This window comes from Flavobacterium plurextorum (assembly GCF_024638035.1).
Taxonomy (GTDB): domain Bacteria; phylum Bacteroidota; class Bacteroidia; order Flavobacteriales; family Flavobacteriaceae; genus Flavobacterium; species Flavobacterium plurextorum.
Map to the genome: position 1 here is coordinate 2593941 of NZ_CP100442.1, position 115343 is coordinate 2709283.

The 115343-nt window shown below is 32.6% G+C and carries 96 protein-coding genes and 1 pseudogene (2 of these 97 cut by a window edge); 39 read left to right on the top strand and 58 right to left on the bottom strand.

Annotated features, from left to right (window positions below; genetic code table 11):
- From NLG42_RS11530 to yajC, 3 genes are all read left to right on the top strand, one after another.
- Window positions 1-84: the 3' end of a Glu/Leu/Phe/Val family dehydrogenase gene (locus NLG42_RS11530; protein WP_089057618.1), read on the top strand. 1023 nt of this gene lie to the left of the window's left edge; only the last 84 of its 1107 coding nucleotides appear in the window; the start codon falls outside the window, past its left edge; the stop codon is at window positions 82-84.
- A gap of 296 nt (window positions 85-380) precedes the next feature.
- Window positions 381-1292, top strand: coding sequence for a transcription antitermination factor NusB (gene nusB, locus NLG42_RS11535; protein WP_257683866.1), 912 nt, complete (start codon window positions 381-383; stop codon window positions 1290-1292).
- Window positions 1293-1359: 67 nt separating this feature from the next.
- Window positions 1360-1635: a preprotein translocase subunit YajC gene (gene yajC, locus NLG42_RS11540; protein ID WP_089055418.1), complete on the top strand. Its 276-nt coding sequence runs from the start codon at window positions 1360-1362 to the stop codon at window positions 1633-1635.
- A gap of 395 nt (window positions 1636-2030) precedes the next feature.
- On the opposite strand, the gene NLG42_RS11545 is transcribed toward yajC, so the two are convergent.
- The 7 genes from NLG42_RS11545 to NLG42_RS11575 all read right to left on the bottom strand — a co-directional run bounded on the left by NLG42_RS11545 (window position 2031) and on the right by NLG42_RS11575 (window position 10698).
- Window positions 2031-2618 (bottom strand): YdeI/OmpD-associated family protein, encoded by a 588-nt coding sequence (locus NLG42_RS11545; RefSeq protein WP_257683867.1) that lies wholly within the window; start codon window positions 2616-2618, stop codon window positions 2031-2033.
- A 3-nt stretch (window positions 2619-2621) separates the two neighbouring features.
- Window positions 2622-3896 carry a peptidase T gene (gene pepT, locus NLG42_RS11550; RefSeq protein WP_257683868.1) on the bottom strand — a complete coding sequence of 425 codons (1275 nt, stop codon included), beginning with the start codon at window positions 3894-3896 and terminating at the stop codon, window positions 2622-2624.
- Between the two features lie 120 nt (window positions 3897-4016).
- Window positions 4017-5153, bottom strand: coding sequence for a formylglycine-generating enzyme family protein (locus tag NLG42_RS11555; RefSeq protein WP_257683869.1), 1137 nt, complete (start codon window positions 5151-5153; stop codon window positions 4017-4019).
- Between the two features lie 96 nt (window positions 5154-5249).
- Window positions 5250-6209, bottom strand: a complete 960-nt coding sequence (locus NLG42_RS11560) for a DUF6515 family protein (protein WP_257683870.1) — start codon at window positions 6207-6209, stop codon at window positions 5250-5252.
- 109 nt (window positions 6210-6318) lie between these two features.
- Window positions 6319-7545 (bottom strand): OprO/OprP family phosphate-selective porin, encoded by a 1227-nt coding sequence (locus NLG42_RS11565; protein ID WP_257683871.1) that lies wholly within the window; start codon window positions 7543-7545, stop codon window positions 6319-6321.
- Window positions 7546-7588: 43 nt separating this feature from the next.
- A complete protein-coding gene (locus tag NLG42_RS11570; protein WP_257683872.1) occupies window positions 7589-8167 on the bottom strand; it encodes a hypothetical protein in 579 nt (192 codons plus the stop codon).
- Between the two features lie 92 nt (window positions 8168-8259).
- Window positions 8260-10698 carry an arylsulfatase gene (locus NLG42_RS11575; protein ID WP_257683873.1) on the bottom strand — a complete coding sequence of 813 codons (2439 nt, stop codon included), beginning with the start codon at window positions 10696-10698 and terminating at the stop codon, window positions 8260-8262.
- Between the two features lie 379 nt (window positions 10699-11077).
- Here NLG42_RS11575 and NLG42_RS11580 point away from each other — a divergent pair, with 379 nt between their 5' ends.
- The gene (locus NLG42_RS11580) at window positions 11078-12112 is read left to right on the top strand and encodes a quinone-dependent dihydroorotate dehydrogenase (protein ID WP_089057611.1); all 1035 of its coding nucleotides are present in this window, start codon (window positions 11078-11080) and stop codon (window positions 12110-12112) included.
- Here the strand turns inward: NLG42_RS11580 and NLG42_RS11585 are convergent.
- Both NLG42_RS11585 and NLG42_RS11590 read right to left on the bottom strand, forming a co-directional pair.
- Window positions 12107-12814 carry a DUF3307 domain-containing protein gene (locus NLG42_RS11585; protein ID WP_257683874.1) on the bottom strand — a complete coding sequence of 236 codons (708 nt, stop codon included), beginning with the start codon at window positions 12812-12814 and terminating at the stop codon, window positions 12107-12109. The genes NLG42_RS11580 and NLG42_RS11585 overlap by 6 nt on opposite strands.
- The gene (locus NLG42_RS11590; protein WP_257683875.1) at window positions 12811-13425 is read right to left on the bottom strand and encodes a SatD family protein; all 615 of its coding nucleotides are present in this window, start codon (window positions 13423-13425) and stop codon (window positions 12811-12813) included. The genes NLG42_RS11585 and NLG42_RS11590 overlap by 4 nt, the downstream gene beginning before the upstream one ends.
- 260 nt (window positions 13426-13685) lie before the next feature.
- Between NLG42_RS11590 and NLG42_RS11595 the strand changes: the two genes are divergently transcribed.
- From NLG42_RS11595 to guaB, 4 genes are all read left to right on the top strand, one after another.
- A complete protein-coding gene (locus NLG42_RS11595) occupies window positions 13686-14552 on the top strand; it encodes a beta/alpha barrel domain-containing protein (protein WP_257683986.1) in 867 nt (288 codons plus the stop codon).
- A 78-nt stretch (window positions 14553-14630) separates the two neighbouring features.
- Window positions 14631-15182 (top strand): hypothetical protein, encoded by a 552-nt coding sequence (locus tag NLG42_RS11600; RefSeq protein ID WP_089057608.1) that lies wholly within the window; start codon window positions 14631-14633, stop codon window positions 15180-15182.
- Window positions 15179-16576 carry a DUF5723 family protein gene (locus NLG42_RS11605; protein ID WP_257683876.1) on the top strand — a complete coding sequence of 466 codons (1398 nt, stop codon included), beginning with the start codon at window positions 15179-15181 and terminating at the stop codon, window positions 16574-16576. The genes NLG42_RS11600 and NLG42_RS11605 overlap by 4 nt, the downstream gene beginning before the upstream one ends.
- A gap of 171 nt (window positions 16577-16747) precedes the next feature.
- Window positions 16748-18220: an IMP dehydrogenase gene (gene guaB / locus NLG42_RS11610; RefSeq protein WP_257683877.1), complete on the top strand. Its 1473-nt coding sequence runs from the start codon at window positions 16748-16750 to the stop codon at window positions 18218-18220.
- A 60-nt stretch (window positions 18221-18280) separates the two neighbouring features.
- Here guaB and NLG42_RS11615 read toward each other — a convergent pair whose 3' ends face one another.
- From NLG42_RS11615 to NLG42_RS11695, 17 genes are all read right to left on the bottom strand, one after another.
- A complete protein-coding gene (locus NLG42_RS11615; RefSeq protein WP_257683878.1) occupies window positions 18281-19165 on the bottom strand; it encodes a L,D-transpeptidase in 885 nt (294 codons plus the stop codon).
- Between the two features lie 126 nt (window positions 19166-19291).
- Window positions 19292-20524 (bottom strand): hypothetical protein, encoded by a 1233-nt coding sequence (locus NLG42_RS11620; RefSeq protein WP_257683879.1) that lies wholly within the window; start codon window positions 20522-20524, stop codon window positions 19292-19294.
- Window positions 20502-21053, bottom strand: a complete 552-nt coding sequence (locus NLG42_RS11625) for a hypothetical protein (protein ID WP_257683880.1) — start codon at window positions 21051-21053, stop codon at window positions 20502-20504. Before NLG42_RS11625 ends, NLG42_RS11620 begins: the two co-directional genes overlap by 23 nt.
- Before the next feature lie 2 nt (window positions 21054-21055).
- Window positions 21056-22549, bottom strand: coding sequence for a S41 family peptidase (locus NLG42_RS11630; protein WP_257683881.1), 1494 nt, complete (start codon window positions 22547-22549; stop codon window positions 21056-21058).
- Between the two features lie 36 nt (window positions 22550-22585).
- The gene (locus tag NLG42_RS11635) at window positions 22586-23167 is read right to left on the bottom strand and encodes an NUDIX domain-containing protein (protein WP_089059077.1); all 582 of its coding nucleotides are present in this window, start codon (window positions 23165-23167) and stop codon (window positions 22586-22588) included.
- Between the two features lie 56 nt (window positions 23168-23223).
- Window positions 23224-24495, bottom strand: a complete 1272-nt coding sequence (locus tag NLG42_RS11640; protein ID WP_089059076.1) for an adenylosuccinate synthase — start codon at window positions 24493-24495, stop codon at window positions 23224-23226.
- Window positions 24496-24593: 98 nt separating this feature from the next.
- Window positions 24594-25052 (bottom strand): Fur family transcriptional regulator, encoded by a 459-nt coding sequence (locus NLG42_RS11645; protein ID WP_026981862.1) that lies wholly within the window; start codon window positions 25050-25052, stop codon window positions 24594-24596.
- 88 nt (window positions 25053-25140) lie between these two features.
- A complete protein-coding gene (locus NLG42_RS11650; RefSeq protein ID WP_089059075.1) occupies window positions 25141-27363 on the bottom strand; it encodes a RelA/SpoT family protein in 2223 nt (740 codons plus the stop codon).
- A gap of 169 nt (window positions 27364-27532) precedes the next feature.
- A complete protein-coding gene (locus NLG42_RS11655; protein ID WP_257683882.1) occupies window positions 27533-29071 on the bottom strand; it encodes a serine hydrolase in 1539 nt (512 codons plus the stop codon).
- Between the two features lie 14 nt (window positions 29072-29085).
- Entirely contained in the window at window positions 29086-29877 is a 792-nt protein-coding gene (locus NLG42_RS11660) for a TrmH family RNA methyltransferase (RefSeq protein WP_089059073.1), read from the bottom strand.
- A gap of 213 nt (window positions 29878-30090) precedes the next feature.
- Window positions 30091-31176 carry an alkaline phosphatase family protein gene (locus NLG42_RS11665; protein ID WP_257683883.1) on the bottom strand — a complete coding sequence of 362 codons (1086 nt, stop codon included), beginning with the start codon at window positions 31174-31176 and terminating at the stop codon, window positions 30091-30093.
- Between the two features lie 62 nt (window positions 31177-31238).
- A complete protein-coding gene (locus NLG42_RS11670) occupies window positions 31239-31652 on the bottom strand; it encodes a hypothetical protein (RefSeq protein WP_257683884.1) in 414 nt (137 codons plus the stop codon).
- A gap of 36 nt (window positions 31653-31688) precedes the next feature.
- Entirely contained in the window at window positions 31689-33020 is a 1332-nt protein-coding gene (locus tag NLG42_RS11675; RefSeq protein ID WP_257683885.1) for a DUF58 domain-containing protein, read from the bottom strand.
- A 120-nt stretch (window positions 33021-33140) separates the two neighbouring features.
- Window positions 33141-34154, bottom strand: coding sequence for an AAA family ATPase (locus tag NLG42_RS11680; RefSeq protein ID WP_099719926.1), 1014 nt, complete (start codon window positions 34152-34154; stop codon window positions 33141-33143).
- A gap of 36 nt (window positions 34155-34190) precedes the next feature.
- On the bottom strand, window positions 34191-35396 hold the full coding sequence (locus NLG42_RS11685) for a DUF4350 domain-containing protein (RefSeq protein WP_257683886.1): 1206 nt from the start codon (window positions 35394-35396) through the stop codon (window positions 34191-34193).
- A complete protein-coding gene (locus tag NLG42_RS11690) occupies window positions 35396-36163 on the bottom strand; it encodes a DUF4129 domain-containing protein (RefSeq protein ID WP_089059068.1) in 768 nt (255 codons plus the stop codon). Before NLG42_RS11690 ends, NLG42_RS11685 begins: the two co-directional genes overlap by 1 nt.
- 12 nt (window positions 36164-36175) lie before the next feature.
- The gene (locus NLG42_RS11695; protein ID WP_257683887.1) at window positions 36176-37156 is read right to left on the bottom strand and encodes a stage II sporulation protein M; all 981 of its coding nucleotides are present in this window, start codon (window positions 37154-37156) and stop codon (window positions 36176-36178) included.
- A 20-nt stretch (window positions 37157-37176) separates the two neighbouring features.
- Here NLG42_RS11695 and NLG42_RS11700 point away from each other — a divergent pair, with 20 nt between their 5' ends.
- From NLG42_RS11700 to NLG42_RS11730, 7 genes are all read left to right on the top strand, one after another.
- The gene (locus NLG42_RS11700) at window positions 37177-37920 is read left to right on the top strand and encodes an RDD family protein (protein WP_089059066.1); all 744 of its coding nucleotides are present in this window, start codon (window positions 37177-37179) and stop codon (window positions 37918-37920) included.
- A 236-nt stretch (window positions 37921-38156) separates the two neighbouring features.
- Entirely contained in the window at window positions 38157-39020 is an 864-nt protein-coding gene (locus NLG42_RS11705) for a hypothetical protein (RefSeq protein ID WP_257683888.1), read from the top strand.
- Between the two features lie 72 nt (window positions 39021-39092).
- Complete coding sequence (locus NLG42_RS11710; protein ID WP_089059064.1) at window positions 39093-39695, top strand: trimeric intracellular cation channel family protein; 603 nt, start codon at window positions 39093-39095, stop codon at window positions 39693-39695.
- 167 nt (window positions 39696-39862) lie between these two features.
- On the top strand, window positions 39863-40813 hold the full coding sequence (locus NLG42_RS11715; RefSeq protein ID WP_257683889.1) for a FemAB family protein: 951 nt from the start codon (window positions 39863-39865) through the stop codon (window positions 40811-40813).
- 166 nt (window positions 40814-40979) lie between these two features.
- Window positions 40980-42134: a DegT/DnrJ/EryC1/StrS family aminotransferase gene (locus NLG42_RS11720; RefSeq protein WP_257683890.1), complete on the top strand. Its 1155-nt coding sequence runs from the start codon at window positions 40980-40982 to the stop codon at window positions 42132-42134.
- A gap of 3 nt (window positions 42135-42137) precedes the next feature.
- Window positions 42138-43640, top strand: coding sequence for an O-antigen translocase (locus tag NLG42_RS11725; RefSeq protein WP_257683891.1), 1503 nt, complete (start codon window positions 42138-42140; stop codon window positions 43638-43640).
- Entirely contained in the window at window positions 43627-44373 is a 747-nt protein-coding gene (locus tag NLG42_RS11730; RefSeq protein WP_257683892.1) for an acyltransferase, read from the top strand. Before NLG42_RS11725 ends, NLG42_RS11730 begins: the two co-directional genes overlap by 14 nt.
- Before the next feature lie 125 nt (window positions 44374-44498).
- On the opposite strand, the gene NLG42_RS11735 is transcribed toward NLG42_RS11730, so the two are convergent.
- On the bottom strand, window positions 44499-45401 hold the full coding sequence (locus NLG42_RS11735; RefSeq protein WP_257683893.1) for a glycosyltransferase family 2 protein: 903 nt from the start codon (window positions 45399-45401) through the stop codon (window positions 44499-44501).
- 45 nt (window positions 45402-45446) lie between these two features.
- On the opposite strand from NLG42_RS11735, the gene NLG42_RS11740 reads away from it, so the two are divergent.
- From NLG42_RS11740 to NLG42_RS11750, 3 genes are read left to right on the top strand one after another with little or no spacing between them, the layout of a single operon-like run.
- Entirely contained in the window at window positions 45447-46544 is a 1098-nt protein-coding gene (locus NLG42_RS11740) for a glycosyltransferase (RefSeq protein ID WP_257683894.1), read from the top strand.
- A gap of 4 nt (window positions 46545-46548) precedes the next feature.
- Window positions 46549-46953 (top strand): sugar 3,4-ketoisomerase, encoded by a 405-nt coding sequence (locus tag NLG42_RS11745; protein WP_257683895.1) that lies wholly within the window; start codon window positions 46549-46551, stop codon window positions 46951-46953.
- Window positions 46950-48035, top strand: a complete 1086-nt coding sequence (locus NLG42_RS11750; RefSeq protein WP_257683896.1) for a glycosyltransferase family 4 protein — start codon at window positions 46950-46952, stop codon at window positions 48033-48035. Before NLG42_RS11745 ends, NLG42_RS11750 begins: the two co-directional genes overlap by 4 nt.
- Before the next feature lie 262 nt (window positions 48036-48297).
- Here NLG42_RS11750 and NLG42_RS11755 read toward each other — a convergent pair whose 3' ends face one another.
- Both NLG42_RS11755 and NLG42_RS11760 read right to left on the bottom strand, forming a co-directional pair.
- Window positions 48298-49176, bottom strand: coding sequence for a glycosyltransferase family 2 protein (locus tag NLG42_RS11755; RefSeq protein ID WP_257683897.1), 879 nt, complete (start codon window positions 49174-49176; stop codon window positions 48298-48300).
- Entirely contained in the window at window positions 49177-49860 is a 684-nt protein-coding gene (locus NLG42_RS11760; RefSeq protein ID WP_089059079.1) for a cell division ATP-binding protein FtsE, read from the bottom strand. It lies immediately after the preceding gene.
- 342 nt (window positions 49861-50202) lie between these two features.
- Between NLG42_RS11760 and NLG42_RS11765 the strand changes: the two genes are divergently transcribed.
- From NLG42_RS11765 to secDF, 11 genes are all read left to right on the top strand, one after another.
- Window positions 50203-53217, top strand: coding sequence for a tetratricopeptide repeat protein (locus NLG42_RS11765; protein WP_257683898.1), 3015 nt, complete (start codon window positions 50203-50205; stop codon window positions 53215-53217).
- Between the two features lie 100 nt (window positions 53218-53317).
- The gene (locus NLG42_RS11770) at window positions 53318-54181 is read left to right on the top strand and encodes a PhzF family phenazine biosynthesis protein (protein WP_089059054.1); all 864 of its coding nucleotides are present in this window, start codon (window positions 53318-53320) and stop codon (window positions 54179-54181) included.
- Between the two features lie 135 nt (window positions 54182-54316).
- Window positions 54317-56068, top strand: coding sequence for a TonB-dependent receptor (locus tag NLG42_RS11775; RefSeq protein ID WP_089059078.1), 1752 nt, complete (start codon window positions 54317-54319; stop codon window positions 56066-56068).
- A gap of 219 nt (window positions 56069-56287) precedes the next feature.
- Window positions 56288-56818, top strand: coding sequence for a GNAT family N-acetyltransferase (locus NLG42_RS11780; protein ID WP_257683899.1), 531 nt, complete (start codon window positions 56288-56290; stop codon window positions 56816-56818).
- A gap of 65 nt (window positions 56819-56883) precedes the next feature.
- Window positions 56884-57333 (top strand): hypothetical protein, encoded by a 450-nt coding sequence (locus tag NLG42_RS11785; protein WP_257683900.1) that lies wholly within the window; start codon window positions 56884-56886, stop codon window positions 57331-57333.
- 526 nt (window positions 57334-57859) lie between these two features.
- A complete protein-coding gene (asnB, locus tag NLG42_RS11790) occupies window positions 57860-59536 on the top strand; it encodes an asparagine synthase B (protein ID WP_089059049.1) in 1677 nt (558 codons plus the stop codon).
- A 313-nt stretch (window positions 59537-59849) separates the two neighbouring features.
- A complete protein-coding gene (gene asnB / locus NLG42_RS11795; protein WP_257683901.1) occupies window positions 59850-61466 on the top strand; it encodes an asparagine synthase B in 1617 nt (538 codons plus the stop codon).
- Window positions 61467-61719: 253 nt separating this feature from the next.
- The gene (locus tag NLG42_RS11800) at window positions 61720-64452 is read left to right on the top strand and encodes a M16 family metallopeptidase (RefSeq protein ID WP_257683902.1); all 2733 of its coding nucleotides are present in this window, start codon (window positions 61720-61722) and stop codon (window positions 64450-64452) included.
- Between the two features lie 307 nt (window positions 64453-64759).
- Window positions 64760-66700 carry a DNA topoisomerase (ATP-hydrolyzing) subunit B gene (gene gyrB, locus NLG42_RS11805; protein WP_089059046.1) on the top strand — a complete coding sequence of 647 codons (1941 nt, stop codon included), beginning with the start codon at window positions 64760-64762 and terminating at the stop codon, window positions 66698-66700.
- Window positions 66701-66809: 109 nt separating this feature from the next.
- Entirely contained in the window at window positions 66810-67745 is a 936-nt protein-coding gene (gene mdh, locus NLG42_RS11810; protein ID WP_089055237.1) for a malate dehydrogenase, read from the top strand.
- Window positions 67746-67973: 228 nt separating this feature from the next.
- Window positions 67974-70949, top strand: a complete 2976-nt coding sequence (gene secDF / locus NLG42_RS11815) for a protein translocase subunit SecDF (RefSeq protein ID WP_257683903.1) — start codon at window positions 67974-67976, stop codon at window positions 70947-70949.
- A 489-nt stretch (window positions 70950-71438) separates the two neighbouring features.
- Here secDF and lgt read toward each other — a convergent pair whose 3' ends face one another.
- The 6 genes from lgt to NLG42_RS11845 form a co-directional block, all read right to left on the bottom strand.
- Window positions 71439-72371, bottom strand: coding sequence for a prolipoprotein diacylglyceryl transferase (gene lgt / locus NLG42_RS11820; protein WP_129054387.1), 933 nt, complete (start codon window positions 72369-72371; stop codon window positions 71439-71441).
- A 64-nt stretch (window positions 72372-72435) separates the two neighbouring features.
- Window positions 72436-72684, bottom strand: coding sequence for a membrane protein insertion efficiency factor YidD (gene yidD, locus NLG42_RS11825; protein WP_089055234.1), 249 nt, complete (start codon window positions 72682-72684; stop codon window positions 72436-72438).
- A 96-nt stretch (window positions 72685-72780) separates the two neighbouring features.
- Window positions 72781-74259 carry a cysteine--tRNA ligase gene (cysS, locus tag NLG42_RS11830; RefSeq protein ID WP_257683904.1) on the bottom strand — a complete coding sequence of 493 codons (1479 nt, stop codon included), beginning with the start codon at window positions 74257-74259 and terminating at the stop codon, window positions 72781-72783.
- Between the two features lie 47 nt (window positions 74260-74306).
- A complete protein-coding gene (locus NLG42_RS11835) occupies window positions 74307-74672 on the bottom strand; it encodes a four helix bundle protein (protein WP_257683905.1) in 366 nt (121 codons plus the stop codon).
- Between the two features lie 87 nt (window positions 74673-74759).
- Window positions 74760-75431, bottom strand: coding sequence for a GTP cyclohydrolase I FolE (folE, locus tag NLG42_RS11840; protein ID WP_089059817.1), 672 nt, complete (start codon window positions 75429-75431; stop codon window positions 74760-74762).
- 202 nt (window positions 75432-75633) lie between these two features.
- Complete coding sequence (locus NLG42_RS11845) at window positions 75634-76830, bottom strand: pyridoxal phosphate-dependent aminotransferase (RefSeq protein WP_257683906.1); 1197 nt, start codon at window positions 76828-76830, stop codon at window positions 75634-75636.
- A 122-nt stretch (window positions 76831-76952) separates the two neighbouring features.
- On the opposite strand from NLG42_RS11845, the gene NLG42_RS11850 reads away from it, so the two are divergent.
- From NLG42_RS11850 to NLG42_RS11870, 5 genes are all read left to right on the top strand, one after another.
- A complete protein-coding gene (locus NLG42_RS11850; protein WP_257683907.1) occupies window positions 76953-78281 on the top strand; it encodes a PDZ domain-containing protein in 1329 nt (442 codons plus the stop codon).
- A 111-nt stretch (window positions 78282-78392) separates the two neighbouring features.
- Complete coding sequence (locus tag NLG42_RS11855; RefSeq protein WP_257683908.1) at window positions 78393-81023, top strand: gliding motility-associated C-terminal domain-containing protein; 2631 nt, start codon at window positions 78393-78395, stop codon at window positions 81021-81023.
- A 32-nt stretch (window positions 81024-81055) separates the two neighbouring features.
- Window positions 81056-81982, top strand: coding sequence for a PorP/SprF family type IX secretion system membrane protein (locus NLG42_RS11860; protein WP_257683909.1), 927 nt, complete (start codon window positions 81056-81058; stop codon window positions 81980-81982).
- A gap of 10 nt (window positions 81983-81992) precedes the next feature.
- Complete coding sequence (locus NLG42_RS11865) at window positions 81993-84122, top strand: OmpA family protein (protein WP_257683910.1); 2130 nt, start codon at window positions 81993-81995, stop codon at window positions 84120-84122.
- A gap of 79 nt (window positions 84123-84201) precedes the next feature.
- A complete protein-coding gene (locus NLG42_RS11870; RefSeq protein ID WP_089059822.1) occupies window positions 84202-84693 on the top strand; it encodes a hypothetical protein in 492 nt (163 codons plus the stop codon).
- A 101-nt stretch (window positions 84694-84794) separates the two neighbouring features.
- On the opposite strand, the gene NLG42_RS11875 is transcribed toward NLG42_RS11870, so the two are convergent.
- The gene (locus tag NLG42_RS11875) at window positions 84795-85175 is read right to left on the bottom strand and encodes a DUF1573 domain-containing protein (protein ID WP_089059823.1); all 381 of its coding nucleotides are present in this window, start codon (window positions 85173-85175) and stop codon (window positions 84795-84797) included.
- A gap of 263 nt (window positions 85176-85438) precedes the next feature.
- Here NLG42_RS11875 and NLG42_RS11880 point away from each other — a divergent pair, with 263 nt between their 5' ends.
- On the top strand, window positions 85439-88072 hold the full coding sequence (locus NLG42_RS11880) for a valine--tRNA ligase (protein ID WP_257683911.1): 2634 nt from the start codon (window positions 85439-85441) through the stop codon (window positions 88070-88072).
- A gap of 69 nt (window positions 88073-88141) precedes the next feature.
- Here NLG42_RS11880 and NLG42_RS11885 read toward each other — a convergent pair whose 3' ends face one another.
- The 4 genes from NLG42_RS11885 to NLG42_RS11900 form a co-directional block, all read right to left on the bottom strand.
- Window positions 88142-89002: a hypothetical protein gene (locus tag NLG42_RS11885; RefSeq protein WP_257683912.1), complete on the bottom strand. Its 861-nt coding sequence runs from the start codon at window positions 89000-89002 to the stop codon at window positions 88142-88144.
- 150 nt (window positions 89003-89152) lie between these two features.
- Window positions 89153-90469, bottom strand: coding sequence for an APC family permease (locus NLG42_RS11890; protein WP_257683913.1), 1317 nt, complete (start codon window positions 90467-90469; stop codon window positions 89153-89155).
- A 201-nt stretch (window positions 90470-90670) separates the two neighbouring features.
- Window positions 90671-92917, bottom strand: a complete 2247-nt coding sequence (locus tag NLG42_RS11895) for a TonB-dependent siderophore receptor (protein ID WP_099719884.1) — start codon at window positions 92915-92917, stop codon at window positions 90671-90673.
- Between the two features lie 273 nt (window positions 92918-93190).
- Window positions 93191-93916, bottom strand: coding sequence for a DUF4198 domain-containing protein (locus NLG42_RS11900; protein WP_257683914.1), 726 nt, complete (start codon window positions 93914-93916; stop codon window positions 93191-93193).
- A gap of 325 nt (window positions 93917-94241) precedes the next feature.
- Here NLG42_RS11900 and NLG42_RS11905 point away from each other — a divergent pair, with 325 nt between their 5' ends.
- Window positions 94242-95402 (top strand): MFS transporter, encoded by a 1161-nt coding sequence (locus NLG42_RS11905; RefSeq protein ID WP_089059784.1) that lies wholly within the window; start codon window positions 94242-94244, stop codon window positions 95400-95402.
- A gap of 259 nt (window positions 95403-95661) precedes the next feature.
- On the opposite strand, the gene NLG42_RS11910 is transcribed toward NLG42_RS11905, so the two are convergent.
- The 10 genes and pseudogenes from NLG42_RS11910 to NLG42_RS24490 all read right to left on the bottom strand — a co-directional run.
- A complete protein-coding gene (locus tag NLG42_RS11910) occupies window positions 95662-96138 on the bottom strand; it encodes a DUF6265 family protein (RefSeq protein WP_089055217.1) in 477 nt (158 codons plus the stop codon).
- Window positions 96139-96423: 285 nt separating this feature from the next.
- The gene (locus NLG42_RS11915) at window positions 96424-98727 is read right to left on the bottom strand and encodes a type IA DNA topoisomerase (RefSeq protein ID WP_089059781.1); all 2304 of its coding nucleotides are present in this window, start codon (window positions 98725-98727) and stop codon (window positions 96424-96426) included.
- A 207-nt stretch (window positions 98728-98934) separates the two neighbouring features.
- Window positions 98935-100104 (bottom strand): FAD-dependent oxidoreductase, encoded by a 1170-nt coding sequence (locus tag NLG42_RS11920; protein WP_257683915.1) that lies wholly within the window; start codon window positions 100102-100104, stop codon window positions 98935-98937.
- 30 nt (window positions 100105-100134) lie between these two features.
- On the bottom strand, window positions 100135-100890 hold the full coding sequence (locus NLG42_RS11925; protein WP_257683916.1) for a helix-turn-helix domain-containing protein: 756 nt from the start codon (window positions 100888-100890) through the stop codon (window positions 100135-100137).
- A gap of 229 nt (window positions 100891-101119) precedes the next feature.
- Window positions 101120-101566, bottom strand: coding sequence for a hypothetical protein (locus NLG42_RS11930; protein ID WP_257683917.1), 447 nt, complete (start codon window positions 101564-101566; stop codon window positions 101120-101122).
- Window positions 101567-101627: 61 nt separating this feature from the next.
- Window positions 101628-102707, bottom strand: coding sequence for an acyltransferase family protein (locus NLG42_RS11935; RefSeq protein ID WP_257683918.1), 1080 nt, complete (start codon window positions 102705-102707; stop codon window positions 101628-101630).
- A gap of 96 nt (window positions 102708-102803) precedes the next feature.
- Window positions 102804-103181 carry a VOC family protein gene (locus tag NLG42_RS11940; protein ID WP_257683919.1) on the bottom strand — a complete coding sequence of 126 codons (378 nt, stop codon included), beginning with the start codon at window positions 103179-103181 and terminating at the stop codon, window positions 102804-102806.
- 160 nt (window positions 103182-103341) lie between these two features.
- Window positions 103342-103773, bottom strand: a complete 432-nt coding sequence (locus NLG42_RS11945) for a hypothetical protein (protein ID WP_089059775.1) — start codon at window positions 103771-103773, stop codon at window positions 103342-103344.
- Between the two features lie 150 nt (window positions 103774-103923).
- Window positions 103924-104574, bottom strand: coding sequence for a hypothetical protein (locus NLG42_RS11950; RefSeq protein ID WP_089059774.1), 651 nt, complete (start codon window positions 104572-104574; stop codon window positions 103924-103926).
- Window positions 104575-104973: 399 nt separating this feature from the next.
- Window positions 104974-105111: pseudogene (locus NLG42_RS24490) on the bottom strand (helix-turn-helix domain-containing protein); the annotation flags it as partial.
- A 213-nt stretch (window positions 105112-105324) separates the two neighbouring features.
- Between NLG42_RS24490 and NLG42_RS11955 the strand changes: the two are divergent.
- Entirely contained in the window at window positions 105325-105663 is a 339-nt protein-coding gene (locus NLG42_RS11955) for a hypothetical protein (protein WP_099719874.1), read from the top strand.
- Window positions 105664-105769: 106 nt separating this feature from the next.
- Here the strand turns inward: NLG42_RS11955 and NLG42_RS11960 are convergent, their stop codons facing one another.
- From NLG42_RS11960 to NLG42_RS11990, 7 genes are all read right to left on the bottom strand, one after another.
- Window positions 105770-106321 carry a hypothetical protein gene (locus NLG42_RS11960; RefSeq protein ID WP_257683920.1) on the bottom strand — a complete coding sequence of 184 codons (552 nt, stop codon included), beginning with the start codon at window positions 106319-106321 and terminating at the stop codon, window positions 105770-105772.
- Window positions 106322-106980: 659 nt separating this feature from the next.
- Window positions 106981-107955, bottom strand: coding sequence for a hypothetical protein (locus tag NLG42_RS11965; protein WP_257683921.1), 975 nt, complete (start codon window positions 107953-107955; stop codon window positions 106981-106983).
- 611 nt (window positions 107956-108566) lie between these two features.
- Window positions 108567-109238, bottom strand: a complete 672-nt coding sequence (locus tag NLG42_RS11970; protein WP_257683922.1) for a hypothetical protein — start codon at window positions 109236-109238, stop codon at window positions 108567-108569.
- Window positions 109235-110119 (bottom strand): hypothetical protein, encoded by an 885-nt coding sequence (locus NLG42_RS11975; RefSeq protein ID WP_257683923.1) that lies wholly within the window; start codon window positions 110117-110119, stop codon window positions 109235-109237. Before NLG42_RS11975 ends, NLG42_RS11970 begins: the two co-directional genes overlap by 4 nt.
- Window positions 110103-110273: a hypothetical protein gene (locus NLG42_RS11980; RefSeq protein WP_257683924.1), complete on the bottom strand. Its 171-nt coding sequence runs from the start codon at window positions 110271-110273 to the stop codon at window positions 110103-110105. The genes NLG42_RS11975 and NLG42_RS11980 overlap by 17 nt, the downstream gene beginning before the upstream one ends.
- 11 nt (window positions 110274-110284) lie before the next feature.
- On the bottom strand, window positions 110285-112087 hold the full coding sequence (locus tag NLG42_RS11985; RefSeq protein WP_257683925.1) for a type VI secretion system Vgr family protein: 1803 nt from the start codon (window positions 112085-112087) through the stop codon (window positions 110285-110287).
- A 17-nt stretch (window positions 112088-112104) separates the two neighbouring features.
- The gene (locus NLG42_RS11990; protein WP_257683926.1) at window positions 112105-112581 is read right to left on the bottom strand and encodes a hypothetical protein; all 477 of its coding nucleotides are present in this window, start codon (window positions 112579-112581) and stop codon (window positions 112105-112107) included.
- Window positions 112582-112811: 230 nt separating this feature from the next.
- Between NLG42_RS11990 and prfA the strand changes: the two genes are divergently transcribed.
- The gene (gene prfA / locus NLG42_RS11995) at window positions 112812-113888 is read left to right on the top strand and encodes a peptide chain release factor 1 (RefSeq protein WP_089056494.1); all 1077 of its coding nucleotides are present in this window, start codon (window positions 112812-112814) and stop codon (window positions 113886-113888) included.
- Window positions 113889-114055: 167 nt separating this feature from the next.
- Here the strand turns inward: prfA and NLG42_RS12000 are convergent, their stop codons facing one another.
- The gene (locus NLG42_RS12000; protein WP_257683927.1) at window positions 114056-114199 is read right to left on the bottom strand and encodes a hypothetical protein; all 144 of its coding nucleotides are present in this window, start codon (window positions 114197-114199) and stop codon (window positions 114056-114058) included.
- A gap of 113 nt (window positions 114200-114312) precedes the next feature.
- Between NLG42_RS12000 and NLG42_RS12005 the strand changes: the two genes are divergently transcribed.
- Window positions 114313-115343: the 5' portion of a DUF5723 family protein gene (locus tag NLG42_RS12005; RefSeq protein WP_257683928.1), read on the top strand. 301 nt of this gene lie beyond the right edge of the window; only the first 1031 of its 1332 coding nucleotides appear in the window; its start codon is at window positions 114313-114315; its stop codon lies beyond the right edge, outside the window.

Genomic DNA, 115343 nt, shown 5'->3' on the forward strand with positions numbered 1-115343 from the left:
AACGGAATGACTACTCATAAAGCTGCGCTTACGATTGCTCAAAATCGTATTGATGCAAGAAAAATTGAAAACGCTAAGAAATAATTAGTGTTCAGTGTTTACTTTTTTTAGTGTTGAGAAAATATATTAGTAAGTCTCAGTTTACAGTTTTTCTGTAAACTGAGATTTTTTTTTATCTGCATACTTAGACTGACTACTAAAATACGGATTACTGATCACTATAAACGGAGACTGACCACTAAATTCTGAAAACTGACCGCTAAAACCATTACTTTTTTGCGAATAAATTTTAATATAAGGATTGAAATTCCTAATTTTGCAGACTAATTTTTAAATGTTCTTACAAGGTGGTAAATAGAAGACACATACGCGTTAAAGTAATGCAGTCCATTTATGCAATGCATCAAAGCGGTTCTGATAATATGGAAAAAGAAGAGAAGTTTCTTTTCTACAGCATTGATAATATTCAGGATTTATATCTTATAATGCTTTCTTCATTGATTGAAATTTGCAAAAAAGAATCTGTTTTTTTACATCTTTCAAGCAAAAAACATCTTGCAACTGCTGCAGAACGTAATCCGAATGAAAAATTTATCAAAAACAAAATTTTTCAACTTCTTGCCGAGAGCAATTCTCTAAGTATCGCTTTAGAAAATCGTAAAATCAACAACTGGACTTTAAATGACGATTATATCATTTTACTTTTAAATGATATTAAAGCAAGCGATTTGTATAAAAAATACATGAGCAACAATGTTAATACTTTTGCGGAAGACAAACAGTTTATTGCTGATTTGTTTGCTGAAGTAATTGTTCCAAATGATAAATTATACGAATATCTTGAAGACGATAAATTAACTTGGGTTGATGATATTCCGGTTGTAAATACACATATCATTAAACAATTGAAAGCAATTAAGACTGAAGATCCAGACGATTTTAGAGTTCCTAAATTGTATAAAGATGTTGAGGATAAGGATTTTGCGAAAGATTTATTTAGAAGAACAGTTTTAAACGAATCTGTTTTGGCAAAAGAATACGATGATAAAACGCCAAATTGGGACAGTGAAAGGATTGCCGAAATTGATACTATTATCTTAAAAATGGCAATTTGCGAATTCTTGAAATTTCCTTCAATTCCAGTAAAAGTAACTCTTAACGAATATTTAGAAATTGCAAAAGAGTATTCTACACCAAAAAGTAGTATTTTTATCAACGGAATTTTAGATAATCTTGTTAAGGAACTTACAGCCAATAAAAAAATGGTTAAAGTTGGAAGAGGACTAATGTAAAAGGGTAATTCCAGTTTATAAATTCCAAAAGAAAGTATTAATATAAATCAAAAACAGAATTTCAATTATGGGACAATTAACTCAATTTGCGCCATTTCTATTAATGTTTGTGGTAATCTATTTCTTCATGATCAGACCACAGCAAAAAAGAGCAAAAAACGAAAAAGAATTTGAAAGCAGCCTAAAAGTAGGTGATAAAATAATTACAAAAAGCGGTTTCCACGGTAAAGTTGTTGAACTTGCTGAAACTTCAGTTATTATCGAAACAATGTCTGGAAAATTAAAAATAGAGCGTTCAGCTATTTCTATGGAAATGAGTGCTGCTTTGAATAAAAAAGCTTAATTTTTTAAATTACAATATCGAAAATCCCAAATTCCTCAATGGAGTTTGGGATTTTTTTTGTGACAAAATTCAACACAATTTTGTCATTTCGAGGAACGAGAAATCTTCGTAAGAAACTCCGCAAACAAAATTGTTAATCTTTGTAGAGCTACTTATGAAGAGAAATTACAACAGGAACTCTATAGAAATCGACTCAATATTGTCATCCCGAGGAACGAGGGATCTCTGTAGGTAGCTCCTCAATCAATTTCCTCAATCTTTGTAGAGTTTCTTACGAAGATTTCTCGTTCCTCGAGATGACAAAAAAAGAAAACCTTTGTCAAGGTTTTAAACTTTGATAAAGGTCTTTTAAGTATTTGATTTTGGAATTTAAAATTTAAATATTAGAATTTAATCTACCTGTATTTATCATTCAGTCCAACATTTGCTAATATCATCGGAATCACTTTTTCGATTCTGGTAAGCTTCGTTTTCTCTTGTTTAGCGGTTTCAATATATTCTAAAAACTCATACTGTTTGTATGGACTGAATTTTTGAAAAGCTGTGGCTAAGGCTGGATTTTGGATCATTTCTTTTTCCAACAGTTCTGAAACTATCATTTCCTTTTTTGAAGGTTTAATAATTTTTCCCTGCTTTTCATTTTCAATAGCTTCTAAGATATATTCTAAAATTTCTTTTTCGTTTACCTCTTCTTTTGAAGTAAAACGCCATTGACGCATAGATTTTGTTTTATCTTCCTGAGCATTGATAAGTCTCTTTTTTTCGTCTTTTAGAAAAACTCCGTTCAGAAACCAAATAGCGAAGTAATTTTTAAAACCTCCAATTCCAATAACATTTTTTTTGTTGTAAACATAAATAGGTCCGCCCCATTTTATAGTTTCAACCAGTTCAGTTTTATCAATAATTGACTTAAGGAAAAGTAATTCTTCCTGCCAATTATTGACTTTGTCCCAAACGTGTTTTTTATCAGAATTAGGTTCCAATTATTATTTCTTTTTAGGTTTTTCGGTTGCTTCAAAAATTCCAGGAATTGCTGTAAGTTCAGCAATTTTTACAATTACATCTGTTGCCTTTTGTATGCTTTCAGCAGGAACATATTCGTACTTTCCATGAAAATTATGTCCTCCCGCAAATATATTTGGGCAAGGTAATCCCATGAAAGATAATTGAGATCCATCAGTTCCGCCTCGAATTGGCTTTATGATTGGTTTAATGTCTAGTTCTCGCATTGCTTTTTCGGCAATATCTACAATATGTTTAACAGGAAGCACCTTTTCTTTCATATTGTAATATTGATCTTTTACTTCAGCAATTACAATATCTTCACCAAATTTCTTAGCAAACTTCTTGTTGAATTTTTTAGCAATTTTTGCGATTAACTCTTTACGTTTTTCGAATTTTTTCTTGTTATGGTCGCGTATAATCAATTCTAAAACTGTTTCTTCAATGTTACCTTTTATATGATGAACATGAAAAAAGCCTTCGTAGCCTTTTGTTTCCTGCGGAGTTTCGCCTTTAGGAAGTTCATTGATAAAATCATTTGCGATCAACATTGAGTTTATCATTTTTCCTTTGGCATATCCTGGGTGAACGCTTTTTCCTTTGAAAGTAATTTTTGCACCAGCAGCATTAAAATTTTCATATTCTAATTCGCCAATTTGACTTCCATCCATTGTGTACGCCCATTGAGCACCAAATTTTTCAACATCAAAATGGTGTGCACCGCGTCCAATTTCTTCATCAGGAGTAAAACCAATTCTAATTTTCCCGTGTTTAATTTCTGGATGCTGAATTAAGTATTCCATTGCAGAAACGATCTCTGTAATTCCAGCCTTATCATCGGCACCCAACAAAGTAGTTCCGTCAGTTGTAATGATAGTTTGACCTTTATATTGCAATAAATCTTTGAAATAATCAGGAGATAAAATGATATTTTTTTCAGCATTCAGAATAATATCTTTACCATCATAATTCTTTACAATTTGTGGTTTTACATTTGCACCGCTAAAGTCTGGAGAAGTATCAAAATGAGAAACAAATCCAATAGTCGGTACTTCATGATCAACATTACTTGGCAGAGTCGCCATGATATAAGCTTTGTCGTCAATTGTAACATCTGTTAAACCTATAGTTTTTAGTTCTTCAACTAATTTATTAGCAAGATTCCATTGTTTTTCTGTACTTGGAGTAGTTTTCGAATTCGGATCTGATTCGGTATCAATTGTTACATAACTGATAAAACGATCTATGATGTGTTGCATTTTTTTTAATTTTTAGCAAATATAAGTAATTTTTTCAGCAGATATCTTTAGTAAGTTGCCGCTAAAAACAAAAAAAGGATTCTGTTTTCAGAATCCTTTTTTTTGATATGATTTATTCTTTTAAATACTTTTAACGCATCTAAAACCAAGATGATTGGCTGCAGATCTTATTTCTCCTTTTCCTCTAGTTCCAACCATATATCTTGTACAATACTTATCTGTACATAAAAATGAACCGCCTCGATGCACGCGTTTTATTTGGCTTGGATCTGCAGGATCATTGTAAGCATCAGGTCCTTGCGGGTTTTTAGCAACTTTTCCGCTTTCACTTAAAGATTTGTAGTAATCTACGCTGTACCAATCGCTAGTCCATTCCCAAACATTTCCAGCAACATCATAAAGTCCGTAAGAGTTTGGAGCATATTGTTTTACTGGAGCAATTCCTTTAAAACCATCTTCGCCTGTATCTCCGTCTTTAATTGGAAAATTACCTTGGTAAATATTGGCTTGAAATTTTCCTTTTGGTTTCAAAACATTTCCCCAAGCGTAAATTTCTCCTGTTTTACCACCTCTTGCAGCAAATTCCCATTCAGCTTCAGTTGGAAGTCTTTTTCCAGCCCATTTTGCGTAAGCAGCAGCATCTTCATAAGTAATATGTACAACAGGATATTTTTCTTTTCCTTGTATAGAGCTTTGAGGTCCAAGAGGATGTTTCCAGTCCGTTTCAGGAATATATGTCCACCATTGCAAAAAATTGTTCAAATTTACTGCAGCAGGAGTAGGGCTGAATACCACAGAACCAGTTACTAAGTCTTCTTCAGCAGCTGTTGGAAATTCTTCTTTGGTAGGTTTTTGTTCAGCAACAGTTACGTATCCTGTAGCTTTTACAAACTCAGCATATTGTTCGTTTGTAACTTCGGTTTCGTCCATATAATAGCCATCAACATAAACTCTATGTACTGGAGCGGCATCTTTTGTAACACCTTTTATACTGCATAAACTTTCGTCTTCGACATTGCTTCCCATTGAAAATTCACCGCCCGGAATCCAAACCATTCCTTTTGGAGCTTTTCCTGAAGGCTTATTTTTATTTTCAACAGTTGGTGTAAAGACAGAAGCTATTGATTTATCCGGCGTTTCGGCACAATCCATTACTGCCATATTTTGCTTAGGTAATATTAATTTGGTATAACCATAAGCAATTGAAATAATAGAAATAGTCAGCACGGCAAATATCCAGTAGGTTTTATTTTTCATTGTAAAAATTTTAAGCTGATAATGGTTGTTAATAGATAGGTATAAAAGTAAATAAAATAATTTTTAATAGTATACTGAATTAGTAGAATTTAAAAATTAATTCTCTTTTTCAACCTGAACTACTTCATATTTGTCTTTTCCGTCAACTTGAACTGGTTGATAATAGGTTTCACCAAATTTTACATATTTTACATCTCCAATAGTTACTTCTTCACCACCTTCTGGCAGTTTGTCTACTACAGTTCCAGCAGTTGGAGCAACTACTTTGTAGTTACTTCCGTCTTTTTCGTAATACGTTCCTCCGTAATAATAGTTATTGACGGTTCCTGTATTGACTGTTTCGGCTCCACTCGGAATGTTGTTTACGGTACCTCCAACTGGTGCAGGAACAGCAGTATAACCTCCATTTGAAGAAGTGTACCAAACACCTTGATCATAATGGTATTTTTCATTTTCTACGCTCACTACAATTGCTGTAACGGCTAGTGTTGCTACGAAGAATCCCCAAGGATGCCAAACTGGTCCCCAATAAAAAGGTGTATACGGACGAGGGAAATAAGGGTGATAACAATTGTATCGATATCCGCCGTATACATAAGGCGGACGTGCATAAGGTCTAACGCCAGGTCTAACCACTGTATTACGGTTGTTGCGAACGTGAACACTGTTATTTACATTGATGTTTACATTATTTCTGTTTCGATTAACAGTGTTACCGCTGATATTGGTATTTCTATTTCCTGTTTTGTTTCTATTTACCGTATTTGAATTTCTATTGTTGGTTGTAGTTCTTCCTCCAATTTTTGAGTTGGAAGAGTTGGAAGGTCTGTTTATTTTAGTACCCGAATTATTGGCGCCAGGTCTGTTTACTGTTGGTCTCGCTTGAGTTGCAGGTCTGTTTTGTATAGCACCGCCGCCTCTCTGCATTCCGCCGGCAGGTCTGTGTGCACCGCCTCCGCCTCGACGCTGTGCTGTACTATCGATTGAAATCAAAAAAAATGATCCAGCTAAAAATAGTAATGCACCTTTTTTTAGAGTTTTAGTTAAATTTTTCATTTTCAGATTTTTATGTTGGTTAAAGTTATTAAAAAATATAATTTGTATAGAATATTAAATCGAATATTTTGAGTTTTGAAATATCATTTTTAGATTAAAAAATTAAATTCTACAAAGAAATATCCCATTGTATTCTAAAACGCCAGCCTTGCTCTAAAGGCAGTGTTTTGTCCTGAAAACTAAAATAGGAAACCTCTGAAGTGAGTTTGTTTTTATGTCCTTTAAAAAACCAGTTAAATGCAACTGTTGTTTCATTTTGTAAGTTTTGTCTTAAGTTGTTGTCAGGGCGATAGGCAGCATGTCTCCCTGCCATTTCTAGATGCTGCGGCCACCAATTAAATACATTATGAAAAAAATAACCTGCCTGAAAGTAATATCCTTTTAAAGTTGTTGTGTCATTATTATTCAGCTTATCAATAATTTCTTTGGTGTGCCATTCGCTTTGCCAAGAAAAACCGCGATACATAAAAGCAGTTTCCACATTCCATTGATTTACTCGATATTGACCAGGTGCACCGTTTTCATAACCATCTAAGGAGCCTCCGCCAGATTGTGAAAATCGGGTATATGGGCTTCGGTTTGTTAAGGCTGAGAAAGCAATAATTGGAGTAGGCTTTTCGTGAAATTCTAGATCACTGCCTTCAAATTCAAGAAATCGCCCTAAAAAGTTCCATTGAGCGCGTCCAAAATACATTAAATTATTATCGTCATTACTGGTGTTTCCTCTACCAGTTCCTGTCAAAGCAGCTGCCCAGTAATTAAAATCGGCAATTCCTGCTCCTTTAAGGTGACCATTAACTTCAACTCCCATTTGTCTGTCTACAGTAAATGGCCTATTGATCAATGATCGCTCTACAGTTTGCTGTTCGCCGCTGCTTATAAAACGTTCCCTAGTATATTCTACCTTCCATTGTCCTACTTTAAAACTCAACCATTCCCATTTTTCAATCATTAATCTGAAATCTAACAAGTTTGATTGACTGAGTTCGTATTCCCAGTAGTATTTTAGCCAAGGTTCAAAAGCATGACCTCCAACTTTTAGTCTGGCGCGGTTTATCTTAAAAGTAGTTTTTTTATCTTGGCTGTAATCATCATAAGTTAAAGGATCAGTATCATTTGGGGTAGAAAATCTAAATTGAAAACGGCTTTGCAATTGAAATAGAAATTTGTTGTCTTTGGTTTGTAATTCTATTCCTTTATTTCCATAACGAACATTAATTAGTTTGGTGGTATCTTTTTCTTTCACTTGCTGCGCTGAACTATGTAAACTAAATAATAGTACTAAGCTGAGAAGAAGAGTATTCGATATGCGAATTAAAATGTTTTCGTTATGCATATGCTTAGAATGTTTGTGTAATTTATTAGTTACTTAAATACGCTTATTTTCCTCCAAAGTTTTTTGCTATTCCTAAACCAATTCCCCAGCTGTCATAAGCATTCCATTTAAAATCATAACTAAAAGTTCCAAAAAGTTCCCAGTTACTTGGAAGCTCATAACCGTATTCAACTCCGGCTCTTGTGAGAAAATAATTTTCTTCTTTTGCAAATTCTCCTCCAAAACCTAAAAGAAAGCTCCAATGTTCATTTGGTTTATAAATTCCCATAACGGCAGGCGCAATTGGATAGCTTCGTTCAACGGTTTCTTTTTCGTCTCCGCTTTCCAGATTTTTTTCGACTTTAAATTTTTCAATAATAAAGTCAGTGTGAAGGCCAATGGCCCATTTTTCATGAAATTGAAATGTGTAGTCTAATCCCCATGCTGGAAGACTTAAAACTTCCCGATTTCCATCAGTGTCTATTCCTTCAAAAACATGAACGTGATTAATAGAAAGCCCAATTTGATGATGCGGACTAAAAGCTTTTTCTTCATTTTCCTGAGCTGAGATTTTGTTTAGAATGATTACGTACAAAATGGCTGTTAGAAAAAGTGCTTTTTTAAGATGGCTTGTACTAGTCATTGTGATTTGGTTTTTAATCTTTAATAAAAAAGAGGTATTTTATTCACTTTTTTAAGTATATAAATACCTCTTTAATTTTATTTTTCTATAGACTATTCGCTTTTCATAATTCTTAAAGCTTCTTTGTTAAGGTCTTCATAGCTTTGTTCGCTAATATCAACACCAACACCTAAGATTTCTCCACCTTTAAAAGTACCTGGTGATTTATATTGATGACTTACTGCGTCTCCACTATCGAATCCTACACAAAGACCATCACCAGAAAGTGTGAATTTACCTGGTTGTGTTTTCATAGAACCTTTGGCCACTTCTTTGCCGTCAATGTATAAATGACCTGTACCAATTTGTTCTCCGTTTTTACCGGTACTTTCTCTTACAAACTCAAATCCTAAGGCATGTTTACCGGGAGTTAAGGTAGCCGATGAAACAAAAGTTTGTTCTGGCTGAATTCCTAAGAAATTATATACATAATATAATTTATTGTCTTTGATGAATAAAGAGTGTCCTCCAAAGCGAGATCCGTGAGCAAAAACTACTCCTGAAGCTCCTGATTTAATATCTACATCACCTACAATTTTGTATGAACGACCACGTACGCTTACTGCTACACCTTCTGGTACGGCAGCAGTTCCAGGATAGTAAATGTAACGAGTTTTTGGTTTTTCTTGAGAAGGACGTTCCGTGCTTAATAATTCCATAGGAGAACGGTCGTCTAGAGGTAATACTAAATTTTTATCCGCTTCTTGAAACCAAGCATCTTTAAGTTCTTTTAGTTTTTCAGGGTTCTTTTTAGCCAAATTATTTGACTCAGCTCTGTCCACATTTACATTGTACAATTCCCATTCGTCTTTGTCAAAGTTGCTTTTACCCGTAAGTGGTACGTGTACAGCTACTGCTTTCCAACCGTCTTTCCAAATGGCCCTAGTACCTAACATAGCGTAATACTGAATGTGTTTTTGAGTAGGAGTGTCTGGTTTGGCATCAAAGGAGTATTTCATAGAAACTCCAGAAAGAGGGTACTGTGGTATATTATTAAATGTTTTAGGCATTTCTAAACCACAGATGTCTAAAATGGTAGGGACAATATCGGTAGAGTGATGGTATTGATTACGGATTTCACCTCGTGCTTTGATTCCTTTTGGCCACGAAATTACTAATGCATCACAAGTTCCTCCTGCATAGTTACTGTAACGTTTGAACATTTTGTAAGGAGCAGAGAAACCCGCAGCCCATCCAGTTGGATAATGTTCGTACGTATCTGGACCTCCTAGTTTATCCAAATATTTTAAATTTTCAGATAATTCATCAGGATAACCGTTAAAGAATTTGTTTTCGTTTACAGATCCAGTTGGAGAACCTTCACCAGAAGCACCATTATCGGCAGCATAAAGAACCACAGTATTTTCTAACTGACCTGTTTTTTCTAAATACTCAATAACACGTCCTACTTGAGCATCAGTGTATTCTGAGAAACCGGCATACACTTCGGCTAGTTTAGAGAATAATTTTTTCTCATCAGCGCTTAGTGTATTCCAAGGTTTTACATAATCACCAGGATTAGCAATGTTAGGAGGTAAGAAATTGAAATCGGTGTTTTTAGTTCCTTTAGGTACAATTCCCTTAGCAATCATACGAGGTAATACCCATTCGCGGTACGCATCGTAACCAGTATCAAATTTTCCTTTGTATTTTGCAATGTACTCTTCTGGTGCATGGTGTGGTGCATGGTTCGCTCCAGGGCAATACCACATATACCATGGTTTAGAAGGGTTGGTGGCTTTTTGGTCTTTGATATATTCAATGGCTTTATCGGCTAAATCTTTAGATAAGTGATACCCTTCTTCAGGAGTGTAAGGTGCTTCAATAAAGTGGTTGTCTTCTACTAAGTCAGGATACCATTGGTTGGTTTCACCTCCTATGAATCCGTAATAGCGGTCAAAGCCCATTTGGGTTGGCCATTGTGCTTTGGAGCCTCCAGAAGAAACGTCTTGTTCCGGTACGTTGTGGTTTTTTCCAATCCAGAAAGTACTCCATCCTGCTTGTTGTAATACTTGACCAATAGTAGCACACTGAGCTGGGATTTGTCCATTTGCTCCAGGATAACCGTCTGTAGTTTCGGTGATGGATGCCATACCGTTTAAGTGGTGGTTACGACCCGTTAATAAAGTAGAACGAGTTGGCGAACATAATGCTGTAGTGTGCCATTGAGTATAGGTAATACCATTGTCTGCTAATTTTTGTAGAGTTGGCATGTTGATGGCTCCTCCATAAGGTGACCAGGCCGCCTGCCCTGTGTCATCGTATAAGATAAACAATACGTTTGGTGCACCTTCTGGAGCTGCTTTTTTGGTATAGGGTTTCCAGTCTGGTTTTGAATCTCTAATATCAAGTGCCATTTTTCCTTTAAAAGTTTCCTTGGTCACTTGCTGCGGATCAGCTTGTGCTGACAGCTTTGTGGTTATGCCTATTGAGAGGAATAACAGAAGCGGTAATATACTCTTTTTGAGTATGGAGTTATTGCTTGCTTTCATAGTTACTTGGTATTAATTATTAATTTATTATTGGTATAATGAATTTCTATGTAAAAATTTAATATAAAATGAAATGCAGTTCTATTTTCCTGAGTTAAGAGATTTTTTTAGGGTTTATAATTTTAGATTAGAAATATTGTGTTTAAATTCTTCAAATTTAAACAATCTGTAACCCAAGGAGCTCTTTTTCAGGGGAGGGATATGTTTCATTTTATAACTTGCAACCTAAAAAACACGTTTTTGAGTGTTTTTTCTAAAAGAAAGTTTGGTGTATTAAAGAATAGAACAAAATAGAAATTATTTGTTTTTGCAAAAAAGCACCTTTTTAAACTATAATATTTAAATTTGCATCCGAAAAAATAACAACAACAACACACTTATGTATAAATTGATAATCCGTCCGATACTTTTTTGGTTTGATCCTGAAGAAGTGCATTACTTTACTTTTTCATTTGTAAAATTCATTTCAAAAATTCCTGGAGTTTCGTCAATTATAAAATCTATTTACGAGGTTAAAGATTCTCGTTTAGAAAGAGAAGTTTTTGGAATTAAATTCAAAAATCCAGTTGGACTTGCGGCTGGATTTGATAAAGATGCTAAGTTGTATAAGGAACTTTCTGATTTTGGTTTTGGTTTTATCGAAATTGGAACTGTAACGCCGGTTGGCCAAGAAGGAAATCCCAAAAAGCGTTTGTTCCGTTTAAAAGAAGATCAGGCAATTATTAACCGAATGGGTTTTAATAATGGCGGAGTTATTGAAGCTGTAGAACGTTTGAAAAAGAATTCAGGAGTTTTGATTGGCGGAAATATCGGAAAAAATAAAGTGACACCAAATGAAAATGCGGTTGACGATTATATCATTTGTTTCGATGCTTTGTTTGATCATGTTGATTATTTTGTGGTAAATGTAAGTTCTCCAAATACGCCAAATCTAAGAGCATTACAAGACAAAGAGCCTTTAACAGCTTTATTGCAGACGTTGCAAGATAGAAATATCGAGAAGCAAAAAACAAGTACTCAAAAAGTAAAACCAATTCTTTTAAAAATTGCTCCAGATCTTACAGATGAGCAATTGTTAGATATTATAGATATTGTAAAAACAACGCAAATTGCGGGTGTAATTGCTACAAATACTACTATTTCAAGAGATGGATTACAATCTCAAAATCAATCTGAAATGGGAGGTTTATCTGGAAAACCATTAACAAAACGTTCTACAGAAGTAATTCGTTTTCTTTCGGAAAAAAGCAATAAAGCGTTTCCAATTATTGGAGTAGGAGGAATTCATTCTGCAGATGATGCAATCGAAAAACTAAATGCAGGTGCAAGTTTAGTGCAATTGTATACAGGTTTTATTTATGAAGGCCCAGCGCTTATAAAAGCAATAAACAAGAAAGTCTTAAGTCAGTTATAAAATTAACGCCTGAACGACTTGTCCAACAAGTATTGCGATTCCAAAACTGATTAAAGTACCGATCAAGACATATTCGGTAAGTTTTCGATCTTTGGCTTCTTTTAAATCTCCGAATCTAAAAATAGATTTTGCGGCCAATAAAAATCCAATTGCTTCAAAATGTCCTAAAAGGATAAAGCAGAATATAAATAAACGCTCTAATATGCCAATGTAATTTCCTGCATTGGCAAGTGAGTTATCCTGATTACTGTTTTGGCTTTCGGGATTCCAAATAGAGATAATAGTTTTTATAAAAATAGAAGTCGGTTTAGTTATAAATATAATTCCTGTTACTAAAATCCAAAATTCATCATCAAGCCAAAAATGAATCATATTTTTATTTTGGTATAAAAGTGTGATGGCAATCAGAATCAAAATATGTGCAATTTGGTCTACAACAAACCAAGTGCGTTTTGTTTTCTTCTTCTGAAAATTAAGTTTGATAAAATCTATAAAGCCGTGGGTAATGGCTATGAATGCTGCGTAAGGTATAAAACTAATTTCTCCAACTAGAATTGCTGCCAAAATTCCGTGAAGTAAAACATGAAGATATAAATAAATGCTTTTATGTTTCTTCGTTTCTTTATCAGCGACCCATTTGTTGGGCTGCCATATAAAATCTCCTAATAAATGAGCTAAAAACAGTTTTATAAATAAAATCATGGAGCTGTGAGTTGTTTTATTTGCGTTCTAAAATAGCGGTCTAAAGTCATAACCAAATCAAATTGAGCACGTTTTTGTCTGCGGCTCACAGCGGCTTGGTTAATTCCTAATTTCTGACCAATTTCTTCCTGAGATAAAGCAGGGTTTTCTATTGCTGTTGCTACAAATTCAGCAGATTGTACCAGCCAATTATCCATGAAGGTTAAAGCCAGTTGTAACATTAAGTTCAGCTTTTCGTCAAAAATACTATCGCCAGTTCGTAAAGCCAGTGTTACCTTTTGTTTTTTTAAAGTTCCAAAAAGTTCTCCAGAATGAATAAAAGCAGTTCCGTTACTTTCTGATATTTTTGCAGCACTATGTGTTTTATTGCCAAAACCAATACTCATTCGAGCGTCCAGCTTTATAGCTCTTAAACGTGCTTTTACTAAAATAGCCGTAAGTAAAGCTTCTTCTGGATTTTTAACCTCAATTTGAAATTCATCTCCTCTGTAAATTTCCCATTGATTTGGTGCGTCGCCAAATTGAGCTAGGATTTCTTTTAAATCCTCAACCCAATGTTTTGATTGCTGCTGTCTTGAATCAATTATGTCGCCTGTAATTACACTAGTCATAACATCAAATATAATTAAAAAATAATAAAATTTCTATTACAAATATAAGTAATACTTTTAAATATTACACTTATTGGTAATATGTTTAATTATTACCTTTTTTAGGAATATTTTATTTTATTACTATTTTTGGTAATGGTATAAAAAAAGGAATAAGACTTATGAGGCTTATATGGTTAAAAAAAACGAATTATACAAAACGACTTAATTTTTATTTCTTTAAAAAAGGAACTAACTTAGCCATTACAAAAGAGTACGTTTTGAATAAAGAAATCAAGATTATCGAATGTCCGCGAGATGCCATGCAAGGTATTAAAGCATTTATTCCCACAAAAAATAAAGTAACCTATATTCAGGCTTTACTTCGTGTAGGGTTTGATACTATTGATTTTGGAAGTTTTGTATCGCCTAAAGCTATTCCGCAAATGCAGGATACTGCCGAGGTTTTGGCACAGCTTGATTTGTCTCAAACTACAAGTAAACTTTTGTCGATAATTGCAAATACACAAGGAGCAGCTTTGGCTTCAGAACATGAATCAATTCAGTATTTAGGGTTTCCTTTTTCGATATCAGAGAATTTCCAAATGCGTAATACTCATAAAACCATTGCAGAATCTTTGATAACTCTTGAAGAAATTCTAGAGATTGCTGATAAAAAAAAGAAAGAGGTTGTTACTTATCTTTCAATGGGATTTGGAAATCCTTATGGAGATCCGTGGAATGTTGAGATCGTGGCTGAATGGACAGAAAAATTGGCAGGAATGGGAGTGAAAATTTTATCACTTTCAGATACTGTTGGAAGTTCGACACCAGAAGTTATTACCTATCTTTTTTCAAATTTAATTCCGAAATACCCGAAAATTGAATTTGGAGCGCATTTGCATACAACTCCCGATAGCTGGTTTGAAAAAATTGATGCCGCAGCAAAAGCCGGATGTGCACGTTTTGATGGAGCAATTCAAGGATTTGGAGGCTGTCCGATGGCAACAGATAAACTAACAGGAAATATGCCAACCGAAAAATTGGTTTCGTATTTTACTGCCAATAAAAAAATAACAGGACTTAATTCCTTAAGCTTTGAAAGTGCGTATAACGAAGCGTCAAAATTGTTTGGAAAGTTTCATTAAAAAAGATTACAATAATTTAGCAATTAGGCAATATCCAATTAAAGAAAGACGTTTTTATTTATCCTATATAAAACAAACATGAAGTCAAATTTCATAAATAGAATCTCTATAGTTTTGTTTTCATCGATTTTATTTCTCTCCTGTTCGAGTGATTTAGATTTTAATCAAGTCGATGATCTAGTACTTCAGCCAACTTTTGTTGCCAATCTGGCTTATTTTACTATTGCGGCAGATCAAATTGAAGACAATGGTTCTGGATTCCCAATTCCTCCAGCTGTAGAAGATTTTGATGTTTTTAAAAACAAGTTCTTCAATGAAAATTTGATGAAAGCGGAGTTTAATTTTGAAATCGAAAATACAATTAACAGAGGTTTTGAGGTTGATTTGATTCTGCTTGATGCTAATAATGCACCCTTAGAAACTATTTCTTTAAATGTTCCAACCTATACCGGAGGTTCAAATATTATAAAATATCCCACAGAGGTTTTTGAAGGAGAACGATTAGTCAGGCTGAAAAAATCTGTAAAAATAGCATTTGTTGTGCGTATAGTTCCAGGATCAGGAACAGGAACCATTTCAGGTAACTTAAAACTAAAATCAGGTGCAATTGTTTATATGAAAATACAATGAAAAAAACACTTTTAATTGTAATCTTGATTTTTCAATTTTCATCTTTCGCTCAGAACAAACAAGTATTATACAACTTTACATCAATCCCGCAGTCTTCCCTCGTTAATCCTGGTGCTGATGTGTCTTATAAATTCTATTTTGGGATTCCCGTTTTATCAGGAGTTTCTGCAAATGTTGGCTCAAGTAGTTTTTCTGCTTATGATTTGTTTGCCAACAACGGTGTAGATTTTAATGATAAAGTCAGAAATGTTATCAATAAATCATCAGCAAATGATAAAACACAAGTTAATCAACAGCTTGAAATATTCTCAGGCGGATTTAGAATAGGAGGACAGGAAAGTAAGTCTTATATTTCATTTGGAGCTTATCAGGAATTTGATTTTTTAATGTATTTTCCGAAAGACGCAGCTATTCTGGCTGTTGATGGAAATCAGAATTATATGGGCAAATCCTTCAATTTAGCCGATATAAATGTTCGTGCCGAAGTACTTTCTGTTTTTCATGTTGGTTTTCATAAAAAATTAAACAAAAAACTCGTTTTGGGTGGACGCGCTAAAATTTATTCGAGCGGTGCCAACGCAACTTCAACCAAAAATTCAGGATACATTTATACAGCACAAGGCACGGGAACAAATATGTATACCCAAATAATTGAATCAAATTTAGAACTTAAAACTGCCGGAATAGCAAAATTTACAAAAGACGAGTACGATGGCAGTATTCCTAAAGATATTGCGCATAATACTTTTTTTAACGGAAGTCTTGGTTTAGGATTTGATGCCGGACTTACTTATAATATAGAAGATAATCTTCAGTTTACTGCAAGTGTGCTTGATGTTGGTTTTATTAGACAATCAAAAGATGTTGAAACCAGAACTTATAAAGGAAGTTATAAGTATGATGGAGTAAATCCTAGTTTTGATGCGACTAATGGACCAAGTAATATTATAGATGATTTTGAAGAAGCTATTCCAGAAGAAAAACTATATAATAAATATACAACTTGGCGTCCTGTTAAATTTAATTCTTCTATTCAATATTCATTCGGAGAAACAAGATCTGATGAAGATTGTAATTGCAAAGGTTCAAGCGAACGAAAATACCTTAATGCTGCTGGTGCGCAATTATTTGCTATGACAATGCCAAAAGATCCTTACGTCGCATTAACCGCTTTTTACAAACGCAGTATTACAGAGAAATTGGATGTAAAAGCAACTTATACAGTTGATCCATATTCTTATACAAATATCGGTTTGGGACTTTCTGGAACTCTTGGAAAACTCAATATGTATGTTCTTGTAGATAATGTTTTTGAATATAAAGATGTTTCAAAAGCAAATAGTATTGCATTTCAATTCGGTTTTAATTTTATTTTTCAAGATTCAAAAGAGTAAAATCTTAGAAAAAATGGGACTTTATTTTTACTTTTATTGGAATTTAAAATTTAGTTTTTGGAGTTTTAAATTTTAAGTATTTTCCTGTAAAAGTAAATTTATGAATAAGTTAGTATTCAAGTTTCCAATTTATTCACTATATTTGCACGCAATTCAACTAGAAATTGCAACATGATAGCACACAACTCCAAGATTATCGGCGAAGGTTTAACTTACGACGATGTATTATTAGTACCTAACTACTCGAATGTGCTTCCCCGCGAAGTGAGTATCAAATCGAAATTCTCAAGAAACATAACATTAAACGTTCCAATCGTATCTGCTGCTATGGATACTGTTACCGAAAGTGCAATGGCAATCGCTATGGCACAAGAAGGAGGAATTAGTGTTTTACATAAAAACATGACTATCGAGCAGCAAGCTGCTGAGGTTAGAAAAGTAAAGCGTGCAGAAGCTGGAATGATTATCGATCCGGTAACATTGCCAACAACTTCGACTATTGCAGATGCAAAAAATGCCATGAAAGAATTTGGAATTGGCGGTATTCCAATCGTTGACGAAAATAGAATTCTGAAAGGAATTGTTACCAATCGTGATTTACGTTTCGAGAAAAATGGTGCAAGACCAATCGCTGAGGTAATGACCAGTAAAAATTTAGTGACTGTTGCCGAAGGAACTTCATTAGAGCAGGCAGAAGTTGTTTTACAAGGGCATAAAATCGAAAAATTGCCAGTTGTAAATGCTAATAATGAATTAGTTGGTTTAATTACATTTAGAGATATTACAAAACTGACGCAAAAACCAATCGCTAATAAAGATTCATTTGGTCGTTTAAGAGTTGCTGCTGCAATTGGAGTTACTGGAGATGCAGTTCAAAGAGCTGAAGCTTTAGTAAATGCAGGTGTAGATGCAATTATTATAGATACTGCACACGGACATACAGAAGGTGTGGTAAACACTTTAAAAGAAGTAAAGTCAAAATTCCCTCAAATAGATGTAATCGTTGGAAACATTGCAACGCCGGAAGCTGCTAAATATTTAGTAGAAAATGGTGCTGATGGTGTAAAAGTAGGAATTGGACCAGGTTCAATTTGTACTACACGTATCGTTGCAGGTGTTGGTTTTCCTCAATTTTCAGCAGTTTTAGAAGTTGCTGCGGCAATTAAAGGAACTGGAGTTCCTGTTATTGCTGATGGTGGAATTCGTTATACTGGAGATATTCCTAAAGCAATCGCTGCAGGTGCTGACTGTGTAATGTTAGGTTCGTTATTAGCAGGAACAAAAGAATCTCCTGGTGAAACTATTATTTTTGAAGGAAGAAAATTCAAATCATACCGCGGAATGGGATCTGTTGAAGCAATGCAAACGGGTTCAAAAGATCGTTATTTTCAAGATGTTGAAGACGATGTTAAAAAATTAGTTCCAGAAGGAATTGTTGGTCGTGTTCCTTACAAAGGAGAATTAAACGAAAGCATGCTTCAGTTTATTGGAGGTCTTCGTGCAGGAATGGGTTACTGTGGTTCAAAAGATATTCCTACTTTGCAAGAAACAGGACGTTTTGTTAGAATTACTTCAAGCGGAATTACTGAAAGTCACCCGCATAACGTAACAATTACAAAAGAAGCTCCAAATTATTCTAGATAATTTTTAGTTTTTCAAATATTAAAAAGGCATAAGAATCAGTTTCTTATGCCTTTTTTTGTTTTATAGCGAAGTATTTTGTTCCGCTTCTCTCAATTTTTGATTCTCTAAAATCTGAGGAATAAATGGTTTTACTTCATTTTCAATTTCAGATTCAGAGATATTTAAAGCTTTAGGGTTAGAGGATAATTGCAGCCAAGGTTTTGGACCGTCAAAATTATAGTTTCCAAAAACTATAACTGGAGTTCCTTTTACTTTTACATTTTCTTTGTCTTTCAAAATCCATTCATCAGCAAATTTGTAGAGATATTTTGCGTCCTTTTCTAATAATCTTAAGCAAGAATGTGATGCTGGATAACCGGGAAGTTCGTATTCATGAAAACCAACGCCTAGTTTATTCTCGATATTGAAATTCCATTTTAAATCCCATTCGTCATTAAAAGTACTTGTTGTTTTTTCAGCTTTCCAATTCGTAAAGAATAATCCTGTTGGAGTCGGATCTTTTTTTCTTCCCATATTTGTTGGTCCGGTATAAACTAATTCGCCATTTTCATAAGCGGCAAAAGTTTGTGCAGGATAAGAGAAAAGAATGATTTTAGAAACCTCTTCCAAAGCAGAAACATGCAAAGGGAATGGCATATAATAAACCAAATCCCCACTAAAATCTGTTGGAATAACAACAGAATCAAGTTTCTTGAAATTTGCTTTATCCGTTCTGTTTAATGCATAAACAATATCAAGTTTGCTGCTGTCAGCTTCATTGATTTTTAACCAGTCTTTTGTTTTTTCAATTTGAAAAGAAACAGATGATTTTGGTTTCTTGTATTCAATCGTTTTTCTAGGTTTAGTATTTTCGGTTAGGTTTACTTTGTCGTTTTTCTTGCACGCTCCTAATAAAACTAACATTAAAAAGAATAATAGATTCGTTGTATAATATAACTTTTTCATAAGATGAGTTTTTATGAAAATAAAGTTATAAATAGAATCGTATAATAGGGTTACATAATTTTTAGAAATGATTGTTTGATTTTCATTTTGCTATAAGCCTGATTTATTCAGATATAATGAGTTTGTCTATTTTACAGATTGTTCAAATTCGGTGGCTATTTTATAGTTTTTGTTTTTGATTAAAATTTTATACTGACCTTTTTTCAATATTAAATTTGTTTTTTCATCACGATTTGAAATTTCAATGATATCAGCAGGAATTCCATTATTTTCATATTCATTGATTCTATAAGCCATAATTAAAGCAGGATATTCTTTAATTTTTGACTTTTTAATCGTAACAGTTTTTCTTTCATTTGATAAGCTCAGCCAGTCTGGTCTGTTATTTTTGTATTTAGTAACTGGATGTATAATGCAGCAGTCAATTTTTTTAGGATTATCTTTATCTCCATTAAATGTTTGATTTTCATTATTTACCATAATGACTGGGTAATCTAAATTTACCATTTCAATATAAGGAGAGTTTAATATCGGAGTTCCTTTTTCTGAATAATTGGTCTGATCTATTGTCAAAGGATTTATTCCGGTCATTTCTATAATTCTTCCTGCCATAGCTTTTTCCCAAGTTTTAATTCCCGGCGTTCCTTCAACGATATGTTCATATCCACAATGAATAAGAAATTTGGAATCTGGATTCTCTTTCATCAACTTGACGATGTTTTCTGCTTGTTCTATTTCTCTAGTTTTTCCGCCATCTCTTGTCTTTGAAGTTGATTCATATCCAAAAACGGTAAAACCAATAGCTGTTGCTTCTTTAATTAAATTTCCAAATTGAGATTCTTTAGTATAAAAGCCGCTTTCTAAAACTGGATATCCTTTATCGTTCAAATTTTCCCATAATGCCTCTAGTCCCAGAAAACGATATCCGTTATTGTATAAATCTTGTAATAATGATGTTGTAAAAACTCTATGTCTAGAATTGTTGTGTGCTTCATTAATAAGAATGATTCTTTCGTTTTTAGAACGATCAATAATATATTCTTTGGCATTTATAGGGTTAAATGTTTTAAAATAAATACTGTCTTCTTTTGAAATAGTTCTCTTTTTAGAAAAGTCGTTTTCAAATTGTTTGTCCCAAGTTTCTAGAGCAAGTTTGTAATAACCGCTTATAGAAAAATTGGTGGCAGCAACTTGAAAACGCGGTAAAGTTTTATCTTTTTCAAAATTTGTACTAATATCTTCTGAAAAAAGATAGGTCTCTTTTTTTTCTTGAGCAGTTATATTTATGGACAAAAGCAGTAAAAGAAATATTTTAAAATGGAGCATTTTTTTAGTTTTAGTTAATAGAATTGGTTTCATATAATTTATCTAGTAATGTCTTAAATAAAAGGTTAATACTTTTTAGAATTTCAATATTTGTGATTTTTCCATCTGCGTAAAAGGATAGTTCAAATTCATTTTCTGGAAGTTTTTCTTCCCATATGCCTTTTCGATTGCAAATTTGTATGTTTACTTCTTTTTGTGACGAAATAAGATCTCTAATTTCTTTGTTTCGCAATAATGCTTTTATTTTAGCTTCGTTATTACTTTTGATGGTAAAAGCTTTGTCAAAATCGGGAAAACCAATTTCTATATCTTGTGCTCCAAATAGTTTTTCTACTTTTCGTATAAATCCTTCGTTGTAAACTTCAAATTTAAATTCGCCTTTTAAAGAAATAGGGACAATAACTCTTGTCGTTTCCGCGCTATATTTTCCAGACCATAAAGTGTAATTGTCAAAAACTATTTTCCAGTTTTTGTATTGAACTGAAACAGAATCTGAGTGCCAGGAATAGCCTTCTTTAAAAGTGCTATTGGTTTCTTTTGCAAATTCTTTCCAAATATCCATGTTTATTTCTGATCAATTAATTTTAAAGTATATTCAAATTGAGTATCCTTGTTTTGCATAAAATCTTCGTATGTTTGTTGGACTTCATGATCAGGAATAATTCCTCTTCCAAAAATCTGATTTGGTTTTTTAGGAACATCCTGATCTAAATTTACAATTGAAAACTGTGTTTTGATCTTTGTGTTAGGAAGCTCATATTCAATAGGAGTGTGGCCATTATGACCAAAATAGCCACCCATTGTTTCTTCCCCAATTGTTATAGCGTTGGTGTTTCCTGCAACAAGTGAACCAAAAAGTGATCCTGCAGATGCTATTCTGGGGCTGATCAATAAATAGATTTGTCCTTTAAAATTGTTTATATTAGGTTGTAATAAAAGATTGAATTTTTCATCTTGAGGATATTTTTCTTCTTCTAGTTTCGGAAATTCTTCTTTTAAATCAGCTTCAAAATCATTTTTTTCTTCCAGTTGTTTTTGAGGCTCTTTTTCGTCATAAACAAAATAATTTGAAAACGGAATTTCCTGAAAACTAACATAAGCGGAAGCATTTTCCCGATATGGTTTTTGTGTTAGATAAGAAAAAGTCAAGATGTCATTCGGATCTGTTCCACCTCCATTATTTCTAACATCCACAATTAAATTGTTTATTTGTGAATTGTTAGAAAGGTATTGAAAACAACTGTCAAGGTATTTTTTATAAATCAAATGTTCTTTATCTTTTGCATTTTTTCCAATTGCAAAAGTATTAATGGTAAGTAAAGAGATGTTAGGCGAAATAACTTGAAAAGAGTATTTATTTTTTATTTTTCCATATTGGAGACTGTCAATAGGAAGGGAGTGACGTTTTTTGAAATTCTCTTTTCGGCTGTCATTAGAAACTCCCGCAACCGTTTTGGTTATTTTTTCAGTTTTGTTTGGAAGGGAATATTCTACTGCAAATTTCTTCTTAGATCCATATTCCATTTCAAAATATTTAGCAAAAGAACTGTTTATTCCAATAGATTTTCCAGAAATATTATAACCGTCAGTTGTGTAATATTTATAAAAAACCTGCAATAAATCATTGGTTTTTATTTTGTTAATAGAGTGAATATGAGAGCCTAATGGAATTTCAGTGTTCCGGAAATTTACGACTAACTTATTTTTAATCAATTTTACAGGATAAGGAAAAAACAAATTTCCTGATGAATATTTCTTTTGAAAATCATCAGGAAGTGTTGTGTCATTATGCAGGCTTCCTTCGAAATCTGTAATTTTTAAAACTATTTTATAAAAGTCAAGAAGCGTTTTAGGTTTGTTTATTTGTAAAAATGCCCAAGAATAAATGCTGTCAATTTGTTTTGTAGTTCGGTATTTATAAACTCCCGAATTTGCTTTTTCCCTAATTTCTTTAAAAATGGTAAGATCTTGTTTTAGTTTTTCGGCAGATATTTTTTCATTTTGAGCATTTATAAAAAACGGAAAAACTAAGAAAAGGATTATTTTAAGTTTGAGCATTTTTAGAATTTTAGAACCTAAAAATACTCAAAAAATCTATATTAAGCCTTTTATTTTAGCATGCTGCAATAAAATAATAGTTTTAGCATCAACAATTTCTCCAGATTCGATCATAGCATAAGCTTCATCAAAAGTATACTCAAGAACTTCAATGTTTTCTTGTTCAGAATCCAATCCACCGCCATCGCTGACTTTCATGCTTTCATCGTATTGACCTGTAAACAAATATAGAATTTCGGTTACTGCACCTGGAGACATATAGGTTTCTACAACTTTTTGAACTTTTGTTATGCGATAACCTGTTTCTTCTTCAGTTTCACGAATGATGCATTCTTCGGGATTGTCTTGGTCTAAAAGTCCTGCACAAACTTCAATCATCATTCCTGTTTTATTGCCATTTAAAAAAGTTGGCAAACGAAATTGACGCGTTAAGATAACCGTCTTTTTTGTGGTGTTGTATAATAATATTCCAGCTCCATTTCCGCGGTCATAAACTTCGCGTACGTGCGTCTGAATTTTTTCGTTTTCTTTTTGATAAGTAAAATTTACTTTATTTAAAATGTACCAATTGTCTGAGAGTAAAGAAGTCTCTGTAATTTTAATTTCTGGGTTTTTCATATGGCGAATAGATTTGTATAAAAAAAACGCCCTGATTATCAGAGCGTTTAAATGTGTTATTTTGTTATTGTTTGCTTTCTGTCTGGTCCAACCGATACAATTTTGATTGGCACTTCGATTTCTTTCTCAATAAACTCAATATATTCTTTTAGCTCAATTGGCAATTGATCGTAAGTTGTTAAACCTGTCAAATCAGCTTTCCAGCCTTTAAATTCTTTGTAAACTGGAGTAACGTTTTCTGGCTCAATGTTGTAAGGGAAATGAGCAATATTTTGCCCTTTATAGTTATACTCTGTACAAACTTTTAAAGTTTCAAAACCAGAAAGTACATCACCTTTCATCATCATTAACTGAGTAACTCCGTTAACTTGAACGGCATATTTTAAAGCTACAAGATCTAACCATCCGCAACGTCTTTGTCTTCCTGTTACAGATCCAAATTCGTTACCAACTTTTGCCATAGTAGCACCAACTTCGTCAAAAAGTTCAGTTGGGAAAGGTCCGCTTCCAACACGTGTTACATAAGCTTTGAAAATTCCGTAAACTTCTTTGATTTTGTTAGGAGCAATTCCTAAACCAGTACAAGCTCCAGCAGCAGTAGTATTCGATGAAGTTACAAACGGATATGTTCCAAAATCAACATCTAATAATGAACCTTGAGCTCCTTCACATAGAATAGATTTACCAGCTTTTTGAGCTTGGTGCATGTATTCTTCACTATCAATAAAATCTAATTTTTTCAATTCTTCGATAGCTTCGAAAAATTCTTTTTCAAGTTCTGCTAAGTTGTATTGAATGTTAACATCATAAAAAGCAATCATTGCTTCATGCTTGTCAGCTAAAGCTCTGTAACGATCTTTAAAATCTTCTAATTCAATATCGCCGACACGTAAACCGTTTCTACCAGTTTTATCCATATAAGTTGGTCCAATTCCTTTAAGAGTAGAACCAATTTTTGCTTTTCCTTTTGAAGCTTCAGAAGCTGCATCAAGCAAACGGTGAGTTGGTAAAATTAAATGTGCTTTTCTTGAAATGATTAGTTTCTTTTTGATGTCAAGGTTAAATTTCTCTAAACCTTCAATTTCTTTTTGAAAAACTACTGGATCAATTACAACTCCATTTCCGATGATATTTACTGAGTTTTTATGAAAAATCCCTGAAGGAATGGTTCTAAGTACGTGTTTAATTCCGTCAAATTCTAGTGTATGTCCTGCGTTTGGTCCTCCTTGAAAACGTGCAATAATATCATAATTTGAGGTAAGAACGTCAACAATTTTCCCTTTACCTTCATCTCCCCATTGTAATCCTAGTAATAAATCTACCGTCATTCTGTTTTAATTTGCGTTGGGACAAGCTGAGTTGTCCTACTGATTAATGTAGTTAATTTTCTTTTTTTTTTTATTTTGTAAATAATACCTGTTCGGGATTATTGCTTTTGCTTTTTGTTTCCGTAGAAATAAAGTGAATGATTCGTAATTTCGATATCAAATATTTCTTCGATTGTTTTTTTGATGGTTTGAATTCTTGGATCGCAAAATTCAATTACTTCGCCAGAATCAGTCATGATGATATGATCGTGCTGTTTGTCGAAGTATGATTTTTCGTAATAAGCTTGATTTTGCCCAAATTGATGTTTTCTAACCAAAGCGCAGTCCAGCAGCAGTTCAATCGTATTGTATAACGTAGCTCTGCTCACACGATAGTTTTTATTTTTCATTTTGATGTATAGATTTTCTATGTCAAAATGCTCCTCGCTATCGTAGATTTCCTGAAGTATAGCATAACGCTCAGGAGTTTTGCGATGCCCTTTTTGTTCAAGATACATTGTAAAAACATTTTTTACAATTTCTTGATTCTTAGTGTTGTCAGTTGAAATGAGTGTCATATCCGGCAAAGATAATTTTTTATTTTTAATGAATAAAAGTTTCGGGTTTAAAGTTTCGTTACAAAATTCTTATAGTTTCCCTAAAAAGTTAGGTTCTATACTCTCTCGTAACCTTGTCGACACCGTCAATTTTCTTAATTGCATTGATCATTTTTTTCAAAATAGTATTATTTTGAACAATAACCGCAATCTGCCCGTGAAAAATTCCTGCATCTGTACTCAGTGAAATACTCTGAATATTAACGCTCATATTGTTTGAAATTACACGAGTCAATTGATTGGTAAGTCCTAAAACATCCATTCCTGTAATATTAATAATCGCTTTAAATTCTTCTTGAGAAGAATCGATCCATTTGGCGCTCATAATTCGGTAAGCATAATTAGACTGCATTCCAATAGCATTTGGACAATCTTTTTTATGCACTTTGATTCCTTCGTTGATCGTTACAAAACCAAAAACGTCGTCGCCCGGAATAGGATTGCAGCATTGTGACAGCTTATAATCTAATTTGTCATGCTCAGTTCCAAAAACCAACATGTCGTAATTACTGCTGATAACAGGTTTGTGTATATCCTCTGAAGCGGTAGTGTCTTTATTTCTTTTAATTTTATTTTTAAAGAAATTAATAAACGTATTGCTTTTTTGTGCAGCGTAATCTTTTAACTGCTGATTTTCGATAGCGCCAATTCCAACGCGATAAAATAAATCTAAGCTTGTTTTTAATTTAAAAAAGTTAACTAACTCATTTGTAGTTTGCTCGTTAAGCGTAATTTTTAAATGTTTTAGTTTTCTGGTAAGTAATTCTTTTCCTTCTTCAGCAATTTTTTTGGTGTTCTCGTTTAGAACGTTTTTAATCTTATTTTTTGCTCGCGAAGTTGTTACATACTCAAGCCAGTTTACCGTTGGTTTTTGGTTTGCTGAAGTTATAACTTCAACCTGATCACCGCTTTTAAGTTCGTGATTTAAAGGAACTAAACGGCCGTTTACACGAGTTCCTCTTGTTTTAATTCCAATTTCAGAGTGAATACTGAATGCAAAATCAAGCGATGTCGCACCTTTTGGCAGTGATTTGATTTCTCCTTTTGGAGTAAACACGAAGATTTCTTTAGAATATAAATTCATTTTAAAATCCTCAACAAAATCAACCGCATTGGTTTCCTGATTTTCTAGCGCTTCGCGAAGTAAATTCAGCCAAGTATCTAAACCACTTTCCTCGGTTGCACCGTTTTTGTATTTGTAATGTGCTGCATATCCTTTTTCGGCAATTTCATCCATACGCTCACTTCGTACCTGAACTTCGACCCAGCGGCCTTTTGGTCCCATAACGGTAATGTGAAGTGCTTCGTAACCTGTTGATTTTGGCGACGAAATCCAATCACGTAAACGACTTGGACTTGGTCTATAGTGATCTGTTACAATCGAGTAAATCTTCCAAGCGATAAATTTTTCATCATGCGGATCTGATTTATAAACAATTCGCAACGCAAACTTGTCATAAACTTCATCAAAACTTACATTTTGAGCACGCATTTTTCGACGAATCGAATAAATTGATTTTGGACGGCCTTTTATAATGTAATCAACATTCTCAGCATCTAAAGATTTCTTCAAAACATCCGAAATATCTTTGATGTAAGCATCTTGCTCTTCCTTCGTTTCTCTAATTTTGCTTACAATATCATTGTAAACCGCAGGTTCTGTATATTTTAAACCTAAATCTTCCAATTTAGTTTTAATATTATAAAGTCCTAAGCGATGGGCGAGAGGAGCATAAATATAAAGCGTTTCCGAGGCGATTTTAGTCTGTTTGTATTCCGCCATCGAATCCATTGTCTGCATATTATGCAAACGATCTGCCAGCTTAATCAAAATAACACGTACATCATCATTCAGCGTTAAGATCATTTTTCTAAAATTCTCTGCCTGCATCGACGCATTTAGATCTTTTTGAACTAATGAAATTTTTGTTAAGCCTTCAACTAACTGTGCTACTTTTGGATTGAATAATCGCTCAATATCTTCTACAGTCATTGGCGTATCTTCGACCACATCGTGTAATAAAGCCGCGGCAATAGAAGTTGCTCCCAGACCAATTTCTGAGGCAACAATTTTTGCAACTGCAATAGGATGAAAGATATACGCTTCTCCAGATTTGCGTCTTTGCTCTTTGTGAGCATCTACAGCAACGTCAAAAGCCTTTCTAATCAGTTTTTTATCAGTGGGCGATAAAGTCTGATAACTAATTCGGAGTAATTCTTTGTATTCCTGCGCAATCGCTTTGTTTTCTTTTTCTGTATCTATTTCTATCATAACGGCATGGTTCAAGTACTAAAAATAGGAAAAAAAAAGAATATACACAAGGGAATAGAGTGTTGATTTTGGAATGAAATTATTTTGTTTCAAGTTTCAAGTTTCAAGTTTTTGCGGATTGTTTATACCTTAAGTTTTCAATGAGAAACCTGAAACCTGAAACTTGAAACTACTTTTTAGAAAAATCTAAATCTTGAAAATCGTAACTAAAATCAGTCAGATCAGAAATTGGAAGCATTTTTAAGTTAACCACATTTCCGTTTTCATCATATTTGAAAAGCAAATGAGCATCTGCATGAAAAAAGGCATTATTCCATTTTACAACATAATTACCATCTTTATAGAAAAAAACTTCACCAGCAAGCTGCGGAGAACGTTTTGAAGCAAAATACAGTTTTCCTTTTTTCTCTGTAATCGTTATTTCGCCAAACCAGTTGTCTTTGTAAGTGCCAATGATTTTTGAAAAATCAACTTTTAGTTTGTCTTTTTTATTTTTTGCAACAACAGCCCAAACTTCGTCTGTAACTTTATCTGCAGATTCTTCGCTGGCTTTCATTCGGTTACTGTAAACCGTAACATAATCATCAGATTTTATGCCTAAATAACTGTCTTTAATTGTATTTGTAATGGCGCTGAATGCTGCTCCAGATTGCTGATTGGTTAAAACAATAATCCCTAATCCTAATTCTGGAATTAGAGTAGTTTGTGTAACATTTCCTTCCAAACCTCCAGTATGTGAAACTTGTTTGTATCCTTTTACGTCACTTAAAAACCAGCCTAAACCATATCCGTTAAAATGAGTATTGTAAGGAGGTCTCGTTTTGGTTGGAATTATAGTTTGTAACTGCCACATTTCGTCATGTTCTTTTTCTGAAAACAACTGTTTATTGTCGCCGTATTTTCCGTTATTGATTTGCAGAATTGCCCATTTACTCATATCATTTACACTCGAATAAATTCCTGCAGCACCGTCAAAAATCTGATTTTCGTAACGTTTTATCGTTTTTAATTTCCCGCCAATAGGAACGTGTGGCGTAATTACGTTTGTAGTGTCTTTTAAACGTTTTACCGATGCGACACTATTGGTCATTTCTAATGGTTTCATGATTCGTTCTTCAACAAAATCAGCCCAAGTTTGTTTGCTTACTACATGTACAATTTCGCCCGCAATTATATACATTAAATTGTCGTAATCGTATTTTGTTCTAAAGCTCGAAACAGGCTTTAAATATCGTAAATTATGAATAATATCTTGAGCTTTAAAATCGCTTCCGTCGGGCCAAATCATCAAATCGCCTGCGCCAAGACCAAGTCCGCTTCTGTGTGTTAATAAATCACGGATTGTAAATTCGCGAGTTACAAAATCATCATACATTTTAAAATCTGGAAGATAAGTAATTACTTTATCGTCCCATTTTATTTTACCTTCGTCAACCAGCATTGCTAATGCCGCAGATGTAAAAGCTTTACTGTTTGAAGCAATTCCAAACAACGTATTTTCATCTACTTTTTGTTGTGTTAAAACTGATTTTACGCCATATCCTTTGGATAAAACTACTTTTCCATCTTTTACGATTGCAACTGCAATTCCCGGAACATCAAAAGTTTTTATGGTGCGATTTACCAAGTCATCTACTTCTTGATTGGTTATTTGTGCTGAAACAGAAAAGCTAAATAATAATGCTAAAAGTGATAATTTGTAATTCATGATGGAAAGTTTTTTTAGTTAAATCCTCTTTGGCGTTTGGCTTCAAAAATTAAAATCGCGGCGGCTACAGAAACATTCATACTATCTATTTCTCCCTGCATCGGGATAATGATATTTTGTGTTGCTGCATCACGCCAGTCCTGCGTTAGTCCTGTGGCTTCTGTGCCGACAACTAAAGCGGTTGGAGTTGTGAAATTTTGGGTATGATAAGAAGTTGAATTTTGTAATGTAGCACAGTAAAAATCGATCTTTTTTTCTTTCAAAAAAGCAATAATTTCTTCTGTGGTTCCTGTGGCAATTTGATTGGTAAATAAGCAGCCAACGCTGGAACGTACTATATTTGGATTGTATAAATCGCTTTTTGGATTTGCAATTAATACGGCGTCTAAATTTGCGGCGTCTGCAGTACGTAAAAGTGCACCAATGTTTCCTGGTTTTTCAGGAGATTCTGCCACTAAAATTAAAGGGTTGTCTGATAATTTTAGATCAGAAAGTTTTAAAGATTTGGTTTTGGCTACTGCCAAAATGCCTTCGGTTGTATCTCGATACGCTAGTTTTTGGTAAACTTCTTTATTGATTTCGATCAATTGAACCGATTTAGAAACTAGTTCATGAATTTGATTTTCTGTAACTAATTCAGGTAAAAATAAAACCGTTTCGATTTCAAAACCGCCTTTTATAGCAAGTGAAATTTCGCGTTGTCCTTCAATCAAAAATGTTCCGGTTTGCTTTCGGGCTTTTGCTTTTTCTTGTAATAAAACAAGCGATTTTATAAACGGATTTTGTACTGAAGTAATTTGTTTCATTTTTTTAAAGGCTCAAAGTTGCAAAGGTTCAAAGGTACTGAGTTTTTTTTAAAAGAGGTTCAAAGTTGCAAAGGTTCAAAGTAGTAAGATGAAATAAAAAAATAGCCACGAATTTCACGAATTTACACGAATTAAAATTTTACTTATCACGGGTAAAAAATTCGTGTAAATTCGTGAATCTCGATAGCTATCGGGAGTGGCTAAAAAACCAGATTATTTCTTAAAAACTTCTTTAACTTCAGTATCTACAGGATGATCTGCGCTAAAAGTGTAGCCCATAATTTTGGCAATAGTTTGAGCAAACTGTTTTTGATAAATTTGAGATTCTGTTTTGATTTCACCTTTTGGAGCAATTTCTGGTCCCATCGCTGCAAACCAAATTTGTGATGCACCAGCGATATCAGAACCATGATCCGTCCAATGCGTTTTTATTTTGTCGCCTCGTCCATGATCGACTGTTATAAAAATGGTTGTTTTATTTTTGTATTGTGGATCATTTTGTACAAAATCCCAGATTTCTTTAATCCATTTATCAACTTGATTGGCAGCGTCAAGATATGATTTGTATTGTCCGTGATGTGCCCATTCATCTGTTTCGCCATAAGCAACATAAAGTACTTTTGGTTTATTGGTTTTTAGTTCGTTCATCGCTTGATAATGTGTAAAAACATCTAGACATTCACTTTCATTAAAAGGTTTGTACGAGTTATTACGCATATCGTTCAATAATTTTTGAGTTGCCGTTGGTTTACTTCCTCCAACATTATCAAAAGCAGAAATAACTGGAAAACCGCTTCGTTCTTCGTTTAAAATTCTATCAAAAGCATCCCAAGCTCCAAAAGCTGCAGTTTTGCCTTTTATTTTTGGTTGCTGATTTAAATACTCTAAAATATTTACATTCGGATTAGCTTTGTAACTGTTAGAATTTACTTTAAGATCAACATTTCCAGTCATGATTTCGCTGTATCCAGGGTAACTGAACCAATACGGATTTGCGACATCGACTTTGTTGCCAAGATCACGATTGCCATAAATTTGTCCTTTCGAAACAATTTCTGACCAGAAAAAAGGCATTATTTTTTTGCGAGACGAAGCATAATCAGCACCAGCGTAATTTTTATAAATATATGTGCTGTCACCTTGATTGAATTTTTTATCATTGGCAATTGCAGGATCCAGTCCTTTAAAAACTTCCTGCCATCTAAAGCCGTCTGTGGTGATTACAATAATGTTTTCTGTTTTTTGTGCGCTGCCTATAAAGCTTATTAAAACAAATGCGGTTAAAAATAGTTTTTTCATAGTATAGTTTTTTTGAATTGTAAAGGTCGAAATATTCACGATTTTAAAAATAAACATTTGTATTATCTTTTGTTTTTTATAATGTAAATAATAAAGATTATTTGACTTAATAAAAAAAGAAAAAGTGAAGCATAAGCAGCAATGTCAAGTAATGTGATGAATTCAAGAATATCTTTTGAATTTTCGGCAGTTGTCATGCTGATAAACATATTAAATCTTGCATAAAATACAAAAGGAAGGCAAAGAATAAAATGTACTGCAAAAATTTTAGAAGAAATTATTTTTCCTTTTTGAAGTATTATCCAATAAGTTATAAGGATTACTAAAAGTATGCTCCATACAATTATTTCTAAATAAGATGTTGACGGAATAACAGTGTTCCATCCTGGATTTTCAATTGTGAGCCCTGATTCAAATGGAGTTGCAACAAGGAAAAGTAATAAAAATGATAAAAAAGGAATGTATTTTTTTTTCATCTGCCTATTTATTGAATCAATTTACCTTATCATTTACTACAAAATCCCTCGCGCCTTGATTTCCAAATATTTATTAATGGCGTCTAAAGTCAGATTCTCAGGCTGCGTTAAAACGGAATGGATTCCGTATTTCTTTAATTCGTTTGCAATAAGGCGTTTTTCGAACATGAATTTTTCGGCAATAACTTTATCGTAAACTTCTTGAATAGTGTCCGTTTTTTTGTTGATGATGTCGTTTAATTCTGTATTCTGAAAAAAGACAACTACCAATAAATGGCTTTTTGCAATTCCTTTTAAGTATGGTAATTGACGATTTAAGCCGTCCATAGTTTCAAAATTGGTGTACAGAATGATTAAGCTTCTTTGGTTGATGTTTTTCTTAATATCGACATACAATCTGCTGTAATCACTTTCGAAAAAATCAGTTTTAATGTTGTATAAAGTTTCGAGTATTTTTTGCATTTGAGAACCTCTTCTCTCCGCAAAAACTCTGTTTTCTACTTTTTTAGAGAAAGCGAAAAGACCCGCTTTATCTTGTTTTTTCAGAATTACATTGGATAAAACTAAAGTCGAATTTATCGCATAATCCAATAAACTTAATCCATTAAAAGGCATTTGCATTACGCGCCCTTTATCAATTGCCATGTAAACCGATTGTGATTTTTCGTCTTGAAATTGGTTCACCATCAAAGTGTTTTTCTTTGCTGTAGCTTTCCAGCTTATGGTTCTAAGATCGTCGCCTTGAACATATTCTTTAATTTGTTCAAACTCCATTGTATGACCAATTCGGCGTATTTTTTTGATTCCGTATTGATATAAATTATTAGAGAACGCTAATAAATCGTATTTTCTCAATTGAATATACGACGGATATGTTGGAACCATTTGATCTTTGGCAAACGAAAATCGGCGGGAAATTAATCGTAAAGGAGATGAAACATAAATGTTTAAATAGCCAAAATAATATTCACCGCGTTCGGTTGGACGTAAATCGTATCCAATTGCTTTTTGATCTGAAGCTTTGATTTTTTTTACGATTTTAAAATCGCGTACTTGAAATTGAAATGGAATTTCATCAATTATCTTAACTAAAATAGGAAAGGTATAATAGTTTTTTATTTGAATATTGATAGGATTTAAATCTCCATTTGAAAGCTTTTCTGGTGTAATTCTTTCTGCTTCGATTCCAGTTTTTGTGAGATATAATATTAGAATATCAAGGGCTAAGAAAGTGAATAGAATCAAAAACACAAACCATACGGCATTGTATAAATTTGGAAAAATAAAAGCGCAGACAAATAATCCTATAATGCCCAAAAGCACATAGAAAAAGAAATTATTCAGGTATAGACTTTTTATAAAATTCACTGTTTTTTTAGTTTCAGGTTTAAAGTTTCAGGTTTGCTTCGACTTCGCTCAGCAGGACAGAATTGAAAAAAAAGTTATTTTATATTTCTTCATTCACATTTACAATTCACCATTAACATTTTATCTCGGAATCTCTACTGTTTCGATAATTTGTTTGATAATTTCAGAGCTTGTAATTCCTTCCATTTCACGCTCTGGAGTTACGATTACACGATGTTGTAAAACAGGAATTGCCGCTTCTTTAATATCTTCGGGCGTAACAAAATCACGTCCGCGAATAGCAGCAAATCCTTTCGAAGCATTCAAAATCGCAATAGACGCACGAGGCGAAGCTCCTAAGTATAAAAAGGCATTTTCACGAGTGTTAACTACAATTCTCGCAATGTATTCTAATAAATTTTGCTCTACTCTAATTTGTTTTACTAAAGCTTGATAATTGTTTATTTCAGATGATGAAAGAATAGTTTTAATAGCTTCTAATTTGCCATGATCCTGTAATAAATGTTCTCTCTGGATAATTAAAATTTCTTCGTTTAATTTTGGATAATCAATCGTGATTTTAAACAAGAAACGGTCTAATTGTGCTTCAGGTAAACGGTATGTTCCTTCTTGCTCAATTGGATTTTGGGTTGCAATTACTAAAAACGGAGTTTCTAATTGATAAGCAGAACCATCAATTGTAATCTGGCGTTCTTCCATAACTTCAAAAAGAGCGGCCTGAGTTTTTGCTGGAGCACGATTAATCTCGTCAATCAGAATTAAATTAGAAAAAATCGGGCCTTTTTTAAATTCAAATTCTGAGCTTTTCAAATTAAAAATAGAAGTTCCCAGAATATCGGAAGGCATTAAATCCGGCGTAAACTGAATTCGGCTGAAGCCAATGTTTAATGTTTTTGAAAGTAGTTTCGCTGTAATTGTTTTCGCAACTCCAGGAACACCTTCTAATAAAACGTGACCGTTTGATAAAATGGCAACTAGAAGCTGATCGACCATTTTATGCTGGCCAACAATTACGGTTTCTAGTTCTTTCTTAATCGCGTTTACATGTTCTAAAAGCGGAGCTAGATTTATTCTGGCTTCAAAATTCACATTTTCATTGGTGATTTCAGTTTCTTGAGTATTAATATCGTCCATGATTGTGTATGTTTTTTATTTAATTGGTATAAAATATTAGTTTAAAATCTTTTCAATTGCAGTATTAATTCTAATTAAATCTTGCTCAATACTGGCATGATAACCGTTTCGATGTTCGTTGATTAAAAATATAAGTTCTTGAATATCCGTTTCGTTCTTTCCCGTTTTATGATGCAGTTTTTTTACAAAATCATCATCAAGCTTTGTGGTATCGATTAAATATTCAGTTCGAATTTTTTCTAAGAAATAAATGATTTTTTTATCAATAATATTGGTGTGATCTCCTTCTTGATAGTACAAATTGCCTATTGTTTTAGTAAAGTCAATAGTTGAATTTGCTAATGGCTGCAAAATAGGAACAATACGCTGTTTTCGTTTTGCATTGAATATCATAAAAATCAGCATTCCGATTAAAAATAAATACCAAGCCCATTTTAATGCGGGCTGACTTAGAATATAACGAAGCGGTGATTCTGAAATATTTTCATTGTTCTGCCCTTTTGTGTACCAGTAAATATTGCCTTTCGGAATATATGACAATACATTTTCAGTATATCGATATCGATCTTCTTTTAGCAAATTATAATTGGTAAAAGCCACAGGATTCATATGCAGATAGAAATAACCGCTTTTGTAGGCAACTTTTATAAAGTTGATGTTTTTTTTCTCTTTTGGATTTCCTTGATAGCCTAAAACAGTAGTGTTTAAAGTGTCAATTTTAGTAAAGTAATCAACAATATTGCCTGATGATTTGTAGATTTTTGAACTCAGTTTTTTATTTGCCATCCAAACAGAATTATTTTCAGTTTGAAGAAAACCAGAATTGTAATCTATTTTAAGACTGTCTAATAAAGGTTTTGGAAAATTGGTCATGCTTAAAAAAGCATTATTTCCGTGCGAGACAAAATACATGATCTCTTTAATCGATTGATCGTCAATAGTGTTTTGTGCCGAAATATTTAGAAAAGTTCCTTTTACAGTATAAGTTTGCACTAAAGTGTCTTCATCATATTTAGAATCTAAAAATTCATACGGTGTGACATCAGCAATTTTTTCAATTTTTTGTTTTTTAAGAATACCTTCAATTTCTTTGTCAAAAACATACAACCCAAAAGGGATTTTGTCATTGACAGAGTAAGTTGGTCTCCAATCAATAGGTTTTGGTTTATTGTAATCTGAAACTAAAATTAAGATCAAGATAAAAACCAGAATTCCAATGTAAATTTTGATATTTTTACTCATCAGCTAAAGGTTTTTAAAGCATTCTTAAATCGATTTTCAGCCTTATTGAAGGTTGTATCGTTAATTTCAAATTCGCCGTACCAAATATAATTATAGAGATAAGATAAATAGGTAAATTCTTCTTTGTGAGCTGGTTTTTGAAGTTCGTATAAGTAATCTGAATTGGTTTTTTCAATATCCCATTCAATATAATTATGCTGTGCCATCGTTTTTAAAAGCCAAAGATAATAGTATCGAACTGCGGTGCGTTTTTCGCCCGAAGCAAGGCTTTCTTTTATCAGTTTTTCAAAATCAAGAAGATGAATATTTTTTTCAATATCAGAATAATGAACTGTTCTTTTTTGTGAGTTTTTGCCAAAAATCCATTGACCTTCTTTATTAATAATGGCTTTAACAATTAAATAAATCACTAAAACAATAACCAGAATAGCAATGATTCTTAGAAAAAGAACGGTGAATTTTAATGACGCTTCTGTTGTGCTGAAAGAGAAGATGCTTCGTAAAATACTGGCAAGCCAATCTTTAAAACGCTCCCAATAGCTTTTTTCAGGAGCTTTTTGCTCGTAGATAAAATTTTGATCTGTATATTTCTTTTTGAAATTTTTAGAGAATGTTTTTGCTTCTACAGTACTCGAATCAATTTGAATATCAGCTTCGGTATATTTTACTGAATTAATCTTTGGAGGTTCTTCTGTCACCAAAGAATCCTGAGCATGCGCGATGCCGCAGAAAAAAAGAAAAGATAAAATAAATAAAAATTTATTCATTACTGGTGTAGATTAATTCGATTTGGCAGATAGTTTTTGTACTTTTTTATGAACGATAAAAGGATAAATCAGATAATAAAATGAAATTATTGCTAATGTAAACAGGATAATAAAACTGCTTAACCAATTTGGCATATCGATAGAATATCTTGTTATAAAACCTTCTAAAAATCCAGCACCGATTGTAAAAGGAAAAGTGCTCAAGAATATTTTGAAGCTGTTTTTGAAACCAATTTTAAATGAATTCATTCTCGAAAAAGTTTTAGGAAATAGGATAGAAGCTCCTAGAATAAATCCTGCAGCAGATTCTATAACTATTGCAAAAATTTCCATAGAACCATGAATCCAAATACCACGAACGCTTTTCCAGAATACGCCTTGATCGTAGAAAAAATACTGAAAAGATCCCAGCATTATTGCATTTTGAAGAAAGATGTAAAATGTGCCAATACCGCCGGTAATTCCGAACATATAACATTTTGCACCAACATAAAGATTATTCATCGTAATGCCAATAAAACTTCCCCAGTTTGATCCAGATCCGTAAACCGCCATCGGATTTCCTTTTTTGATGTTCTCGAGAGACATATTTACATAATCATCACCCAAAATCAAACGAACAAAATCGGAGTCATATCGTGCAGAAACTACTCCAATTGCGACAGTCACAAAAAATAAAATAAACGCGTACATCAAATATCTCTTGTATTCAAACAAAAGCAGCGGAACTTCGGTTTTGAAAAATTCAACGATTCTATTTTTTTCTGTTCGTTTCGTTTTGTAAATTTTTTGGTAAATCTGCGAAGCAAGATGATTTAAGTATACAACCGTCTTACTTTTAGGGTAATAAGTTTGCGCATACGACAAGTCATTCATTAATTGAATGTACAAATTAGCTAATTCGTCAGGATTTTTCTTAGCTTTGCCGAAAATAGCTAGCTCAAATTCCAGCCATTTTTCTTTATTTTGTTTTATAAATGCAACTTCTCTCATTGATGGCTAAAATATAAAATATGTCAGAATTATCTATTAACACGACACAAAATGTTCGAATAAATTTTATCGCTGCCACGGTAGGCGAGCGAATGGGGGCTTATTTTATAGATTTAGGTATTAAATTATCATACATAATCGTTGTTTCGCTGCTTGTTTTTTATTGGCTTGACCTTGGTCCGCTTATGGATAATTTAGATACTTGGTCACGAGGAGCCATATTTTTAATGCTTTATTTCCCTTTAATTATTTACTCTATTACTTTAGAAAGTATTTTTGAAGGCCAGTCTTTTGGAAAGAAATTAGTCAAAATAAAAGTGGTTAAAATAGATGGTTACCAAGCAGGATTTGGTGATTACCTAATGAGATGGTTTTTTAGAATAATTGATTTTTCATCTTTTTACGGACTTGTTGGTTTAATTGCGGTTGTTTCTAGTAAAAAAGCACAGCGTTTAGGTGATATGGCTGCAGGAACGGCAGTAATTACATTAAAAAACAAAATCAATATAAGTCATACTATTCTTGAGGAAATTGGAGACGCTTATGTACCAACCTATCCTTTGGTTATTAAATTATCTGATAATGATATGAGAATTATCAAAGAAACATATCAAAAAGCCGAGGCAAAAAACGATCATGAAGTGATTTATAAATTAGTTGCTAAGATTGAAAATGTAACAGGAATAAAGAATCAATCCGGAAATAATATTGATTTCATTAGAATAGTGTTAAAAGATTACAATTTTTACACTCAAAATATGTAATGTTACTTTTTTTGTAATTAGTCGTTTGATACTGCAGAGTTTGTTTAGAAAAACAATAGTTTTCAAATTTTTAGTATAATTTTTTAACACACTTCGCAAATCGCAGAAAAAAAATGCTTTTAAGCTCAAAACGGGTTAGATGATTTCTTAAATTTGTTAAAGAACTTAGTACTAAGTTTCTTTAAAAAATGGCGTAACCGAAAAGCCAAAGAGTAGGAAGATTTAAATATAAAATCATGAAAATTAAAAGTGTATATGCTGTTGCAATACTGTTTTTGGTGTCAATCGCAGCCTTTGCTCAGGGCACAAAAAAATTAGATAAAATTATAAAAAGAGACTATCAGGTAATTGAATGTACAATTAGTAAGATGTCTGATAAAGCAGTTGAATATTCTCTGCCGGGAGAAACAATGCAAATTTCGCTTGATACTGGACAAATTGCTCGTATTGATTTTGCCAGCGGACGCTCACAAACATTTGATGTAACTCCAACGAGCAGTTCTCCAACAAGCAGTTCTCCATCGACAAGATCAACCACAGTTGTTTCTTCTGAAATGAAACAAAATACAATTGCCGTACTTCCAGTTCCTTATTTAAACTCAGATACACAAGAAAGTTCTGAAGATATGGCCAAATTTGCACAAAACGATCTTTATAATAAATTGTTGGACAAATCATCAAATATTTTTCCTTTAACCGTTCAGGATTTAAGAACGACTAACAGTCTGCTTCGTAAAGCCGGAATTGATTATAAAAATATTGATGAAACACCAATTGAAGATCTTGAAAAAATTCTAGGTGTTGATAATATTGTAGCGGCTAAGGTTGCATATACGATTGGATCTGGTACAACTGCAACAACTTACAACAGCGGAAATGCAAAAGTAAGTGACAATAACAAGAAAGTAAAAACCAGCGATATTTCGACTACAACAGCCAATACGCAAGAATATTACTATTACACTGTATATTTTGATATGTATAAAAATGCATCAAAAATATATTCGCAAACACGTAAACCATTCTTAGCAGTAAAAGACAGCTGGATCGATTCTGTGCAGTACTTGCTAAAAAGAAGTCCGATTTACTCAAGAAAATAACAGCTTATAGAGTTGCAAATGGTTTAATCTTTGTATCTCTGCATTTTTAAACCTTTGCAACTTTAAAAAAGAATGTTTCATTTATTAGATATTATCGGCACAATGGCATTTGCAATGTCTGGCGCATTAACGGCAATGCATAAAAGGCTTGATCCGTTTGGCGTTTTTATTATTGCTTTTGTAACCGCCGTTGGAGGCGGAACCCTGCGCGATGTTTTAATAGGCAGAACTCCGGTGGGCTGGATGCTCAATCTGCAATATGTATATGTGATTATTTTAGGTTTTTTTCTAGCTATTCTTTTTAGAAAAAAGTTCGATAAACTTAGAACCTCTCTGTTTTTGTTTGATACAATTGGTTTAGGTGTTTTTACTTTAATAGGCCTTGAAAAAGGAATTATGATTGGTCTGCATCCTGTAATTTGCGTAGCGCTGGGAACTATGACAGCTTGTTTTGGCGGTGTTCTTCGTGATATATTATGCAATGAAATTCCAACCGTTTTTAGAAGAGAAATTTATGCAACGATCTGTATTTTTGGCGGAGTTGTTTTTTTTATTTTAAGAAAATGGAATCTGGCAGACGATGCGCTGTATTTAGTAACCTCTGTAGTTATTATTTCTGTACGTTTACTGGCAGTAAAATACAAATGGCATTTACCAGCATTTGATCATAAATAAGATTTATTTCTGCCGCGAATTACACTAATTTCCACAAATTATACTTTGATGATTATGAGTTGTACGCTTATGAAAAAGTTATAATTTTGATCTTATTGAGTGTAACTGAAAAAAAATTAGTGAACATTCGTGAATCCTGATCGCTGTCGGGAGTGGCAAAAGAAAAAATGAAAAACCTTATAGTAAAAAAATACACGAAAAGCGATTACGACATTTGGAATGATTTTATCGATCAGGCCAAAAACGCAACGTTTTTGTTTCATCGTGATTTTATGGAATATCACGCAGATCTTTTTGAAGATTTTTCGCTTTTAATTTTTGAAGATGAAAAATTACGAGCTGTTCTGCCTGCAAACAAACGATCAAATTCCGTTTATTCACATCAAGGACTTACATACGGAGGTTTGGTTTTTTCAGCCAAATTAAACGGAGAAAAAGCACTGTCGATTCTAGATGCTGTTTTGTTTTTTTTGAACGAAAACAGTATTGAAACCTTCTATTATAAACCAATTCCGAGTTTTTATCTTTCAGGCGGAAATCAAGAAATCGACTTCTTTTTATTTAAAAGAGGTGCCGTTTTAGAACGTAAGGAAATGAATTTGGCCATAAATCTAAATCTGCCGTTACAAATTTCTAAAAGCAAACTAAAACATTTTAGACGAATTGAAAATCTTGATCTAGATATCGTTGAAGAAGAAGATTTTCAGCCTTTTTGGAATGAAATTCTTGAACCAAGATTATCAGAAAAATTTAATGTAAAACCAGTTCATTCAAAAGAAGAAATTGTTTTATTGAAAAACAGATTTCCTCAAAATATAAAACAGTTTTCCGTATATCAGAATGATGAAATTATTGCCGGAATTACAATATTTGAAACCAAGAATATTGTAAAATCACAATACGGCGCTACTTCAAAAAAAGGAGAAGAAGTAAGAGCACTCGACTTTTTATTCATCAATTTGATTCATAAATACAAACGAAAAGGAAAGCACTTTTTTGATATGGGAATTGTAAATGATGATAATGATTCAGGTTATCACGCTGGATTACTCAAACAAAAAGAAGAATTAGGCTGTACGGTTTATAATCAGGATTTTTACAAAATTGCGATAAAATAATTTCTATTAGACAGCTCTATGCGTATTTTGATAAGCAAAATACCTATTTTTGAGATTACAAAGTCTATGTTTCTATGTGTTGAAATAAATTTCGTGCAACGGGTTACTACAAATAGATTTTTAAGAATTAATTGCGCGAATTTTTAATCCGTGGCTAATACAAAATATGATACCATTTCTAGATCTAAAAAAAATTAACGAACCTTATGAAGCTGTTTTTCAGGAAAAACTGAAAGAGGTTCTAGATAATGGCTGGTACATTTTAGGAAAAGAAGTTGAAATTTTTGAAAAGGCTTTCGCCGAATATTGCCAAACAAAATACTGTATTGGAGTAGGGAATGGCTTTGACGCTTTAGTCTTAATCTTTAAAGGTTACATACAACTTGGCAAACTGCAAAAAGGCGATGAAGTTATTGTTCCTGCAAACACTTATATTGCCAGTATTTTGGCCATTTTACAAGCAGATTTAGTTCCTGTTTTAGTTGAACCAAAATTAGAAACGTACAACATAAATCCTGATTTGATTCAGGAGAAAATTACGTCAAAGACAAAAGCCATTTTAGCTGTTCATCTCTATGGGCAATTGGCCGAAATGGAGAAAATAAATGAAATTGCTGTTCAAAATAATCTTTTAGTAATAGAAGATGCTGCACAATCGCATGGAGCGATTGAAAATTCTAATACTTCTAAATTCCAAATTCCAAACATAAAGGAAGATAAAATCAACAATCAAAAATTAACAGTTAAAAATCTAAAATCAAGCGCAGCGCACAGCTTTTATCCAGGAAAAAACCTTGGTTGTTTAGGTGATGGCGGTGCAATTACTACAAACGATTCAGAATTGGCAAATGTACTTTTTGCACTTCGAAATTATGGTTCGCAGCAAAAATACTATAATGATTATATTGGCGTAAATTCGAGATTGGATGAATTGCAGGCAGGATTTTTAAATTTAAAATTACCCAATTTAGATGCTGATAATAGTAAACGACGAGCAATTGCAAAACGTTATTTGTCTCAAATTAAAAACGATAAAATAATATTGCCCGATTGGGATAATTCTAATAATCACGTGTTTCATTTATTTGTTGTTAGAACGGAAAATAGAACTGATTTACAGCGTTATTTAACAGATAATAATATTCAAACCGTAATTCATTATCCAGTGCCGCCGCACAAACAAAATGCATTTTTAGAGTGGAATAATCTATCTTTTCCTATCACCGAAAAAATTCATAATGAAGTTTTAAGTTTGCCAATAAGTCCTGTTTTGACAAAGGAAGAAGTTGACTTTATTATCGAAACACTTAATCAATATTAATTAGTGTCTGATAGTAAAAAATCATATCATGATATTTTAAAAACAACTTCGGTTTTTGGAGGAGTACAGTTTTTTTTGATTTTAATTTCTCTTATTCGAACCAAGTTAATTGCTGTTTTTATTGGTCCTGCAGGAATGGGAATTGTTGCTTTATTAAATTCAACTTTAAGTGTTTTAAACAGTATTTCAAGTTTAGGAATTGAAACCAGCGCGGTAAAAAGCATTTCCGAAAATTATAAAAACGATGATATAAAAACAGTCTCAAAAACAATTCAAATTGTAAAAAAGATTGTTTTTATTACTGGAATTACTGGAATGCTGTTTACTTTAATTTTTTCAAAAACCTTAAGTATCATTACTTTTGGCGATCCAAGTCAAACCTATTCGTTTGCATTACTTTCTGTAACCGTTCTATTTAAGCAATTATCTTCAGGGCAATTGGCTGTTTTGCAAGGTTTACGTCAATTCCGATTTTTAGCCAAAGCCAATCTATATGGTAATTTATTCGGATTGCTATTTTCTATTCCGTTGTATTATTTTTTAAGGATTAATGCCATAATTCCAACCATTTTCATAGCTTCATTATTTGCCTTAATTTTTTCATTTTACTATTCCAATAAAATAAAAACAGAGAAAGAAAGAATTCCTAAAACAGCAGTTATCGCAGAAGGAAAATGGATTGTAAAACTTGGTTTTATGCTGACTATAAGTAGTGTTTTAACGCTTTTGTCAACATATCTAGTTCAGATTTATATTGGTAAAACCGGTGGATTGGAGCAAGTAGGTTTTTACAATGCAGGATTTACATTACTGAATTCTTATGTTGGAATTATTTTTACAGTTATGAGCACCGATTATTTTCCAAAATTAGCGGCTGTAAATACAGATAATAATAAAATTAGAACCAGCGTACAGCAGCAAGCTTTTATTTCAATTTTATTTATTACGCCAATCATTGTTTTGTTTCTTACTTTAAGCTCGGTAATTGTGCAGCTTATTTATACCACAAAATTTGATGCTGTAATTCCTATGATTTGCATTGGAATTTTAGGAATGTTGTTTCGTGCCGTTTCATGGGCAATGGGATTTGTTTTAATTGCCAAAGGTGATTCGAAAATGTTTGTAAAAACTGCCATTGGATTCAATATACTGTCGTTATTGATGAATATTTCAGGCTATTATTTTTATGGTTTGGAAGGTCTTGGTTTTAGTTTCTGTTTTTATTTTTTATTCCATTTTATAGGCTTAAAAATAATTACTAAAAAACGGTATGATTTGTATTTTCAGAAAGATTTCTATGCAATTTATCTCGTGTGTTTTATAATCTGTATTACTGCATTTTTATTAAGATATATTGAAAGTGAAGTTTTAAAATACACTTTATTATCTATTATGATTTTGCTTTCTTTTTGGTTTAGTTGGTTTCAAATCAATAAAAAGATAAATTTAATCGAAATATTTACGTCATTTGTGCAGCGAAAAAAAGACAGAAATGATTCGGAGTAGTTATAGAAAATGTCATTCTTTTTACCAAAAAATCAAGTTTTTCTCTAAAGTAAACTGGATCAAAACGCTGTACTTTAATTTCAAGAAATTTCCTTTCAAAACAGCAAAAAAACTTCCCGTTTTCTTTTATGGACCTGTAAAGTTAACTTCGATAAAAGGTGAGATTCAGCTTGATGGAAAAATTCAAAAAGGAATGATAGGTTTTGGCCAGCCTTATGAATTGAGTTCTGTTCATAAAGGAGTTGCTGAAATTGCTGTTTATGGAACGTTACTCTTTAAAGGGAAGTTTCAATTTGGAAAAGATTATTTTCTATTTGTTGGTGAAAACGGCGTTTGTGAGCTTGGCAATATGGCTTCAATGGCTTCAAGTTCAAAATTAATTTGTACCGAAAAAGTTGTTTTAGGAGATTATGCCAGATTTGGCTCTGAATCGCAGATTATAGATACTAATTTTCATGATTTAATTGATACTGAAACAGGTGAAAAGTTTAAAAAATCGGCTCCAATTCGCATAGGAAATTATAATTTTATGAGCAACAGAGTTTCGATTCTTAAAGGAACTCAAACACCTGATTTTTGTACTGTTGCATCAAATAGTTTGTGTACAAAAGAATATGCAGCTTTAGGCGAAAATATTTTAATTGGCGGTGTTCCTGCTAAATTGATCCGAAAAAATATTTCCAGAGATTGGCAAGGAGAAAAAGAACAACTAGATGATTTTTTGACAATCTAAAAAAAAATAGACACAGATTGGACAGATTCGCTAAAGCGAAAACGCTGATAAAAACGGATTTTTTTAAATGTATTACTATCAAAAAAAGTGATTTATCCCCGTCTTTACGAAGTAAATCCGTAAAATCAGCGTTCAATTATTATTCGGATACGTTGTTTTATTTCTAATAAAATATATCGAAACAACAATTTGAAATTCGAAGTTTTAAATGCCAAAATCATTTCAAAATGTATTCGTTTTAAAATTGCTTTGTGTTCTTCTTTGGTTCTGTTTAAAGAAATTGCCTTTTGGATAATCAAATAAGTAGAATGATTTATTTTTCTAGACCTTTCGTCGTTTTTAAGGAAAAAATGAGTTCCTTGAGAAGTTGACACAATTCGTTTTTGAATCAAAATGGCATCAATAAAATCAAAATCATATTTACGAGAAGCACGAATCCAAAGATCTAAATCTTCATAAGCAAGATTTTCATCATAACCATGTAAATCATCAAAAACAGATTTTTTGACCATCGATGAAACGGAACAAATACTATTACCGCCAGAAATAACACTTAAATAAATATCGCCGGCTGCTCTAGTTTCAATTGTTTTTTTTGACGAATCAACGGGGAAGTAATAAGAGTCAAACTCACCATTTTCAGTAATTAGTTCCGTATTTCCGTAAACAACACCAAGGTTTTTGTATTGAGTTTTTTGGAATGCTTTTAGTTGTAGCGAAACGCAATTTGTCGCTAAAATATCGTCGCAGGCTAAATCAATTATGAAATTACCTTTTGCATGTCGAAGCGCTTTATTAAACGATTTTGTATTTCCTAGATTTGTTTCATTTTCAATAAATAAAATCTCAGGATAATTTATAAGCCAGTTTTTAATAACTTTTCTTGAATTATCGGTGCTGAAATCATCAACAATAATTAATTCAACGTAAGGATAATCTTGATTAACAGCCGACATTAAGCTCTCGACAATAAACCTTTCGTGGTTATAACACAAGCAAATTATAGTCACTAATGATTTATCGGGCATATTATTTTAAAAAGTTATATTTGATACGAAAATAAGAAATCACGAATGATATTGTCTCACAAAAAAAAGAAAATTGCGCTGATTGGTTATCGCTTAAGCGGAGGCGGAAGCGAAAAAGTGATGGCGAACTTATCTGTTTTTTTTGAAAGCAAAGGTTTTGAAGTTGATTTAATTATTGTTTTAGACGAAGTTAGCTATCCCTATTCTGGGAAATTGGTAAACCTGGGTTTACTCAAAGATAAAAGCAATGGTTTTTTAAATAAAGCCAGAAGATTAAAGGTTTTAAGGGATTATTTGAATCAAAATCAATTTGATTTTATTATTGATTTTCGCTTTCGGACTAAGGTTATTCAAGAGCTTATTTTGGCTCGATTTATTTACAATACAAAGACTATTTTTACGGTTCACAGCTTTTTAATCGATCATTATATGCCCAATAATTCTTGGCTGACACGATTAATGTACAATCATTGTTTTGCGAATGCTGCCATTACAGAAGAAATGAAAACATTGATAGAAACTAAACATCAATTAAAAAATGTTGTAACAATTGCAAATCCTGTAAACTTTGATGAGATTGAGCAAAAACAGAATGAAAAGATAGATTTACAGTTTGATTTTATAATTGCAATAGGACAGTTTGAAAATGAAATAAAACAGTTTAACAAACTCATTTCGAGTTACGCTGAATCTGATTTGCCTCGAAATAAAATTCATTTGGTTATTATTGGAAATGGAAACGAAAACAAACTCAGAAAAGCAATTTTTGAGAATAATAGTACTGATTTTGTTCATCTTTTAGGTTTTCAGAACAATCCATTTAAATATCTAAGTAAAGCAAAATTCTTAGTTCTAAGCAGTAAAAATGAAGGTTTTCCAAATGTTATTTTAGAAGCTTTGGCATGCGGAACTCCAGTTGTTTCATTCGATTGTGATTTTGGTCCCAGAGATATGATTTCTTCTTTTGAAAATGGTATTTTAGTAGAAAATCAAAATTGGGAAAAATTAGCCAGCGCCATGAATTTGTTTGTTTCAGATGAGAATTTGTATAATCACTGTAAGCAAAATACAATTAAAAGTGTGAGCCCTTTTTTATTAGAAAAAATTGGCGAACAATGGCTGAATTTAATGAATTTGAACTAAAAATATGACCACAATTCAAGACATAACATTGATTAAAATTCCTGTAGTAGAAGACTTAAGCGGAAATCTGGCTTTTATTCAAAACGGAATTTTACCTTTTGAATTCAAGCGGGTTTATTATCTTTTTGATGTTCCAAGCACAGCTTTTCGAGGCGGACATTCGCATGTTGATCAGCACGAGGTTTTAATTGCTTTGAGCGGCAGTTTTGAAGTGATTGTAAATGACGGAAAGGAGAAAAAAAGCTATTTGCTCAATAAACCAAATGTTGGATTGCATTTACCAAATGGAATTTGGCGTGAATTAGAAAACTTTTCTTCAGGTTCAGTTTGTCTTGTTTTAGCTTCAGATGTTTTTGAGGAAATGGATTATATTAGGGATTATGAAACTTTTTTGAAGTCTAAAAAATGAAACTGCTTTATATTGTTCCCAAAATAAAAAATGCTGATGGTGTTGCGAGAGTTTTATCCATTAAAGCCAATTATTTTATAGAACATTTTAATTATGAAATTCATGTTTTATCTCAAAATGAAACGGACAAATTGCCTTTTTATGACTTCAATTCTAAAGTTGTATTTCATTCTATTGCGCTGCAAGGAAGTGCTTTTAAGTTCTTAAAATCCTATCAGAAACAAATCAATCGAAAAATACAGGAAATAAATCCAGATGTTATTTTAGTTGCTGATAACGGTTTAAAAGCGTTTGTTTTTCCTTTTTTAATTAGTACAAAACGTCCAATTATTCTAGAATGTCACAGCTCTAAATTTATTGAAGAGAAACAGCAGAAATCAGGTTTCTTGTCGAAATTAGTTTCAAGTATAAAATATCGTTTTAAAGATTTTGGTGCGCAAAAGTTTACCCAAGTTGTTGTTTTGTCAAATGAGAATTTAAAAGAATGGAATGCGAAAAATGCAGTTGTAATTACTAATCCGTCTTGGATTAAAACAGAAGTAACAGCTTTTTTACAAAACAAAAAAGTAATTGCCATTGCCAGAAATTCATACGAAAAAGGTTTAGACCGATTATTGCCCATTTGGTCAAAAATAAATCAAAAGCATTCGGACTGGGTTTTGGATATTTATACAGATGAAATCGATTCGTTGAAGAAAGAGGTTGTTCGTTTAGGATTAAGTTCTGGAGTTAATTTTTTCCCCTTTCAAAAAAACATTGAGAGTATATATTTAGAAGCTTCTATTTTCGTTATAACTTCTCGATTTGAAGCTTTTTCTATGACTTTGGTTGAAGCAATGTCTTTAGGATTGCCTTGTATTGCTTACGATGGTCCCGCGGGTCCAAGATCTATTATTACTAATGAAACAAATGGATTTTTGGTTCCTGACGGAAATATAGAATGGTTTGCAGAGAAAATTTCAGTTTTGATTGAGAATGAAAATTTACGAAAACAACTAGGTTCAAATGCAAAAGAATCTATGAAGCTTTACGAGATAGATGCGGTAATGGAAAAATGGAAGAAACTGCTGGAAAGTTTGTAACTATATTTCTGTTTCAGGTAGTTAATTTAAACACATAGTCCCGATAGCTATCTGGATAGGTTCTAGTTTCTTATAAAAAAAAGCATTTCATTTGATTAAAAAACGCAAAGTATGCTTATGTGAAAGAAATGTATTTCTTTACTGTATACTTTTTTGCTGTAAAATCTATGTTCCTATGTGTTTAAATAAAATGTTTTAGGATTCGAAAGAAATGAATAGATAAAACAATTACAGCCAGTAGATTGTTAGATTAGTGGTGATTTTATTTTAAACTGCAGATATAACTTATTTTGAATACGTTCAACAGTGTTAAGGAAGGATTGTTAGAATTTAATTGTTTGTAAATAATTCGATTAAAAGCGCTGTAAAACAAGCCTAAAGTAAATTTTAGTTTATATTTTTTTAGCAGATTGTGTGCGTATAATATTTTTACAAAACTAGGATCAATTTGTTTTTTTTGATCTAAAACAATCAGGTTTTCCAGACTGTTTTTTACTTTAGAAAGGTAAGTTTTACTGCTGTCAATTTCTCCATGTTCAACAGCATTATCAATATGTTTTACACTAAAGTTTGATTTACTGACTTGAAAAGCAAAAAGAGTGTCTTCGTGACCGTATTTTGTTAAATCAGCATCAAATTGTATAGTGTTAAAACAATCTTTTTTGATCAAAGTATTATTGAACATCAGAGTTTTGAAAACAGAAGAATTTCTTTGAGAAACAGTTTTATCTTCAATCAAACGTCCATATTTCCATCTTAGTTTTTGTTCTTTAGATTCGACTTTCAAAGGATGAATTCTGCCGCCGTAAACGATATCGAAAGAAGTGTTATCGAGATAATTTTGTATAAAACGGGAGTTGATAATAATAGAATCTCCATCAATAAAAAGAAGATTCTCGTATTTAGCTTTTGAAACAAGCAAATTTCGATTAGAGCTTAATCCAATGTTTTTTTCTAAAGAAATAAAAGAGGAATTCTGCAAAGAATTTATAGACTCATTTTCCTTGTTTAGTACAGAATTTGAGGCGTCATCTTGAGCAATTATTTCAAAATGAATTCCACAGAAACTGCATTGCTTTACGAGTTCGTTAACGAGCGATAAAACATTTTGATTGTAAACCGGAATTAAAATCGAAAGCATTTACACGTTTCTTTGCACTACTTCGAAGATTCTTTCATCTTCACATTTTAATGTTTTAGATGGAAATTTCATCAATAATGCATAATCGTGAGTCGCCATGATAATAGTTTTACCATTAGCATTAATCGTTTTTAGTACTTCTAAAACTTCTGAACTCGTTTGAGGATCAAGATTTCCTGTTGGTTCATCGGCTAAAATAAATTCAGGATCGTTAAGCAAAGCTCTTGCGATCGCAACACGCTGCTGCTCTCCTCCAGAAAGTTGGTGAGGCATTTTGTTAAGATATTCTTTCATGCCCACTTTATCCAGAACTTCATCAATTTTGCGTTCCATTCCTTCTTTGTCAACCCAGCCGGTTGCTCTTAAAACAAAAAGCATATTGTCTTTTACAGAACGGTCTGGAAGCAATTTGAAATCTTGAAAAACAATTCCAATTTTACGTCTTAAATACGGAATATCATTTTCTTTTAAAGTAGCCAAATCAAAATCGACTATGTGACCTTCACCTTCCGTAAGCGGTAAATCTGCATATAAAGTTTTTAAGAAACTACTTTTTCCAGAACCGGTTTTACCAATGATGTAAATAAATTCACCATGCTGAACATCTAAATTAATGTGAGATAAAATTTTTCTTCCTTCTTGATATATAGTGACTTCTTTAAGAGATAGTACGGTTTGTGACATAATAAAATTGATTTGATTGGTAAAAGTAATAAGATAACGGTTGGATTCAAAATAAATTTCAATCATTTCTTATAAAAAATCGAAATGTGATTTTAAACCATATAAGTCATATTAGTTCATTTTAAAGATGTTTGTTTGGGATTTTTACTACGGCAGCTTATATGATTTCTCAGCATTGGAAAAAGATTATAAAACTCTTGACTTATAATTACTTATAGGACTTATATGGTTTAAATTATGCTTTTAAACTGTAGATCTTAATTTTTTGTTCATAATAAAAGTCTGAAACGTTTCGTTATAAACGGTATAAAATGATAAATTTGAATACTAAATAAAACTAAAATGCGTAAACTTTCCTGGTTCTTTTTATTTCAAATTATCCTTATCTCGACCACGATTTCAGCACAAAAATCAGCTATTTATACTTACGATTTAAAGGATTTTGACAAAGCACTGGCTTTATATAATGATAAACAATATGCTTCGGCACAACATATTTTTCAGTATGTAAAAAATCATGCTGATACTGAAGAAGTAAAATCTGATTGTGCTTATTACATTGCTAATTGCGCTATTAGAACAAATCAGGTTAATGCCGATGAGTTAATGGCGAAGTTTGTTGACGATTATCCAACAAGTACAAAGCAAAATCAGGCTTACATTGAAGTTGCGCAATATTTCTTTGAGCAAGGAAATTATCCAAAAGCATTGCAATGGTTTGATAAAGTAGATGAAAGTTACATGAGTAAATCAGACTCAGATAAATTTAATTTCCAAAAAGGATACAGCTATTTTAATGCTAAAAAGAAAAAAGAAGCCACAACTTATTTTAATAAAGTAGTGAATTCTCCTGTGTTTGGTTCTCAGGCTAAATACTATTTAGGATTTATGGCTTATGAAGGCGACGATTACAAAGAAGCAACTAAGTATTTTGATGAAGTTTCGGGTGAAGAAAAATACAAAGAAAAGCTTTCGTATTATCAGGCCGATATGAATTTTAAACTTGGAAATTTCCAAAAAGCAATCGATTTGGGTCAAAAAGCAATGGCGAAATCAAATGCGATGGAAAAATCTGAATTGAATAAAATTATTGGCGAAAGCTATTTCAATTTAAAACAATACGATAAAGCGATTCCGTTTTTAGAACAATATGAAGGTAAAAAAGGAAAGTGGAATAATACCGATTTTTATCAGTTAGGTTATGCTTATTATGAGCAGAAAAACTACGAAAAAGCAATTTCGCAATTCAATAAAATTATCGAAGGAAAAGATTTTGTGGCTCAAAATGCTTACTATCATTTAGGTTTGAGTTATTTGAATACGGGTAAAAAACAAGAAGCGTTGAATGCATTTAAAAATGCTTCGGAAATGGATTTTAATGCGCAGATTCAGGAAGATGCAGCATTAAATTACGCTAAAGTGAGTTATGATATTGGAAATGCTTATCAAACTGTTCCTGGTGTTTTACTTGATTTCTTGAAAAAGTATCCAAATAATTCCAGCAGAGCAGAGGTAGAGAAACTTTTAGTAGATTCTTATATTTCTACAAAAAACTATAAAGAGGCTTTGACTTTATTGGAAAAAAATAGAACTGCAGAAAATAAAGCGGCTTATCAAAAAGTACTTTTTTACAGAGGTGTAGAATTGTTTAATGAATCGAATTACACTGAGGCTGCAAAAATGTTTAAAAATGCAATCAGCGAACAAAAAACGCCTGAGTTTACAGCTCGTGCTACTTTCTGGAAAGCCGAAACAGAGTATGTTGCGGATGATTTTCAAAATGCATTGTTGACTTATAAACAGTTTGCTGGACTTGCTGCGGCAAAATCTACTGCTGAATATAAAAACATCAATTATAATATTGGTTATACTTATTTTAAACTGAAAGAATACGATCAGGCGGCCAATTCATTTCAAGCTCAAATTGATAATTCAAAAGAAGATAAAGTTCGTTTAAACGATTCGTATTTACGTTTAGGAGATTCTCGTTTTGTAACTTCAAAATATGCACAGGCGAATGAAGCTTACGGAAAAGCAATTGATGCAAAAGGAGTTGATGCTGATTACGCTCAATTTCAAAAAGCACTTTCTTACGGTTTTATGTCTAAAAACGATCAGAAAATTGCTGAGTTGAATAACTTTCTTAAGATGTATAAAAAATCAGAGTATCGTGATGATGCTTTGTATGAATTAGGAAATACTTATGTGGCTGATAAAAAGAATGATCTAGCGATTAAAACTTTCGATCAGCTGATTTCAGAATATAAAAATGGTTCGTTTACTTCAAAATCGATTTTAAAACAAGGTTTGATTTATTACAATTCAGATCGTGACGAACAAGCTTTAACGAAATTTAAAAAAGTGGCAGCAGAATTTCCAAAAACACCAGAAGCGCTTGAAGCTGTTTCGACTGCGAGATTGATTTATGTTGATTCAGGAAAAGTGGACGAATATGCAACTTGGGTTCGAACATTGGATTTCGTTTCGGTTACAGATGCTGAGTTGGATAATGATACTTACGATGCCGCTTTTAAACAATACAGTCAAAGCAACAATAAAGCTGCAATTACTGGTTTTGCAGGTTATGTGAGTAAATTTCCATCAGGATTACACGCACTTGAAGCTAACTTTTATTTGGCACAGCTGACTTATGCTGAAGGTTCTGAAACAAAAGCGGCAACAAATTATCAATATGTTATTGATCAGCCAAGAAGTGAATTTACAGAACAATCGTTAAGCAGATTGGCTCAAATTTACCTAAAAGCAAAAGACTGTGATAAATCGATTCCGGTTCTAGTACGTTTAGAAAACGAAGCTGATTTTCCTCAAAATAAAAGTTTTGCACAGGCTAATTTGATGAAATGTTATTATGATAAAAAAGATTATAATAATTCAGTTATCTATGCTGATAAAGTATTACAGAATGTAAAAACGGATGCAAACGTAAAAGCTGATGCTCAAATTATAGTTGCGCGTGCGGCAATTCAGACTGGTGAGGAAGAAAAAGCTAAAACGGCTTATGCAAAACTTTCGGCAACTTCAAAAGGAGAATTAGCAGCAGAAGCTTTGTATTATGATGCTTATTTTAAAACGAAAGAAGGCAAGTTTGATGCTTCAAATGTATCTGTACAAAAATTAGCGAAGAATTATTCGGCTTATAAATATTATGGAGCGAAAGGTTTGGTTTTAATGGCTAAAAATTTCTACGGATTAAAAGACAGCTATCAGGCAACTTATATTTTGGATAACGTAATTAACAATTTTACAGATTTTCCAGATGTTGTTGAAGAGGCTAAAAAAGAGTTGAGTGCGATCAAATTGGAAGAGTCTAAAACCAATTCGTCGATTAATAAATAAGAAAAAAGAGAATAGAAACAAGAGAATAGAAGCAAGAAGAAAGATTGCTAAAGTCTTTCCTCTTTATTCTTTCCTCAATTCTCTAAAAAAAAAGAAAGAAATGAGTTTACCTTTTTATATAGTTGATGTTTTTGCAGATAAAAAATATGCTGGAAATCAGTTAGCGGTTTTTTTAGATGCAGAGAATTTAAGTAAGGAAGAAATGCAGCAGATTGCAAGAGAAATAAATTTTGCAGAAAGCACATTTGTAACCAAACTGGATAAAGAAAATAATAAAGCCGAGATAAAAATATTTACTCCGGCTCATGAAATGCAGTTTGCAGGACATCCGATAATTGGAACTTCATGGGTTTTGATGAATAAAGTATTTGATAATTCGCCAGAAAGTATAAAACTAAATGTGCCAATTGGACCTATTTCAATTCATCAATCGGAAGGTTTGATTTGGTTAAAAGCAGCACAGCCAAAATTTTGGGACATTTTTTCGAAAGAAGATTTTTCAGTATTCAGTAATTTGAAAAATCACGATTTTGAAAATCAATTTCCAATTCAGGAAGTTACAACCGGAAGTGCTTTTGTAATGGTTGGATTAAGCAGTAAAAGAGCGCTTGAAGATTTGGTTTTAGACAAAGATAAAACCGATGAATGGTTGAAGAAGAATTGTAAAACTTCACACAGAGCATTGTATTTCTATTATTTAGAAGGTTCAAAATTGTTCAGCAGAATGTTGTGTATTGAACATAACCAATTAGTTGAAGATGCAGCAACAGGAAGTGCGAGCACTTGTTTACAGGCATTTTTATTAAAATATCATAAGCCACAACTTGAAATAGTTAATTATCAAGGAGATTATATTAATCGTCCTTCAGAAATTTATTTTAAAGGAGAATTAAAGGAGAATGACTTTGATATTAAAATAGGAGGAAAAGCTCAATTTATTGCAAAAGGCGAGTGGGAAGCTTAAAAATTAAAGAATTAGAAAATTAGATAATTGTTAAGATGTAAAAAGTGAAATGTGAGAAGTGCAATGTTTCTGGAGGAGTTTTTTAGAGGTTACATTTCACATTTTACAAAAGACATTTTACAAAAAAAAAGATATATGAAAATTAATTGCCGAAATAAAATCATCGTTTTACTAGTGTTGCTTGTTGGTCAGCTTTCGTTTTCTCAAAAGAAAAATGAAAACATCGGAACTGAAACTGTAAATGTGGTAAAGCCTTATTCGCCGACAATCTCAGACGCTTTTAAAGTAAAAGAAACTCCTTCGCTGGACGATGCTGGAAATCAGCCTAAAGAAACGATAAAATATAGTATTTTATCAGTTCCTGTAGCGTCGACTTTTACACCATCAAAAGGAAAAGCTGAAGGTGTTGAAAAATCTAAAAAGGAAAGATTGTTTAATAATTATGCGACTTTAGGTGTTGGAAATTACGGAACATTAAACGCAGAGTTATTTGTAACGCAGGATTTAGGAAATAATGATTATTTAGCAGGAATGTTTCGTCATCATTCTTCGCAAGGAGGAATTAAAGATGTTAATCTGAACGATGAGTTTTATGATACGGCATTGAATGTAGGTTACGGCGTAATTAATCGTGATGTATCGTGGGGAGTTGATTTGGGTTATCAAAACCAAATTTATAACTGGTATGGTCTGCCTTCTGATTTTGGAATGACGCTTCCGCCGGCAACGCAAGAAGATTTGATTCGAGGAATTAATCCAAATCATTCTTATAATACTATTTCATTAGGAGGAAATGTAGAGTTTAGCGAAAGTATTTTTAATAAAATCGATGCGAGATTTACACATTTTTCGGATAGTTTTTCTTCTTCAGAGAATCGTTTTTATTTAAAACCGACTTTTAAAGTCGATGTTATGGATCAGGCAATCAATACCAATATTATTGTAGATCACGTTAGTGGTTCGTTTGATCATAATTATGCGTATAATAATGTTGAGCCATTAAAATATAGTTTAACAAATTTTGGAGTTGAACCTAGTTTTGTGATTCATGAAAACGAATGGACGCTAGAGTTAGGAGCGGGATTATTTTATGCTTTAGATTCAGAGAACAGCGGTAATAAGTTTTTTGTTTATCCAAAAGTAAATGCTTCATACAAATTGGTAGGCGATTTAATGATTTTTTATACAGGAGTAAACGGAAGTTTGAATCAAAACTCTTATGCTGATTTTGTTACTCAAAATCCATTTTTATCTCCAACTTTAAATATGAAACCAAGCAGTACTCAGTATAATGTTTTTGCAGGATTAAAGGGTAAACTGGCAAATAATATCAATTATAATTTAACTGCTTCTTATTTGAATGAAAAGGACAAAGCATTGTTTAAAAGCAATGATTATACAGAAGATTTTTCGAATCAGAATTATGCTTTTGGAAACTCTTTTGGGGTGATTTATGATGATGTTAGAACTTTGCGTTTCTACGGAGAATTAAAAGCTGATTTTTCTCAAAATGTTTCTTTTGGAATCAACGGAACTTTTAATAGTTATAAAACAGACGGTTTAGAAGCATGGAATTTACCTTCTATGAAATTGAGTTCAAATCTAGATGTTAATATTACTAAACAATGGTACGCAGGTCTAAATGTTTTTTATGTAGGAGAACGTAAAGACATGCAGACTAATTTGAATGTAGCAGCTCTTGGAAATCCAATTACATTAAAAAGTTATTTTGATGCTAATGCACATTTAGGATACAAATACAGTGAACGTTTGACTTTCTTTTTAAAACTGAATAATATAGGAAATCAAGCTTATGAAAGATGGTTGAATTATCCGGTACAAGGATTTCAGGTTCTAGCTGGAGGAAATTATAAATTTGATTTTTAAGGATTCTTAACCGCAATCTCGATAGCTATCGGGAGCTAAGATTTTACTTATTACTTCGTTTGAAAAACACAAAGTTCGCAAAGCTGGTTCAATACAAAGCTTTGCGAACTTTGTGTTTTATAATTCGTGAAAATTTGTGTAATTCGTGGCTGACTTTTTTTGTGACTGTATAAAACCTTTGCATCTTTGTAACGTAGAACCTTTGTAACTTTAGAAAAGATGGAAATCAAACTTAGACAAGAAAATGAAAATGATTATAAAAGTGTTTTTGAGTTAATAGAAAAGGCTTTTGAAAAGGAAGAATACAGCGATCACAAAGAGCAATTTTTGGTTGAAAGACTGCGAAAATCAGAAGCTTTCATTCCTGAGTTATCTATTGTTGCCGAAATTGAGAATAAAATCGTTGGACATATTTTATTTACAAAATTGGAGATTAAAAATGAATCTCAATCATTTCAGTCTTTAGCGCTCGCTCCGGTTTCGGTTTTGCCAGAATTTCAAGGAAAAGGAATTGGCTCAAAACTTATTTTATACGGTCATGAAACAGCAAAAAAGTTAGGATATAAGTCGGTTATTTTATTGGGACATCAAGACTATTACCCGAGATTTGGTTATGAACTTTGTGAAAAATACAATATCAAAATGCCTTTTGATGTTCCTGCTGAAAACTGTATGATAATTCCTTTGACTGAAAATGGATTATCTGGTGTCAGCGGAAATGTGATTTATCCAAGTACTTTTTTTGAATAAAAAAAATAGACAAAGAGAAAAAACCTTTGCACCTTTGCATCTCAGAACCTCAGTACCTTTAAAGAATGGAATTCAAAGAAAAAATATACAATCATTATCTACAAATGGTTCAGGATCGAATTGATGTTTTTAAAGACATGATTTCCGGATTGACAGAAGATTCTAAAAACGATGCAAAAGGATCGGCCGGCGATAAGCACGAAACGGCTTTGTCTATGATGCATATCGAACAGGAAAAATTGACCAATAAATTAAAAGAAGCAATTGCGCAGAAAGCAATTTTGGATAAAATTGATCCATCTAAAACTACCGAGAATATTATTTTAGGAAGTCTGGTAAAAGCAAATGGAATCTATTTGTACTTAAGTGTTGCGCTTCCTAAAATTACAATCGACGGTATTAATGTTATTGCACTTTCTCCGCAATCTCCGTTGGGAAATCATCTAATGGGAAATAAAGTTGGTTTTGAGTTTGAGATTAACGGTACAAAGTATCTCATTCAAGAAATTAGCTAATGGATTATCCTTATTTAATATGCAGTTTTTCTTTATTTGGAGCCTCTTTTGCTTTTTATAAACTTCATAAACTGTGGAAAAAAGATGTTTTAGAAAATAATAAACGATATAAATCTGAAGTTAATTTTAAGACGTTCAAAAATTGGACTACTATAATTACGTTTATAGTTTTAGGAATAATCTATTTTTTTAAAGCATTGCCATAACTGCAATAGTCTCCTTTCAGTCGAAATGACAATATTGAGAAAATTTCTTTGTGCTTTGGTATATTTTTAATGTTTTTTAAATATCTAAATATTTAATTCAAACATTTGTGTAAAACCTTCAATTTTACTCATGTTTTATCTCTGAAATTAAAAATTATAAGTTTAGCCCTTTTTTTGATGTTAAAATTTTACATTTTGTATGTAAAATTTGTTTTATGGTTTTAAATTGTAACTGAATTTGATATTTGTGTTTTTCAATTGTAACTGATATTGCATCTTTGCCTTATCAAATTAAAATTTAAAAATAAAAATATAAGATTATGTGTGGAATTGTATGTGCCTTTGATCTAAAACAAAAAGCCGAGACTTTAAGACCTCAAGTATTAGAAATGTCTAAAATCATTCGTCACCGCGGACCGGACTGGAGCGGAATTTACAGCAATGATAAAGCTATTCTTTCTCATGAGCGTTTGGCTATTGTAGATCCAGCTTCAGGAAAACAACCTTTATTTACAGAAGATAAAAAATTGGTTTTGGCTGCAAATGGTGAAATTTACAACCACAGAGAATTGCGTAAACAATTTGAAGGAAGATATAACTTTCAAACAGAAAGTGACTGCGAAGTGATCTTGGCTCTTTACAAAGAAAAAGGACCTCATTTTGTTGACGAAATGAACGGAATCTTCGGATTTGCTATTTATGATGTTGATAAAGATGAGTATTTTATTGCTCGTGACCATATGGGAATTATTCCTTTGTATATCGGTTGGGATCAGCACGGAACTTTTTATGTAGCTTCAGAATTAAAAGCTTTAGAAGGATACTGCACAAAAATTGAGTTGTTTCCTCCAGGGCATTATATGACAAGTAAAGACGGTGAATTTGTACAATGGTACAAAAGAGACTGGACAGAATATGATGCAGTAAAAGATAACGAGACTAGTATTCCAGAAATCAAAAAAGCATTAGAAGCTGCGGTTCATAGACAATTAATGAGTGATGTTCCTTACGGAGTTTTACTTTCGGGAGGTTTAGATTCTTCTATTACTTCGGCTGTAGCCAAAAAATTTGCGCAAAAACGTATTGAGTCAGATGATACTACAGATGCTTGGTATCCGCAATTACACTCTTTCTCGGTTGGTTTAGAAGGTTCGCCGGATTTAGCAGCAGCAAGAAAAGTGGCAGATCATATTGGAACGATTCACCACGAAATTAAATTTACAATTCAAGAAGGTTTGGATGCTGTTCGTGATGTAATTTACAACCTAGAAACTTATGATGTTACTACAGTAAGAGCTTCAACTCCGATGTGGTTAATGGCGAGAGTTATCAAATCAATGGGAATTAAAATGGTGTTGTCTGGTGAAGGTGCAGATGAGTTATTTGGAGGATATTTATATTTCCATAAAGCACCAAACGCAAGAGAATTTCACGAAGAAAACGTTCGTAAATTAGGAAAACTTCACATGTACGACTGTTTGCGTGCTAACAAAAGTTTAGCTGCATGGGGAATTGAAGGACGTGTTCCTTTCTTGGATAAAGAATTTATGGATGTTGCAATGCGCATCAACCCGCAAGATAAAATGATCAACAAAGAACATCCAATGGAAAAATGGGTTGTTCGTAAAGCTTTTGAAGATATGCTTCCAGAAAGTGTTGCATGGAGACAAAAAGAACAGTTTTCTGATGGAGTAGGATACAGCTGGATTGATACTTTGAAAGAAGTGGTTGGCAGAGAAGTTTCGGATGAGCAATTGGCAAATGCAAAATACAAATTCCCATTGCAAACGCCAACCTCAAAAGAAGAGTACTACTATCGTTCTATTTTTGCAGAGCACTTTCCAAGTGACGCAGCAGCATTATGTGTACCTCAGGAAGCAAGTGTAGCTTGTAGTACAAAAATCGCTTTAGAATGGGATGAAGCATTTAAAAACATGAACGATCCTTCTGGAAGAGCAGTTGCAAGTGTTCATGATGATGCTTATGCTAAAGCATAAAAAAGTTTATTTTAGAATTAGTATATTTTGATGAAAGACGTTCTCTAGCCGAGGACGTTTTTCTTGTCTAAGAATGTTAAATTGTTTGATTTTTAGTTTTTTAGGAGTAAAAAATGGAAAATTGATTTTGCTTTTCTTTTATATTTGATATTTATCAAAATAAAATAAAATCAACGCATTTTTTAATACTAAAAAATTAGAAAAGAAAGAATTAATATTTAGCTTTGCTTTTAATAGAAATTTTAATGATTTTTTAATGTTGGATTCAATTTGAATTTTCATTGAAGGGAATATAATAAAAAAATAGAATAGTATGTCTGGATTATTAGCCGTTATTGGCAAAGGAAAAGACCCGCAGCTTGTAAAAGAGCTTTCTAAAAGAATGTCATATCGTGGTCCCGATGAGAGTGATTTACAGATTATGGAAAATGGCAGTATACTTTGCCATGAAAGTTTATCCATTATAGATTTACAATCAGGGAAACAACCTATTCAGGGAACTAAAAAAGCCTGGATGGTTCATGATGGTGAAATTTATAATTATCAGGAATTAAAAAATACGATTTTAAAAGAGCATACATTCAGAACAAATTCAGATTCTGAGGTTATCGTGCATTTGTATGAAGAATTTGGATATGATTTTTGTAATAAGTTAGACGGAGATTTTGCTTTTGTAATTATTGATGGTGATAATTATATTGCCGGACGTGATCCAATTGGTGTTAAACCTTTGTATTATGGTTTGGATGAAAGAGGAAGAATATATTTTGCTTCAGAAATGAAATCGATAGCAGACCAATGTAAGTCGTTTTCAACATTTCCTCCTGGACATTATTATACAGCAAAAAAAGGTTTTGTAAAATATTACAATCCAGAATATGAAGATCGTGCAAAGGTTAATCAGTCTTTAAATTTAGATGTGATTCGTAAAACATTCGTAGAAGCTGTTCGTAAGCGCTTGATGGGTAATGTGCCGGTTGGTGCTATATTATCAGGAGGTTTAGATTCTTCTTTAATATCCTCTATTGCTTCGCGTTTCTTTAAAGAAGAAGGTAAAAAACTGCCAACATTTTCTATTGGTTTAGATGCTGATTCACCAGATAATAAAAAGGCTCGAAAAGCTGCTGAATTTTTAGGAACAGATCATCATGAAGTTCATTTTACTGTTGAAGAAGGTGTAGAAGCATTAGAAAAAGTGATTTATCACATTGAAACATACGATATTATTTCAGTACGTTCAGGAGTTCCAATGTACTTATTATCGAAAGCTATCAGCGAGAAAGGAATAAAAATAATATTTTCAGGAGAAGGTGCTGATGAAATTTTTGGAGGTCATTTGTATTTTAGAAATGCACCTTCGGCAGAAGAATTTCAAGATGAAACAATTGAAAGAGTTCAGAAGTTATTTACAGCTGATTTACTTCGTGCTGATAAAGCAACAATGGCAAATGGAATAGAAGCTAGAATTCCGTTTCTGGATTCCCATTTTTTAGATGCTGCAATTCGAATTAAAACGGAAGAAAAACAGCCTAAAATGTATGATGGAATTGAAAAATACATTTTGCGTAAAGCTTTTGATACACCAGAAGATCCTTATTTGCCAGAGAGTGTTTTATGGAGACAAAAAGAACAATTTTCTGATGGAGTTGGATATCGATGGGTTGATGAACTTATAGAATATTGTTCGTCTCAAGTTACAGATGAGCAATTGGCTGGTGCGGCGGGAGAATTTCCGTATAATACACCAACAACAAAAGAAGCATATTATTATAGATCAATATTTCATAAATATTATCCGCAGGTTAGTGCGGGACAAACCGTTAGAAAATGGATTCCGAAATGGCAGGATAATCTTGATCCAAGCGGAAGAGCAAATGCGGCGCACGTTGCAGATGATGCGGAAACCGTAAAATCAGGATTAGCAATCTAAAGTTGAAAATCTATGTTTCTAATTTGATTTAAAATCTTAAAATAGAATATAAAAAATCCGAAACTACCTTTTAAAGGTGAGTTTCGGATTTTTTTTGGTTTAGAATTAAGAGGTTTTACTAAGCAGTATGTTAGAAGTTTATCTAAAAAGTAAAATGCTAAAAGTAAGTTAATTTCAATTTGCCTTGGTTAGGAAAAATACTATATTTGAGTACCAAAAAAAATACTGCTTATTTAATCACTAACTATTACCTATGAGAAAATTATTACTAAGTGGAGCGTTGTATTGTGCGTTTGTCTCCATGAGTTCTGTTAATGCACAAAAGATTGAAGCACCAAAATACATCAAAAATGTTGAAGGTGTAAAAGAATATTCTTTGAATAATGGATTGAAAGTTCTTTTGATTCCAGATGCTTCACAAAGCAATATGGTTGTGAATATTGTTTATAATGTAGGATCGAGACATGAAGGTTACGGCGAAAAAGGGATGGCGCATTTATTAGAGCATATGCTTTTTAAGAGTACAAAAAATCTTGGTGATATTAAAAAAATGCTTTCTGATAAAGGAGGAAGTGCAAATGGAACTACTTGGTTAGATCGTACTAATTATTATGAAGTTTTTCCATCTACAGATGAAAACTTAAAATGGAGTGTTGAAATGGAAGCTGACAGAATGATAAATGCTACCATTTTGCAAACCGATTTAGATAAAGAATTTTCGGTAGTTCGAAACGAATTTGAAATAGGAGAGAATAATCCTGACGGGGTTTTACAGGAAAGAATTTTATCGACAGCTTATCTTTGGCATAATTACGGAAATAGTACTATTGGAAGTAAAGAAGATATAGAAAGAGTAAAAGCGAATACACTTAGAGTTTTTTATGAAAAATACTATCAGCCAGACAATGCGACTTTGATTATTGCAGGTAAATTTGATGAGCAAAAAGCATTGCAGTATATTGGGCAGTATTTTGGTGCAATTGCAAAACCTAAGCGAGTTTTAAATAAAACATATACGATTGAACCAGCGCAAGACGGTGAAAAGTACGTAGAACTTAAAAGAGCTGGTGACAGTAAAAATGTTGGAGCTTTGTATCATACAGCAGCTTATGTCGATAAAGATTATGCAGCGATTGATGCTTTAGGTGAAATTTTGACTTCAGATCCTTCAGGATATTTGTACAAAGCGTTGGTAGAAACTCAAAAAGTATCTAGTATATATTTCTGGCAGCCAACAACTAGAGATGCTAGTTTTATGTATTTTGGAGTTGCAGTTCCTAATGATAAGGATGTAGTAGCGACAAAAGATTTAGTAAGAACAGAGTTGGATAAGATAGCTTCTACAAAATACACAGATGAAGATGTAAATAGAGCTAAAGCGAAACTTATTAAGCAAATTGAAGGTGTGAAAAATAATACTATTTCATTTGCTATAAATCTTACTGAAATTATTGGTGCGGGCGATTATAGATTGGGCTTTTTGTATAGAGATGCAATCGAAAACCTGACAAAAGAGGATATTCAAAGAGTAGCAGAGAGATATTTTAGAAGTAATAATAGAACAATCGGGATATTTGTTCCATCAAAAGACGAGCAAAGAGTTAAACCTTCAGAATATACAGATGAGCAGTTAGCAGCTTTTACAAAAGACTACAAAGGAAAAGCTTTAGAGAAAGAAACGGCAGCTTTTGAAGCTTCTATAAAAAACTTAAAACAAAATTTTGTTGAAGGAAAATTAAGCAATGGAGCAAAATATGGTCTTATTAAAAAAGAAATAAAAGGCGGGAAAGTGCAAGCTAGTTTTAAGTTTCCTGTAAGTAATGAAAAAGACTTGGCAGGAAAAACAAATACTGGAGCGATCCTTGCGCAATTGCTAAAAACAGGAACTAAAACTAAAACTAAGGAGCAAATTAGTGATCGATTAGATCAGTTAAAGTCTAGTTTGAGTTTTAATTATTCTGGGCAGAATTTGACAGTAAATATCAATACATACAAAGAAAGTTTCAAGGAAGTTATGGAGATTTTGGGTGATTTATTGGTGAATTCAACTTTTCCACAAAATGAGTTAACAAAAACAATCAACGAATATAATACTTATCTAGAATCTAGTTTGAATGATCCTCAGGCTGTTGCTTTTGTTCAGGTTTCAAAACAAACGGAAGAATATGCTAAAGAAAGTATTTTTTATACATCAACAGTTCAAGAACAAATTGATGCTTATAAAAAGATAAAACAATCAGAAATCGTTGATTTTTATAATAATATCTTAGGAGGAAACAACGGATTTGGAAGTGTAGTAGGGGATTTAGATGCAAAAACTACAGGAGAAATTTTAGAGAATACATTTGGGAAATGGAATTCTAAATCAAAATATGTGATGGCACAGCCAACTTTTTTTGAAACGAAAAAGTTAGACAAAGAATTTATTACACCAGATAAAGAAAATGCTGTTGCAATGGGAAAAATAAGTTTTAAAATGAACTTAAAAAGTCCTGATTATCCGGCATTTGTTATGGCGAATGAAATGTTAGGAAGCGGAGGTTTTTTAACAGCCAGAATTCCGATGAGATTAAGAGAGAAAGAAGGAATTAGTTATGGAGCGGGATCGTTCATAAATGTACCAGTTACAAACGATGTTGCATATTGGTTGTATTATGCTTTTTTAAATCCAACGAAAAAGAATGCAGTTGAAACTGCAGCTAAAGAAGAAATTTCAAAAGCACTAAAAGATGGTTTTACTGCTGAAGAATTAAAATCAAATTTAACAAGCTGGCTTAATGAAAGAAAAACCAGATTAGGAAATGATGGTACTTTGATTGCTTTAACAAATTCTTATCTTCAATACGGAACTCCGCTTGAGGATTATGATACGCTTGAAAGTAAAGTAAAAGCGTTGAAAATTGAAGAAATTAATGCTGTTTTGAAAAAGTATATAAGCTTGGATAAAATGACTTCTATTTATGCTGGAGATTTTAACAAAAAATAATAAAGGTTAAAATTCCCAACTTTATAAAATCCGAAATAACATTAAATTGTTATTTCGGATTTTGCTTTTATGTTGTTTTCCGTTTTGAGATTTGGAATTTAAAATATTCGTGTTTGAAAAAAATGAAGATATTTTTGGTTTTATTTTTTTAAGAGGCTATTTTTTGGAATTTAGAGGTTATTTTTTGATTTTTTAAACAATTGTGTTGATAACTTAAGTGCTTTAAGTCGGAATTTTATGGGTATATAGTCCGCGTTTTTATATATTTGCGTGTTAGACAATAAATACATTTTTTAGAATAAATTATATGAGCGAAGAAATCAAGAAGAACAATTATTCAGCAGATAGTATTCAGGCATTAGAAGGAATGGAGCACGTAAGAATGCGTCCATCGATGTATATTGGAGATGTAGGGGTTCGAGGGCTGCACCATTTGGTTTATGAAGTTGTCGATAACTCAATTGATGAGGCAATGGGAGGACATTGTGATACGATTAGTGTTGCAATAAACGAAGACGGCTCTGTAACAGTTGAAGATAACGGACGTGGTATTCCTGTTGATTTACATAAAAAAGAAGGAGTTTCTGCACTAGAGGTTGTAATGACTAAAATTGGTGCCGGAGGTAAATTTGATAAAGATTCTTATAAGGTTTCTGGAGGTCTTCACGGTGTGGGGGTTTCTGTAGTAAACGCACTTTCGGTTCATATGAAATCGACAGTTTTTAGAGAAGGTAAAATTTACGAGCAAGAATACGAAAGAGGAAAATCTTTATATCCAGTTAAACAAATAGGAGAGACTGAAAAAAGAGGTACACGTCAGACTTTTTACCCTGATAATACCATTTTTACGCAAACTACAGAGTTCTCTTATGATACTTTATCAGCTCGTATGCGTGAGCTTTCTTTCTTGAATAAAGGAATTACAATTACGTTTACAGACAAAAGAGAAGTAGATGAGAAAGGCGAATTTAAAAGTGAAGTATTTCATTCAACAGAAGGTCTTAAAGAGTACATTCGTTATTTAGATGGTAATCGTGAGCCAATTATTTCTCACGTAATCAGCATGGACCACGACAAAGGTGAAATCCCTGTTGAGGTTGCCTTGATTTATAATACAAGTTATACGGAGAATATTTTTTCTTACGTAAATAATATTAATACACACGAAGGAGGAACTCACCTGCAAGGTTTTAGAAGTGGTTTAACAAGAACCCTTAAAAAATATGCAGATGCTTCTGGAATGTTGGATAAATTAAAATTCGAAATTGCGGGAGATGACTTCCGTGAAGGATTAACAGCTATTATTTCGGTAAAAGTTGCTGAGCCTCAATTTGAAGGACAAACAAAAACAAAACTAGGAAACAGAGAGGTAGTTTCTCCAGTTTCTCAAGCTGTTGGAGAAATGTTAGAAAATTATTTGGAGGAAAATCCAAATGATGCAAAAATAATTATCCAAAAAGTAATTTTAGCGGCTCAGGCGCGTCACGCAGCAAAAAAAGCGCGTGAAATGGTACAGCGTAAAACTGTAATGGGCGGCGGTGGATTGCCAGGAAAATTATCTGACTGTTCAGAACAAGATCCAGCAAGATGTGAGGTTTATCTAGTCGAGGGAGATTCGGCTGGTGGAACAGCAAAACAAGGACGTGATCGTAACTTTCAAGCGATTTTACCATTACGTGGTAAAATCTTGAATGTTGAAAAAGCGATGCATCATAAAGTATTTGAAAACGAAGAGATTCGTAATATTTTTACAGCTTTAGGGGTTACAGTTGGAACTGCAGAAGACAGTAAAGCATTAAATCTTGAAAAACTAAGATACCACAAAGTAATCATCATGTGTGATGCCGATGTCGATGGTAGTCACATTTCTACCTTAATATTAACATTCTTCTTCCGTTTTATGAAAGAGCTTATTGAAGAAGGACACGTTTATATTGCTGCACCACCTTTATACTTAGTTAAAAAAGGACAAAAGAAAGAATATGCTTGGAATGATGTTCAACGTGATCAAGCTAACGAAAGAATGGGAGGAAGTGCTGCTATTCAACGTTATAAAGGTCTTGGAGAGATGAACGCGGAGCAGTTATGGGAAACAACCATGGATCCAAGCTTTAGAACACTGCGTCAAGTAACTATCGATAGTTTAGCTGAAGCTGATCGAGTTTTCTCAATGTTAATGGGGGATGAAGTACCGCCGCGTAGAGAATTTATCGAGAAAAATGCAGTTTACGCAAATATTGATGCATAATAAAACAGAATAGAACCTTCAATTCGTTTAATTGTTTAAATTTACTTAAACGATTAAACGAATTGTTGATTTATAAATAAACAGATTAATAACCGATAAAGTAAAAAATATGAAAGTTACTATTGTAGGAGCAGGAAATGTTGGAGCTACATGTGCAGATGTTATCTCGTATAGAGGAATTGCAAGTGAAGTAGTATTGTTGGATATTAAAGAAGGTTTTGCTGAGGGTAAGGCTTTGGATATTATGCAATGCGCCACCAATACTGGTTTTAATACCAAAGTATCAGGTGTAACCAACGACTATTCTAAAACTGCAGGAAGTGATGTAGTTGTAATTACATCAGGGATTCCAAGAAAACCAGGAATGACCAGAGAAGAATTAATAGGTATAAACGCTGGAATTGTAAAAACTGTTGCAGAAAATGTATTGAAACATTCTCCAAATACTATAATTGTTGTAGTTTCAAATCCAATGGACACTATGACTTATTTAGCTTTAAAAGCAACAGGTTTACCAAAAAATAGAATTATAGGTATGGGAGGTGCGTTAGATAGTTCTCGTTTTAGAACTTATCTTTCTCTTGCTTTAGACAAGCCTGCAAATGATGTTTCTGCTATGGTGATTGGCGGACACGGTGATACTACGATGATTCCATTAACACGTTTAGCGTCTTATAATGGAATTCCAGTTTCACAATTTCTTTCTGAAGAAGTATTACAAAAAGTTGCGGCCGATACAATGGTTGGAGGTGCAACGCTTACAGGACTTTTAGGAACATCTGCTTGGTATGCGCCGGGAGCTTCTGTGGCATATTTAGTGGATAGTATTTTAAATGATCAGAAAAAAATGATTGCTTGTTCTGTCTTTGTAGAAGGCGAGTATGGGCAAAATGACATTTGTATAGGAGTTCCGTGTATAATTGGTAAAAATGGAGTTGAAGAGATCGTAGATATTAAATTAAACGATCAGGAGAAAGCTTTGTTTGCCAAAAGTGCAGATGCAGTTCGTAGCATGAATGATGCTTTAAAGTCGATTTTAGTATAAAGAATTTGATAAAAAAAGGAAAAGGCTGCACTTTTGCAGTCTTTTTTTTGAGATTAATTAATAAATAAATTGCTTAATCATTTCGAGAATTATATATTTGCTCGGTTTAAAAAAAATGTTGTAATTCGTGATCTCGATTTTTTAGTTTTAAAATCTCATGTCAGGGCTTATTTTTAGGGAATTTAGAACCAAAAACAAACAATAAAACATAATTAATTTTTAGTAATAATGCAGAATAAAGGACTTATTAAATTTTTCGCAATTCTATTTGCATTGGTAAGTATTTACCAACTATCATTCACTTTTGTGGCAAATAATGTCAAAAGTGAAGCTAAAGCTTTTGCAGGAGATAATCCTGATAAAGAGCTAAAATATTTAGATTCTATTGGTAAAGAAAAAGTTTTCAATCTTGGGTTTACGGATTTTACTTATAACGAAGTAAAAAACAAACAACTTAATAAAGGTCTTGACTTAGAAGGAGGAATCAACGTGATTCTTCAAATTTCTATTAAAGATGTTTTAAAAGGATTAGCAAACAACTCTAAAAATCCAGTATTTAATAAATCTTTAGCAGATGCAAGTGCAAATGTAGAAGGAAATAAGACCTATTTAAATAAATTTTTTGAAGCTTTTGAAGCAAATTCAAATGGAACTGTAAAGTTAGCTTCACCTGATATTTTTGCAAACAGAAGTTTACAAGGTGACGGTGGTGTTGATTTTCAAATGACAGATGCTCAAGTTCAAAAAGTAATCAAAAGAAAAGTTGATGAGTCTGTTGAAAGTGCTTATAAAGTATTAAGAGAGCGTATCGACAAATTTGGTGTAACACAACCAAACATTCAAAAATTAGGAGAAACAGGAAGAATCTTAGTAGAGCTTCCAGGTGCTAAAGATGTTGATAGAATTAAAAAATTATTAGGTGGAAAAGCTCAATTAGAGTTTTGGGAAACTTACAAAATTGAAGAAGTTGGTAACTTCTTAATTGCAGCAAACGAAGCTTTAAAAAAGACTGAAGTTAAGAAAGCAGAAACTAAAACTGTTGTTAAAGATTCATTGAATGCTTTATTAACTGATAATTCTAAAGATTCACTTGATACTAAAAAAGGAAACAATCCTTTATTTGATAAAATGATTGTTCAAGGTGGCGGTCCAGTTTTAGGATATTTTGCTACTAAAGATACTGCTGCAATCAACGGTTATTTTAAAAGACCAGAAATTAGAGTTTTATTGGCTGCTGACCAACACAATGCAAAATTTGTTTGGAGCAAACCAACTACTATAAAAGATGCAAAAGCAAAAGATGTTGAAGCTGTAGAATTATATGCTTTAAAAGGAAACAGAGATAACGTTCCTGCTATGAGCGGTGGTGTTGTAACTGATGCAAAAGATACTTTTGACCAAATGGGTAAACCAGCTGTTTCTATGCAAATGAACAGTCAAGGTGCTAAAGTTTGGGAAGAACTAACAGGAAGAGCTTTTTCTCAAAAAGGTTATATTGCTATTGTTTTAGATAATATTGTTTATTCAGCTCCTGGTGTTACAAGTGGACCAATTGCTGGTGGAAGATCTGAAATTACAGGTTCTTTTGATGTTGCTGAAACTAAAGATTTAGCAAACGTTTTAAATGCTGGTAAATTACCTGCATCTGCAGATATTGTACAATCTACAGTTGTTGGACCATCTTTAGGTCAAGCTGCGATTGATGCTGGAACAATTTCAGCTGTATTGGGATTTTTATTAGTTTGTGTTTGGATGGTATTCTATTACGGTAAAGCGGGCTGGTATGCTAACTTAGCTTTATTATTGAACTTATTATTCTTATTCGGAATTATGGCAAGTTTTGGTTTTGTACTTACATTACCAGGTATTGCAGGTATCGTATTAACATTAGGTACGGCAGTAGATGCTAACATTATTATATTCGAAAGAGCAAAAGAAGAATTACGTGATGGTAAATCATTGTCTGAAGCAATAGTTGCTTCTTACGGATGGCACGGAGCAATGCGTTCTATTATTGATGCGAACGTTACACACGTTTTAACTGGAGCAATCTTGTTTATCTTTGGTACAGGACCAATTAAAGGTTTCGCTTTAACATTACTTATTGGTATCGTAACATCATTGTTTACATCAATCTTTATTGCAAGAATTTTTATTGACAAAAATATTGCAGGAAAAGCTGATTTAACTTTCTGTACAAATATTACTAAAAACTGGTTTACTAATTTCCACTTTGACTTTATTAAAGTTAAAAAATTCACTTACATTTTCTCTTCAATTGTTGTAATTGTAAGTTTGACTTCTATTTTCTTCGTTAACGGATTAGATGAAGGTGTTGATTTTGTTGGAGGAAGAACATTCCAAGTTAAGTTTGAAAAACCAATCGATGCAACAGTAGTTTCAGATGAGTTATCTGCAGCTTTTGGAACTCCGGTTGAGGCAAAAATTTTAGGAGATGATGATCAATTGAAAATCACTACTAAATATAAAATTAAAGAAGATGGTGTAGCTATTGATGAAGAAGTAAATCAAAAATTATATGCTGCATTACAAAAGTATTACCCAAATACTTCTTACGATAAATTCATCAACTCTTTTGATGGTAAGAAAGTTGGAGTTTTACAAGCTTCTAAAGTTGGAGCATCTATCTCTGAAGATATTAAAACAAATTCATACTGGGCAGTTCTTGGTGCGATGGCAGTTATCTTCTTATACTTAATGGTTTCTTTCCGTAAATGGCAGTATTCATTAGGTGCGATTGCAGCTGTAGCGCATGACGTAATCTTTGTATTAGGAGTTTACTCTTTATGTTACAAATTCATGCCTTTCCACATGGAAATGGATCAGCACTTTATTGCTGCGATTCTTACAGTAATTGGTTACTCAATGAATGATACTGTAATTGTATTTGATAGAGTTAGAGAGTTCATCATCGGAAACCGTAAAGGTAGCTTCGAAGATATTGTAAACGCTTCTATTAATACTACGTTATCAAGAACATTGAATACTTCATTAATGATGATCATTGTGTTATTAACGATGTTTATTTTTGGTGGAGAATCTATTAGAGGATTTATCTTTGCAATGTTAATAGGTATTATTGTAGGAACATATTCATCATTATTTATCGCAACACCAGTATTGGTTGATACGATTTCAAGTGATGAGAAACACACAATCGAAGACAAGCATAACAAAGCATAATTAATTGCTTAAATTATATTAGAAAAGATCCAGTGAAAGCTGGATCTTTTTTTTTTTGTGCTATTATAGGTAGCAAGTTATGACTAGAATGTTTGCGTATAGAAGCTAATAATGCTAAAGAAAGATATAGGTAGTTCTTGATTTTATTTAGCTTAAAGTTTGGTTTCGGAAGTGGATTTAGAAATAAGGATTATTACTTTACTAATGAACTTTTAAAGCTGCTGTTGTTCTTGAGCAAAGAGACAAAATGGAAAGGTTGCGCTTGTGTGTTTTAACGTTTGGTTTTTCATTAAAATAGAAGAAGCTATATTTAGATATGAGATTTGTCTTTAGATGTATTTCAAATGCCGGCGTGATAAGAAATAGGGCAACTTATGCATAGAAGTAAAAGAAGCGTTGAAGATGAAGTTTTAATCTTTTATCAATAAATAAAAAGTCCAGTATTTATTAAATACTGGACTTTTTATTTAGAGAATATTTTATGTGTAATTACGAAGCAGCTAAAGGATTTCTTTGTGCTCTAATAATGAAAAATAGACCAATTATGATAAAAGGTATACTTAGCCATTGTCCTGTTGAGAAAAGGCCTAATTCGTTCTCAAAACCGCCTTGACTTTCTTTTACAAACTCAACTATAAAACGGACAACAAATAAAAGTACTAGAAACAATCCGAATAAATACCCTGATTTAAGTCTTGCATTAGTTTTCCAGTACAAGAAAAATAAGATTGCAAATACAAATACATAGCAAAATGCTTCGTACAATTGCGTTGGGTGCTTTGCAGGCACTTGTGCTAATAAATTAGCAAATTTTGGATCTGTTGCAATCGCAGTGTAAGCGTCTTTTGGATTTGCGATTTGTGTAGCATTTACAGCTTCACCTTTGCTGAATTGGTCGTGTAAAAAACGAATACCAAAAGGTGATGTAGTTTCGTGACCGATGATTTCAGAATTCATGAAGTTTCCTAAACGAACAAAAATAGCACCGCTCGCAACTGGAATAACAACACGATCTAAAATCCATAATAATGGACGTTTTAGAATCTTTTTGCTGTAATAGTACATCGCAATAATAATCGAAATTGCCGCCCCGTGACTTGCTAAACCTTGAAATCCTGTAAATTCAAATTTAGGTTCAAACTTAACAGGTAAAAAGATTTCAAGTAAATGATTTCTAAAATATTCCCAATCGTAGAATAATACATGACCTAAACGTGCTCCAATTAAAGTAGCCAAAACAGTCCAAACAAATAGAGAATCTAATTTGTCAATTGGTTCATTTTCGCGTTCGAAAATCTTTTTCATGATAAACCATCCTAAACCAAAAGCAATTACAAACATTAAACTGTAGTAACGAATCATAAAGAATCCTAAATCTATTCCTTCTGAAGGATTCCAAATGATATTTAAGGCATGTGTCATATGTTAAGAATTTTTGTTTTTTGTAAAAATAAATATTTAAAACAGAGTAAGTCTTTATTTAAAGTTAATGTTTATGAGAGCATTTTTTCTCAGGAACCGGATCATAACCTGATCTTCCCCAAGGATGACAGCTCAAAATCCGTTTCATTCCTAAATATCCGCCATAAAATAATCCGTGCATTTGTAATGCCTGAATCATATAAGTTGAACAAGTTGGTTCAAATCGGCATGCAGCAGGCGTAAAAGGTGATATCGCTGTTTGATAAAAGCGTACCAATAATACAAACGGATATATTAGAATTTTTGAAAACATATTTTTAGTAATCAATGATTATTCGTAATCAGAGATCAGTATTTAGTAATCAGTTTAAATCTGAACACTTTAAACTGATTACTGAACACTTCGTTTTTAAATACTAAAAGAAGTACCTTCTTTTCCGTCCTTTAATTGAATCCCTAAAGCAATCAATTGATCGCGAATTTGGTCAGAAAGAGCAAAATTCTTATCAGCACGAGCTTGATTTCTCATTCCGATAAGCATATTTACTGTGCCTTCTAATTTGTCGTTGTTGCCGTCAGTACCTTTTTCACTGCTTAAGCCTAAAACATCAAAAACAAAACCATTTACAGTAGAAGTTAATGTTTTTAAATCATCTTCAGAAATTGTTTCTTTTCCTTCTTTAAGCAGATTAATATAGCGAACAGCTTCAAATAATTGTGCAATTAAAATTGGAGTATTAAAATCGTCGTTCATCGCATCATAACACAATTGTCTCCAAGAAGCAATGTCTATTGAGCTTGTTGTGCTGATTTTAATTTCTGACAAAGAATCAACAGCTTCCATTAATCTTTTGTATCCTTTTTCGGCAGCAACAATTGCATCATCAGAAAAGTCAAGAATACTTCTATAATGTGCTTGTAACATGAAAAAACGTGTTACAGATGCTGAAAAAGGTTTGCTTAGAATATTGTTTTCACCGCTTAGAATCTCACCTGGTAAAATGTTGTTTCCTGTAGATTTTGCCATTTTTTTACCATTTAAGGTAAGCATATTAGCGTGCATCCAATAATTAACAGGCGATTGACCTGTGCAAGCTTCGTTTTGAGCAATTTCACATTCGTGATGAGGGAATTTTAAATCCATTCCGCCGCCGTGAATGTCAAAGTGATTTCCAAGATATTTGGTGCTCATTGCTGTACATTCTAAGTGCCAGCCCGGAAAACCATCGCTCCAAGGCGAAGGCCATCTCATAATATGTTCTGGTTCTGCTTTTTTCCAAAGAGCAAAATCCTGTGGGTTTCTCTTGTCTGACTGTCCATCAAGATCACGAGTATTAGCAAGCATATCTTCGATATTTCTGCCGCTTAAAATACCGTAATTATTGGTTTCGTTATACTTAACAACGTCAAAATAAACAGATCCATTGGCTTCGTAACCAATTCCTTTATCGATAATTTTCTTGATAATTTCAATCTGTTCAATTATATGACCTGTTGCAGTTGGCTCAATACTTGGCGGTAAAAAGTTGAAAGCTTTTAGAATGTTATGAAAATCAACAGTATATCGCTGTACAATTTCCATAGGTTCTAATTGCTCTATACGTGCTTTTTTAGCAATTTTATCTTCACCTTCATCAACATCATCTACAATATGACCAACATCAGTAATATTACGAACGTAACGAACTTTGTAATCAAGATGTAGAAAATACCTGAAAATAACGTCAAAAGACATAAAAGTCCTTACGTTTCCTAAATGTACATTACTATAAACCGTTGGTCCGCAAACATACATTCCAACATTTCCTTCATGGATTGGTTTGAAACTTTCTTTTTCACCCGAAAGTGAGTTGTATATTTTTAGTGGCTGCGTTGTATATAAAGACATATTGATTCTTGCTGTTTAATCGTTTATTTGTTTAATCGTGTAAATGTTTATTCTTTTGAAAGATAATACTTTTTTAAACTATTAATTTGATTGCAGATTTTTTCAATCTTCTCTCGAGATGCTGCATATTCTATTTCTGATACGTAATTTAAATCTTTTGAAATAATTAAATGATTTAAAGTTTCCATTGCAGATGAATATGAAATCGTTAAAAAATGAGCTTTATCTTTGTTTGTATTCCTTGAGGTTCCTTCTGCAATATTAGTAGCAATTGATGATGAGCTTCTTTTTATTTGAGAAGTTATTCCAAATAATTCATTTGATGGAAATTTACTAGTTAATTTATAAATATCCAAAATAAACAATCTTGCATTTTGCCAGACTTCTAGTTTCTCAAAGGAAAAAACGTACATTATTTTCTGTTTAATTATTAATTTGTTTAATCAAAAATCATTATTTACGATAAAGCGATTAAACAAATTAACGTTTTACCGATTAAACTAAAATTGTGTTTCTAACTTAATATAGTCTAAAAATTCTCTTTTCGTTTGAGGATCTTTGAATTTTCCACCAAATTCAGACGTTACAGTGCTGCTTTCGATGTCTTTAATTCCTCTTGAGTTTACGCAAAGATGTTTAGCATCGATAACGCAGGCAACATCTTCTGTTCCTAAAGCTTTTTGAAGTTCCTGAACAATCTGCATTGTTAAACGCTCTTGAACCTGAGGTCTTTTAGCATAATATTCAACAATACGATTCATTTTTGATAAACCAATAACTCTTCCGCTTGAAATATAAGCAACATGAGCGCGTCCGATAATTGGCAGTAAGTGGTGTTCGCAGGTAGAATAAACAGTAATGTTTTTCTCAACAAGCATTTCACCGTATTTGTAATTATTGTCAAAAGTTGAAGCTTTTGGCTGTCTTGAAGGATTAAGACCTCCAAAAATTTCTTTTACAAACATTTTTGCAACTCGGTTTGGAGTACCTTTTATGCTGTCATCTGTTAAATCCATTCCAAGAGTTTGAAGAATGTTTTCAACATCTTTTTTAATTTTTTCTATTTTTTCGTCATCGCTTAAGTCGAAAGCATCCTCTCTTAGAGGGTTTTTTGCATTACTGCTGAAATGACTGTCACCTATTTCGTCTAAAAAATCTTCGTTGTTTATCATTAAAAATTACTATTATAATGGGTATATCTTTTTAAGGCGGTAAAGATAATTAATAAATAGGAAACCTTTTCTATGGTTTTTATTATTTAATCGATCCTTTTAAGATATAGTTTAAATAAAAACTAAATCAGTACTGTATTAAAACATAAAAGACAATAACTTAAATGGTTATTGTCTTTTAAAAGGATTGTATTTTATGATTTTATTTTTTGTTGTAAACTAAAAGAGCTTCTTTTAAAATATTCACAGCAGTGATTAAATCTTTTTTATTTAGCACATAAGCTATTCTTACCTGATTCAATCCCATTCCCGGAGTAGAATAAAATCCGGCAGCAGGAGCCACCATAACGGTTTCGCCATTTAAATCATAACTTTCTAAAAGCCATTGGGCAAAATCATCAGCATTATCGATTGGCAATTGAGCAATGCAGTAAAAAGCACCTTTAGGTTTGGTAACCATTACGCCTTCAATTTTATTTAATTCATTGATTAAAGTATCACGACGTTCTTTGTATTCAGAGATAACTTCATCAAAATAGCTTTGCGGAGTATCGATCGCAGCTTCGCAGGCAATTTGTTCAATTGTTGGCGGACTTAAACGTGCCTGAGCAAATTTCATTACCGTTGCTAATACTTCTTTGTTTTTAGTAACCAAACATCCAATTCTTGCGCCGCACATACTGTAGCGTTTTGAAACTGAATCGACCATGATTACATTTTGCTGTACATCTTCAAGATTCATTACAGAATAATGAATGTCATCTCCATCGTATAAAAACTCACGATAAACCTCGTCAGCAATTAAATAGAGATCATACTTTTTAATTAAACTTGCTAATTGTTTAATTTCAGTTTCTGAATATAAATATCCTGTTGGATTACCCGGATTACAAATTAAAATTGCTTTTGTTTTTGGAGTAATCAACTTTTCAACTTCCTCGATACTTGGCAATGCAAATGCCGTTTCGATAGTCGAAACAAGCGGCACTACTGTTGCACTTGTAGAAGAAGCAAATGCATGATAATTAGCATAAAAAGGTTCAGGGATAATAATTTCATCTCCTGGATCTGTAATTGTGGCCAGTGCAAACAATAAGGCTTCAGAACCACCAGTAGTTACAATGATGTCTTCTGAGTTAACGTTTACATTTTGGCGTTGGTAAAATTGTGCTAATTTTTTTCTGTAACTTTCATATCCAGCAGATGGGCTGTATTCTATAATAGTTCTGTCAATATTTTTTACCGCCTCGATGGCCACTTCGGGTGTCTTGATATCCGGTTGACCAATGTTTAAATGATACACTTTGTGTCCTTTTTGCTTTGCTAAATCAGCATAAGGAGCAAGCTTGCGTATCGGAGATTCGGGCATGTTTCTGCCTTTGTTAGAAATTGTTGGCATGAGATTTATTATTGAAGTGCAAATTTGCATTTTTTTTTCGAATTTAACGTAAACAATACAAGTACTTATGAAAATGTAACAATTATAAATATATTTAGTAATTTTATAATAAAATATTGTCAATGAAAAAATATATTATGTTGTTTTTTGGGTTATTCTTATCTTTTAACCTGCTGGCTCAAGATAATTTCATAATTCAAAACAATAGTAAAAAGGTAATTGTTCCCTTTCAATTGATAAATAACCTCATTTTTATTCCGATTAAAGTAAACGGAATAGAACTTAATTTCCTTTTAGATTCTGGTGTTGAAGAAACTATTCTTTTCAGTATGGATGAAATGCAGCAAGTTAAGTTTAATAATGTTCAGAAAATAAAACTTAGAGGACTTGGTGCCGAAGAAGAAATAGAAGGACTTAAATCAACCAATAATACATTAGAAACACATGGATTAAAATCAGAAAATCACATGTTGTATGTTATTTTAGATCAAGGTTTTAATTTATCATCTCATATTGGTATTCCCGTTAATGGAATTATCGGCTATAAGTTTTTTAAAAACAACATTGTTGAAGTGAATTACGTAAGAAAGAAAATTACGGTTTATGACAACAAAAAAGAGATTCAGAAAAAGCTGGATAAAAAGTTTGAAGCAATTCCAATTACAATAGAGAGATCTAAACCTTATATTAAGGCTTCAGCTGTTGTTGATAGTACTGATATTCCTGCAAAGCTGCTTATTGATATTGGTAATAGTGATGCTTTTTGGGTTTTTGAAAACAGTAAAATTAAGCTTCCCAAAAAGAATTTTCCTGATTTTTTAGGAAAAGGATTTAGCGGAGATATCGAAGGTCATCGTGCTAGAATTAAAAGTTTTTCGATTGCCGATTTTAATTTTAAAAAGCCAATCGTTGCTTTTCCTGATTCAACATCTATTCGAAATGTAAAGATGGTTCCAGGAAGAGTTGGTTCTGTAGGCGGAGAAATTTTAAAGAGATTTACTTTGGTAATGGATTATACAGACCATAAAATGTATCTTAAAAAAAACAACAAATTCGGTGAGCCGTTTACCTATAATAAAAGCGGAATTACTGTTCAACATAATGGTCTGCAATGGGTTCAGGAAACAGTGCATCTGGAAACAGTTCAGGTTGTTTCAACTGTAAGTGATGTTGAGAAGAGCGAAAGCGGCGGCGGTGGTAATTTTAGATACAAATTTTTACTAAAACCTGTTTATGAAATTGTAAATATTCGGAAAAATTCAGCCGCTGAAAAGTGCGGACTTCAAAAAGGAGATATTATCGTTAGTATTAATGGCGACAGACCTTATAGGCTTACTCTACAGCAGATAAATCAACTTTTAAAATCAGAGGAAGATATATTTATTAACTTAGAAGTTGAGAGAAATAGTCTTGTTTTAAAATTTCGATTCAGGCTCGAAGATGAGTTGTAATTCTATTTTCTGGATTAATTAAAGTTGTATAGAAAATTAAAATTAATCAGAATTTTATGTTTTTTTTGGCAAGTGTTTTATTATTTGTATGTTTAACGAAAATAATAATACATGATCAAAAACTACGTTAAATTCTTACAAATACCACTATTTTTTGTTTTTTTACTTATTTTACCTTCAAAAATATACGCACAATGTGCAGGAGATGATGCACAAAAAGTAATTTGTGATATCTACAATCCAGTTTACAAATCTATATCATTGTTTTCTCTATTAGGCGGCACACCAACTCCAGGCGGAACTTGGACAGATGACGATAATTCAAAAGGGCTTAACACTGCCACAGGCGAATTAAACGGACAACTTATAAGAAAAGGCGGTGTTTATCATTATACCTATACCGTTGCAAATGCAGCTGGCTGTATAGATGATAAGGCAGTTGTAACCATTACAATAGGAGCGTATGCAGGAGTTCCGGCTCCTTTTGCTACTGTATGCAGTTCTAAGAAAACATTTAATCTTTTTACCGCATTTAATAGTACGGTAATGGGACCACATTCAAACGGAACTTGGAAAGATAGTAAAGGAAATGCTGTTGGTTCAACAATTCCAATTGCAGGATTAGAAGGATCATTTCAGTTTACGTACACTGTTCCAGCAGTGATTGCTTGCTTACCAATTGCTCCAACCTCGACAATAACGGTAACAATTTTTAGAGCTCCCGAGGCAGGAGAAGGACAAGAGTTAGTGCTTTGCGGAACTACTGGTTTGGCAGGTTATACAGATTTAGATTTGCATACCTTACTTTCTAATGAAGAAAGCGGAGGAGAATGGAGAGGTGTTGGCTTAACTTCATTTCAAGATAATACCATCAATCTTCAAGAAGTGTTTGATAATAATGGACCTGGAACATACAATTACACTTATACCGTTTTGGCATATCCTAACAATATAATATGTCCAGATGAAACATCAGTTATTAGTATTGTACTCGAAAAACAACTTGATTTTACAGGAGCAAAGCTTGTTATAGAATCAGATATTTGCGAAGACAAGATTACGACGGCAGTATATTCGGCCAAAATTACACAAGGTCCACAGGTAATTCCAGATGGAGAATACGAAATTGCATTTGTAGTCTCTGGGCCAAATGGAGGCACAGAAACTATAAAGGCAAACTTTGTAAATGGAGAAGTTTCTTTTCCGATAAAATCATCTTATTTTAGACAAGTCGGAACTTTTAGAATGACCGTTACCAATATTATTTCAACCATAAGTAGAAAAGCTTGTGCAAATATTGTCAGTGATTTATTTTATGACTTAAGGATTAATCCGCTGCCTCGTTTAGACAATGCAGTATTAACATCAAGTCCTACCTGCCAAAACAAAGACGCCTCAGTAGATATTTCAAATATTGTGCAATTAGTCAATGGGCCATATACTATTATATACAATTTATCAGGAGATAATACCGCTGCGGGACAAACGGCAAACTTTATAGTTGCAGATGGAAAAGCAAATTTTAAAATTCCAGCAGCATTGAATATTAAAAGCGGAGTTTCAAAAATTACTATAATCAGAATTACAAATGCCGTTACTGGTTGTACAAATAATGTATTTCTTCAAGGAGATTTAATTATTAATCCGCTGCCAAATGCTGTAACAGTAAAAATTCAAATAGAAAATGTATGTTTTAATGATCCCGTTCCTGCTGTAGTTTCAGGATTAGGAAACTTAACAGATGCAGTACTTTCATATACACTTTCTGATAGTAATACTTCAACATTGCAAACTGTTGCTTTAAAAGTTGTAAATGGAAATGCAAGTTTTATTATTCCAGCTGGTTTACTTGTAAATACTGGTTCTACAACAATTTTAGCCAGTAATTTGATGAACGCCGTTACATTTTGTGATATTAATTTGTCTAATATTTTTGATACATTCATTATAAATCCTATTCCGTCGGCGCCGCTGGTAAGTAATCCGCAAACGTTTTGCAAAGTAGACGGTGCAACAATTGCAAATTTATCACCACGCGGATCTCAGTACAAATGGTACAATTCGGCAGCAGCGACAACACCGCTTGCAGATACTTACCTTTTAAAATCAGAAAGTCTTTATGTACGAGAAACTTCCGCTGCAAATTGTACATCAGCACCAACAACAGTTTCTATAGTAATAAACGATACGCCGGCACCAGTTTTAAATCCTGGTGGAGCAGATTTTTGCGGCTTGAAAAATCCAACTATTTCAGATTTATCAAAAGTAACAAATGTGTCGTCAACCGTTACTTGGTATGATGCCAAAGAAAATGGAAATCTGCTAAAATCAACAACTTCATTAGTTCATAATGCTGTTTATTATGGATACGATTTGTCGACTATAACAGATTGTATTTCGGATAATTATTTAGAAGTAGCAGTCTCACTAAAAGATTGTGATGTTGCAGAATTTGATTTTTTTATTCCTGACGGATTTTCACCAAATGGCGATAATGTAAATGATACTTTTAGGATTCCTGATATTGAATTTTTGTACCCAGATTATTCGCTTGAAATTTTCAATAGATATGGAAATGTAATGTTTAAAGGAAATATAAATAAACCCAATTGGGATGGAAGAAATTCTGAATCGGCTGGTTTTGGAGATGGAATAGCAGCTAACGGAGTCTATTTTTATATTATCAATTTCAATAAAGATAATAAACCTCCTAAACAAGGACGTCTTTACCTGAATCGATAATTTCTTTTTACATCATTTAACCTAGTTTTCAAATGAAAAAAATAATACTTCTTATTAGTTTTCTATATATAACATCCATTTCCGCACAACAAGATCCAGAATATACGCATTATATGTACAATATGAGTGTTGTAAATCCCGCATATGCGACGGGTGTTCCTGCAATGATGAATTTTGGGGGACTTTACAGAACACAGTGGGTTGGAGCAGTTGGAGCTCCCAAAACATTTACTTTTTTTGCACACAGTGCCATAACCGATAAAGTTGAAGCAGGTATATCATTTATTTCTGATGATATTGGCGACGGCGCAAAAAAAGAAAACAATGTTTATGCTGACTTTGCTTATGTTTTAAATTTAGGAGGAAAAAACAAACTGTCGCTTGGACTTAAAGCAGGATTTTCGTCTATGCAGACGAATTTTAACGGATTTAGATTTGCAGATCCTCAAACAGATTTTGCTTTCGCAGAAAACATAAACGCCACCAAACCTAATATTGGTGTAGGAGCTTATTATTTTAGAGACAATTTGTACGTAGGATTGTCAGTTCCTAATTTATTAAAATCAAAATATGTTGAAGAAAAATCGGGAATAAACGCTTTTGGCTCAGAAGCGATACACACTTTTTTGACTGCAGGTTATGTTTTTCAAGTTAATGACAGGCTGAAATTAAAACCCGCATTTATGTCCAAATTTGTCGTTGGAGCTCCAATTACATTAGACATTACAGCCAACGTTTTGTATAACGAAAAATTTGAGTTTGGAGCCGCTTATAGAATAGATGATTCTGTAAGTGCATTATTCAATATCAATGTTACACCGTCATTGAGAGTTGGTTATGCTTACGATTATACGTTGTCTAATTTAGGACAGTTTAATTCTGGAACCCATGAAATTATACTTCTATTTGACCTGGACTTATTAGGAAAAGGATATGACAAATCACCAAGATTCTTCTAAAATGAAAAATATGAAAAAATTACTCGTTATTATATTCGTATTTTCAATACAGTTTATAAATGCCCAAGACCTAGAATTAAGCAGAGCAAAGCGCTTTTTTGACAAAACGTATTACAGCGAATCGATTGTTTTATATGAAAAATTAGCAGAAGAAAAACCATCGCAAGAGGTTATTAAAAACTTAGCCGATTCTTATTTTTATACTAATGACTTAGTAAAAGCACAACGCTATTATCGTTTATTGATCAAAAACTATAATAACGGCTTAGATCGAGAATACTATTTTAGATATGCACAAACATTAAAAGCAACCAATAATTATGATGAAGCAAATACTTTCTTAAAGGAATATTATTCAAAATCAACGAATATAGAAGATCTTGCTGTTTTCGAAAAAGAGCTGAAAACACTCGAGAATGTTACAGCAATAGGCAAACGATTTGAAATTAAAAATCTAGCCCTAAATACCCCAAATTCCGAATTTGGAGCTGTAAAATATGGTGAGAATTTAGTATTTGCTGGCGTTAAATTAAAACCTGGTTTATTTGATAAAAAATACAAATGGGATAATGAAACCTATTTAAATTTGGTTACAATTCCTTTGAAAAACAGCAATTCAGCAGATTCTCTGACGCATTATTTTGCTGACGAATTACGAACAGGAATGCATGAATCTAATGCCGTTTTTACAAAAGATGGCAAAACCATTTATTTTACCCGCAATAATTCTAAAAACAGAAAGAAAAAGAAAGACGAAAATAAAATTTCAAATCTTCAGATTTTTAAAGCAGAATTAGTCGACGGAAAATGGACAAACATTACATCGCTTCCATTCAATAGTCCAAATTATTCAGTAGAACATCCAGCTTTAAGCGCTGATGAAAAAGTATTATACTTTGCTTCTGATATGCCCGGAGCTTTAGGATCTTTTGATATTTATTCCGTAAATGTAAATAAAGGCGCATTTGATACTCCAAAGAATCTTGGGCCAGTAATTAATACCGCTAAAAGAGAACAATTTCCTTTTGCATCAGCAGATAATAAACTTTATTTTTCTTCAGATGGGCATTTAGGTTACGGATCTCTGGATGTTTTTGTAACAGATATTAATGGCAATGAATATTCAAAACCAGTTAACATTGGATTACCGTTAAATTCAAATCTTGATGATTTTGCTTTTAATATAGATACCAATAAAGAAGGATATTTTGCCTCAAATAGAGAAGGAGGGAAAGGAAGCGATGATATTTATTGGTTCAAAGAAATTAAAGATTTAATTGTAGAAGATTGCAAACAATTGATTGCTGGTACTATTACAGATGTCGATACAAAATTAGCATTAGAAAACGCAACCATAATTTTACAAGATTCAGAAAATAAAAACCTGAATACAGTTACAACTTCAGCCGACGGAAAGTTTAGTTTTACAGTTCATTGTGAAGCTTCGTATAAAATTAGTGCTTTTAAAGAAAATTATACCAATGCGTCTAAAATATTGACATTAGATAAAACAAGAGATAAGATAAATGATGCTTCTTTGGCTCTAAAATCTTTAGAAGTTATTAAACAAGAAGAAAAGCAGATTGCAGAAAATAAAAGAAAACAAGAACTTATTATAGAAGAAGATAATAAGAAAAAAACAGCACTTGCCGCAATCGAATTGAAACAAAGGGAGAAAAAAGCAAAAGAAGCAGCAATTGTTGCCGCGGAAGTGAAAAAGAATGAAAAAGTAAAACAAATTTTAGAACAGGAAAAAGATGTTGTAAAAGATAATAAAGACAGATTAGTCATTAAAACAGATCCTATTTATTTTGATTACGATTTATGGTATATCCGAAAAGAATCTAAAGTAGTTTTGAGCAGAGTAGTAGAATTAATGAGGAAATATCCAGACATGGTTGTTGAAATTGGTTCACACACTGACTCACGAGGTAATTTGAAATATAATGAAGATTTATCTCAAAAAAGAGCCAATTCGACTAGAGAATTTATAATCGAATCAGGAATCAATTCAAAAAGAATTCAGGCAAAAGGATATGGCGAATCCGTTCCAATTGTAAAATGTAAAACAGATGAAGCCTGTACAGAAGAAGAGCATGAATTGAACAGAAGGTCTGAATTTGTAATTAAGAATTTATAGATTCGAAAATTATATAAAATTCTTTCAGTTGATTTCTTTTTTATTAATTTTATACAATAACCTTGATCAAATATTAAATATGAAAAATCTAGTTTTGCCTTGTCTGCTTGTAATCTGTATTGGATTTCAAAGCTGTAAAAATGAAGAAAAACGAAAAGAAGCCGAAGCAGCAAAAGCCGAGGGAGAAAAAATTGTAAGTACCGAATGCTATAAAGCGATATACGAGAAAGATACAATAGATTTAAAATTGAATACTTTAAAAAATGGTAGATTATCAGGTGATATGATCATGAAAGTTGCGCCTTCGACAGTAAGAACAGGAGAAGTTGCTGGTGAATTTCATGGCGATACATTATTCGTAGATTATACTTTTAGAGATAACGTTAATAAAAATACTACATTCAAAAACCCAATGGCGCTTTTAAAACGTGACAAACAGCTTATTTTAGGAAACGGAACCATGCAGACTACAATGGGAGTAACTTATATAGTAAAAGACAAACCTATTGATTTTGAAAAAGTAAAATATAAATTCGAAATCGCAGAATGCGCTGAGAAAACAGAAAAGTAGTCACAAGCTTGTCATTTTGACGAGGGAGACTTTACTTCATCATAAAAAAAGCCGTTTCTAATTAAAGAAACGGCTTTTACTATTTTTAGTTTTTATTTTTTTTATAAAACTTCTCCTTTAATTTTAAGGGCAACTCGGCCGTCAGGATAATTTACTGCATTAGTTTCAACCGTAATTGTTTTACGAATAGGACCAGAAACCATGTTGTATTTAACATCGATTTTTCCTTTTTTTCCCGGCATTACTGCTGCGGCAGGTTTAGTAACAACGATAGAACTAACTGTCGATTCTGCGCCAATAATTAAAAGCGGTGCATCGCCGGTATTAGTGAATTCAAAGGAGCGTACTCCATTATCACTTTTTGAAATTTTTCCATAATCAATCGTATTGTCTGAGGCTGCAAATTCAATCTTTGGGCCATTTTGTGCGTAGCCTATTGCGCTAAACAATACGACTGCAATAAAAGAGGCAACATTTTTCATTTTGAAATTATTTTTAATTGTAAGTAAATATACATTCTTTTAATTAACACACAAATTAATAATTCGCTTTTTATAGTGTCTTTAATTATTTACTTTTGCTGTCAGTTATAATTACAAAAATTGAACCATTTTTTGTTTAATTGTTTTAAACGTTAATTCGTTTAATCGATTTATGCTCTGAAAATACGGGCTGCAAAATAAAACAGTTAAACAATTAAACGATTCAACAGTTAAACAAATTAACGATTAAACAACCTATTTAAATGACAATTCCAGCACAATTTGACGCTAAGACGATTGAGAACAAATGGTATGAGTATTGGATGAAAAACAATTATTTTCATTCAGAACCAGATCATAGAACGCCGTATACTATTGTAATCCCGCCTCCAAACGTCACTGGTGTCTTGCATATGGGACATATGCTGAATAATACTATTCAGGATGTTTTAATTCGTAGAGCACGTTTAAAAGGTTTCAACGCCTGCTGGGTTCCGGGAACGGATCACGCATCGATTGCTACAGAAGCAAAAGTTGTAGCAAAATTAAAAGCAGAAGGAATCAATAAAAATGATTTAACTCGTGAAGAATTCCTAAAACATGCTTGGGAATGGACAGATAAATATGGAGGAACAATCCTTGAGCAGCTTAAAAAATTAGGTGCTTCATGCGATTGGGAACGTACTAAATTTACTATGGATCCAGATATGTCTGCATCTGTAATTAAATCGTTTGTAGATTTATACAACAAAGGATTAATCTACAGAGGATACCGAATGGTAAACTGGGATCCAGAAGCTAAAACAACTTTATCTGACGAAGAAGTTATTTACGAAGAACAACAAGGAAAATTATTTTTCTTAAAATATAAAATTGAAGGTTCAGAAGATTTCTTAACTATTGCAACAACGCGTCCTGAAACTATTTTTGGAGATACTGCAATTTGTATCAATCCAAACGATGAGCGTTTTGCACATTTAAAAGGGAAGAAAGCTATAGTGCCAATTTGTGGTCGCGTTATTCCAATTATCGAAGACGAATATGTTGATGTTGAATTTGGAACAGGATGTTTAAAAGTGACTCCTGCTCACGATATGAACGATAAAACGTTAGGAGAAAAACACAATCTTGAAATCGTTGATATTTTTAATGAAGATGCTACATTAAATAGTTTTGGATTGCATTATCAAGGAAAAGACCGTTTTGTGGTTCGTACCGAAATTGCAAAAGAATTAGAAGAAATTGGAGCTTTGGCGAAGACCGAAATCCACTTGAACAAAGTAGGAACTTCTGAAAGAACCAAAGCCGTAATCGAGCCAAGATTATCTGATCAATGGTTTTTGAAAATGGAAGATCTAGTAAAACCTGCAATTAAATCTGTTTTAGTTGACGGTGATATTAAATTACATCCAAAACGTTTTGAGAATACGTATGCACACTGGTTAAACAATATTCGCGATTGGAATATTTCTCGCCAATTATGGTGGGGACAACAAATTCCGGCTTACTATTATGGAGACGGAAAAGAAGATTTCGTAGTTGCTGAAAATATTGAAGACGCATTAGTTTTAGCACAGCAAAAAACTTCAAACCTGAAACTTGAAACAAAAGATTTAAAGCAAGATGTTGATGCATTAGATACTTGGTTTTCATCTTGGTTATGGCCGATGTCAGTTTTTGGCGGAATCATGGATCCTGAAAGTGCAGATTATAAATATTATTATCCAACAAATGACTTGGTTACAGGTCCGGATATTTTATTTTTCTGGGTTGCTAGAATGATCATTGCAGGTTACGAATACGCAGGTGAAAAACCATTTACAAACGTATATTTAACAGGTTTAGTTCGTGATAAACAACGTCGTAAAATGTCTAAATCATTAGGGAATTCTCCTGATCCTTTAGATTTGATCGATAAATTTGGTGCAGATGGTGTTCGTGTAGGATTGCTTTTAAGTGCTTCTGCAGGAAACGATATTATGTTTGACGAAGAATTGTGTAATCAAGGAAAAGGTTTCTCTAATAAGATTTGGAATGCTTTCAAATTGATTAAAGGTTGGGAAGTTTCAGAAACTATCGCTCAGCCAGAATCTTCAAAAGTGGCAATCGAATGGTACGAAGCAAAATTGCAGCAAACTTTAGTTGACATTGAAGATAATTTTGAGAAATACAGAATTTCAGATTCATTGATGGCCATTTACAAATTGGTTTGGGATGATTTCTGTTCTTGGTTCTTAGAAATGATCAAACCTGCATACCAACAGCCAATTGATAAAACAACATTTGATAAAGCAATCGAAATGTTAGAAAGTAATTTGAAATTACTTCACCCATTTATGCCTTTCTTAACGGAAGAAATTTGGCAGTTAATTGCCGAAAGAACTCCGGAAGAAGCCTTAATCGTTTCAACTTGGCCAGAATTAAAGCCTTTTGACGCTAAATTAATTGCTGATTTTGAAAATTCAATTGAAGTAATTTCTGGAATTAGAACTATTCGTAAAGACAAAAATATTCCGTTTAAAGATGCAATCGAATTAAAAGGAATAAATAGTGAAAATGTTTCTATTTACTTTGATTCAGTTGTAACGAAATTAGGAAACGTTTCTGTTTTCGAATATGTTTCTGAAAAAGTAGACGGCGCATTATCTTTCCGTGTAAAATCAAATGAATATTTCATTCCGATTACAGGAAATATTGATGTTGAAGCAGAAATTGCAAAACTGACAGAAGAGTTGAATTATACAAAAGGATTTTTGAAATCTGTAGAAGCAAAACTTTCTAATGAAAAATTTGTAAACGGAGCTCCAGAAAAAGTCCTAAACATAGAGAAACAAAAACAAGCCGATGCTTTAGCAAAAATTGCGACAATCGAGCAGAGTTTGGCTGGTTTGAAATAAAAAGAAATCTCCTTTATAAAAAAAATCCCAATACTGAAGTTTTTCAGGATTGGGATTTCTTATTTTATATTAATAATAAGTATAATTTTTTTCAATGAGATAGAGAATTTCGTTGCTGCGGTTATAATGGTAACGTTTTTCTTTAGGATAGCCGTCTGTATTGAGATCATAACTATAACGGTTAGCTTCGGTAAAAATTCCATTTATTTTTTCACTAGAAAAAGTTATATTATTAGAATTGCTAATGTCTTTAATATCAAAATGTCTATTAAAAACATTTTCAAATGAATCTGTAAAATACAATTTATCGAATCCTGTAATGTTTTTATATATAGATGGTTTTGTGTCATACTCGTAATTGTAAGTTGACGTAAGTGAACCTTGTGAGTTGAATTTTTCTCTTTTTAAAATGTTACCGTTATCGAAATATATTTTTACTTTAGAAGTAGAGTCACTTAGTACCCAATCATTATTAAAATAAGTATAAATATAAATGTCTGCAAGATTTTCGGAGATGTAATTATATACGTACTTAGTTTGGTTCATTGCGGGGAAAATAGTCCCGCTATTTGTGTTTTTGAAAATAGCAGTTTTTAGCTTGTTATTCTCATAAGTGTATTCTGTGCTAACATATAGTTGATCATTTATGTAACCATCTTGCTGGGTGATTAAATCTCCTGTATAGCTATAGGTTATTTTTAAAAGACCAACATTAGTACCAACTGTTGTCGCTTCTTTGATTTTAAAACCATTATAAGTAAATGTTATTACTTGACCACTTGAAGGGTTTATCTCCAGAATTGATTTGACTAGAAGCTTCGTATTTTCTTTTACCGGTTCTTTTGGATCTATTGGTTCTTTTATTTCATTTTCTGAACAAGAAGTGACGATTAATAATAATAATCCAATTAGAGGTTTTAGTTTATTCATTTAGAATTTGTTTTAAGAAAATTAGATATTAATTATTTCAAGTGAATAAAAACAACTGTAAATCTGACAAATGTAATTAAAAAGTAAAATGAAAAAATGACGTTTTATTTGATGAAGCTTATCTTGCGAGTTCTATTTCGGGTGTTTTGTTTATTTTTTATTTCTTGTCAAAACTAGAAACAAAGGATAAGAAACGACCGTAATACCAACAATTATAATAAAGCTTTTAGGATCGCTGTAAATAAAACCTGCAAGTAATGCGATAGAAAATACAATCGCAATTATCGTTGTCCAAGGATACCAAAAAGAGCGGTAAGGTCTTGGCAGATCAGGTTCTTTTGTTCTTAATTTTAAAAGAGAAAAATAAGCCAATCCCCAAACAATAATCGAGATAAAAGCGGCAAAAGAAAACAACACTTCAAATGAGCCTATGCATATTAAAAATAAACTGAAAAGTGATGAAACTAAAAGCGCAACAATAGGAGTTCCGCCTTTGTTTACCTGCGTTCCTTTTTCAATAAAAAATCCATCACGACTTAATCCGTAAAGAATCCTTGGCGGAATCATCATAAAAGCATTTAAGATGCTGATTAGAGAAAAAATAGAAATCACCGTAACGATTACAGCGCCATTTTCTCCAAAAAGAATTTTAGCAACATCGGCAGCAGCGAGATTTGATTTGGCTAAAGTTTCAATTGGCAGAACATGAAAAAAAGCTGCATTTACTAAAACATAAATTGACATAACTAACAAAACACCGCTGTACAATGATCTAGGAATATTTTTGCTTGGATCATCGTTTTCTTCAGCAAAAAAACAAACGCTGTTCCAGCCATTATAAGTGCCAATGATAAGTTGCAAGGATTTGAAAAAACCGAAAATTAAACCAATTTGAAAAAAAGAACTATCCGTTTTTATCGGTGCAGTTTCAATACCAGAATACATAAAACAGGCCACTACTAAAGCAACAAAACAGATCACTTTAAGTAAGCTTGTAATCTGCTGAATAACACTTCCGTTTTTTACACCGCTTAAATGTATTAGTACAAAAGCAAGTAGTAAGGAAATTGCCATTACTGCAGCGTAGTTTGCAAGCGAAGGAAATAGAATAATAATATATTCGCTGATTACAATGCAATAAAAAGCGGGTGGAATAACATTTGTAATATAATCGAACCATCCAGACAAAAAACCTGCATATTCTCCAAAAGCTCTTTTAATATAATTATAAGAACCGCCTGCTTTTGGTAACATAGTTGCAAGCTCTGCATACGAATTGGCGCCCAGTAAAACATATAAACCTCCAAAAAGCCATGAAGCAATTATAAGCCAGTAATTACTAAGCATTTCGGCAATAGTTCCAGGTGTTCGTAAAATACCAACTCCAATCGTGCCTCCAATTAATACCGCAATATTAAAACTTAGACCTAAACTCTTTTGCAATTGATTTTTTTTGAAATCTGACATATTTGGATTTTTTGTTTTGTGGAATAAGAGGTATCTGCTGAGCAAAAGTAATACAATTAGAACGTTTCCTTATTTATAGAAATAAAAAACCTTATCTAGTTGCAGATAAGGTTCGTGTATTAAAAAACCAAAACTCTTTCTGTTTTTCAAAAAATGAAAAGGCAGAAAAAGCTTTGGTTCATTATAATCTAATTCAAATTTTTAGAATTTGTAACGCAAACTTGTCATAATTTGACGAGGTGCGATTGGATTCACACTATAGTTTTCGTGAACTGTATAATTCAACTCATTTGTTATGTTTGATAATTTACATAAAATTGAGATTTTTCTCCAAGTATATCCAGCAGATACATCAATTGTAGTGTAACCTTCTAGAGGAATTTCTCTGTCGTTTATAGTTTGTACTCCAGTTTTAGGATCAATTACAACTAAATTATTCCATCCTCCAATTCTTTTACCAATGTAATTTCCGATTGCTCCAAAAGAAACACCTTTTAATAAACCATCTTGAAGTGTGTAAAAGAAACTTAAGTTTGCAGTATTTGCAGGAGTTCTAGCCAAACGATCACCTTCGATAAAACTACCGTTTAAACCTGAAGTTTTGCTGTAACGCATATCATTGTAGCTGTAACCAGCAATAATATTTAAACCATCAACTGGTCTTGCAGTAACGTCGATTTCAATACCTTTACTTTTAGTTTCACCGCTTAATACTTTTACGTTTGTATCTGTATTAGGAGTTCCGTCAGCTTTAAATTCAGCAGTTTGAGCTAAATTACTGTTTGTGATTTGATAAAGTGTAACGTTTGTACTTAATAAACCTCTCCAGAAATCTTTTTTAATACCCACCTCATATTGGTCAATGATAGATGGTTTGATAGCTTCACCATCAACAGTTGTTCCTGTATTTGGAGTAAATGAGTTTGCATAACTTGCAAATAATGAAGTGTTTTTTGTAGGCTGATAAACTAAACCAACTTTAGGAGAAAAAGCAGCATCTGTCAATTTTTGTCCTTTAGTTATTGTAGCTTTAGTGTAATCAGTTGTTTCAGCTTGAGTTTCTTGCCATGACCAACGTAATCCTGCTAAAACTTTAAATTGCTCTGAAATAGAAATTAAATCTTGAGCATAAATTCCAAAACGGTTTGAATCCGTATTTACAAGTCTTGTAGCATTTGCATTTGGAATATCCATACGCTGTCCGTCATAAATAAGATCGTAAATGTTTACACGGTCGTATGCATTAACAATGTATTTTCCTTTAGCATCTTTTACTGCTTTTTCGTCAAAAGCATAAGTATAAGCTTGAGTGAATGAGTTTTCTAAATCAACACCTGTAAAAATTTGGTGTTTAACTTTTCCAGTATGAAAAATCCCTTGTAAGCTTAATTGCTCACCAATGATTTGCTCAAAGTTTTGATTTTGTCCTAATGGGCGAATATAATCACCATTTACATAATTTGGAATTGTTGTGTCGATAGATACACGCTCAGTTCCTTTAGAAGTTCTTTTGTAATTTTGGAATGACGTATTGAAATTAAGTTTCCAGTTGTCATTAAAATTATGATTAACTAAAGCCGAAACACTTGCTTGATTTGTCTTTCCATAAGACCAAAGTGCTCCTAAATATTTGTTTCTTGGTACATCAGCAATTTCTTTTCCAATTATTCCTGTTCCAAAATCTGGAGTCCAGTCGTAGCTTAAATAATCACCTTGAAGTGTAATTTGAGTTTTATCGCTCAACTTAAATAAAAATGAAGGATTTAAGTAGTAACGCTCATTTTTTACAACATCTCTAAAACTCTCTGAGTTTTCGTAAGAACCAGTAAAACGGTAAGCAATATAACTATTTAAAGGGCCGTAAATATCAATAGAAGGCTTATAGTAAGAGAAACTTCCAATTTGCATAGAAACCTCTCCGCCTTTAGTAAATTGAGGAGTTTTAGTTACCATGTTTAAAATCCCACCTGGAGCAACGTTTCCGTATAATAAAGCAGCACTACCTTTTAAAAATTCTACTTTTTCTAATGAAGAAACTTCAGGCATAGATCCGCTGCTAAAACGGAATCCGTTTTTAAACATATTGTTTGCACCCATGTCGTAACCTCTTGAAAAGAATGATTCTTGAGCACCACCACGAGCAGAACCTACGTAAACACCGTTCATGTTTTTAACAACTTCACTCAATCTAATTGCTTGCTGTTGTGCAATTATATCGCTGCCGATAATTTGAACACTTTGAGGCAAGTCCATAACCTTAATACCAGAACGTGCAGCTTCAATAGGTTTTTTAGGCTTATTTGTTGTTATTAAAACTTCATTAAGAATTTCTCCTTTTTTATTTTTTACCGTATCATTAAGAGTTGTGGTATTGTCGGCACTTGAATAATCTTGACTATAAGACGCTAAACTAATCAAGGATAAAGCGAGTAGTAAGTTATATTTCATTTTACTTATTTAGATTTAATAAAAATAATTTTTTGCAAATATAACACCGCATAAAGTCTTTAACAAAATTTTTAGAGGTGTTTTATCGCTTAAAATATTCTTAGTTTTATCTTAAGATTGTCTTAAGAAGTTTTAATGTTGATTTAATTTTATTATAAGGTTGTTCTAATGTTATTTTAATGTTGACGGTTCAACACTAAAAAAAACCTTGCTCAAAAGAACAAGGTTTCATGAAGATAAACTTCGTGATTTGATCTAAAAAAAGATTGAAAATTATTTAACCGTGATTAAGTAAGTAGCCATTTTCCAGATTTCATCGTATTTTTTGCCATTGTGTTCACCAGCAGCTTTTTCAGTATAAGCAAATTCTACCATATAATTTCCAGACCAGATTGGCGTAAACGAAAACTCGCCTTTGTCATTTGTCCATAATTCTTTTTCCCAGCCATTTGGAGCGATAACTTTTATTTTTTGCTCCTTTGCAACTGTACCATCATATAAAGCCACACCATTTATTTTTGCATCTTTTTTTGTACTGTCGGCATTTTCACTAAATACGCTGATTACATTTTTGTTGGCAGAAGCAGAATTTCCTGCAGTTTTATTTCCAACAACAACAGTTGCGCTTGAGTTGTAATCAAGAACCATAGTTCCGTAAACATCTTTTACCTTATGATGCATTACAACCGTGTAAACTCCGTCTTCATCAGGAGTAAAAAAAGCTTGATATTTATTGTCTAAAGCTTTTGCAGTAAGTTTTGTTTCTTTTTTTGAAGGAGAAACCAATATTAAGCTAAAATCTTTTAAATCAGAAAACCATTTGTCCGCTTTTGTAATCTCATTATCTGAAAATTCTCCAAAGTAAACCGAGATTTCTTGCGCTTTGCCTTTTGTTCCAGCAGCTTTAGTTTCAATCCAAAGAGCGTGAGCAAAAAGTTGAGGCGCAGCAAAAAATGCTAAAAATAAAAATGTTATTGTTTTTAAAGTATTTGATTTCATATGATCAAGATTAATTTATTAAGTATGATAATGGTACAAACTTAAAGTTTATTTAGAACAATTAAAAATAAAAGTAAAAATCTTTAAAGCTAATTCTTATTTGGCTTGTTAAAACCTTGATTTTACTTGGTGTTTGTAAATGAAACGCATTTAAGCATTTTTTGTTTTTTATGTATTTAAAGTCATTATTTATTATTAAAATGAAAAGTTGCTGTTATATTTTTGAAGGTAAAACAGTTGAATTGGTATTTTGTAAATAGAAAAAGCAAAAAGGGTCGCAGTTCCTTTTAAAAAGCCCTAATTTTGCGATCTGAAAAAAGCCTTCATGATTTTACCATTCTTTAAAAAAATTCAAAATACACCTAGAGGATATCGTATCGCCAATACCGTATTTTTTTTCCTTTCAGGTTTTGGATATTCTTCTTGGGTTTCTAGAATTCCGCATATACAAGCACAATTACATTTATCTGAAGCCGAATTTGGAGCAGTTTTGTTCGCATTTCCAATTGGATTAATGCTGACAATGCCTTTTACAGGAAGATTGCTCAATAAATACAGCAGTCGATACATTATGCTTTTGGGAGCTATCATGTTCAATATTGTATTATCACTTCCAGGATTGGTTGCGTTTGTCTGGCAGCTGGTTTTTGTACTTTTAATTTTTGGAGCTTCACGTAATATTTTTAATTTATCCATAAATGCACAATCTTTAGAGGTTCAAAAATTATATCCCAAATCGATCATAACTCGTTTTCATGCCGTTTGGAGTATTGCCGTTTTTACAGGTGCAGGTTTAGGTTATGTTATGGTAACGCAGCAAATTGCGCCATCGCATCACTTGTTAGGAGTAAGCGTTTTTATGATGGCGCTGACAGCTTGTTTTTATCCAATGAGTATTCATAATGAACCCGTTCCAGTAAAAAAGAAGTTCTTTTCGATGCCCGAAAAAAATCTGGTAAAATTTGCCTTGATTTGCTTTGTTTCAATGGCCTGCGAAAATACAATGTACGATTGGAGCGGAATTTATTTCGAAAATATACTAAAAGCTTCGCCAAAGTTAACCAGTGCAGCATTTGTCTTTTTTGCAACAGCCGTAACTTTAGGACGCTTGTTTGGTGATTATGGTGTAATGAAATTTGGTACCAAACGAATTCTGTTTTACAGCGGCGTTTTAATCACAGTAGGATTTGGAATCTGCTTTATTCTGCCGTACGCTTATCCAACTATTTTTGGTTATGTTTTAATTGGTTTTGGAGTGTCCTGTGTAGTTCCGCTTGTGTTTAGTATTGCCGGAAGATCATCAACATTAAGCAGCGGTTCAGCTTTAACATCAATATCTACAATTGGTTATCTCGGATTTTTATTAGTGCCGCCAATGGTTGGTTTTATCTCCGAATATCTAAGTATGAAATGGGCCTTTTTAGTAATGGCACTTTTAGGAATACTTATGATTTTTATGGTCAATAAGATAGGGGAGAACGAGTAGGTTTTTTGAAGGTACTGAGATTCTAAGTCGGTAAGAGACTGAGGTTTTTTGATGCAAAGGCACTAAGTTTTTTATTTTTTTTAGATTCTATAAAAATGAATAGCGTCCAGCTTTAGCTGGATGTAAATAGTAAAATTTAGAGTAGAGGCTTTAGCCAAAATTTATTTGTTTTTGGCTAAACCTAACAGGCTTTCAAAACCTGTTAGGTTTTTGTTGAGTATCATAAAGTTGTAAATCAAATCTTCGATTCACATAGAACTTATTTCTTCGTCATAACAAACTTCTCTGAACTTGGTTTTCCATTCAAGTTTCCAGAAATTTCAGCAGTTAAAGTATTGTCTGCACCTTTTGTATAAGTGATTTTTTGAGGATAATCGTGTTTAGCGTTTTCAAAAACCAATTGTTTGTCAGACTCTAAAGTTGATGCAAAAGAAACTGGTTTGTCATCATTTTGCCCTTTTACAGTTGCTTTATACGTTAAAGTTTCTCCAAGTTGTGCCAAAATAATAGATTCAAAATGGATAGTGTCTTTACCTTTTATAAAATAAGAGGAAGCGCTGAAAGTACTATCGTTTAATTTTTGCCAGTTTTCAGTAAGAACACCGTCAGTCGATTTGTTTTCCCAGTTGCCAATAAGCCAGTCGGCAATTTTGATTTTATCTTTTTCTACAGATTCCTTTTTTTGACAAGAAACAGCTGTTATAACAAGTGCTAAAAGAGTAATTTTCTGAAACATATTTATGAGTTTTGATTGCACTAAAGTATGAAAAAAATTGATGCCACGAATTACACGAATTTTCACGAATTAATTTTTAAAAAATTGGAAATGTTTTGCCACCGATTAAAAGGATTAAAATGATTTTGTTTCATGCAGATTTATTTTTGATTCTGTGTTAAATAATCTTCGATTATCTGCTTAAATCTTTTTAAATCTGCGTAAAAATCAATTCGTGAAAATTCGTGGCAACATACACACAAAGTAAAGAATCATTCAAATCCTTTTAATCAGTGGCTAAAAAAACTAAACGCTTTCCTGTAAAATAGAATAAACCAATTCTTTAGTAGGTTTTTGATCTTTTAGTTTGGCGCGAACTTCATCAAAAGTCACTTTAAAATCACAACCCGATTTATATTCAGCGCAGCCGTAAGCCGTTTTTCCCTTTAAGATTGTTCCTTTTTTACATTTCGGACAGGTTAAAGAATCAGATGATTCATTTGTTGTCTGTTTAGCTTGAGTTTTCTTAGGTTCTAGTTTTAGTTTGAAATTTTCTTCAAAACGAATCAAACCTTCAACAGTTCCAGAATCTGTCTTAAAGCCTTTTATATTTACGGTTGAACCTTTTTGAAGCAGTCTTAAGTATTGACTTTCGGTAATTTTTTTATCTGCAAAAACATTAGGCAGGACAAAATCGCAGCCAGATTTATACTCGCTGCATCCAAAAGCTGATTTTCCTTTGATAAAATTTCCTTTTTTACATTTCGGACAGGTTTCAGACAAAATACCAGCGGCTTTCTTTTTTTCTGCTTTAACAACAGGTTTCTGGATTGTTGCAGCATGCGAAATATTGGCATGTTTGGTTTCGCTTCGTACTTCATAGACTAAAGCTTCAACCATGCGTTTCATGTTTTTTATAAAAGCTGCGGCAGTAAAACTGCCTTTTTCAATGTCTTTCAACTGTTTTTCCCAAGAACCAGTAAGTTCTGCCGATTTTATCAGTTCATTCTGAATTGTATCAATCAACTGAATTCCTGTTATAGTTGGTAAAACTTGTTTTTTATTTCGAACAATATATTGACGTTTAAAAAGCGTTTCGATAATATTCGCTCGTGTTGACGGACGACCAATACCGTTTTCTTTCATCAATTCGCGCAAATCTTCATCGTCAACTTGTTTTCCTGCTGTTTCCATGGCGCGCAGTAAAGTAGCTTCGGTAAAATGATTGGGCGGTTTGGTTTCTTTTTGCAGAAACGAAGGTTCGTGCGGACCTTTTTCGCCCACAACAAAACTTGGCAGTAAATCGGCTTCTTTTTCTTTTGCATTTGGATCTTCAAAAACAACTCGAAATCCTTTTTTTAAGATTTCTTTCCCTGTTGCTTTAAAAGTTACATCAGCAGCTTTTCCAATAACTGTAGTATTTGCAACTAAACAATCATCATAGAAAACGGCAATAAAACGCTTTGTAATAATATCATAAACTTGCTGCTGATTGTATTGCAAATTAATTTCTATTCCAGTTGGAATAATAGCGTGGTGATCTGTTACTTTTTTATCGTTGAAAACCTTAGGCGATTTCTTTATTTTTTTGCCTAAAAGCGGTTGTGTCAGTTCTGCGTAATGCGTTAATTTTTGCAAAATCCCAGTTACTTTCGGATAAATATCTCCAGGCAGAAAAGTCGTATCAACTCTTGGATATGTAATGGCTTTTTGTTCGTATAAAGACTGCGCAATTTTAAGCGTTTCTTCTGCCGAAAATCCAAACTTTTGATTGCAATAAACTTGTAAACCAGTCAAATCAAAAAGTTTTGGTGCATATTCGTTTCCGTTCTTTTTGTCAACAGAAACAATTTCGAAATCACTTTCTTTGACTTTCTCGGCTAGAATTTCACCATCTTCTTTTTTCAGAAAACGACCTTCTTCATAACTAAAAAGCGTTTCTCTATATAGAGTCTGTAATTCCCAATATGGCTGAGGTTTAAAGTTTTCGATTTCTTTAAATCGATCTACAACCATTGCTAATGTTGGCGTTTGCACGCGTCCAATAGACAAAACTTGTTTGTAACCGCCATGTTTTACAGTATACAAACGAGTGGCATTCATACCAAGCAGCCAATCGCCAATTGCTCTTGAAAATCCAGCGTAGAATAAATTATCGTAGTTTTCAGAAGGTTTTAAGTTGTCAAAACCCTCTTTTATCGCTTCGGTAGTAAGAGATGAAATCCATAGACGTTGTATTTCGCCTTTATAATTTGCTTCGTTCATTACCCAGCGCTGAATTAATTCTCCTTCTTGCCCGGCATCCCCGCAGTTTATAACCAATTCGGCTTTGTCAAAAAGGCTTTTTATAATTTTAAACTGCTTTTGGATTCCTGAATTCTGAACTACTTTGGTTTCAAATTTCTCAGGAAGCATTGGCAGATTGTTCAAATCCCAGCTTTTCCAGTGCGGTTTATAATCGTTAGGTTCTTTTAAGGTGCATAAATGTCCAAAAGTATAGGTCACAGCATAACCATTGCCTTCGTAATACCCGTCGTGTTTGGTATTGGCACCCAAAACGGATGCGATTTCACGTGCTACACTTGGTTTCTCAGCAATACAGACCTTCATTTTTCTCCTTCTTATTTGAAGGCGCAAATTAAGAATTTAGAAATTGGTATTGAAATTTTTTGCCACAAAGGCGTAAAGACACCAAGCTTTTTTATTGGTTAACTTTAAAACGAGGTGACTTTGCAGTTAAATTTCCCGTTGATATTGGAAAGTTTATTGTTTTAACCTCAATACCTTAGAATCTCAGCCTCTCAGAACCTTAGCATCTTAGACTCTTAGTTCCTCAGAGAAAAAATTCAACATCATTTTCAAGGCATTTTCCGAATGCATTTTATCGCCATTTTCAAGAGATTCCTGTGCCGCTTTAGAAGCTCTTTCACGCATATTCAATTCATAAAACGAAATGGCTTCTTGCAAGGTATTGTATTTATTAGAAGTTAAAGATTCACTTAATTCCAAAGCATCAAGCATCGCCATATTGGCGCCTTCGCCTGCAAATGGTGGCATTACATGAGCAGCATCACCTATAATTGTGGCATTTGGCAAAGCTTCCCAAGTTTGATTTAAAGGCATACAATAAATTGGTCTTGAAATAAATGGCGTTGTGACATTTTCGAATAATTCGTACCAAATCGTACTCCATTCTGGATATTCATTTTTGAACCAATTTAGTATTTGTGTTTTATCCGAATAATCTAAACCACTGTCAGCAGTCCAGTTTTCATTTGCTCTAAAGCTGGCATAAAAACCAAGATCTCCGCCGCCTTTTTGTCCAAGTAATATATTTTTGTTATTCCCAAAAGCCATAATTTTACCGCCTTTGCATAATGAATCAATGTTAGGAACTGCTTTTTGAGAATCATAAACATTGCCTTCAAGCATGGTTATGCCCGAGTAAATGGCTTTGATATTTGTAATATAAGGACGTATTTTAGAGTTTGCTCCATCAGAACCTATAACAACATCTGCGTAAGCAGACGAACCATTTTTAAAATGGAGCAGCCAACCGTTATTCTGTTTTTCCATCGAATCAAAATGACTGTTCCAAATTACCGTTTCGGGTTGTAAAGATTCTAGCAATATTTTTCGTAAAGTACCGCGATCAATTTCAGGACGAAAATATTCATTGTCAAAATCTTCCTCACGATTGGTATCATGGTCACTAAAAAATATAGCAGCCTGCTCATTTACGATAAGAGTTTTATCGGCACCAGGAAGAAAATTGGTTTTAAATTCTTCAAACAAATCAGCCTTTCGGATTGCAGCAAGTCCAGAATCATTATGTAAATCGAGCAGCGAACCTTGTACTCTTGCATTTTTATTCAAATCTCTTTCATAAACCTTTACATTCACGTTTTGCAGTTGTAAAAGTCTTGCCAATGTCAGTCCTCCGGGACCGCCGCCAATAATGGCAACTTGTTTATTTTGTAGTAACATCTCGTATAGTTTTAGTAATACGAGGCAAAATTATTGTTGTTTCAAGACAGATAATAGTATAAATCGGTCATCTTTATTTTTTAATAATTCGCTGGGAACAACGCCCGAGAATTTTTTAATTTCTTTGATAAAATGAGTTTGATCGGTAAAGTTTAATTCGGGAAATAGTCTGCCTTTTGCAATATGCTGTAAAGAAGCTTTGAAACGTAGAATTTTGCAAAAAGCGTTCAAAGAAAGTCCAAATTGCTTATTAAAATAGCGGTTAATTTCTCGGCTGTTCCAAGCTATTTTTTCCGAAAGTTCTTTCACTTTTATTTCACCATTTGCAGCGTATATAAGTTCAAAAATTAGACGTTTTCTTTCGTCTATTGTTTTTGGTAAAAGGTTCTTTAACTGTACAGTTATTTTTTGCTGAAAAGCTTCAAAATCTTTCAAATCATCAGGAGTAATATTCCAGAAATCTGTGGGCATATTTTTTGCACTGTTTAGAATATCGGCAATCGAAGTCTGCAAAAGATACTCTACACCAAGCGGTTTAAAACTCACTTTAAACGCAATTGTGTGTGGCGGAATAACTCTTTCTTCGGGTATTGTTTCTAAGCCAATTAATACAATCTGAAAAGGCGCTTGATCGGATTGCAGAAAAAACAAATCGACTCTTCCGTCTGGCATTAAAACGACTTCTTTTGCTTTATCTGACGGATTGCAGAACATACCAATGTTTTCTACAAAGTCAGCAAGCGGCTTTTCTGGCAAAAGAAAATTATAATAGAAGTCGTTACTCATACGAAATAAGTGTTTTATCACGAAAATACAAAACTACTTAACTTAGCTGTTGTTTATAGTTGTTTTTTAACACATAGAAACATAGATTTTAGGTGTAAAAAAGAAGGTGAAAGAGAAAAATATTTCTTTCACATAGTAAGTTATGTATAAAAATAAATAATTAAAACGTGTTTTTATGAGATTAAAATTGATGTAGAAATTACTGTTTAGTAGATCTTTCTTTGAATAATTAATTCAGTACATGAGATCTAATAGAAGCAATGATTTCTTGGTAATTCTCAAAAGAATCTGGGCTGATTAATATTTTTTTTCCGTCTTTGAGAATCACTATGCTTTCAAAATAACCTGAAGTTATTTGACCTGCTTTTCCAGACATTCCTTGAACCCTTATAGTATCTAGATTTGCTACTAATGAATAAGGAATAAAAGTCTCTTTTTTTGAGACAAAATTTATTTTTGTTATACCTTCTTCTGAAACAATAATTTCATTAATTGTTCGAAGATTAATAACTTGAAAAAAGATACTAACAGTGAAAAATAGAAAAAATAATATAATTGTTTCATAAACTCCACTAACGACTTTATCATAGAAAATTAAAAAACAAAAACAAGTAAAGAGAAAAAGGCTGTTTTTTCTAATTAAATATAAGGGTCTAAATTTTGAATGTACTTTCATGTTTTAAGCAAAGAAATTCATAACGATTTATAGAAAGTGGATCATACAAGTTTCTTTAAAATTAAACTTTCTTTCTTCTATCAGTAAGATATTTTCTAATTGGAGTATCATACAAAACCATTGTCAAATAAGCGAAACCAAGCAAAAGTGCTGTTCCTGCAATTATAATCAAAGTCAGCTCGCCAACTGCGGGTTTGTATTTGGTGTAATAACCTGCAAAAATCCACATTACAGCATAATGAGTGATGTATAAAGGATAAGATATTTTTCCGAAGAAAACGCAAATTTTTCTAAAACCTTCTGTTAATGAAGCTCCAGCGCCCAATGCAATCAATAAAGGGAAATACAGTAAAACTACTAATGGTTCTGTAAGCCAGTTCCAACCAGAAAACGGCATTACAAATGTTAACAGCAATAATACAGATAACCCAATAAATCCAAGTTTTGATTTAATAATCCAGTTTGAACGGTAAATGAGCATTCCTGCTAAAAAAGAAAACGAAATACGAGCGCATCCATCCCAAAAAGTTTCTCCGCTCCATCCGCCCATCAACGAACCTCCCGCGCGATGACTTACAAAACAAATTCCTGCGGCAGCCAAAAGCGTTAGTAAAAAAAGCCATTTACGGCTTAATTTATGAAGGAAAAGCGCGTAAAGAATATTAGCAATATATTCCCAAAATAAAGACCACGCCGGCGCATTTAAACCAAATATATTGAAATAACGATCTGGCATTACAGGAAAAGGAATTAGAAGCATCGAAGTAATAAACAACAAAATTAACTTGCCAGTATCATAAGTTGCCGAATGACCGCTGAAAGGATCAAAAAGAAAGGCAAGAAAACCCAATACAGCACCAAAAACAACTAACGGATGTAATCGTATTAACCTTGATTTAAAAAACTCCTTTATTCCCATTTTGTCAATACGATCGTGATAAGCGTAGGCAATAACAAATCCTGAGAGACAAAAGAAAAAGTCAACGGCCAAAAAACCGTGCGCGATAAAATTTTCGTTGGGAGGATAAACGATTTCCATAAAATGAAAAACTACGATTGCCAAAGCGGCGATTCCTCTTAAGCCGTCTAGGATTTCAAAATGTTGTTTAGTCTTTAAAATTTCGGTATCAGATTTTGTCATGTTAATAGATTCTTTTTTTTCGTGGTTTATAGATTAGATTTTTTTTAGCGTTTGCTTTTAGTAGTAGTTGTGGTGTATTTAAAATTACTTTTTTATTTATTCGCGATTTGGAGTTTTTTGTAAATTAAAAACTGTCCCTGCAGGATCCATAATCCAATGCATGTTTTTTGGAATTTCCTCAATTTCGTCGCAGGTTTCTACGCCGTTTTGTTTTAAATAATCTGTCGCTTTTTCGACATCGGGAACCGTTAATTGAAGCCAAGTTTCAGAATGGGTGTAATTATCTACACAATCCAGCCAAATGACATTATGACCAAATTTAACCGAATGTGTTTTTGAAACGGTCGGATTTGTTATAGCCACTTCTTTTACTTCTAGTTTTAAAATGTCGCGATAAAAAGCTACAGTTTGATCGTATTTTTGCTTCGGAATTTTAATTGCGATATTTATTCCTGCTTCAAAATTTGTTTCCATAATTAAAATAGGTGTTAGAAAGTTACTTGCTAGAACTTGATTTTTTATGAATTTACAATCTCATTCGCAAAGATTGATTTTTTTTGTTAATAAACTAAAAAAAAGCTGCAGAAAATAATTTCCTGCAGCTTTCTTGATAAGCATTTGCTCTTGTATGTTGTTATATCTTAAAAATATCGATTCTTTTCATCCACGGAATTTGCGAATCTAAAAATTGAAGTTTTGTTTTAACAATTTGGTCTGTTTTATCTCTAGGATTTTTGGTTACAAATCTCGCTTTCGAAGTATTGAAATCTAAAGTGTATTTTTCGTCAAGATCTTCTTTTTTATTGCTAGAAAAGGTAACCATATTGTCTTTTGCGCTCCATTTTCCTTTTCCGTATTTGTTAGATTCCGGCGAAGCTGCGCCTTTTATTTTGGAATAGGAATGAAACTCAAAAGTTCCATCGGGATTTAAGCTCAGTTTGTATTCAATTATATGTTGTTTCCCTTCATCCGAAAGTGAACGCGTATAATCGCCTGCAAATTGATTGGATTGTGCGAATAAAATCGAGTTGAAAATAAAAAGTAAGATGCTAAGTATTAGTTTCATTGGTTTTGGAAGTTTTAAAAACGAGTTAAAAAGTTTTTTTAAAAGTAATTCGTTTGCAATGAAAAACCTTACGTAAAGCCGTATTTTTTTATAAAATAATATTGTGGCTCATGAAGCAGTTTTTAAATTCAGGAAGTTATGAAGAACAGTTTATTTAAACGATTTGAAAAAATTGTAGCCCAATAAATATCCTAAATTTTCATTTTGATAACTTATATTGGCTGTGTAAACACAATTGTTTATGTAAGAACTGTAAAACTCTTGCGTAAAAATAAGTTGTTCTGTTTTAGGATGATACAAATGAATCAGGATTTTGTAGAAATCGTATTTACCAAGTTTTACATCGCTTTTTGCCATATCAAACTTTATTCCCTTGCCATTGTATGTTTCCTCGAGGAGTTTAGAAACGAAAACTTTGTATTCTTCAAACGTCATTTTCTTTTTGCCGGCTAATGTCTCATACGAAGCACTGAAAATATTGTATTTATCTTTTTCAAAACTAACCAAAGTAACCACGTCTCGGCTGATGTTTTTTCCTTCAGAACTGTTTTCTTTCATGGCTTGATAACCTTTGTCTTCCAGCTCTTTTGTTCTTTCTTTTGACGTTAATGTAAAGTCAGAAGGAATTTCGATTTGCCAGTCGAACAAATTGCATTTATACTTTCCATCTTCTATTTTTCCGTCTTCCTGCGGCGTGATTATTAATTCGCTTATTTTCGAAGATTTAATTTGTTCTTGTTGGCAAAAGCCAAAAAAAGGAAGAACAGTAAGGAATAAAAAACTGAAGTATATTTTTTTCATGATGTTTGCTGAATGTTTAGTGTATTATTTTTAGAAAAAGGAAGATTGTAAATAGCTGAACAATTAAGTCCCAGCGGGACGATATATTTATAGAATTTTATTATTGCGCATTTATAAAAGCCACAGAGTGGCGACATTTCGCCCTACATAAAAGCATAATTTATGTCGCTCCGCTGGAGCTTTAAAATTTTGGTGTTGTATATTTTGCTATAAATATTGCGCTCCGCTGGAGCTTGAATTTTGCAATTTATAGAAACAGTTTGTAAAGTAGAAATTTGCAGGCTTTATTTTATGAAGCAATTAAGTCCCAGCGGGACGATATATTTATAGGATTTTATTATTGTACATCTATAAAAGCCACAGCGTGGCGACATTGCTTTTTTTAATATAAAAAATAAATTATAAATCTTTAATTAAATCGCTTGGATTTATTTTTAAGGATTGAGCAATTTTAAATAAAGTGCTTATTTTCATTTCCTGAGAGCCTTTTATGTTTTTTCTTAAATTTTCTACATCCATTTTGGCATCATGCGCAACTTCTCTTTGTTTTAATTATTTTTCTTCCATATATGTTCTTTTTAGCTTAGAATTAAAGTAATTTAATTATAGCAAATATATAGGTATTTGTTTGAGGTTTTGTGCTGATGAAAAATTTTTGGAATATTCAGTTGTATGCAACCTATTGTAAACAATCACTTAAAAATAATCTGTTATTTCTAATTTCGTTTCGATATGAAAAGCTAAAAAATTATGGAAGCACAACAATCAGAAGAAACTAAGAAAATTTTAGAATTACTGAATAAAGGAAAAGACTTTAGAAAACTAAAACCAGATTCTGATAATAAAAAATCGTTTACTGTACCGCTAAAAGTATCCTGTTATAACGAACTAAATCTAATGGTTTCAGATTTACTAAAAGCAAGTATTGTTTTACTGAATAGTGAAGTTAGAAGTTTGTCCAGCTTTACAGCAAATACAGATATTAATGTAATGACTTTGCTAGAAATTGCATTACAGCTTTTGCCAGAAACAGAAATGGAGTTATTAGATGATTTGCATAAAATTCATTTGGAATCTGATGTGATGTGACAACATTTTTCGCTGCGTAATCTTTAAAGCTTTTGGGACTAATTTTTCGTTTCATTAGAACTTTTTAAAGGTTGAACGAGGAAATAATTTTACAATTAAAATCATATTAGTTAAATGATTTCTTTTTTAAAAGGAATAGAATTATAAGAAGTGGAATAAAAGAATAATAAAAATACAGTCCCAAAACAGCATCAATTTTTTGTGATTTAAGATCTGTTTTATCGTTTAAAAAGACTTCATCATTAAGAGTATTTCTAAGTACTTCGATCGTTTTTACATTTTGATTGTAAGTGTATGCTCCTATAATTACTGCTGAATTGATGTAAGCGCAATCTATTTCTTTTTTTGTTTTAGAATGCAATAAATTACCGCGAATTATGGTATGATCTTTTGAAGTAGATTTTCCCTGACTAGAAGAAACTTCGCTCTGAACAAAAGCCGTGTCAACTACAAAAATATCTTTTTTGAGATATTTTTCGGGATTGTATAATGCTTCATAATTTTCAAAAGGTTTTTTGAAACTGCCTGCAATATCCTGATTTATAAAACCATGAACTAATTGAGTAGTTAATACAATTACCGAAGTTACGAGATGTACTAATAATGCGATTTTGATAACTTTATATTTTTTGAAAAACGGATGATTCTTTAGTTTCATTTTTGAGACAATTATGTACGCATATTTACAATTGATGCCTGATGTAAATAATGCTTAATTTGGAATGTTTTATATGGTTTGTTTGAGACTAGAAATCTTCGCAGAGCAAAGAAATCTTGTTTATTCGATTTTGAATTTGTTGATTCTTTTTCTGAATAATAAAAACTCTATTGTCGTAAGAAATAGATAAATTATTGAAAAAATGGCGGGCCTTTTTAGAATAGTTACATTGTGTACGGAAATATCGATTAATAAATTAATAAGGATAAAAAGGACACAAAATGTTGGTATTCCTAAAAATGCTAAAAGTGACCAGTAGAAATTATTTCTGATTTTTTCTTTCAAATTTAGAAGAATTGCAAAAGAAGAGATGATCATCGCAATAAAATATACAGCTGAAAAACCTAGATTTATTATGAGATCTAAAATCTGTAGAAGTTTTTCAAAGGAATTTCCCGCGATCACATTTGTTTCTGAAATCACAATTCTGTAAATAAAAAATAATGAAATGCTTATCAAGAAATTAATAATCCAAAACCTGAATATAATTTTTTTCATTTTTTTTGGCGGCTAGTTTTTTATTATCTGTTGCACAATCCCGAAAGCTTTCGAGACTGACTTTGCGTTTTATGCGTAATTCTTTGCAGAATTGGCGGTTTTTATTCTTCTATTGTGTAATCAAAATTTCCACTTACAGGTATCGTTAAAATTCCGTTTGCTTTCATTTCATTTGTCGATTGTGTATAAATGAAATGGTACCACCAAATAAAAAATTCTTCAAATGATATTTCTTTGTCGTAACCTAATTTAACGTAAATCTGCCTGCTGTAATTTCGTTCGCTTTCTAAAACTTTCAATAAATCGGGTAAATAGATTTTAGCCATTTCATCAAAAATTTGGTTATCAGATTCTGTGATTATATTTTTAGATAATGAACTTTCAAAACCGTCTCTGTTATTTCCATAAATACTGCTGTAGTTGTTGCCAATTTGATGCGATTGATTGCCATAAATTCCAAAAGATTCTGTTCTAGAATCAGTGTTTTCGCTAATCTTGAAATAGTAATGTTTTCCATTTCTTAAAGGTCTATCGTCTTGTTTAAGGAATTCTTTTTCGACATTATTAATTTGCCAAGAGTCTAACAAAACATCACTTAGAATTAGAAATGACCATTTTTCAAAACTCTGAGTTTTAGAAATTGCTGTAGTGTTGAATAGTGATTTTATTTCGGGTAACTTTTTTGTAATCGATTTTGTTATTTTACTCGAAATGGGTTTTGCGTATTTATATAGTAATTCACCATCTTTTGAGCCCGCAATAAAAACAGTTGGTTTGTACTGATTATTAACTTTATGCAGCCAATTTTTAGATTCTAAAAAGGTAATTTTACTTGCCATTTTTTCATCATTAAACTTTGTAAAACTTTGAAAATCTTGGACACTATAACCTTTATGAAGAGCAAATAATAAAAAATCTAAACTATCTTTTTTTATTTTAAAATCGGGAAAATTATCTCCGCTCGAAATCATAGCCCTTTCAATTTTTAATTTGAAAATCTGATCTATTTTATTTTGGGCTTTAACATATTTTCCAAGTAAAAGAAAAATTAGGATTAATATCGTTTTGGTATTCATTTTTAAAAATCTGATTTTAGTTGTGTCGCAAAGATTGATATTTTTTTATTTATAAATATATAAAGAGTTGTGTTTTTTTGTAGTTTTTTTCTACATATTAGATCTCATTGTTTTCAGCTAAGATTGCAAATCTGAGCTTTCATATATCAGGGAATATTTTTGTCAATTGATATTTGAATATCATCTTTATATTTATTTTGATATTCGATAACAATCAGGACAGAAAACAGCTCACTCGCTGCGCAAATGTCTATGACTTTGCGCCATTTCATATAGTTTTTTTGAAAACAGAAACGTCTTAAAGTCTCTGACTTTAAACTCATTTATGATTGTGAAAACCATTATTTTAAAATGATTCAGGAAAAGTCGGAGACTTTTGACAGGTTTATGGTTTTTGAGAGCAAAAAAATACGCAAAGTCGGAGACGTTTGCGTAGCTTTTTATTGGAACTCTTTGGGGAGCGGGGGTAAAGTTATGCCAAGTAAATTGGACTTAACCGCCTTATCGCCACACGAAAGGATTCGTGCGGGAGCGGGGGAAATGTATCTATTAGAATTTTCTTTTTTATATCATTCTAACTCAATATTTTTCCAAATCAACAAGTTCTTATTCTATTCAATGAACTTATAAAGTGAGTTTTCATTGTAAAAATCCCAAGTAAGGTAATCTTCATTTCCTATTTTTTCTTTTAAATAGTACGTTACCATTTCATTTCTATCTGATAAATAAAAATAGGATTCATAATTATTTATTATAAATTTTACTCTTAATCCAATACTGTCATTATGATTTCGAAGTCTTTCAAGTGGGACTTCTTCATTGTTTATTTTTAAATTATTATAGTATTTTTTAATGTCTTCTTTTGTTTTAAATAATTCCTTTTTTCCATCATTGTTGAAAGGATGCGTCATTATGCTTTTATAAAATATTTTTTTATTTCTAAAAAAGTAGGTGATAATTTTTCCTTTAATATCGTTTTCTGGAATATCTTTAAATATATTAATCGGTCCTTTAGGTATTTGATTAACTTTTCTTGGCCTAACATTAGACAAAACATCAATCGTAACTTGATTGAATTTAGAGGCAACTGTCGGCTCAGATGATAAATTATAATCTTTTTCATCATCAATTATTCCCTCATATACTATTCTTTGATATTTGTAAAAGCCATTATCGAGCAATTCTTGTTCGCTTAAATTTTGATTTATGTAATGATTGATTCTATCAGTTTTCGTACAAGAAATAACTGAAATCAAGAATGTTAATAATAATTTTTTCATCATTGAATCTTTTTTTTATATTCTATTACTGGTTCAATACCTTTTAAAATATCTTCTTCTCTTGGTTCTTGTATACCATCTTTCTTCTGGTAAAATTCACCATCTTGTCCTTGCACCGCTAAATAATCTTGATGATAGGATTTTTTACCTATTTGATATATGTCATACATTGGAAAGGCTTTATCCAGTGTATTAATTTCAGGTTCCAGACCTAATAAAAAACAAAATACTGAAACAACTTCTTTAGCTACAATAGCTACTCCAGCAGTTTCGGAAAAAGGTATAAATCCTACTAAGCCACCTGCTATACCAATTCTAGCTAATATTTTTTCTATTTTTGATTTATCTTCTGATATTATTACACGGGTATAATTTTGATCTAGTGTTCTATTAATTATCATTGCTTCTTTAATATAGTTAAGGAAAGAATTTAAAATATGCTCCTTTCCATTTCTAAATCTTACTCGTCCTTTTTCAACTATAAGACGATGTAATTCTGGACCATCTATTAAAATATCTTTTTCTCTTTTTACACCGAAATTTCTATCTAGTTCTTCTATACCTTTTGCATCTGCAATAGTCCTATATGTTGTCACTACACGATCACCACCAATTACTTCTCCAATATTATTTATGTAGATATTTAGAGCACTTGCATATACGTCTTTGTCTTGCTGATTAGGAAACCCATCTCCCTTTTCATCTCCATATCCGGAATATTTTTTTAAACTTGTTAATGCTGTTACACAATGAGGCTCCCCATTTATAGTCATCGAAATACTCTGAGTGTAATAAGCCCATTTAAGATTCACCCTTGGATGTTTTTCCCAAGGCTCTGGTATTCTTTCTGGCTCATAATCGCCAAAACTAACTGATATTCCCATTTTTTATTATTTTTTGTGTACTGTTTAATTCTATATTTCCATAAGTAGCAACTAACTTTATGTTACCACTGATTTTTTCAATTTCTTTTGCTTTAACAATAGACTTTTTGTTTATCCGCAAAATACTGTTTGTAGCATTTTTTATAATAGCCATAAGTTTAAAGTTTAATTAATATTGCTGTTTTCACCACTATTAATATGAATCGTTTTTGAAGCTTTCAATGTCATATCTCCATTAGTTGCACTCATATTTATTTTCTCCGCCATTTCAATACATTCAGAAGAATTAATAGTTATTTTTTCGTCTATAAGTTCAATTTTTTCATCACCTTTTTCGAAAAGATTACCTTCTGCACTTATCGTAATGTTATTGCCTGCACTTTGTGTTATATTTTGATCCGCTTTACTATCAATATCAGTTCCTGCCTTCAGCGTAATACTTTCGCTAGCTTCAAAAACAATATTTTTAGCTCGTATGGTTACTGTCTCAGGCGAAGTCACATTTATATTTTTATTCTCTTCATCCAAATGGAGTTCATTCCCGCTTGGGTCAGAAAGCCAAATACCAACTTTTTCAATAAACTTGAACAGCATTCCAAAACGAAGCTTCCAGCCTTTAATCTTGTTTTCAGGATCAAAAAAATCTGGTTTTTCTTTTCCGTTGTAATAAGTACCAGAAACATAAGGGCATTCGGCGTTGCCTCCCTGAAAACTAACCTGAACTTCTTCGCCAATTTCAGGTCTAAAATAACCGCCCTTTCCTGATCCGGCATATAGCTGCGTTACGCGCATCCATTCGCTCTCATTGCCCCAGCCATTCCAATAATATTGCACTTTAACACGTCCTAGACCTTCGGGATCGTTATTGTCGGTCACTTTGGCTGGCTGAGCTTCGGCAAAAGCAAAGACATTTACATTGGTATAATGTGGTGTCGTAACATCAGATGGAATGGCTTTGAACTCACATTTGTAATCTCCATTCACCTCAGAATAGTGAATAACTTCTACAGCTATCAGGTTATGTTCGACCGTTTTGTTTTGAATGCTAAAAACCTGCCCGACACCAATTGGGAAATAGGATATACCACTATAAAAAACACAATTGGCATTATGCGCCGAAGTTTGTAGTTTGACCATTTCATCAATTTCTTCTTTGTTCTGCGCATTATTGGTATAAGTGCCTACATTTAATTCTTTTGTTGTTACGGCTAACTGATTCCAAACCATTGAGGAAGTAAATCTATCTCGGCTTCCGTTATCATTGACCAATGCACCATTCCGAATATTTGACGCTGCGAGGTAATCATAACCTCCAAAAGAACTTTTATGCGAAAACAGATTGGTTTCTATTGTAAACTCATGTAACGACGAACCATTAATTAGTTTAATATTGGTGGTTTTAGTTTCTCCAAACTGCATTCGCATTCCATCAAAATAAAACCACTGCCCATAGCGTTGTGAAAGACGTTTCAAGAAACTAAAACTTGTTTCGTTATACTGAGATTTAAAAGAAAAACTTTTGGTGTAGGTCGGCTTAATGGCCTGTCTCTGATAAAACTCATCGGATTGGGTTTCTGCAAATAATTCAAGTGCAATCTGTTGAAGGTTTTTACCGAGAAAAATTCTTGATTTGGGACCGTCTTCCAAAAAAACAGTATGACTTATTCCATAAACATGAAGACCTGCTGGGCTTCCATAACGATCTATTGATTTCAGACCTCGAACTATACCTTTGGACATTAACTTAATTCCGTTAACTTTAAAAGTAAAAATGACTTCACTTCCAATGTATTTTGAAATAGCATCAGCCTGTTTTTTTGGATCAATAACAGCTTCTCCAGTGTATTGCCAGATAAAAGTAAAATAATGATGATCCGCCATTTTTTGTGAAACCTGCAGATCGTAATAAATAACATTTTTTTCAAAGGAACTTATTGAAATGTGAACTTGTTCTGAAAATTTACTCATAGCATAAAGGTTTTTAGTTAATTAGAAGATATATAAGCATCGATTTTATCGTATGCTTTTGATTTAAATTTTTGGTATATTCCACAGAATTTAGTTCTTCTGCCTTCTTCGTTTTCAAAAAATAATTGACCTTCCATTGTTACAATCATTCCAAAATATGGGTCAATGAACTTTTCAAAATATTCGATAGCCATGTTTACGACTTCTTCTTTTGTAGTAAAATGGTATTTTATTCCATCGCTTCGAGAGATGGTGTCGCCAACCTTTGGATAATACTGTTTATTATTTATCATTAATGATTTAGGAATGGTTAACCACATGTTATCATCTTTATCTTTGAATAAGAACAAAAAATTGGTTTGAACAGAAAACATTGCGCCTGTAATAGAATCAACAATAACATTACTATCACAGTTTTTGGAGTTGCTAAGAATTTCTATAAATGGTCTGTATTTTGAAGATAATAATTTGCCAATTTTTTCTGTGGTCTGCATAATAATCACTTTAGTAAATTAGAAGTTATGATGATAAAAATATGTTGAGTATTCTTATTAGTAGTCTAGTATAAGATATTAGAATAACATAATAAGGTATAATTGATTTGGTAGCTCCCAAGAACCAACCTAATTCCACTAAATTTCTCTCTCAAAATTCCCAAAAAATAACCACTAGAATTTTCCACAAAAATTTTGTAATTTTGCAGTCCAATAAAAGGAATTAGAAAATGTTAGATAGACTTCAATATGTAAAGCAGCGTTTTGATGAGATTTCGGATTTGATTATTCAGCCGGATGTTATTGCTGATCAAAAACGTTATGTGCAACTCAACCAAGAATATAAAAGCATAAAAGCTTTGGTTGAAAAGAGAGAAGAATACATTCTTGTTTTAGCAAATATTGACGAAGCAAACGAAATTATTGCTGACGGAAGCGACGCAGATATGGTTGAAATGGCCAAAATGCAGCTTGACGAAGCAAAAGAGCGTTTGCCGCAGCTAGAGGAGGAAATCAAATTTATGTTGATTCCTAAAGATCCTGAAGATGCTAAAAATGTAATGGTGGAGATTCGCGCGGGAACGGGTGGAGACGAAGCAAGTATTTTTGCAGGAGATTTATTCAGAATGTATACTAAATATTGTGAATCTCAAGGCTGGAGAACTTCGGTTGTAGATATGAACGAAGGAACTTCTGGAGGTTTCAAAGAGGTTATTTTTGAGGTTTCGGGTGAGGATGTTTATGGAACTTTAAAGTTTGAAGCAGGTGTTCACCGTGTACAACGTGTTCCTCAAACAGAAACGCAAGGTCGTGTGCATACATCGGCGGCTACTGTTATGGTTTTACCAGAAGCAGAAGAATTTGATGTACAAATTGATATGAACGATGTTCGTGTAGATTTCTTCTGTTCGTCAGGACCTGGAGGACAATCGGTAAATACTACGAAATCGGCAGTACGTTTAACGCACATTCCAACAGGATTAGTGGCGCAATGTCAAGATCAGAAATCGCAGCATAAAAATAAAGATAAAGCGTTAACGGTTTTACGTTCTCGTTTGTACGAAATGGAATTGGCTAAGAAAGAAGCTGAAGATGCTACAAAACGTACTTCTCAGGTTAGTTCTGGTGACCGTTCGGCTAAAATTCGTACGTACAACTATGCGCAAGGTCGTGTAACTGATCACCGTGTTGGTTTAACACTTTACGATTTAGGAAATATCATGAATGGTGATATTCATAAAATTGTTGCCGAGCTTCAGTTGGTTAACAATATGGAGAAATTGAAAGAAGCTTCGGAGGTTTTTTAATCTGAGGTTTAAAAAAGGTACAAAGATGGAGAGGTTTTAAGGTTTTCTCTCTTTGAAGTTATACTATATTAAAAGTCGAACAATATGTTCGGCTTTTTTTTTGTAATAAATCGAGTAATTCTTATTTGTATATAACCAATGATTTCAACCATTGGGACGCAGTGTATTTACAATTCATTTTTCATAACCAATTTTTCACAAATCATTTCCTGTAATACAGCTCCCGAAATAGTTTTCTTAGTTTCAAGCATGAGCACTATTTTGGTTTTGTCAATTCTAAGAAAAATCTTAAAACCTTTGATTTTCTGCATCTTTGCCTCTTTGTTCGTTAGAAAAAAAGTTTTTTTTTAACATTTTTCTTTTAATATTTGTGTGCCTTTTCAACCATAAAAGGTGTAACTAACCAATTGTTTAAAACTAATTTATGAAGAGAACTTTACTATTATTTTGCTTCTTTGGAAGCTTTTTTTATGCCCAAGGGCAATCGTATTTTGGATTTCGGGATGATAATTATGCGGGGATTCAAGGTGTGTTATTTAATCCGTCGGCTGTTGTAGATTCTAAATACAAAGTTGATATTAACGTGTTTTCGGCTAGTGCAACCGGACAGAATGATTTGTATGGAGTTAATTTTGCCGAGATTTTAGATGGCAGTTTTGATTTGCAAAGAGACGGAAAGAAGAATATTAAAGCGAATAATAAAGGGAATTTTAATGTCGATATTTTAGGTCCGTCCGTTATGTTCAATATTACTCCCGCTCACAGCGTTGCACTTTTTACGCGTGTTCGAAGTGTAACCAATGTTGTCGATGTAAATGGTCAACTTGTTGATGAGGTAAATAAAGATCTAGATGTTTCAAATAGTTTTTTAATAACTGGAGGAAATCCAAATGCTGTTACCAATTCGTGGGCAGAGATTGGAGCCAGTTATGGTACGGTTTTACTTGATGAAGAAGAACATTTTATAAAAGGCGGTGTTACACTGAAATACTTGCTGGCAGGAGTAAATGGTTACATCAACGGAAATAATTTGAGTGTTGCTTTTAATAAAAACAATGTAAATCCGGCTTTGAGTGAATATTACTCAACGGGAACATTAAAAACAGCGGCAAGTTATGATTATCAAAACGGTAATGATCCTAAGTTTGATGGAACTTCGGCTGGTGTGGGCGTTGATTTAGGATTTACGTATGAATATCGTACCAATTGCCATACTTGCAGAGGAAATCGATATAAGTTTAAAACCGCAGTTTCTATAACAGATATTGGAAAGCTTAATTATAAAAATATGGTCGAAAACACGTACGATTTGTCAGGAAGAGTTACGCAGGATGATATTGATAATGCCGATAATATTTTTGAGTTCTTTGATGCCAATTATGTAAAAACAGCATCACGAAAAGGAATGCAGGCCAATTTACCAACTGCTTTGCACACCAATTTTGACTGGAATAT

What these genes read in the sequence shown, in the direction of transcription:
- nusB (WP_257683866.1), top strand. Translation starts at nt 381, where the DNA reads ATGCAGTCCATTTATGCAATGCATCAAAGCGGTTCTGATAATATGGAA.
- yajC (WP_089055418.1), top strand. Translation starts at nt 1,360, where the DNA reads ATGGGACAATTAACTCAATTTGCGCCATTTCTATTAATGTTTGTGGTA.
- pepT (WP_257683868.1), bottom strand. Translation starts at nt 3,896, where the DNA reads ATGCAACACATCATAGATCGTTTTATCAGTTATGTAACAATTGATACC.
- NLG42_RS11555 (WP_257683869.1), bottom strand. Translation starts at nt 5,153, where the DNA reads ATGAAAAATAAAACCTACTGGATATTTGCCGTGCTGACTATTTCTATT.
- NLG42_RS11560 (WP_257683870.1), bottom strand. Translation starts at nt 6,209, where the DNA reads ATGAAAAATTTAACTAAAACTCTAAAAAAAGGTGCATTACTATTTTTA.
- NLG42_RS11565 (WP_257683871.1), bottom strand. Translation starts at nt 7,545, where the DNA reads ATGCATAACGAAAACATTTTAATTCGCATATCGAATACTCTTCTTCTC.
- NLG42_RS11570 (WP_257683872.1), bottom strand. Translation starts at nt 8,167, where the DNA reads ATGACTAGTACAAGCCATCTTAAAAAAGCACTTTTTCTAACAGCCATT.
- NLG42_RS11575 (WP_257683873.1), bottom strand. Translation starts at nt 10,698, where the DNA reads ATGAAAGCAAGCAATAACTCCATACTCAAAAAGAGTATATTACCGCTT.
- NLG42_RS11580 (WP_089057611.1), top strand. Translation starts at nt 11,078, where the DNA reads ATGTATAAATTGATAATCCGTCCGATACTTTTTTGGTTTGATCCTGAA.
- NLG42_RS11585 (WP_257683874.1), bottom strand. Translation starts at nt 12,814, where the DNA reads ATGATTTTATTTATAAAACTGTTTTTAGCTCATTTATTAGGAGATTTT.
- NLG42_RS11590 (WP_257683875.1), bottom strand. Translation starts at nt 13,425, where the DNA reads ATGACTAGTGTAATTACAGGCGACATAATTGATTCAAGACAGCAGCAA.
- NLG42_RS11600 (WP_089057608.1), top strand. Translation starts at nt 14,631, where the DNA reads ATGAAGTCAAATTTCATAAATAGAATCTCTATAGTTTTGTTTTCATCG.
- NLG42_RS11605 (WP_257683876.1), top strand. Translation starts at nt 15,179, where the DNA reads ATGAAAAAAACACTTTTAATTGTAATCTTGATTTTTCAATTTTCATCT.
- guaB (WP_257683877.1), top strand. Translation starts at nt 16,748, where the DNA reads ATGATAGCACACAACTCCAAGATTATCGGCGAAGGTTTAACTTACGAC.
- NLG42_RS11615 (WP_257683878.1), bottom strand. Translation starts at nt 19,165, where the DNA reads ATGAAAAAGTTATATTATACAACGAATCTATTATTCTTTTTAATGTTA.
- NLG42_RS11620 (WP_257683879.1), bottom strand. Translation starts at nt 20,524, where the DNA reads ATGAAACCAATTCTATTAACTAAAACTAAAAAAATGCTCCATTTTAAA.
- NLG42_RS11625 (WP_257683880.1), bottom strand. Translation starts at nt 21,053, where the DNA reads ATGGATATTTGGAAAGAATTTGCAAAAGAAACCAATAGCACTTTTAAA.
- NLG42_RS11630 (WP_257683881.1), bottom strand. Translation starts at nt 22,549, where the DNA reads ATGCTCAAACTTAAAATAATCCTTTTCTTAGTTTTTCCGTTTTTTATA.
- NLG42_RS11635 (WP_089059077.1), bottom strand. Translation starts at nt 23,167, where the DNA reads ATGAAAAACCCAGAAATTAAAATTACAGAGACTTCTTTACTCTCAGAC.
- NLG42_RS11640 (WP_089059076.1), bottom strand. Translation starts at nt 24,495, where the DNA reads ATGACGGTAGATTTATTACTAGGATTACAATGGGGAGATGAAGGTAAA.
- NLG42_RS11645 (WP_026981862.1), bottom strand. Translation starts at nt 25,052, where the DNA reads ATGACACTCATTTCAACTGACAACACTAAGAATCAAGAAATTGTAAAA.
- NLG42_RS11650 (WP_089059075.1), bottom strand. Translation starts at nt 27,363, where the DNA reads ATGATAGAAATAGATACAGAAAAAGAAAACAAAGCGATTGCGCAGGAA.
- NLG42_RS11655 (WP_257683882.1), bottom strand. Translation starts at nt 29,071, where the DNA reads ATGAATTACAAATTATCACTTTTAGCATTATTATTTAGCTTTTCTGTT.
- NLG42_RS11660 (WP_089059073.1), bottom strand. Translation starts at nt 29,877, where the DNA reads ATGAAACAAATTACTTCAGTACAAAATCCGTTTATAAAATCGCTTGTT.
- NLG42_RS11665 (WP_257683883.1), bottom strand. Translation starts at nt 31,176, where the DNA reads ATGAAAAAACTATTTTTAACCGCATTTGTTTTAATAAGCTTTATAGGC.
- NLG42_RS11670 (WP_257683884.1), bottom strand. Translation starts at nt 31,652, where the DNA reads ATGAAAAAAAAATACATTCCTTTTTTATCATTTTTATTACTTTTCCTT.
- NLG42_RS11680 (WP_099719926.1), bottom strand. Translation starts at nt 34,154, where the DNA reads ATGGACGATATTAATACTCAAGAAACTGAAATCACCAATGAAAATGTG.
- NLG42_RS11685 (WP_257683886.1), bottom strand. Translation starts at nt 35,396, where the DNA reads ATGAGTAAAAATATCAAAATTTACATTGGAATTCTGGTTTTTATCTTG.
- NLG42_RS11690 (WP_089059068.1), bottom strand. Translation starts at nt 36,163, where the DNA reads ATGAATAAATTTTTATTTATTTTATCTTTTCTTTTTTTCTGCGGCATC.
- NLG42_RS11695 (WP_257683887.1), bottom strand. Translation starts at nt 37,156, where the DNA reads ATGAGAGAAGTTGCATTTATAAAACAAAATAAAGAAAAATGGCTGGAA.
- NLG42_RS11700 (WP_089059066.1), top strand. Translation starts at nt 37,177, where the DNA reads ATGTCAGAATTATCTATTAACACGACACAAAATGTTCGAATAAATTTT.
- NLG42_RS11705 (WP_257683888.1), top strand. Translation starts at nt 38,157, where the DNA reads ATGAAAATTAAAAGTGTATATGCTGTTGCAATACTGTTTTTGGTGTCA.
- NLG42_RS11710 (WP_089059064.1), top strand. Translation starts at nt 39,093, where the DNA reads ATGTTTCATTTATTAGATATTATCGGCACAATGGCATTTGCAATGTCT.
- NLG42_RS11715 (WP_257683889.1), top strand. Translation starts at nt 39,863, where the DNA reads ATGAAAAACCTTATAGTAAAAAAATACACGAAAAGCGATTACGACATT.
- NLG42_RS11720 (WP_257683890.1), top strand. Translation starts at nt 40,980, where the DNA reads ATGATACCATTTCTAGATCTAAAAAAAATTAACGAACCTTATGAAGCT.
- NLG42_RS11730 (WP_257683892.1), top strand. Translation starts at nt 43,627, where the DNA reads ATGATTCGGAGTAGTTATAGAAAATGTCATTCTTTTTACCAAAAAATC.
- NLG42_RS11735 (WP_257683893.1), bottom strand. Translation starts at nt 45,401, where the DNA reads ATGCCCGATAAATCATTAGTGACTATAATTTGCTTGTGTTATAACCAC.
- NLG42_RS11740 (WP_257683894.1), top strand. Translation starts at nt 45,447, where the DNA reads ATGATATTGTCTCACAAAAAAAAGAAAATTGCGCTGATTGGTTATCGC.
- NLG42_RS11745 (WP_257683895.1), top strand. Translation starts at nt 46,549, where the DNA reads ATGACCACAATTCAAGACATAACATTGATTAAAATTCCTGTAGTAGAA.
- NLG42_RS11750 (WP_257683896.1), top strand. Translation starts at nt 46,950, where the DNA reads ATGAAACTGCTTTATATTGTTCCCAAAATAAAAAATGCTGATGGTGTT.
- NLG42_RS11755 (WP_257683897.1), bottom strand. Translation starts at nt 49,176, where the DNA reads ATGCTTTCGATTTTAATTCCGGTTTACAATCAAAATGTTTTATCGCTC.
- NLG42_RS11760 (WP_089059079.1), bottom strand. Translation starts at nt 49,860, where the DNA reads ATGTCACAAACCGTACTATCTCTTAAAGAAGTCACTATATATCAAGAA.
- NLG42_RS11765 (WP_257683898.1), top strand. Translation starts at nt 50,203, where the DNA reads ATGCGTAAACTTTCCTGGTTCTTTTTATTTCAAATTATCCTTATCTCG.
- NLG42_RS11770 (WP_089059054.1), top strand. Translation starts at nt 53,318, where the DNA reads ATGAGTTTACCTTTTTATATAGTTGATGTTTTTGCAGATAAAAAATAT.
- NLG42_RS11775 (WP_089059078.1), top strand. Translation starts at nt 54,317, where the DNA reads ATGAAAATTAATTGCCGAAATAAAATCATCGTTTTACTAGTGTTGCTT.
- NLG42_RS11780 (WP_257683899.1), top strand. Translation starts at nt 56,288, where the DNA reads ATGGAAATCAAACTTAGACAAGAAAATGAAAATGATTATAAAAGTGTT.
- NLG42_RS11785 (WP_257683900.1), top strand. Translation starts at nt 56,884, where the DNA reads ATGGAATTCAAAGAAAAAATATACAATCATTATCTACAAATGGTTCAG.
- asnB (WP_089059049.1), top strand. Translation starts at nt 57,860, where the DNA reads ATGTGTGGAATTGTATGTGCCTTTGATCTAAAACAAAAAGCCGAGACT.
- asnB (WP_257683901.1), top strand. Translation starts at nt 59,850, where the DNA reads ATGTCTGGATTATTAGCCGTTATTGGCAAAGGAAAAGACCCGCAGCTT.
- NLG42_RS11800 (WP_257683902.1), top strand. Translation starts at nt 61,720, where the DNA reads ATGAGAAAATTATTACTAAGTGGAGCGTTGTATTGTGCGTTTGTCTCC.
- gyrB (WP_089059046.1), top strand. Translation starts at nt 64,760, where the DNA reads ATGAGCGAAGAAATCAAGAAGAACAATTATTCAGCAGATAGTATTCAG.
- mdh (WP_089055237.1), top strand. Translation starts at nt 66,810, where the DNA reads ATGAAAGTTACTATTGTAGGAGCAGGAAATGTTGGAGCTACATGTGCA.
- secDF (WP_257683903.1), top strand. Translation starts at nt 67,974, where the DNA reads ATGCAGAATAAAGGACTTATTAAATTTTTCGCAATTCTATTTGCATTG.
- lgt (WP_129054387.1), bottom strand. Translation starts at nt 72,371, where the DNA reads ATGACACATGCCTTAAATATCATTTGGAATCCTTCAGAAGGAATAGAT.
- yidD (WP_089055234.1), bottom strand. Translation starts at nt 72,684, where the DNA reads ATGTTTTCAAAAATTCTAATATATCCGTTTGTATTATTGGTACGCTTT.
- cysS (WP_257683904.1), bottom strand. Translation starts at nt 74,259, where the DNA reads ATGTCTTTATATACAACGCAGCCACTAAAAATATACAACTCACTTTCG.
- NLG42_RS11835 (WP_257683905.1), bottom strand. Translation starts at nt 74,672, where the DNA reads ATGTACGTTTTTTCCTTTGAGAAACTAGAAGTCTGGCAAAATGCAAGA.
- folE (WP_089059817.1), bottom strand. Translation starts at nt 75,431, where the DNA reads ATGATAAACAACGAAGATTTTTTAGACGAAATAGGTGACAGTCATTTC.
- NLG42_RS11845 (WP_257683906.1), bottom strand. Translation starts at nt 76,830, where the DNA reads ATGCCAACAATTTCTAACAAAGGCAGAAACATGCCCGAATCTCCGATA.
- NLG42_RS11850 (WP_257683907.1), top strand. Translation starts at nt 76,953, where the DNA reads ATGAAAAAATATATTATGTTGTTTTTTGGGTTATTCTTATCTTTTAAC.
- NLG42_RS11855 (WP_257683908.1), top strand. Translation starts at nt 78,393, where the DNA reads ATGATCAAAAACTACGTTAAATTCTTACAAATACCACTATTTTTTGTT.
- NLG42_RS11860 (WP_257683909.1), top strand. Translation starts at nt 81,056, where the DNA reads ATGAAAAAAATAATACTTCTTATTAGTTTTCTATATATAACATCCATT.
- NLG42_RS11865 (WP_257683910.1), top strand. Translation starts at nt 81,993, where the DNA reads ATGAAAAAATTACTCGTTATTATATTCGTATTTTCAATACAGTTTATA.
- NLG42_RS11870 (WP_089059822.1), top strand. Translation starts at nt 84,202, where the DNA reads ATGAAAAATCTAGTTTTGCCTTGTCTGCTTGTAATCTGTATTGGATTT.
- NLG42_RS11875 (WP_089059823.1), bottom strand. Translation starts at nt 85,175, where the DNA reads ATGAAAAATGTTGCCTCTTTTATTGCAGTCGTATTGTTTAGCGCAATA.
- NLG42_RS11880 (WP_257683911.1), top strand. Translation starts at nt 85,439, where the DNA reads ATGACAATTCCAGCACAATTTGACGCTAAGACGATTGAGAACAAATGG.
- NLG42_RS11885 (WP_257683912.1), bottom strand. Translation starts at nt 89,002, where the DNA reads ATGAATAAACTAAAACCTCTAATTGGATTATTATTATTAATCGTCACT.
- NLG42_RS11890 (WP_257683913.1), bottom strand. Translation starts at nt 90,469, where the DNA reads ATGTCAGATTTCAAAAAAAATCAATTGCAAAAGAGTTTAGGTCTAAGT.
- NLG42_RS11895 (WP_099719884.1), bottom strand. Translation starts at nt 92,917, where the DNA reads ATGAAATATAACTTACTACTCGCTTTATCCTTGATTAGTTTAGCGTCT.
- NLG42_RS11900 (WP_257683914.1), bottom strand. Translation starts at nt 93,916, where the DNA reads ATGAAATCAAATACTTTAAAAACAATAACATTTTTATTTTTAGCATTT.
- NLG42_RS11905 (WP_089059784.1), top strand. Translation starts at nt 94,242, where the DNA reads ATGATTTTACCATTCTTTAAAAAAATTCAAAATACACCTAGAGGATAT.
- NLG42_RS11910 (WP_089055217.1), bottom strand. Translation starts at nt 96,138, where the DNA reads ATGTTTCAGAAAATTACTCTTTTAGCACTTGTTATAACAGCTGTTTCT.
- NLG42_RS11915 (WP_089059781.1), bottom strand. Translation starts at nt 98,727, where the DNA reads ATGAAGGTCTGTATTGCTGAGAAACCAAGTGTAGCACGTGAAATCGCA.
- NLG42_RS11920 (WP_257683915.1), bottom strand. Translation starts at nt 100,104, where the DNA reads ATGTTACTACAAAATAAACAAGTTGCCATTATTGGCGGCGGTCCCGGA.
- NLG42_RS11925 (WP_257683916.1), bottom strand. Translation starts at nt 100,890, where the DNA reads ATGAGTAACGACTTCTATTATAATTTTCTTTTGCCAGAAAAGCCGCTT.
- NLG42_RS11930 (WP_257683917.1), bottom strand. Translation starts at nt 101,566, where the DNA reads ATGAAAGTACATTCAAAATTTAGACCCTTATATTTAATTAGAAAAAAC.
- NLG42_RS11935 (WP_257683918.1), bottom strand. Translation starts at nt 102,707, where the DNA reads ATGACAAAATCTGATACCGAAATTTTAAAGACTAAACAACATTTTGAA.
- NLG42_RS11940 (WP_257683919.1), bottom strand. Translation starts at nt 103,181, where the DNA reads ATGGAAACAAATTTTGAAGCAGGAATAAATATCGCAATTAAAATTCCG.
- NLG42_RS11945 (WP_089059775.1), bottom strand. Translation starts at nt 103,773, where the DNA reads ATGAAACTAATACTTAGCATCTTACTTTTTATTTTCAACTCGATTTTA.
- NLG42_RS11950 (WP_089059774.1), bottom strand. Translation starts at nt 104,574, where the DNA reads ATGAAAAAAATATACTTCAGTTTTTTATTCCTTACTGTTCTTCCTTTT.
- NLG42_RS11955 (WP_099719874.1), top strand. Translation starts at nt 105,325, where the DNA reads ATGGAAGCACAACAATCAGAAGAAACTAAGAAAATTTTAGAATTACTG.
- NLG42_RS11960 (WP_257683920.1), bottom strand. Translation starts at nt 106,321, where the DNA reads ATGAAACTAAAGAATCATCCGTTTTTCAAAAAATATAAAGTTATCAAA.
- NLG42_RS11965 (WP_257683921.1), bottom strand. Translation starts at nt 107,955, where the DNA reads ATGAATACCAAAACGATATTAATCCTAATTTTTCTTTTACTTGGAAAA.
- NLG42_RS11970 (WP_257683922.1), bottom strand. Translation starts at nt 109,238, where the DNA reads ATGATGAAAAAATTATTATTAACATTCTTGATTTCAGTTATTTCTTGT.
- NLG42_RS11975 (WP_257683923.1), bottom strand. Translation starts at nt 110,119, where the DNA reads ATGGGAATATCAGTTAGTTTTGGCGATTATGAGCCAGAAAGAATACCA.
- NLG42_RS11980 (WP_257683924.1), bottom strand. Translation starts at nt 110,273, where the DNA reads ATGGCTATTATAAAAAATGCTACAAACAGTATTTTGCGGATAAACAAA.
- NLG42_RS11985 (WP_257683925.1), bottom strand. Translation starts at nt 112,087, where the DNA reads ATGAGTAAATTTTCAGAACAAGTTCACATTTCAATAAGTTCCTTTGAA.
- NLG42_RS11990 (WP_257683926.1), bottom strand. Translation starts at nt 112,581, where the DNA reads ATGCAGACCACAGAAAAAATTGGCAAATTATTATCTTCAAAATACAGA.
- prfA (WP_089056494.1), top strand. Translation starts at nt 112,812, where the DNA reads ATGTTAGATAGACTTCAATATGTAAAGCAGCGTTTTGATGAGATTTCG.
- NLG42_RS12000 (WP_257683927.1), bottom strand. Translation starts at nt 114,199, where the DNA reads ATGCAGAAAATCAAAGGTTTTAAGATTTTTCTTAGAATTGACAAAACC.